This window comes from Actinopolyspora mzabensis (assembly GCF_900101095.1).
In the GTDB taxonomy this organism is placed as follows: domain Bacteria; phylum Actinomycetota; class Actinomycetes; order Mycobacteriales; family Pseudonocardiaceae; genus Actinopolyspora; species Actinopolyspora mzabensis.
On the sequence record NZ_FNFM01000001.1, the window covers coordinates 172,395 to 287,737 of the forward strand.

Sequence of the window (115,343 nt, forward strand, 5' to 3'; positions counted from 1 at the left end):
GCGTTGAGCACTCCGGTGGGGCTCGGCGCTGTCGTGATCGGCGTGATCGGGATGATCGCGGGCACGCTGCGGCGCAAGAAGATCCCGGTGCAGCCCGAGAACCAGCGCCGGGGTTGACGGGGTTCTCCGGCCGGGTGGGCTGGTCGCTCGCTCGGCGGAACCGCCCGTCGGCTCCCGCTCGGGGCGGAGCTCTCGGGTAGCGGCTCACCCGACGCCGGGAGCCCTCGCGAGAACAGGCGGATCGCCACCCTCACCCGACCGCCGAGTACGCGGTTCTGCCAGAATCGACTACGTGCACACCGAGAGTTCCGTTACCACCGAGTCCGGCTCCGTGACCACCGAATCCGGCGGGGCCCCCGCGCGTCCCCGCGTGTTCTCCGGCATCCAGCCCACGGCCGGATCCTTCCAGCTCGGTAACTACCTCGGAGCGCTGCGCAACTGGATAGCGTTGCAGGAAACCCACGACGCCTTCTACTGCGTGGTGGATCTGCACTCGATCACCATCGCCAAGGACCCCGAGGAACTGCGCGCCAACACCCGCAACGCGGCCGCCCAGCTGCTGGCGCTGGGCATCGATCCCGAACGCAGCACGCTGTTCGTGCAGAGCCACGTCGCGGAGCACACCCAGCTGGGCTGGGTGTTGGAATGCCTCACCGGATTCGGCGAGGCCTCCCGCATGACGCAGTTCAAGGACAAGTCCGCGCGGCAGGACGACGAGCACGTCAGCGTCGGGCTGTTCACCTATCCGGCGCTGATGGCCTCCGACATCCTGCTCTACGGCACCGACGTGGTGCCGGTCGGCGAGGACCAGCGCCAGCACCTGGAACTCAGCCGCACGCTCGCGCAGCGGTTCAACTCCCGCTTCGGTTCCACCTTCGTCGTCCCGGACGCGCACATCCCGCAGGACACGGCCCGCATCTTCGATCTGCAGGACCCGACCTCGAAGATGAGCAAGTCGATCCCCTCCGGTGTCGTGGAGTTCATGGAGGACCCCAAACGCACCGCCAAGAAGGTGCGTTCGGCGGTCACCGACAACGAACGCGACATCCGCTACGACCCGGAGAACAAACCCGGTGTGAGCAACCTGCTGGTGATCTACTCGGGGATGACCGGCAGGTCCGTCGCCGAGCTGGAGACCGCTTACGAGGGCAGTGGCTACGGCGACCTGAAGAAGGACCTCGGCGCGGTGCTCGTCGATTTCCTCACCCCCTTCCAACAGCGGGTGGCCGAGTACCTGGACGATCCGGCAGAACTCGACAAGATCCTGCGTCGCGGTGCCGAGCGTGCTCGGGCGGTGGCCTCGCGGACCCTGCGCGACGCCTACGACCGAGTTGGTTTCCTACCTCCGGCGGGCTGAGCTGATCCTTTCGGGGTAACCTGCTGCCACCGACGAGCGACGCCGCGGAGGTAGCAGCAGGTGGTCGACCGTAGTCAACCGGCACGCACCGCCCGGGAGCAGTCGAGCCCCGGCAGGTTCGAGCTGCTCCGGGCGCGTTATCCCCGGTTGGATCGGCTGGTCCGGGCCGCGCAGCGGTATCAGAGCCACTACGGCGACTACTACGCGGCCGCTATCACCTACTTCAGCGTGCTGGCGCTCGTGCCGCTGCTGATGATCGTGTTCGCGGTGGCCGGTTTCGTGCTGGCCAGCAATCCCGAACTGCTGCAACGTCTCCAGTCGGCCATCTCCGAGGCCGTGCCCAGCTCGCAGCTGAGCCAGTTGATCAATGGAGTCGTGGACGAGGCGATCAAGCAGGCGGGCGCGGTCGGGATCATCGGCCTGTTGGCAGCGCTGTACTCGGGTCTGGGGTGGATGACCAACCTGCGTGAGGCGCTCACCGCCCAGTGGGCACAGGGGCCGACGGCCCTGTCTTTCCTCAAGCGGACCCTCGCCGATCTGCTCTCGCTGGTCGGGCTCGGGGCGGCGATGGCGGTCTCGTTCGCGATCAGCGCGCTGGGCGGCGGGGTGGGCAGGATGCTGTTCCGGTTGGCGGGTATCGGGAACAACTTCTGGGCGGGGCTCGTGCTGTGGCTGCTGGCCCTGCTGCTGTCGCTGGCGGCCAGCTGGCTCGTCTTCCTGTGGGTGCTGGCACGCCTTCCCAGACAGCCCGTGACGCTGCGCAGCGCGGTCTGGGGCGCACTGTTCGCCGCGATCGGTTTCGAGGTACTCAAGCAGGTCGGTGTGGTGTACCTGAACAGCCTCAGCTCTTCTCCCGCGGCGGCCGCGTTCGGCCCCATCCTCGGGTTGCTGGTGTTCGCGTACCTGACCTCCCGGTTCCTGCTGTTCGTCACGGCCTGGACCGCCTCCGCCAGGGAGAATCAACCCGTGGCGGAGGTCGAGCCGCCGCCACCGGCCGTGATCCGCCCCGAGGTGCCGTCCCGACGCGGCGCGGGCGTGACCGTGGGGGTGTTCGGTCTCGGCACCCTGCTCGGTTGGTTGCTGCGCGGGCGGCGCTGAGACGAGCGGTTACCGGCCGTCGATCACTCGTCGTCTCGCCCGGCGGTGATGTCGACCTTCCTGCGGGCGCGCTGCAGCCGCAGTGCGGCCACCAGCATCAGCAGTGCCACCACCAGCAGTAGCAGGAGACCGAGCCCCATGGTTGGGAACCGGTCGGTTTCCGGATCCGACGTGCGTTGTGCCGCTTCGACCGCGGTGGTGGCGGTGGAGGTGGGGCTCGGCTCGGGGGTGCGCCGCGCGACCAGTTTCCCGACCACGCGGTCCCCGTTCAAACGGAAGCCGTAGTCGAGCAGCGCGGCAGCCTGCTCGGACAGGTCCACCGGGCGGTGTTCCCCCCGCAGCAGCACCGCGACCAGTTCGCGGCCGTTCCGCTCCGCCGCGACGACCCGGGTGTGCCGGGCGTCGTTGGTGTAGCCGGTCTTGCCGAAAACCGCTCCGGGGTAGTCGCGCATCACGTCGCTGTCGCTGGCGATGCGCACCGGTGACTGCCCGGGCGGTGCGGGGAGCCGGGTGCGTTTCGTGCCCGCGGGGCGCGCGAACTCCGGATCGCGCAGCGCGGCACGCAGGATCAGTGCCATGTCGTAGGCCGAGGTGCTCATCCCCGGACCGTCGAGCCCGGAGGTGGTGGCGGCCCTGGTGTCCCTGGCACGCAGCCGTGCGGCGAGTTCATTCATGCGCCGCACGGTTTCCTCGGTTCCACCGATCTTTCGCGCCAGCGCGTGCGCGGCGTCGTTGCCCGACTGCAGGATCAGCCCGCTCAGCACCTGTCGCACCGTGTAGTCGACCCCCGGTTCCAGCCCCACCGCGCTGCCCTCCACCGCGGCGTCGGACTCGGCGGCCGTGATGGTCTCGGAGAGTTCCAGCTCGCGTACGGCGACGAGCCCGGTCAGGATCTTGATCACCGAGGCGGGGCGGTACCTGCCGTGCGGGTTCTTGGCGGCCAGCACCTTCCCGCTGTCCAGCTCCGCCACGATCCAGGTGGCCGACCTCACCCGCTTCGGTGGGTCGGGCGCACCCGGTGGGATCACGATGCCGCAGTGTCCCATTCCGGGCCCGCCGATCGGCTCCTCCGGAACGGGGAGCGGTTTCGGTGTCGGCTCTCCCGACGCCGGGACCTCGGAACTGTCCACAGGAGAGGGAGGAAGCGTGGCGTTCGGGCAGCTCGATCGCGTCCGGTTCGGCGTGGCCGTGCCCGCGGGCACGAACAGTCCCATCGACAGGAGCGCCACCAGCGCTGCCGTGGCGAGTCGGACCGGAAAACGAGTGGCTGCTGTGGACACGCGGACCAGCCTAGGTCACGTTCCCGGTGGTGCGAATCCGCCGAGTGTCCGAGGAGCTCAAGTGTGCCGGCGGAGGCCGAGTGCGCCCGAGAGGGCTGTGGCCGCGGGCACAGTAGATACTGGGTACGTGCGAATTTCCCGTGGTATGGCGTTGTTCCTGCTGGCCTTCGGGGTCTGGTCCTGGCTGTTGTGGCCCACCTTTCTCCGCAACATCCTCGGCGACGAGCAGTCGTGGTCGAACGGGGCGCCGACGGCGTTCCTGTGGGTGCACGTGGTGATCGCGGTGGTTTCCCTCGTGCTGGGCACCGTCATCGGCGTGTTCGGTTTGCGCGCCTACCGCGCGAGTCGCGACGGCTGATCGAAGTTCGTCGGTCGGGTTGGCGAGTTGCTCGCTCGGCGGAGTATCCGCGCGGCAGCGCTTTTCGCGCGGCGGCGATCCGATTTGTGACCTAGGTCCGGGGAGCACGTCAACTATGTCCGGCTTCGTGGGCCGGAGGAGACGTCGGCCAAGAATCCGGCTATCGTGATCGCGCGGGGTCACGAACGCCACCGGGCCGGTGGCTCCGCGTTTCCGTGCGCCGAGGCAGCGGCAGTGATCGCCCGCTGTCCAGGGGCCCGGGAGTGTGCGCCGTCGTATTCCCACTCGCCGCGGCACACACGTTCCACGACCCCGTACAACGAGGTACGGGGTCTCCCGGCCAGGGGAAGACCGTACGGACCGTTGCCCGAGTGCGTCACGTTCCGGCGAGCCGTCGATCTCACGCGAGATCGACCGCCCACCGGAACGCGGCATCACGAGGGTCCCGAGCAGCGCCTCGGAATCAGCGCCTGCGGAACATCAACGCCCGCTTGACCTCCTGGATCGCCTTGGTCACCTGGATGCCACGCGGGCAGGCGTCGGTGCAGTTGAACGTGGTGCGGCAGCGCCACACCCCGTCGATGTCGTTGAGGATGTCCAACCGCTCCTCGGCGGCCTCGTCCCTGCTGTCGAAGATGAACCGGTGCGCGTTGACGATCGCCGCCGGTCCGAAGTAGGAACCCTCCGACCAGTAGACCGGGCACGAGGTGGTGCAGGCCGCGCAGAGGATGCACTTGGTCGTGTCGTCGAACCGCTCCCGCTCGGCGACCGACTGGATCCGCTCCCGCGTCGGGTCGTTCCCGGTGGTGACCAGGTAGGGCTTGATCGCCTTGTATGCCTCGAAGAAGGGCTCCATGTTGACCAGCAGGTCCTTCTCGACCGGAAGGCCCTTGATCGGCTCCACCGTGATGGTGGTCTCGCCCTTCTTGGCGAACATGTCCTTCATCAGGACCTTGCACGCCAGTCGGTTGACGCCGTTGATCCGCATGGCGTCCGAGCCGCACACGCCGTGCGCGCAGGAACGCCGGAAGGTCAGCGTGCCGTCGACGTACCACTTGATGTAGTGCAGCAGGTTGAGCACCCGGTCGCTGGGCAGCGCCGGAATGCGGTACGACTCCCAGTGCAGGTCGTCGTCGACCTCCGGGTTGTAGCGCTCGATCTTGACCGTGACCATCGTCGCGCCCTCCGGAATCGGGGGAGCGTCCGAGGGCAGGTCGACGGTGGCCGTGTCGCTGTTCGCGTCGGTGGTGGGGGCGGTCATCAGTACTTACGCTCCATCGGCTGGTACCGGGTTACGGTGACGGGCTTGTAGTCCAAGCGGATGTCCGAGAGGAAACCGGTCAGGCCCAGCGGCGCGTTCGGATCCTGTTCATCGGGCAGCTGCTTGTACTGCATGCTGTGCCGCATGAAGTTGGTGTCGTCGCGGGTCGTGTAGTCCTCGCGTGCGTGTCCGCCACGTGATTCCTTGCGTGCCAACGCGGAGTTGACGAGTGCTTCGGCGAGGTCGAGCAGGAAGCCCAGTTCGACCGCTTCCAGCAGGTCGTGGTTGTAGCGCTTGCCCTTGTCGTGCACGGCGACGCGGCCGTAGCGCTCCTTGAGCAGTTGTACGTCCGACAGCGCCTGCTTGAGGGTCTCCTCGGTGCGGTAGACCGAGGCGTTGGCGTCCATCGTCTCCTGCAGCGCGGTGCGGATGTTGGCGACCCGCTCACCGCCCTCCGCGGTGCGGAGGTGGTTGACCATTCCCTCGACCAGCTCGGCGGGGTGCTCCGGCAGTTCGAGGAAGTCGTGCCCCTGGGCGTACTCCGCGGCCGCGATACCGGCCCGACGTCCGAAGACGTTGATGTCCAGCAGCGAGTTGGTGCCGAGCCGGTTGGAGCCGTGCACCGAGACGCAGGCGACCTCGCCCGCCGCGTACAGGCCGGGAACCACGTTGTCGTTGTCGCCGAGCACCTCGGCGTCGATGTTGGTGGGAACGCCGCCCATCGCGTAGTGCGCGGTCGGATAGACCGGGACCGGTTCGTGCAACGGCTCCACGCCCAGGTAGGTGCGGGAGAACTCCGTGATGTCCGGCAGCTTGCTCTCCAGCACGTCCTCACCGAGGTGTGTGACGTCCAGCAGCACGTGGTCCTTGTGCGGCCCGGCGCCGCGGCCCTCCAGCACCTCCATCGCCATGGACCGCGCCACGATGTCGCGCGGTGCGAGGTCCTTGATGGTGGGGGCGTAGCGCTCCATGAAGCGCTCGCCGTCGGCGTTGCGGAGGATACCGCCCTCGCCGCGCACCGCCTCCGAGATGAGGATGCCCAGCCCGGCCAGGCCGGTCGGGTGGAACTGGTAGAACTCCATGTCCTCCAGCGGCAGCCCCTTGCGGTAGACGATGCCCATCCCGTCGCCGGTGAGGGTGTGCGCGTTCGAGGTCGTCTTGAAGATCTTGCCGAACCCGCCGGTCGCGAAGATCACCGACTTGGCCTGGAAAACGTGGATCTCGCCGGTGGCCAGCTCGTACGCCACCGCTCCGGTGCAGCGCTGCTGCCCGTCCTCGTCGGTGGTCATGTTGACGTCGAGCACGTAGAACTCGTTGAAGAACTCCACGCCGTGCTTGATGCACGTCTGGTAGAGCGTCTGCAGGATCATGTGGCCGGTGCGGTCGGCCGCGTAGCAGGAGCGCCGTACGGGTGCCTTGCCGTGGTCCCTGGTGTGCCCGCCGAAGCGGCGCTGGTCGATCCGGCCCTCCGGGGTGCGGTTGAACGGCAGCCCCATCTTCTCCAGGTCGAGCACCGCGTCGATGGCCTCCTTGGCCATCACCTCGGCCGCGTCCTGGTCGACCAGGTAGTCACCGCCCTTGATGGTGTCGAAGGTGTGCCACTCCCAGTTGTCCTCCTCGACGTTGGCGAGTGCGGCACACATCCCGCCCTGTGCCGCACCGGTGTGCGAGCGGGTGGGGTAGAGCTTGGTGAGTACGGCGGTGCGGGCGCGCTGGCCGGACTCGATGGCGGCGCGCATTCCCGCGCCGCCCGCGCCGACGACGACCACGTCGTACTTGTGGAATTGCATGGTGGTCTCCTTGGCTCGTCGCCTGCTGGGCCGCGCGTCAGCTGATGTTCGGATCGAAGGTGAACAGCACGTACGTTCCCAGTACCACGGTCAGCACGATCGAGCAGTACAGCAGCATCTTCAGCCAGAAGCGGGTACGGTCAGAACGTGAATAGTCGTTGATGACGGTTCGCAGCCCGTTACCGCCGTGCAGCCCCGCCAGCCACAGCATCGTCAGGTCCCAGAGCTGCCAGAACGGTGATGCCCAGCGACCCGCCACGAAGGCGAAGTTGATCCGGTGTACCCCGCCGTCCAGGAAAAGCATGATCAGCATGTGACCGAGAACGAGGAACAGCAGCACGACTCCGGACAGCCGCATGAAGACCCAGCTGTAGAGCTCGAAGTTGCTGCGCCTGGCCGCGGGACGCCCGGGGGAACGCGGCTTGTCGACTGACAGTGGTGCTTCGGTAGTGGTCATGGTCGTACTAACCCCCGAACAGTTCCGTGGCGGCGCGGGTGATCATGCTGATGGCGGCCGGGATGATCAACACCAGCCACAGCCCCAGGACGGTCCACAGCATCGGTCGCTGCAGGCTCGGTCCCCTGGACCAGAAATCGACGAGCATCACGCGGATTCCGTTGAACGCGTGGAACAGCACCGCCGCGAGCAGCCCTAGCTCGAACACGATCATCAGCGGATGCTTGTAGGTCTCGATCACCGTGTCGTACGCGTTGGGTGAGACCCGCACCAACGCGGTGTCCAGGACGTGTACGAACAGGAAGAAGAAGGTGAGCACGCCCGTGATGCGGTGGGCGACCCACGACCACATGCCCAGGTCGCCGCGATAGAGGGTGCCCTTGGCACGAGGTGCTTCCCCGCGAGGGCGTCCCTCCGCCGCGGTGGCGGTTGTGCTGGCCATGACGGAAGGCCTCCAACGTCGCTGGTGGACTCTGGGCCCGTTCCGGATGCTGCGCGGAGAACGGCCCGTAACCGCAGCACCCTGCGCCCGCGCCGATTACCCGAACGGACCCTTGACCCATCGGATGCTAGACCCGTGGGCGCCGGCTGTCCCACTCGCATGTGCCCGCTGTGATCGAGCAGACAACTACCGGGGGTAGGTTGATCGATGTAGATTGGTTCTGCCCCGGGCAGGGACCTCGTCACGGCGCGGGTGTCAACCGGCTGGTCCGAGATTAGTGTCACCTTTATCGTATTAAGGCACGTTTCGAGCGGTGTGCGCAGGTCCGCCATTGTTCGTGGTTGACATATTTCACTTTTTGGGTTGTGGGCGGTGCCAGTGGGACAGGAACGAAAGTTGATTACGTTGAGTAGTTCCCGAACGAGTGAGTACGGGTGGTGATCGGGGAACTTGGTCGAACCCAACTCCGTCGACTGGCCCGCCCTGCGGGCAGCCGCCACCTTCGCCGCCGAGCACGCCTACTGCCCCTATTCCGGGCTCGCCGTGGGAGCCGCGGCGAACTGTACCGACGGGCGTGTGGTGGTGGGGTGCAACGTCGAGAACGCCTCCTACGGTGTGACGTTGTGCGCCGAGTGCACGCTGGCGGGCGAGCTCCGGATGAGCGGGGGTGGCGCTCTGGTCGCCGTTTCGGTCCGGGACGGGCAGGGAAACCTGCTCATGCCCTGCGGCCGGTGCAGGCAGCTGCTCCACGAGCTGGGCGGCCCGGAGTGCCTGGTCGACACCCAGGAGGGCATCCTGACGGTACGGCAGCTGCTGCCCCACCCCTTCGCATCCCCGCCCTGACGTCTCAGCAATGTCGCCGCCCGGCAGCGGCCGGACCGGTCGTTTCCCGGGTTCGCACTCCGGGGTGAGAGGCGCCTGGTCCCCGCGCGCCGACGTCTCGCCGCCACGGTCCCCGCGTGGGTTCCCACTCGTGCCTCGCCGCGTGCGGCGACGTTCGTCCGGAACGGGCTCGCCACGGCTGTTCTTCCGGGATGTCGGCCGGTAATCTCCCCGTCCACCGCCCCAACGCCCGAACCGGAGCGTGTCATGCCGCACAGTGTCGTGGAGATCATCGGTGCCAAACGGGACGGGGACAGGCTCTCGGCGGCGCAGATCGACTGGGTGATCGACGCCTACACCCGGGGTGAGGTCGCCGAGGAACAGATGTCGGCGTTGGCGATGGCGATCCTGCTCCGGGGCATGGACGAGGCCGAGACCGCGCGTTGGACGGCGGCTATGGCCGCCTCCGGTGAGATGCTCGACCTCGGTGCCCTGGACCGCCCCACGGTGGACAAGCACTCCACCGGCGGCGTCGGCGACAAGATCACCCTCGCGCTGACACCACTGGTGGCCGCCTGCGGGGCCGCCGTGCCGCAGCTTTCCGGCCGCGGCCTCGGGCACACCGGAGGGACGCTCGACAAGCTGGAGTCCATCCCCGGCTGGCGCGCTCGACTCACCACTGCCGAGCTGTACCGCAATCTCGACGAGGTGGGAGCGGTGATCTGCGCCGCCACGGAACGGATCGCCCCCGCCGACAGCAGGATGTACGCGCTCCGGGACGTGACCGCCACGGTCGAGTCGGTGCCGCTGATCGCCGCTTCCATCCTGAGCAAGAAGCTCGCCGAGGGAACCGCCTCACTGGTGCTGGACGTCAAGTGCGGCTCGGGTGCCCTGCTGACCGAACCGGAGCAGGTAAGACGCCTCGCCAGGACCCTGGTCGCCACGGGCGGCGAGAACGGAGTGCGCACCAGCGCGCTGCTGACTTCGATGTCGGCGCCGCTGGGCGTGGCGGTGGGAAACGCCCTGGAGGTCACCGAGGCGGTGAGCGTGCTGCGGGGAGAGGGACCTTCCGACGTCACCGAACTCACGCTCGCGCTGGCCCGCGAGATGCTGGCGAGCAGTGGCATGTCCGATGTGGATCCCGCCGGAGTGCTGGCTTCCGGGGCGGCATACGAGAAGTGGCGCGCGCTCGTCGCCGCGCAGGGCGGTGACCCCGATGCGGACCTCCCCGTCGCCGCGCACGTGCACACCTTGTACGCGCCGCGGAGCGGGAATCTCGCCACGTTGGACGCTCGTGCGGTCGGTGCCGCCGCGTGGCTGTTGGGCGCCGGACGGGCCCGCAAGGAGGACGAGGTACGGCACGCCGCGGGCGTACGTTGCCTGGCCAAACCAGGTGACCCGGTGTCCGGGGGCGAACCGTTGTTCGAACTGCACACCGAGGATCCGGCTACGATCGAGGAAGCGTCGCGCCGACTGCACGGTGCCTACGAGATCACCTACGGCGAGGTTCGGACCGATCCGGTGGTGCTGGAACGCGTGACAGGTTCCGACGTGGCGGTGTGACACCCACGGGGTCGCTTCCGACCCGGTGGGCGCCACACCGTGTGGTCCCCGTCGATCCCCGTTCCCCGTGCCGACATCGCCGGAGATGCGCCCCGGTGGCATGCGGCGCCGCTTGCCCGGGGCCGTGCTCCGGCGGGAGTCGGTATTCGTGTCCGATCAGGCGCTGTCGGCCGTGTAGTCGTCGTCCAGCTCGTCCGAACCGCTCGCCTTGTCCGAGTCGCGCTTGGCGCTCTTGGAACGGTTGCGACGCTGCTGTTGCTGCCGGGGCAGTGTCGTCGGCGGCGAGACCGCGTTGTTGTTCGAGGGGGCCCCGCCGCCGAGGATCAGTTCGGCGAAGGTCGCCATGGCCTCGTCCAACTGGCCGGCGTGCTTGCGCTCGCTCTCCTCGTTGGCGTTGCGCACCAGCGAGTCCAGCGATTCCGAGTCCGGACGCTCGGAGAGGGTTCCCCGCAGCTGCGAGAGGTCCTCACCGAGGGTGCTGCCGACGTCGCCGATCCGTTCGGTGACACCGCTCTCGACGGAGTCGATGCGACTGTTGACGTTCTCCTCGACCGAGTCGATCCGGCCCGATACCTGGTCCAGCCTGCCGGCCAGCGACTCCAGTCGGTCGGCGAGCTGTTGCAGCCGCTCGGTCGGGTCCACGGCCGGGCGCTCCGCGAGCGCGTCCAGCTTGCCGTTGACCTTCTCGGCGTTCTCGGACAGGGTCTCGCCGATGCCGTTGCGGACTTCCTGAGCCGCGTCGCTCACCGAGCGCTGCAACGATTCCCTGGTGCCGTCGAGGTGCTCGTGGACACCCTCGTCGATCTCGGCGAACCGCCCGCGCAGGCTGGTCTCCATCTGGTCGAGACGCTCCTTGAGCGGTTCCTGGACGGAGCCGGGAACCTCCTGCAAGCGGGTGTCTTGCTGATCCAGGTGCTGTCCCAGCTCTTCGAGTCGATTGTGGACGTGGGAGAGCCTGTCCTCCAAGCCGTCCATGCGGCCCGTGACGCCGTCGAAACGTCCCGCCATGCCGTCCAGCCTGCCGTCGAGTTGCGCGAACGGCTTGGCCAGCTTGTCGGCGAGACCCTCGACCTGGCTGTTCAGGCCGGAGATCGCGTTCTCCTGGGCTTCCAGTTTGGACAGTGCCTCGTCGAGTCGTTCGGCGAGCACGCTGACTTCGGTGCGATCCGGCAGCTCGGACAGCCGTTTGCGTACGGAGCCGAGGGACTCCAGCGGCGACATCCGGGCGTTGATCTCGTCGAGAGCGTCGAAGATCTGCTGCTGTTCGCTTTCGCGGATCTCCGCTGCCCGCGTCAGCATGTTCCGCATACGGTCGAACGACACCGTGTCTTGGCTGTTCTCGTTCACGGCAAAGGTCGTCCTTCGTCGAGGGGGAGGGAGAGGACTATTGGAGCGTAGCGAGTAGGGGGTCCGTTGGGCATATGCCCCCCGGCATTTTCCACGAAGACGGTGGCGATTGTTCCCTCGAACGGAGTAATTACACCACTTTTACGGTCTTCCGCGCGGGTCATCATGAACCCGTATCGCACTGTACGATCCCCTGTCCTGGCTTCTCCAACGAGCTGTGATCGCGCAGCGTGATCAATTCTTGCACGAAGGTGGCCGCGAGTTCAACAGTAGGGCGGACCCGCGGTGCCGCCGAGCCGACGGCGAACCGGGCCGCCACCCCGAAAGTATGGCGCGGAGTCATTCGTGCGGTGGAAGCTGCTCGTCGAGCGACGTACGCCCCGGTCGCCTGCCGGTGCCGGGACGCTCGCGCCCGCACCCCGCCGCAGGAGGCCGCGGCGCACTCCGGTGGCGGAGAAGCGCCGCGGCGCGAGTGTCCACTCACACCTCATCGGAGTGCGAACCGGCGGGGACCTCGACGACCGCGCCCTCGGGTGAGCGGGGGCGGGGAACTCCGCTCAGTGCACCCGCAGCCTCGCCTCGAAGCTTTCCACCAACTCGCGCCACGCCGCTACCTCGTGGTCGAACGGCGGGGTGGGGGGCAGCCGGTTCGGGTCGGGGCGGAGCACGTAGGACAGCATCCATCCCAGGCGTTCCGAGGAGCCCAGTGCGTTCTCCACGCTCTCGTCCCCCGCCCAGGAGGCCGCGTCGGTCAGCAGCTCCTCGGCCAGGTCGAGTTGGTTCGGGTCGATCTCGGACGGTCCCTCGGCCAGATCCTCGTCCAGTCCGGTCAGCACGTAGGTGTTGTCCGGCTCGACCTCGATCTCCAGCTCACCCGCGGTGGCCGCGTTCTTGACCTGCTGCCAGGTCGCGACCCGCGCCAGGTCGGTGTTGTCCACTTTGTCCTCGGCCAGGTAGCGCGCCAGAGCCCTCGGCGAGGTGCAGGCGTCGATGCTGCCGTCCGAACCGAGAAAGACCGGCTCCTCGCCCAGGAAGCAGCGTAGTGAGTAGTACTCCCGGCCACCGGTTATGATCTTGATCGGATCGATACCGATCTCGCGCCAGAAGCCCGCTTCCTCTTCCCCGGTCTCACCGTGCTCGTCCGCCTCACCGCTGTGCTCGGTCTCGCCCGGCTCCTCGTGCTCGGAGCCCGTGCCCGCGTCCGATTCGGCGTCCTCGGTCTCCTCCGGTAGTTCCTCGGCCAGCTCGTTCTCGGCCTCGGAGACGGCGGTGGCATCCACCTCGGGACTCGCCACGACCCCGTCGATCGCGTCCAGCAGCTCGTCCCACCGGTCGGCCACCACCCGGCAGATCCGGTTCCAGCGACGTTGGCCCTCCTTGCCGCTGAACGGCAGGGTGCCCTCCCCGAGCAGATCGAATCCCTCGGCGTCCTGCAGCACCTCGGTTACCGTGTCGAGTTCGCAGACCTCGGCCAGCGAACGCGCCATCTCCACGATCTCGGAGAGCTCGTTGATGGTCCAGGTGTCCGGGGGCTCGGCGATGAGTTCCGGAACACCGACCAGGTCGTACTGATGGTCCTCGTCCGGACTGAGGTCCACAGCCGAGAGGGCTGGGACGACGTACCAGGCCGGGTGATCGTCCAGGTCGTTGGCCGCGCCGGATCGCACGAAGGCGGCCAGGTGGGCCGGGTCGGAAAACGCGTACAGATTCTCTTCGTGGCCGAGGAAGGCTTCCCACTCCTCGCCGTCCTCGCGCCATCGGGGAGCCCAGAGGGTGACCAGATCGCCCTGCGGCAGCCCGAGCTCGATCGGGACGATGTCCTGCGCCATCTTGCTACCTCCGGTCGCCGTAGCGGACGCTGCCGAAGCCTACGGGATGGGGATTCGATTGCCGATACGGTGTCGTACCGTGTGTAGCCGGCTCGCACCAGGGCCCTTGTTCAATGGCTCACCCTGGTGGGCCCGAACACTCGGCGAACCGAGTACCCGAGTCGGGACGCATCGAAGCAAGGAACCCCAAGCTACCTCATCGAAGTTCTCCCGTCGGCTCGTCGGGGTGCTCGCTCGGCGGAACCCCCAGCCGTCTCTCGCGCCGGTAGGGCCGACAACGGGTGGCGACCTCGCGCCTTCCTCCGGGAGATGGCACGGCGGAACCGCTCGGCCCAGCGACCCTTCCCGCATCGAGTGGCCGGGTCCCCCGCGAGCGGACACGCCGAACGGACCGCTCCCCACCTCACTGTTGGCGGTACCGCTCAGCGATTTCCACACCGATCATGAGGTGAATGGATGTCACGCTGCTGTGGACCAAAATCACACTTTGGCTCGCCGAGTACGCGCCGACGACCGCTGCCGAACTCAAGCAGGCCCTGCCGCCCCCGGACATGGCCGACTTCGAATCGGAGTTCGAGCTCACGCTTCCCCAGCAGCTCAAGGAGTGGTGGGCCTGCTGCGGTGGAACCGAATCCGGCTCGTTGACCGATGTGCTGCCGCCGTTCTACACGCCCTACGGCGCGTCGGGGGCGTGGCGGGTCTGGTGCGAATTGCGGGAGACCTGGGCGGCCAACTGGCACCGGCCCGCCTGTGACTACTACGCCGGTTCGGCGGGAAGGAGCTTCCACCCGGCCTGGATCCCGATCGCCGGGGACGGGTTCGCCGACGAACTGGTGGTGGATCTGCGGCCCGGCCCGTTGCGTGGCTGCGTGCTGGAGTGGGAACAGGAGATGAGCCGTGTCGGGCCGCCGCTGTGGGCAGATCTGGCCTCGATGCTGGCCGACGTGCACCGCGCGCTCACCGAGGGCCGTTCCGCCGGTTACAGCAGGCCGACGGTGACCGAGGACGGCAGACTGGACTGGCAGATCCGCTGAACCCACCGAACCGCCCAGCCGGGGTGCGGTGATTTCGTGGGAAATTCACGCGCCCCGGGGGCGGTAGCGGATCCGGTTCAGCGGAACCGCCTGCCCTCGTCGCGGCGAAAGGTGAACACCGCCAGCGCTCCGAGCGCGGCCGTCCAGCCCACGGCGACGGCCGACGCGGTCAGCGGCGGCCCGCCTCCGGTCAGCGCGCCGAGTACGAGCTCGCGGGCCGCCCTGGTCGGAAGTACGTTCGAGATCCTGTCCAGCCAGGCCGGGAACACGCTCGGCGGCAGGAACAGGCCACCCGCGAACGCCAGTGGGAAAAGTGTCAGCTGGACAGTGGGGATGGCCGCCTTGAGCGGCATGGAGTACCCAACCGCGAGCCCGAGGAAGGCGAACGGTACGCCCGCGAGGACCAGTGCGAACACCGTCGTGCCCACCTCGATCGCCGAAGCCTCGGCCGCCGTGAACAGCACCGCCGTCAGTCCCACCGGTATCAGCGACAGCAGTGCGAAGCACAGCGCGTTGCACAACCTGCCACCGAGCTGCGCCAGCGGGCCGGTGGGCAGCGTCCGCAGATAGCTGTGCCATGCCTTGGCGCGATCCTCGGCGACCCCGGCGCCGAGGTTGAACACGAAGGCACTGATCACCGCGAACATCGACATCTGCCCCGCCGCTTCGGTGGCCGCCGCGGTGTTGCCGGAGACCGAGCGGTTGGAGACGACGAACAGCAGCATGAACAGCGTGGGGAACGCGAGGGTGCCCAGCGCGGCCATCGGGATCCGGACCGTTTCGCGGAACTGGTAGCGCGTGTAAAGCAGGACGGCGCTCATGCTCTTCCCCCGGCGTGCTCGTCGATCGGGTTCGCCTCGGCGGTCAGCGCGGTGAACGCTTCCTCCAGCGAAGCCCCCGTCACGCTCAGGTCCTCGAAGTCCGCTCCGCTGCGCACCAGGTCGCGGACCAGTTGGTCGGAGTCGCGGGTGAACAGTCGGTGCGCCCCGTCGTCGAGTTCGGAGCGCACCACCCCCGGCAGCTCCGGAAGGTTGGTTCCCCGCACGGTCACGGTCCGGGTGTGCACCCGCGACTTGATCTCCCGCTGCGGCCCGTCGGCCAGCACCCTGCCGCGGTCCATCACCACGATCCGCTCGGCCAGGGCCTCTATCTCGGCCAGGTAGTGGCTGGTCAACAGCAGTGTCGTTCCGCGCTGCTGGTGGTGGCGCAGCGCGTCCCACAGCGAGTTGCGCGCGGCCACGTCCAGGCCGGTGGTCGGCTCGTCGAGCACCACCAGGGCGGGATCGCCCGCGAAGGCCAGCGCCACGCTCAACCGTCGTTGCTGTCCGCCGGACAGCGAACCGGCCTGCCTGCGTGCGAGTTCGCTGAGTCCGAACTGCTCCAGCAGTTCACCGACCGGCAGCGGTTTCGGGTAGTGCTCGGCGACGAATTCCACGATCTCGCCCACCCGCAGCGTGTCCGGCAGGCCGGTTTCCTGCGGGGTGGTTCCCAGCCGTTCGCGGTTGCGCGGTTGGCGGGGGTCACCACCGAACAGTTCGACGCGGCCCGCGCCGGGAGAGCGCAGGCCGGTGAGCAGGCTCAGCAGGGTGCTCTTGCCCGCTCCGTTGGGGCCCAACAGTCCCAGGAGCTCTCCGGGAGCGATGTCCAGGTCGACGTTGTCCAGCGCGTGCAGCGAACCGAATCGGCGTGACACGCCGATGGCGCGTGCTTGGTATCGGGTCAAGAGTCCCCCTCCTCGGTGACCGGTTCCAACAGAGCCCGCAGTTGCCGCATGTACTGGTCGAAGGCGGTGCGCCCCGCCTCGGTGAGGTACACGTAGGTGGTGCCGCGGCCGGATCCCGTCTTGGTGCTGGCGGTGTAGCCCGCCTCGTCGAGCTTGCGCAGGTGAGTGATCAGGTTTCCCGGCGTCATGTCCAGCAGTTCCCGCAGCCGGCCGAAAGCGATCCGGTCCTCGGTGGGCAGTGCCGCGAGAGTGGTCATCACTCGCAGCCTGGCCTGGGCGTGGATGACCGGATCGAGTCGGACGTCGGCAGGGTTCATTCCGGTTCTCCGGGCAGGCGTTCGTGACTGGGGGAGGGCCCGGTGCGCGCGTGTCCGCGCAGCGTCAACACCGTTCCCGCCACCAGAAAACCACCGCCGCCCGCCAGCGACATGACCAGGTAGTGGTTCGGGATGCCGGTGAAGGCTCCGGCCGCGTTGATCGCCAGGATCCACAGCCCCACGCAGTACTGGGTCCAGCTCCCGGTCAGCGCGCCGCCGCTGAGGTAGAGCAGCCCCACCAGCAGACCGGAGCCGCTGGCCCAGAGCATGGCGTAGCCGTCATCGGAGATGCCCATCCGTGAGGTGGCGGCGATCAGCGTCCCCAGCCCGAGGAAGGCCAGCGCCCAGGACCAACCGTGCATCGCGCCCGACTTCTGGGTGGGGCCGCGCAGCCCGCGCAGGCTGTTCGCGAGGTGCCAGACGGTGATGAAGCCCGCCACGCCCAGGCAGCCGAAGAAGATGCCCAGTGCTTGCCAGAGGGGGACGAGCAGTACCGGCTCGTCCCCGATGGTCAGGTAGAGCTCGCCGAATCCCAGTACCCAGGCCGCGCCCCACACCCCGAACAGCAGTCCGGGGTTGATGTCGAGGGCTCGCTCGGCGCGTTGCTGCTGTCGCTCGGTGATGGCCAGCATCTCCGCCGGTGACGGAGTCGAGGTGTCGGAGGTGTGTTCCTCGCTCATTTCCTGCCCCCTGTAGCCGAACTTTGTGGCGCAAAGTTTCACTTACTTTGCGGCGCAAAGTCAAGCGCCGATCAGTATACTTCGCGGTTTACTACTTGGCGAGACAAACTAGTCGGTGCTATTTTCTAGTCGTGTCGGAGAAGAGATCGGTGGAACGACAGACGCAGTGGCTGCGCGGGGTGCTCGATCTCGCCGTGCTCGCGCTGCTGGCCGAGAGCGGGGAGGACTACGGCTACACGCTGGTTCGGCGTCTCGACGAGGCCGGACTTCCCGGTATGAAGCCGGGAACGCTGTACCCGCTGCTGAACCGCCTGGACTCGGAAGGATTGGTACGCAGCGAGTGGCGTGCCGGAGCCGGCGGTCCGGGCCGGAAGTTCTTCCTGCTCACCGAGCAGGGCCGTGCGGTGCTGGCCGAGCAGGGGCCGCTGTGGACCGAGTTCGCCAAGAACGCCACCGCTGTACTGGAACGGGGAATGAGCTCATGAGCACGGGATCGTCGGAGAAGTACCGCAACGAGTTGCTGTTCGCGCTGCGAATGCGCGAGGTGCCGGGTGCTCGGATCGGGGACGTGCTGGCCGAGGTGGAGACCCACGTGGCCGAAACCGGGCAGGACCCGGTTGAGGCGTTCGGCACGCCGGGGGAGTACGCGGCGCGTGTGGCCGAGGAGTTCGGCGCGTTCGCCGGTTCCCCTCGGCGGGCCGTGCTGCGCCCGAGTGTGCTGCTGGTCGCCGCGTTGGCGCTGTGCGCGGCGGAGTTGGCGGTGCCGGCCGTCACCACGAGCGAGGTCACACTGACCACCGGCAGCCTCGTCGGGATCCTCGCCCTGCTGGCGCTGTTGGTGGTGCCGCTGTTGTTGGCGATGCGCGCCGCGACCGAGCTCCACAGCGTCGAGCGGCGACTGTGGTTCGGGCTGGGGGCGCTGGCGACGTTGGTGCTCGCACCGTTCGGGGCGGACTGGATCGAGCGAATGGTCAGCGCGGAGCCGGTGCTGGTCACGATGCCGCGCTGGTCCGCCTTCGCTCTCGCCGCGGTGTTCCTGCTCGCCACGGTGGCCCTGCTGGCCCGCACCATCCGCGGCAACCGGATCGTGGATCCCAGGCCCGGTGGTGTCGGGAGTTCCTGAGCGTGCCGGGCGGTCCTCCGGAACCACCGCCCGGTAGCCAAGCGCCCGCTCCGCGATTTCGCGAGAAATCGCGGAGCGCCGGGGTCACTCCCCGATCGGGTGCCACACCGTTTTCAGCTCGGTGAGGGCCCGCAACCGTTTCGTGCCGGGCGCGGTGCTCCAGTCCGGTTCCACGAGCGGAGTGTCGAGTACCCGCTTGACGCTCCCGGCGGCGGTCTCTTCCAGCTCGCCACGCAGGGACTCGTCCGCTCCGCTCGGATCCAGCGCGTCCACATCGGAGTGCGATGCCAGCCGTGAGACCAGCTCGGCGGGGTCCCCGGTGAGCACGTTGGCCACCCCACCGGGTACGTCCGAAGTGGCCAGTGCCTCGCACAGGCTCACGGCGGGCACCGCCAGTTCCGTATCCACGAGCACCACCGCGCAGTTTCCCGCGACCAGTACCGGAGCCAGCACGCTGACCAGGCCAAGCAGCGAGGACTGCCTGGGAGCCACCACCCCCACCACGCCCACGGGTTCCGGGGTGCTGTGCACGGTGTACGGCCCGGCCACCTGGTCGACACCACCCCGCAGGACGCCGAGCTTGTCGGTCCAGCCCGCGTACCAGAACATCCGGTCCACGGCGGTGTCCACCGCGTTCGCCGCCTCCGTCGCGGACAGCCCCTCGGTCGCCGCCACCTCGGCGGTGAACCGGTCCCGCGTCCCCTCGAGCATCTCGGCGACCCGGAACAGCACCTGCCCCCGGTTGTGGGCACTGGCACCGGACCAGCCGTCGAACGCCTTGCGGGCCGCGGCCACGGCGTCGCGCACGTCCTTGCGCGAGGCCTTCGCCGCGTTCGCCCGGAACGCCCCGTCCGCGTCGGCGACCGCGACGACCCGGCCCGACTCGGACCTGGCGAAGGACCCGCCCACGTAGAGCTTGTAGGTCTTGGGCACCGTCACCCTCTTCCGCGTGCTCAACCGCGCCTCGTCGTCAGACATCGAGATAGGCCTCCAGACCCGCTGCGCCGCCCACACGGCCGTTCCCGGACTCGCCGCGCCCACCGAACGGCGCGGTCGGGTCGAACCGGTGGAACGTGTTGGCCCACACCACTCCGGTACGGAGCTCGCGCGCGGTCCACAGCGCCCGGGAGCCCTTCTCGCTCCACACGCCCGCGGCCAGCCCGTACGGTGTGTTGTCGGCCTTGGTGACGGCCTCCCGCGCGGTGCGGAAGGTCAGCACCGAAAGCACCGGCCCGAAGACCTCCCTCCGCGCCACGCTCATGGACTGCTGCACGCCGGTCAGCAGGGTGGGAGCCATGAAGTCGCCGTGTCGCGGCGGCGTCGCCGGGACGGTCCAACGAGTTGCCCCCTCCGCTACGCCGCGCTCCACCAGCTCGGAGAGCCGCTCCACCTCCGCCGACGAGCCGAGTGCCCCCACATCGGTGTTGCGATCCATCGGATCGCCCACCCGCAGCTCAGCCATGCGGTCGCGCAGCCGGGCCACGAACTCCTCGGCCACGGACTCCTCCACCAGCAGCCGCGAGCCCGCGCAGCGGACGCGCCCCTGGTTGAAGAAGGCGCCCTCGACCACGCTCCGCACCGCCTCCTCGGGCGCGGCGTCGGCGAACACGATGTTGACCCCGTCGCCGCCCAGTTCGGACGTGACTCGCTTGCCCCGGCCGGCGAGGTCGCGCCGCACCCGTTCGCCCACCTCGGTGGAACCGGTGAAGACCGCGTGCCGAACCCCGCGATGTGCCAGCAGACTCGCCCCGCTCTCCGAGTCGCCGGGCAGGACGTTGACCGTTCCGGAGGGTAGACCGGCCTGCTCGCAGATCTCGCCGAACACCAGCGCGGTCAGCGGTGTCCGCTCGGATGGTTTGACGACCACGGTGGACCCGCAGGCGAGGGCCGGCGCGACCCGTTGCGCCAGCAGCAGCAGTGGGAAGTTCGACGGGACCACCTGCCCGGTCACGCCGAGCGGTGCGGGGGAGGGGCCGAATCCGGCGTGGTCCAGCTTGTCCGCCCAGCCCGCGTAGTGCAGGAACCACGCCGCCGCGTTGGGCAGGTCGAACTCCGTCGCCTGCCTGACGGGTTTGCCGGTGTCCAGCGTCTCCAGCACCCCCAGTTCCCGGGAACGTTCCTGCAGCAGCCGGGCGATCCGGAACAGGTACTTGGCCCGGTCGGTACCGCTGATCGAGCCCCAGTGGCCTCGGAAGGCGTCCTCGGCCGCATTCACCGCTCGGTCCACATCGGATTCAGCACTGCCCGTGATCTCGGCCAGCGTTTCTCCGGTCGCCGGATTCACGCTGGAGAACACCGCACCGCTGCCGTCGGTGAACTCCCCGCCGATGAACGGGCGGTAGCGCTCCCGAAGTGCGGCGACCGTCGCGGATTCGAGGGCGGGCGCGTACTCCAGGGGGTTCGGGTCGGGCTCCGTCAAAGATCCACCGTCACCTGGTCGGGGCCACTGTAGTGGCCGTGAAGTTGCGTTTCGCGCTGCATCAGCAGGTCGTTGAGCAGTCCGGACGCCCCGAACCGGAACAGCTCGGGTGTCAACCAGTCCGGTCCGGCCACCTCCCGAACCGCCACCAAGTAGCGGATCGCGTCCTTGGTGGTGCGGATTCCGCCAGCGGGTTTGACCCCGCGCGACTGCCCGGTTCGATCCCGCCACTCGCGTACCGCCCGCAACAGCACGTGGGTCACCGGCAGGGTCGCGGCGGGGGAGACCTTGCCGGTGGAAGTCTTGACGAAATCAGCTCCCGCCAGCAGCGCCAGCCAGCTCGCCCGCCACACGTTGTCGTAGCCGCCCAGCTCGCCGGTTTCCAGGATCACCTTCAGGTGGGCGGGACCGCACGCGGCCCGGACCTGTTCGATCTCGTCGAACACCCGGCCGTACTCACCCGCGAGGAAAGCACCGCGGTCGATGACCATGTCCACCTCGTCGGCACCCGATTCCACCGCCAGCTCCACCTCGGCCAGCTTGGCGCGCGGCGTGGAGCGGCCCGAGGGGAACGCGGTCGCCACCGAAGCGACCCCGACCCCGGAACCGCGCAGCGCCGTCACCGCCTCGGTGACCAGATCCGGGTAGACGCACAGCGCGGCCACCCGGGGAACGTCCGGGAACCGCGAATCGGGTGTGCGGGCCTTTGCCGCCAACGCGCGCACCTTGCTCGCGTTGTCCGCACCCTCCAGCGTGGTCAGGTCCACCATGCCCACCGCGCGGTCGATGGCGCGCAGCTTGGCTTCCCCCTTGACGGCACGCCCGGCCAGCGCGGCGGCCCGCTGTTCGAGCCCCACCGCGTCGATGCCGGGCAGCCCGCGCAGGAAACGCGTCAACGCCGCTTCGTCGCGGGTGGCCTCGGCCAGCTCGCCCGGTGGTCGCGTTTCCGGTGGGCTGGATGACGGCGAATCGGCCATGCGGGCAGTCTACGGGGCCGCTCCGGCGCGACCAACGTTCACCGCGCGGTCCGCTTCCACCTCCGGGTGGCCCCGCCCCGGCGTCCCCGGTGCTCCCGACCGAGGCACCCGGCGGAGCGGCGAGTCATCCCGCCGGGGTGCGTGCCGGTTGCCCTGCTGCGACATCGGACAGTTCCGGGGCGGTTACGCGACAAACCCGCTCGAGTTCCCGATGCGGGTTTACGTAGGCTGTGAACCATGAGTACCCCCGTCCTTACCGCAGTGGCCTGGCCCTACACGAACGGGCCGCGACACATCGGTCACGTCTCCGGAATCGGTGTCCCCTCGGACGTCTTCTCGCGGTACCACCGAATGGCCGGGAACAAGGTGCTCATGGTCTCCGGCAGCGACGAGCACGGGACCCCGATCCAGGTGCAGGCGGAGAAGGAGGGCCTCACCCCGCGGGAGCTGGTGGACAAGTACCACCGGGTGATCGCCGAGGACATGGGCTCGCTCGGGGTCAGCTACGACCTCTACACCCGCACCACCACCGGCAATCACTACCAGGTGGTGCGGCAGATCTTCCTGGCCCTGTACCGCAACGGCTACATCGTCCCCAAGAGCACCACCGGAGCGGTCAGTCCCTCCACCGGCCGCACCCTGCCCGACCGCTACATCGAGGGCACCTGCCCGATCTGCGATCACGACGGTGCCCGCGGCGACCAGTGCGACAACTGCGGCAACCAGCTCGACGCGGCCGAACTGCGCAACCCGGTCTCCCGGATCAACGGGGAAGTGCCGCGCTTCGTGGAGACCGAGCACCTCTTCCTGGACCTGCCCGCCTTCACCGAGTCGCTCGGCAAGTGGCTGTCCACGCGTACCGACTGGCGTTCCAACGTCCTGAACTTCACCCGCAACCTCGTCGAGGACATGCGGCCCAGGCCGATCACCCGCGATCTCGACTGGGGAGTTCCGGTCCCGCTGGAGGGGTGGGACGAGCAGTCGATGAAACGGCTCTACGTCTGGTTCGACGCGGTGATCGGCTACTTCTCGGCCAGCGTCGAGTGGGCGAGGCGTTCCGGCGATCCCGAGGCATGGCGTGCCTGGTGGAACGACCCGGAGGCGCTGCGGGTGTACTTCATGGGCAAGGACAACATCACCTTCCACGCCCAGATCTGGCCCGCCCTGCTGATGGGACACAACGGGGCCGGGGACCGAGGCGGGAACGCGGGTCCCTACGGCGAGTTGAACCTGCCCACCGAGATCGCCTCCAGTGAGTTCCTGACCATGACCGGCTCCAAGTTCTCCACTTCGCGGGGCACGGTGATCTACGTACGCGACTTCGTGCGCGAGTTCGGGCCGGACGCGCTGCGCTACTTCATCTCGGCGGCGGGCCCCGAGACCCAGGACGTCGACTTCACCTGGGACGAGTTCGTCCGCAGGATCAACTTCGAACTCGCCAACGAGTGGGGGAACCTGGTCAACCGGGCGGTTTCGCTGGCTGCCAAGAACGTCGGCGCCGTCCCCGAACCCCGCGTTCCGGAGGCGGCCGACGAGGAGCTCAAGACGATGGCCCGCGACGCCTTCGACGTGGTCGGCGGGCACCTGCGGCGTTCCAGGTTCCGCGCCGCCACCCAGGAGGCGATGCGGGTCGTCTCGGCGGCCAACAAGTACCTGTCCGAGCAGGAACCCTGGAAGCGCAAGGACGACCCGGAACGCCGCGACACCATCCTGCACACCGCGTTGCAGCTGGTCTCGGACGCCAACACGCTGCTCACGCCCTTCCTGCCGCACTCGGCGCAGCAGGTGCACGAGCTGCTGGGCGGTACCGGGACCTGGGCCGCGCAGCCGCAGCTGCAGGAGGTCGCGGATCTGGACGTCGCCGACCGCTCCTATCCGATCCTGACCGGCGACTACGCCTCCGAGCAGGCCAGCTGGCAGTCCCGGCCGATCGGGGTCGGCACCCCGCTGAGCAAGCCGACGCCGCTGTTCGGCAAGCTCGATCCCGAGCTGGCCGAGACCGGTCCGGAGTGGGCGCCGATCCAGAGCTGATCCGGCGACGGAGTCCCCACCGGCACGTTCCCAGTTCGCGCGTTTCCAGCCCGGTCGTTCCCACCGGAGCGGCCGGGCCTTTCACTGCCGTGTCCCCGGCTCGCCGGGGGCCGGGCTGTGACGGCCGTCTCACCAGCAGAATGGTGGCGTGAGCAAGGGCGACAAACGAACTCCCCCGCCGGAACCCGAGGCGCTGCCCGCCCCGGTGGTGGACGCGCACACCCATCTCGACGCCTGCGGCGCGGTCGAGGCGGCGGACGTTCGCCGCATGGTGGACCGGGCCGAGGCCGCCGGGGTCGGCCGGGTGGTGACGGTGGCCGACGACATCGAGTCGGCGAAGTGGACGGTCTCCGCCGCGGGCTGGGACGAGCGGGTCTACGCCGCGGTCGCGCTCCACCCCACCAGGGCCAAGGACCTCGGCGAGTACGAGCGGGAAACGCTGGCCGAGCTGGTCCGTGATCCCAGGGTGGTCGCGGTCGGGGAGACCGGGCTCGACTACTACTGGGACTACTCCCCGCCGGAGCCGCAGCAGGAGGCCTTCCGCTGGCACATCGACCTCGCCAAGCGGGTCGGCAAGCCGCTCATGATCCACGACCGCGACGCGCACGAGGACATCCTGCGCATCCTGGACGAGGAGGGCGCTCCCGAGACGGTGATCTTCCACTGCTTCTCCGGGGACGCCGACTTCGCCCGCCGCTGCGTGGCAGCCGGTTACGTGCTCTCGTTCGCGGGTACGGCCACCTTCCGCAACGCGAACGCGCGTGGCCTCCGGGAAGCGGCGGCCCTCGTGCCGGTGGAGCAGATGCTCGTGGAGACCGACGCGCCGTTCCTGACGCCGCACCCGTTTCGCGGCAGGCCCAACGAGCCGTACTGCGTAAACTACACCGTTCGTGACCTTGCCGAACTGCGCGAGACGGGTGTCGCGGAGCTGGCGGTCGCTCTGACGGCCACTACCGAGCGAGTTTTCCAACTCGATCGTGTAGCAGCTTCCTGAGTCTCGGTAACTCTCCGACCACCTTCTCGAGCAGCCGCGGTGATGTCGGCTTGCGCCCACGCCGCGTGCTCCTACCGTCCGAAGTGGAAGCCGGGATGGGGGGCTCGACGGTGCTCGCCGGTCCGATCTCGATCGGCGCACCGTGAACCCCGTTCGGAAACTCCGACAGGAGTTCGTTCGCACCGCTCGGGCGAGCTCCGGCGCGAGGGTTCGACGGGGCATGCTCCGCTGCCCGGAACCACGGCCGAGAAGGTGGTCATGAGAGCTCGACACGTTCCACGCGGCGCGATTCTGCTGGCGGTGGCCCTGACCGCGATTCCGGGGGCCGGTGCCCCTGCCGTCGCCGCCGAGCACCAGCGCACGGCCCCGGGAAAGGTGTGGGACCGGTTGGCCCGGTGCGAATCGGGCGGCAACTGGTACATCAATACCGGAAACGGTTATTACGGGGGGTTGCAGTTCCTGCGCAGCACCTGGGCCGCCTACGGCGGTGAGCGCTACGCCCACTATCCCCACCGAGCCGCGCGCGCCGAACAGATCGAGGTCGCGAGTCGGTTGCGCGACGCCCGTGGCGGTTACGGAGCCTGGCCCTCCTGCGCCCGCCGGCTGGGACTGCCGCGCTAGTGGGACTTCGCGGCGGGGTGCGCTGCCGTTCCCGGCCCGTGCGGACTTGGGAGGTCCAGGGCGGGCCGGGAAACCGCTGTACGGGTAACCGATAACCCTCGATAGTGCGAGGTGTCCGATATCGACGAACACGTGCGGTGTCGAGATCTGCGCGTTATGGCGTGTAGCGGCCAAGGGTCGGACATATTTCGGTTCGATCGTGTGAATTTCACCGATGCCCTGTGCGCTGGGGAAGTCGATTTCGCCCCGGTAACTCAGATCACAGCGAATTCGTGATCCTTGGCAGCACGCGGATCATCACGCTAGAGTCTCGAACTCGTAAACCGATGACCACGGTCACGGATTACGCCCGCAGTCTTCGCCGGTGTACGTCGGGGTAGCCTGCCCTCGCCGCTCGGAACACGGATCACGGGCGCGACGGTCGGCTGGCGGCGCTGGCTACGGGAGTCGGATACGGACACGAAGCACGAAGGTAACGTGCTCGCGCGTGTCGGTCGGAAGTCGAAGGGGCGGCTTCCTGCCGGACGGAGCGGGCGCGTCTTTCCCGCCTTCGGGAGGTAACGACCCTGTGAACGAACGCGGCTATTTCGGTGAGCAGCCCTCGGGCCACGGGCAGTACGCCCGCCGGGAGAACACACTCGACGGGACGGACTGGTTCACCCCGGCGGTGCCCGGCGAGCGGCACACCGCCGTCGGCGTGCTGGAACCCCCCGAGGAACGGACCGGGAACGCACAGCCCTACCCGGCGCAGGATCACCCGAGTTTTCCCCCCGGTGCACTGAGCATCACCCCGCAGGACCTCTACGAGATCCTCGGCCCCGACGTCGAGGACCTGATGGCCGACGCCGACCTCGAGGTCGACGAGCTGATCAGGCTGCTCAACGCCGAGACGACGGTGATGCCGCCGCTGCCGTTGTCCGACTCGGTCTCCCCCGAGGACCTGGAAGCGCCCTCGCCGGAGCTGTCCGAGGCGATCGGCACCTGGAAGCGCCGCTTCCTCAAGAGCGCGGTGGCGGCGGTGATCCTGTCCATCACCGGTGCGGGCGGCGCGGCCGCCGCGATGGACAAGTCGGTCACCGTCGAGGTGGACGGCAAGGAACGCGAGGTCAGCACCTACGAGTCCACTGTGGGTGAGGTGCTCGAGGACGAGGGCATCGAGGTCGACAAGCACGACGCCCTCAGTCCCTCGCTCGGCTCCAAGGTCGAGCACGGCGAGACCATCTCGCTCGACCGCGGCAGGAAGATCGAACTCACCGTCGACGGGCAGACCCGGGAGGAGTGGGTTCGTTCGGTCACGGTGGGCCAGGCGCTGCGTCAGCTCGGCGTTCCCACCGACGGCGCCTCGGTCTCCGCCAAGCGAACCATGCCCGTGCCCGAGGAGGGCATGAGCCTGGAGGTCAAGACCGCCAAGTCGATCACGATCGTCGACGGCGGCAACAAGCCCAGGCAGCTGACCACCACCGCCGTCACGGTCGAGGAACTGCTCAACAAGCAGAGCCTGCAGGTCGACGAGAACGACGAGGTCACACCCGGTTCCGGGAAGCGCATCAGCGACGGCGCCGAGGTGCGCATCGACCGCACCGGTATCTCGACCGTCAACGTTCGGGAGAAGATCGAGCCGCCGGTCAAGGAGATCGTCGACGACTCGATGTTCAAGGGCGAGCGCAAGGTCGAGAAGCAGGGAAGCGCCGGTGAGAAGATCGTCTTCACCCGGGTGACCACCCGCAACGGCGAAGAGGTCAAGCGGGAGACCGTCGGCGAGAAGGTGGTCACCGAGGCCGAGCCCAAGGTCGTGCGCGTCGGCGGCAAGCAGCCGCCGAACAGCGGTGTCTGGGACAAGCTGGCCGAGTGCGAGTCCGGCGGCAACTGGCACATCAACACCGGCAACGGGTACTACGGCGGTATCCAGTTCAACAAGTCGACCTGGGACGCCTACGGCGGCGACCAGTACGCCGCGTACCCGCACCAGGCCACCAGGGAGCAGCAGATCGCCGTCGCCACCAAGGTGCGCGACGCGCGCGGTGGATACGGGGCCTGGCCCTCCTGCTCCTCCCAACTCGGCCTCTCCTGATCGAAGTTTTCCGCTCGGGTTGCCATGGTGGTGCCGTGGCGGAACCTCCCGCACGGCTCTCGTTGCGGATCCGGAGACATCGGGTAGGTACTACACAACATCTCCGGCGTCCTCACGAGAGCCGCACGGGAGAACCCGCGGCGGTGCCGACTGCGTGAGTGGTCGGGGTTCGCCCTGCGGGAGTGGTCGGAGTTCGGCCTGTGTCGAAGTGGCGCGGCGATTTCGCGAGAAATCGGCGTCCCCCCGCAGTCCCGGCGCGGTCGGTGGAATTCGGCCTGCTAGTTTCGACGGCGTGGAGCAACAGCCGTCCGCAGTCCGCCTGCTCGGTCCGGCCGAGGTTCGAGGACTGGCCGAGCGGCTCGAATTTCGTCCCACCAAGAAACTGGGGCAGAATTTCGTACACGATCCCAACACCGTGCGACGCATCGTCGCCACCGCCGGTATCGACTCCGACGACGTGGTACTCGAGGTCGGTCCCGGCATCGGCTCACTGACTCTGGGCCTGCTCGGCGCGGCAGGCGCGGTGACCGCGGTGGAGATCGATTCCGCGCTCGCCGACCGCCTCTCGGCCACCGTTACCGACCACGCCCCGACGCTGGCCGAGCGACTGCGTGTGATCAACGGCGACGCGTTGCGGTTGAGCGCGGCCGAGTTCGGTGGCCCCGAACGCGCGCCGACGGCACTCGTGGCGAACCTGCCCTACAACGTGGCGGTTCCCGTGGTGCTGCGGCTGCTGGCCGAGCTGCCCTCGTTGCGGCACGGCCTGGTGATGGTGCAGGCCGAGGTGGCCGACCGCATGGCCGCCGAGCCGGGCAGTCGTCGTTACGGCGCCCCCAGCGCGAAGTGCGCCTGGTACGCCGATGTGCGGCGTGCGGGTTCGGTCTCGCGTAACGTGTTCTGGCCGGTGCCGAACGTGGATTCCGGACTGGTGGCTTTCACCCGCCACGAACCGCCCGCTGAGATCGACCGCGACCGCGTCTTCGCCGTGGTGGAGGCGGCCTTCGCGCAGCGCCGCAAGACGCTTCGTTCCGCGCTGTCGGGTTGGGCGGGCTCTTCGGAACGCGCGGAGCGGCTGTTGCGTGCGGCCGGGATCGATCCGGCCGCGAGGGGAGAACAACTCCACATCACCGAGTTCGCCGCTCTGGCGGGGATCGCGGAAACCGAAACCTGATCGGGAATTCGGCTCCGCTCCCGCTCTGACCTGGGGATACGGCCCTCCTTTTCCGTCGCTGTTTTTCGTGTTCATTCGAACACGACTTGTCACCACTTCCGATTTCCGTACGGCCGAAAGTGTTAGTGACGAATGCGACAAACGGCGGGAAGTGACTCACATCAACTTGCGCCCAGCGGAATCGATGATGTTTACTCTTCCGCGGAGTCCATCCCGAGCGGCCGAGAGATCTGGCTCGACGACGCCGCAGCAACCACCCGGATCGGGCAGGTGCTACCGCCAGGAACGATGGAGTTGATTTGTCTCTGAGTTCCACCGCAAGCGCCAAGACGCTGCCCGTGGCTATCCGCCTCGGCCTGACGGAGCGTCGTGTTGTCGATCTCGGGCGGCGTACCACGACCGCCTGTCGGCGCCACGTCTGATCCCGTACTGGCCCCTGGTTACTTTCCACCCGGTCTTCGCGTGCGCCCTCGCACGTCCGCGGCCGAGGCGAGCTGAAGCGGAGTTCGATCGTGATCACAGTCGAAAACCTGACCAAGACCTTCACCCAGAGCAACACCTCGGTGGCGGCGCTCGACGACGTGAGCCTGCAGGTGCCGGACGGTTCCGTCTGCGGAGTCGTGGGGACCAGCGGGGCCGGTAAGTCCACTCTCGCGCGCTGCATCGCCCTGCTGGAGAAACCGGACAGCGGAGCCATCCGCGTGGACGGGACCGATCTCGTCTCGTTGGAGGGCAGCAAGCTCCGCGCGGCGCGGCGCCGGATCGGTGTGGTTCCGCAGGGGGACTCGCTGCTGCGGCAGCGCACCGCGGCGGGCAACGTCGCCCTGCCGCTGGAGTCGGCGAAGGTGCCTGCGGCCCAGCGTCGCAGTAGGGTCGCCGAGCTGCTCGACCTGGTGGGCCTGGCCGACAAGTCCTCGGTTTATCCGGACCACCTCTCCGGTGGGCAGCGGCAGCGGGTCGCCGTGGCGCGTGCGCTGGCGGCGAAGCCCTCGGTGCTGCTCGCCGACGAGCCGACCTCGGCGTTGGATCCCGGTACCACCGACTCGGTGCTGACCGTGTTGGAGCGCGCTCGTTCCGAGCTGGGTGTGACGGTGTTGGTGGTCACGCACGACATGGCAGTGGTGCGACGTATCGCCGACGACGTCGCCGTTCTCGAAGAGGGCAGGGTGGTCGAGCACGGCAAGGTGCTGGACCTCGTTTCCGAACCGGGCAGCCGGATCGGTTCGACCCTGTTGCCCGAGACCGACCAGGCGAGCACGCTGCAGCTCGATTCCGGCGGGCACGACGTCGTCGCCGAGGTGGTGCTGGTCGGTTTCGCGGCCGTGGGTGCGTTGCTGCCCGAGGCCTCGAGCCGGTTCGGGGTGGAGCTGTCCATTCTCGGCGGTGGACTGACGCGGCTCGGGGACACGCCTGTCGCCAAATTCCGTGTCGGGCTGTCCGGTGAACGTTCCGAGTCCGCGCTGAAGTGGATGATCGAGCGCGACGCGCATGTGCGCCGCGCTCCCGTGAGCGTTGATGGAGTTGCCGCGTGAGTGACGTGACCCCCTGGTCGGAGGTCTTGGAACTGGTACGTCCCGCGACTGTCGAGACCCTCTACATGGTCCTGATGTCGACCTTGGTGGGTGTGGTCGGCGGTCTGCCGTTGGGGGTTTGGTTGCACATGACCTCACACGTGGGACTGACCCCCAAACCGCTGGTGCACCGGGTGCTCGGCGCGGTCGTGGACGTGACGCGTTCGATCCCGTTCGTGGTGCTGCTGGTGGTGGTCGGTTCGCTGACCCGGCTGCTGATGGGGCAGGCGTTCGGCAGCAGCGCGGCGATCGTGCCGCTTGCCATCGCCGCGGTGCCGTTCTTCGCGCGGTTGACCTCCAACGCGTTGCGCGAAGTGGATTCGGCGATCGTGGAGGCCGCGGTCACCACCGGAGCGGGCAAGTTCCGGATCGTGTGGACAGTGCTGCTCAGCGAGGCGCGAGCGGCGTTGGTCGGCGCGGTCGGGGTGACCATGCTCGCGTTGATCGGCTATGCCGCGATGGCGGGCGCCATCGCGGGCGGCGGGCTGGGTGCCACCGCGATCCTGGACGGTTACAACGCCTACGACGATCGTGTGCTCTACGTCTCGGTGGTGCTGCTCGGAATCCTGGCCTGGGGAATGCAGCTGCTCACCGACTGGGTGACCAAGCTGGTCGACCGCAGGCGTGCGGCCACCAACGTCTGAGCCCACCGCCCCCGGGGCGTGAGACCCAGCGGTTTTCGCTTCTTCCGGTGAGTTCCCGCGGCTCGACGTGTCGAGCCTGCTCACCTGGCCGAGAGCCGCCCGATGAAACCCGACAAAACCGAAGAAACCGACCGGCCTCGCGTGCCGGCAAGGCGGCGGACGCCGCCGAACCGAGATCCGAAAGGACCTTCGATGCGTACCAAACTTCTCGCCGCAGTGCTCGCCACCTGCACGCTCGCGTTAGCGGGTTGCGGCGGTGGCTCGGCCGCGCAGGACGACCCGAACGCGGCGATCAAGGTCGGTGCCACCGCGCAGCCGCACGGCGAGATCCTGCAGTTCGTCAAGGAGAACCTCGCCGCCGAGCAGGACCTGAAAATCGAGATCGAGACGTTCAGCGACTACAACAGACCCAACGCGGCCACGGCCAACGGGTCGCTGGACGCCAACTACTACCAGCACAAGCCGTTCCTCGAGGAGTACAAGGAGGAGCGCGGTGGTGACCTGCAGTGGGTCGCCCCCGTGCACCTGGAGCCGTTGGGCATCTACTCCAAGAAGATCGACTCGCTGGACAAGGTCTCCGACGGCGCCACCGTCATGATTCCCAACGATCCCTCCAACCGGGGACGGGCGCTCAAGCTGCTCCAGTCCAAGGGGCTGATCGAGCTCAAGCAGGGCGCGGCCGAGGAGACCGATGTCCGCGACATCGTCGACAACCCGAAGAACCTCCGGATCGAGGAGCTCAAGGCCGCCCAGATCCCGCGCTCGCTGCAGGACGTGCGGTTCGCCGTGGTCAACGGCAACTACGCCCTCAAGGCCAATCTGGACGACCCGCTGGCCCTGGAGTCGACCGAGAACAACCCCTACGTCAACGGGGTGGTGACCAACTCCGAGATGCAGGGTGATCCGCGCATCGACAAACTCGTCGACATGCTGCAGTCCCAGGAGGTCAAGGACTTCATCAACGAGCAGTACGGCGGCAAGTCCGTCATCCCCGCGAGCTGATCGCACGACCGCTCGGGACCCGGGCGCACGCACACCTGAACGTGCGCGGCACGAACACGTACCCTGGGGGTGTGCTGTCCGTGGTACCTACCCCGATCACCGTCCGGGTCCCGGCGAAGGTGAACCTGCATCTCTCGGTCGGTGACAGTCGCCAGGACGGTTATCACGAGCTGGTGACCGTTTTCCAGGCGCTGTCGCTGACCGACGAGATCACGGTACGCAGTTCCGACGAGCCGGGCATCGAGGTGCACGGCGAGGGTTCGGAAAGCGTGCCGTTGGATTCCGACAACCTGGCGTGGCGAGCCGTACTCGAACTCGCCCGCGCCAGTGGCAGGGATCCCGACGAGACCGGTGTCCACATCTCCATCAACAAGGGAATACCGGTCGCGGGCGGCATGGCGGGCGGTAGCGCCGACGCCGCCGCCACGCTGTTCGCGCTGAACGCGTTGTGGAAGCTCGAACTCGGTCGTGACGAGCTCTCCGAGATAGCGAGCCGACTGGGCAGCGACGTGCCGTTCGCCCTGCAGGGCGGTACCGCTCTCGGCACCGGACGCGGCGAGCGACTGGTTCCCGTGCTGGCCCGCCACACTTATCACTGGGTGATCGCGCTGCACGGCGAAGGCCTCGGGACACCGGAGGTGTACACCGAGCTGGACCGGTTGCGGCGCAACTCGGACAATCGCGTGGGCGAGGTCGAACCGTTGCTGGAGGCACTGGCCTCGGGAGACCCACGTGAGCTCGCCCTGCTGCTGGGCAACGATCTGCAGGCCGCGGCGGTCTCGCTGCGGCCGGTACTGCGGCGCACGCTGCGTGCCGGGGTGGACGCGGGGGCGCTGGCCGGGGTCGTGTCCGGCTCCGGTCCGACCTGCGCCTTCCTGTGTACCGACGGGGAGGAGGCGGTGCGCGTCGCCGCCGAGCTCTCCGGTGCCGGGGTCTGCCGGACGGTACGAGTGGCGCAGGGACCCGTTCCGGGCGCACGGCTGGTCGGCGACGAGCACGTCGATCGCCCTCCCACTCCGCCGCAGGTGCACGCGTGAATCCGGGTCGGGTGTGACGCCGACCCCGCGCCGTGGTCACAGGCGCCCTGCCCGCCGGTGGTCCCGGCCGCACACCCACCCGCCCGCGCAATGAAATCGATGGTCCGGACCCGCAACGTCCGCGGCCTGTTCCGCGCATACTCGAATTCGACGGAGTGACCAACACTCGATGGCCAACCTGATCAACCTGGAATCGGTCGAGAAGAGCCACGGGGTCCGCCCGCTGCTGGACGGAGTCTCGCTCGGCGTGACCGAGACCGACCGCATCGGGGTCGTCGGTCTCAACGGCGGTGGCAAGACGACCCTGCTCGAGATTCTGACCGGCATCGAAGAACCCGACGCCGGGCGGGTCAACCACACCCGCGATCTGCGCAGCGCGGTCGTGACCCAGCGCACCGAGCTGCCCGCCGACGCCACCGTGCGCAACGCGGTGCTCGATCCGCAGGGCTTCACCGCCGAGCACGAGTGGGCCGCCGACCCGAAGGTTCGCTCCGTGCTCAACGGGCTCGGCATGACCGGGCTCGGTCTGGAGACCAGGGTCGCCGAGTTCTCCGGCGGCGAGCGGCGCCGCGTGGCGCTGGCCGCCGCGCTGGTGCGCGAGCTCGACCTGCTGGTGCTGGACGAGCCGACCAACCACCTCGACGTCGAAGGGGTGCGCTGGCTGGCCGACCATCTCCTCTCGCGGCGCTGCGCACTGGTTATCGTCACCCACGACAGGTGGTTCCTCGACGAGGTGTGCAACCGCACCTGGGAGGTCGTCGACGGCCGGGTGGAGCAGTACGAGGGCGGCTACGCCGACTGGGTCTACGCCAGGGCGGAGCGCGCCAGGATCGCGCAGCAGACCGAGGAGAAACGCCGCAACCTGGCCCGCAAGGAACTCGCCTGGCTGCAGCGCGGCGCCAAGGCGCGAACCTCCAAGCCGAAGTTCCGGGTGGAGGCGGCGGAAGCGCTGATCTCCGACGTCCCCGAACCCAGGGACACCGTGGAGCTCGTCTCGTTCGCCAAGCGCCGGTTGGGCAACACGGTGGTCGAGCTGGAGGACGTCGACCTCCGAGTGGCCGACCGCAAGCTGCTGGACAACGTGACCTGGCGGCTCGGACCTGGTGAGCGGGTCGGTGTGGTGGGGGTCAACGGCTCCGGCAAGACGACGCTGCTGCGGCTGCTGGCAGGCGAGCGGGAGCCCGACGGTGGCAAGCGGATCGAGGGCAAGACGGTCCGGTTGGCGCACCTCACCCAGGAGCTGCACGACCTGCCCGGCAAGTGGCGCGTGCTGGAGGCGATCGAGGACGTCGCCAAGCAGGTGACGCTCGGCAAGTACGAGCTGACCGCCTCCCAGCTGGGTGAGCGGTTCGGCTTCGGGAAGGGCAGGCAGTGGACCAGGGTCGAGGACCTCTCCGGCGGTGAGCGCCGCAGGTTGCAGCTTGCCAGGCTGCTGATGGACGAGCCCAACGTGCTCGTGCTCGACGAGCCCACCAACGATCTGGACATCGACACCCTGCAGCAGCTGGAGGACCTGCTGGACGGTTGGCCCGGAACCCTGGTGGTCGTCTCGCACGACCGCTATCTGGTGGAGCGGGTCTGCGACAACGTGGTCGCGCTGTTCGGGGACGGCGGCATCACCCACCTGCCGGGCGGGATCGACGAGTACCTGAACAGGCGTCGCTCGCTGCTGGAGAGCGGGGATCAGTCCCTCGGCAGGCAGCAGGACGCCGGCGATTCCGGGCAGACCGGAAAGGCGAAGTCGGGTGGCTTGTCCGGTGCGCAGGACCGCGCCACGCGCAAGGAGCTCTCCCGGCTGGAACGTCAGCTCGACAAGCTCTCCGGGCGCGAGGAGGAGCTGCACAACCAACTTGCCGAGGCCGCCACCGAACCGGAGCGGCTGCAGGAACTGAACTCACAGCTGCGCGAACTGCGGGAGCAGAAGGACGATATCGAGTCCCGCTGGATGGAGCTGGCCGACAGTCTGGAGTGATCCTCGGGCGCTGCGATTTCGCGAGAAATCGACAACCTCGCGGCGGGAGTGGGCCGGCCGGCGGAAGCCGGGATGGACGTGGTTTCGCAGCGCGATCCACCGACGGAGTCGTCCGGGGCCGTTCCGACACGAAGTAGGCTGGAAGCGTGAGCCACTTCACGGAAATGGTGGCCGCCGCGGCCGCCGCGGACCACGGTCCCGGCACTCGCGGCCTCGTCACCGGTGAGCCGGAGGCGCCCCGCTGCCGAAGTTGGCGGCAGGTGCGCGAGTGTGCGCTGCGGATGTCGACCGCGCTGCGTTCCACCACGGAGTCCCCGCCGGTGCGCCGTGGTGACGCGGTGGCGGTTCTCGCCGCGAGCCCGGAGTCCGTGGTTCCCGCGGTGCAGGCGGTCTGGCTGGCCGGTGCTTCGGTGACGATGCTGCACCAGCCCACGCCGCGCACCGATCTCGAGGTCTGGGCCGCCGACACGTTGCGCGTCACCCGGATGATCGGGGCCGACCTGGTGCTGCTCGGCGAGCCGTTCCACGAGTTCGCCCCGGTGCTGGCCGAGCAGGGCATCCGGTTCCGCGACCTGGACGAGCTCTCGCGAGCGGAGACCGCGCCGGGCGAGGGGGTCCCCACCGGTGAGGACGACCTCGCGCTGCTGCAACTGACCAGCGGTTCCTCGGCCGAGCCCAAGGCGGTGCGGATCACGCACGGCAATCTCCACCACAACACCCGGGCGATCACGGCCGCCGCGCTGTTGTCTCCCGAGCACGATGTGGCGGTCTCGTGGCTGCCGCTGTTCCACGACATGGGCATGGGCGGTTGTCTGGCCGTGCCGATGGCCCTGGGGATGCGGCTGGTCAAGGTCACCCCGGCCGATTTCCTGGCGCGCCCATCGCTGTGGCCGGAGCTGATCGGGCGATACGGCGGCACCGTCACCGCCGCGCCGAACTTCGCCTACGCCATCGCGGCGCGTGGTATGGAACGAGCCGAGGAGGGGAGATTCGACCTGTCCACGCTGCGGTTCGCGCTCAACGGCGCCGAGCCGGTGGACCCCGGCACGGTGGAACGCTTCCTCACGGCGGGTGCCGGGTTCGGGCTGCGTCCGGAGTGCGTGGTGGGTGCGTTCGGCATGGCCGAGGCTACCCTGGCCGTCTCGTTCGCACCCGCCCTAGGCGGCATGAGCGTGGACACCGTGGATTCGGAGGAGCTCCGATCGCACCGGCGAGCCGTTCCCACCGACGCGGGGACTTCTGGTGCGCGCCGGTTCGCGATGCTCGGTCCCCCGCTGCCGGGGATGGAGGTCCTGGTGGTCGACGAGTCCGGTGCGCCGCTGCCGGAACGCAGCGTGGGGGGACTGCTGATCCGCGGCGCCGCCGTTACCCCCGGCTACCTGACGGTGGACGGACCGGTGGCGGCCACCGACGGGAACGGTTGGCTGGACACCGGGGACGAGGGCTATCTGGTGGACGGGCAGCTGGTGGTGTGCGGGCGCCGCAAGGAAGTGATCGTGCTCGGCGGCCGTAACGTACACCCCGCCGACATCGAGCGGGCCGCCTGCACGGTCCGGGGTGTGCGTGCCGGTAACGCCGCCGCGGTGCGCAGGGACGCCGATACGCGGCGGGAGCACTTCGCCGTGATCGTGGAGTCCCGTTCGGTGGGCGACGAGACCGAGGAGCGGCGGCTGCGCAAGGAAGTCGCGGCGAAGGTGTTCGGCGAGGTGGGGGCGCGTCCCGCCACAGTGCTGGTGGTCGCACCGGGCTCGTTGCCCAAGACTCCCTCCGGCAAGCTCCGACGCGGCGCCGGTGCCGAGCTGTTGTCCTGACCATCCATCCCGGTGGTGCCCACCCCTGTTACCGGAAGCGGTCAGTCGAGTCCCACTCGGACGGAGCGGACTCGCGTCTACCGCACGGTATGCCGCCGTGTGCTTCGGTGGCGGTGGGCGCGGACGGCAGTGCGCACGAACACCGCTACCGTCACTGTGAAAAGCAGCAGGGTCGCGGCGTTGAGTTGCCAGGGCACCAGGCTCATGGTGTGCCCGTCGGGCCACACGCAGTGTGTGGTGACCGGGTAGTAGAACAAGGAGCTGCTCTCGATGCGGACACCGGGTGTCGGCTCCCACGCGGTCGGTTCGCACACGTCTTCCGGTTGGTTGGCGATGCCGGACCACAGCGCGAGGCTCCGGGAGTCCAGAGTGGCCACTAGCAGCCAGGTCACGAGCTCGCCCCTCGTCCAGCTGGATCCGCGTCTCGCGAGCGAGAACCGTCCCATCGCGAGGCAGCGCAGCAGCTTGCCGAGGACCAACCACGGAGTGCCGAACGGCAGCAGCGTGGCGAACTCACTCGCGAGGTCTTCCACGGTTGGACGTCACTGCTTGATCGACGCACCGGTTCGTCGGCTTCCGAACCGAGGTGCGAGTCGGGATTCGGGACGGCCCGGTCGCACACTACGGAAACCTCGTCCCGGGCGGATCGAGTCCGGGAGGTCCCGATACGCACGTCGGCCCGATCTCCACGGTACGGCAGGAGATCGGGCCACCGTGTGATGTGAGGGTCAGAGAACATCGACCGTCGCGGGGAGGTCGAGAATACGGCCTATCGTTGTCCCCGAGTCGTCCTCCGGAACGAGCTCGACAGGTTCCCGCGGTTCGTACTCCGCGCCCCTGGGCGGGAAGCTCTCGAGCCGGCCGACCAGTTCGATCGGCTTCTTCGTGGTCAGGACAAGAGGTTCTTGCCGTGTTCCACGAGGAGCCACCCGCTCCCGCAGGCCTTTGGGCGGGTTCTCGATCGAGATGGCCAAGCCGGTGATCAGGGGCTGCACGAACCTCGGCGGGAATTGCCGGATCATGGTCAGTGAACTGTCCGCGTCGGTGTTCTGTTCGACGCGACCCCGTCCGAGATCCCGCTGAGTCGGAGAACTCTGCCGGGGAGATGCGTCTTCAGGGGAAACCGAGCGTGCTTTCGGGTTTCTGATATCGATGGAAGTGATCCGCCCCGGTGTCACCGGGGGCTCGCCTTCCATGATCACCGATCCCGTCACCGGAATCACCTGCACCCCGGCTCGTCCGGAAAGGTTCGGCCGGGGTGGGGCGATGGCACATCGGCTTTTTCCGAGTCGTCAGTTGGGCCGCGCCCGTGCGAGTCGCCGCGGGGCGAAGGCGTTGATGCTGCCCGCTCCCTTGCCCGGTTCGTCGTCCCAGCCGCCGATCTTGGCCGCGAGAGCGCGGTAGCGGCCACTGGTGGGGGGTGCGGTGATGTGGAAGTGGGACTCCTTGACCGGATCAAGGTCGCCGCCCCAGGCCACGAGTCCTTCGCAGTCGGCGAGGATGTCGCGGATCACTATCCGCTGCTCCTCGAAGAACCCGTTCTTCGCGCCCACGGGGTAGAACAGCGGTCTGATCGTGATGCCGCTGCCCGACAGGTACGTCGACTCGTAGGGAGCCCGGACGCGGGTGTCCGTGGTGTGCCCGGTGATCTCCCCGGGTTGCAGCTGGGACTCGATGTCGTAGACGAACCGCCGTGCCACGTACAGCAGCACCGGTGCCGCGGCGGGGGCCAGCTCCACGGACAGGTTGCTGCCCTCAACCGGGAACCGCTCGACCTCGTTCCCGCCGAGAACAGACCAGCCGTTGACGCTCTTCTGCCGCCGCCACGTCGATGTGGCCGGGGAAGCGAGTGCGGTGGCGGGCAGGGAGGTGAGTGAGGCGGCGCCGAGTGCCATGCCGCCCAGGGCGAAGAAGTGTCGTCGGTCGATGCTCGTCATCCTGCTGTCCTTTGATCTCGCGGACGGGTACGTGGCTTCGGGCGGGGGATCGCGTCTACGGCGTGGTGTGGTGCCGTGCTCTCCGGCGCCGATGGGCGCGCAAGGCGGCGTAGGCGGTGACCGCGACCGCCGTTGTGAAAAACAGCAGGGTCGCGGCGTTGAGTTGCCAGGGCACCAGGCTCATGGTGTGCCCGTCGGGCCACACGCAGTGTGTTGTGACCGGGTAGTCGAAGAGGGAACTGCTCTCGATGTAGACATCGGAGCTCAGTTTCCACGGGTTCGTTTCGCACACGTCTTCCGGCTGATTGGCGATGCCGGACCACAGCGCGAGATTGTGAGAGTCCAGAGCGGCCACTAACAGCCAGGTCACGAGCTCGAACATTCCCCACCCGGAGCCGCGTGCTAAAAGTGGTAGCCGCTGCGTCAACAGCATCTGCAGAATTTTGACGAGAATCAGCAGCGGCGTGGCGAACAGCAGCAGCGTGGTGAACTCGATCGCGAAGTCCTCCATGCTCAGCGATTACTCCTTGATCGACGCACGGCTCAGTTTCCTTCCAGGCCGCGCAGTGAGTTGAGCGTGTCGGCGTAGCCCTGGCAGAACGCACGCAGATCGGACTGGGTGATCGACAGCGGATCGACGAACGTGCCGTTCTGCTTGATGATCAGCCCCTTGCGGGAGACCGCGTACTTCGTGGCGTCGACGGGGTCGGCGGGTGCGCCGGTCAAGCATGCCACGGCCCCGTTCACGACGTCCGTCGTACTGCCGTGCCGGTCGGAGAAGAACCTGCCGAAACGGGACTGGTGCCCACCACCGCTGAGCAGGTTCCGGAACTCGGTCACCACGTTCGCGCCCGCCTTGACCGCCAAGCCGATGTGGTAGCCGTCGACGTCCTCGACCAGGTCGTTCAGCATGAACGTCGTCCGCACGTTCGACTTCGCCAGCCGGTCCATGGCGTACTTGTGGCCGTCCTTGTTCTCGTCCTCGTCCCGGACCCACTCGCCGTAGAAGGTGATCAGATCACCGCACCAACCACCCAGGTCACCGAGTTCGATCCCGGCGCCCTTACCCGCCCCCTCCAGGAGGTAGGCGTTCGCCGTGGCGCACAGGTGATCCACGTGGATCGTCACCCCGGCGGAGGGGTCCTGGTAGTTGTGGTGCTTGGAAGTCCGCAGACCGGCATTACGGCACTTCGCGACGAAACCTTCGTCTACGAGCTCGAAGGTAGCGCGCCACTTCCAGTCGTTGTACTTGGGATAGCGCATCCACTCCAGCGTGAGCTTGGAGGCGCGGGACGAGTCGTAGGACTGCGCCAGCTCGTAGACCTCTTCCAGGTAGGCCAGGAAGTCGTCCACGGGAGTGGTGTCGCGGTTGATCGAGTCGGCCCCGAAGTCCTTGCCCGGTCGGTGAACCACTCGGTCGAGGTCGAAGACGTCATCGCCGTTGTGGAACTCGAACTCCTTGATCTGGTTGAACGCCCAGTTCAGCGGCAGCGGGAAACCGAGGTTGCCGGAGAAGCCCCAGGACATGCCGGACACGAAGGAGTGCGAGACGTATGCCTCGGAGCTGACTCGGGCGCACACGTTCCGCGAGCCGTACACGCCGGGGAGGAATCTGCTCCCCTGGCTGTTGAGGGCGCCCTGCACCCCCTGGAAGTAGGGGATGATGTTCGAGGTGATCTCCGGATCCGTGGCGTCGTAGTCGACGGCGAAGTAGATCACGGTTCCCCAGTTGAACCCGTAGTGCTCGCCACGCTCGTGGGCTTGCAGTCCGTGCTGGTATCCGGAGGAGTAGTTGAAGTCCTCCAGATCGCGAGCGTTGTACTGCCAGATCGGGAAGCATCGCAGACCCGCGTCGAAGATATTCTGCAGCTCCCCGTCCTTGATCTCCTTGTCCAGGTCGCTGCTCGGGGGCTCGGCGAGGTAGCGGCCCACAGCGCGGTAGCCGGCCTCGTACAACGCCCGGGCGCGGGAAGCGGTGATGGTGAACCGCGTGTCACACGAGTCGGCCGGGCGGTCGGGGTCACCCGTGGACACCAGCAGCTGCGCCCAGGTCGTGAAATCGCCGTCGCCGGTGACGGGCAGCGCGGAGAACTCCTGGAACTCCCTGACGAACGTGGCCGTCGCGGATGTGTAGTTGTCCCGGAACCCCACGCCGGCCGGTGCACCGGGCACCGGTTCGTTGAAGATGCACGCGGCGTGGAACAGCTGGGTGATCGGACCGGAGGAACCGACGGACTGCGGGTTCCGCCTGAGCCCCTCCTCGGTGCCGGGGCCGAAGTTCCCGTTCGGACCGGGAACGTTCATCTCGTACTGCAGGGCCTTCATCAACGCCTGCTGCACGTCGCGCGAGAAATGACCCTCGCACGGGCCGATGAAGTAGTTCGGTCTCGTCCAGTACCGGCCGTTCAACCAGCGCTGGATCTCCCGCACCTCCTGCCTACCGCCGCCGAGGATGATGTAGGCGTCCATCGTCAGCAACGCCTTGAAGATCTTCGGGGTGACCTGGCCGCCGGAGGTTCCCGTCCCGCCCTCCGGCAGGCCCATGTTGACCCGCATCTCCTTGACGGCCTCGGTGGTGACGGTTCCGTAACCGCCGTAGCTGTTCGCGCCCCAGTAGCCCTTGCAGAACAGGGCGTGCTGGATGATCCGCACGATGTTTGGGCTGGTGTCCCATCCGAACCCGATGTCACCGAGTTCACGCACCCCCTCGAGGGTGCCGGGACCGAAGTTGGCGACCACCGGCGAGATGCCCAGTTCGTGCTGCAGCCCCATCGTGAGGGACCACATGGTGCTCCACCCGGTGCGGCCGTCCTCGTCGCATTTCTGGTATCCGGCCACGTTGCCGTAGGTGGCATTCACCCATTGCTGGGCTTTGAGAACCTTTTCGTCCATGTGTTTCGGATCACCTCTTCGATCGGTTTGGACGCGCAGGAATGCGGGCCGGTCTAAAAGGGTGACGCCCCGCGGTGTTGCCTGCGGTTGCCAACGGGTGACAGCGAGAAGGGGAGGTTCCGTTTCCCCGGTTCCTCTCACCGTGACTTCTTATGAGAACGTCGTGGAGCATAGTCATGATGGCGATTTAGTGCTACCCCTGAGTGAATCAGGGTTCTCGTGTGTTGTGTCCTTCTGGAGTATTGACTTTGTCGGCTGGTTGCAATATCTGGGAGTGCGAAGTTGTTGACGGTTTTCGGTGCGCAGAGCTGGGATGCAGGGCGCTGAAGCCGTGTCGGGCAGGGTGGACGAATCCATCACGAAAGATTTCCTCGGTACTCGGCACGTAGTGGGACGGCGTTGTCGCTTCCGTTTCCTAGTTGGCTCTGAACTGGGAAAACCGTGAAAAATTCATCCTGTTGGGCCTTTGGCCCGAAGGTCCGGACGACTCCCCGGTGAGGTGTACATCACACAGTGTTGCCGCGGAATTGTCCGTGATGCAGGATGTTTCGACGGCGTCGAGATTGAAAAAATTTACCTGGGGGTGTTCGTAGTCTTCTGACGTGTCGATCTTGTTTGGTGCCGCCCGTGCGGTGCTCTAAAAGTGACATGTGGCGCTGTTGGCGTCTCATGTGACTTCGTTTGGTGAGAACCTGTTTTTTGTCTTTTTGGGGTTTATTGATGAGTGGCAATAAAATCGTAAACGGCGTGTCGAGCAGGCTTTTCCGGTGTTTCGTCTTCCCGGTGCTCAGTCTGGTTTTCGTCGCCGTTTTCTCGTTTTCCGTGAGCGCGGGGACTGCGGCGGCCGAGCCCTATCCGTGTGGGGACCGGGGGGAGACCGGCTTGTGCGCGGACAATCTGCGTGCCCTGAACGTCCGGACGGGGCCCGCCACGTCCTATACCGCGCTTTCCCGTGCTCCCGAGGGCAAGTCGATGGCCATAGACTGCTGGAGCTTCGGGGAGTCGATCAAGGGCGACAACATCTGGTACTACATAACCTGGGTGTCTTCCTTCGACGGTCACTCCGGTTTCGTCACCGGGTACTACCTGAACACGGGGCCTGATCCAGCTCCTGGTATTCCTCAGTGCTAGGCCTGAATCCCCGCCCGGCAGCCTGGCCGTGTGGTCGGTTCGGCCCACCGGTTTCCCGCTCCCAGGGCATCCGGTCAAGGGACTGTCGTGACAGCGCGACTCGTGCTGTCACGGTCGGGCATCCGGATCGAAGAAGGAGCCGGGGAACGACTGGCCCGAAACCCCGTCAGTGGAACTCGTTCTGCGCGGCCTCCAGGCCCTTGGCCGCCAGTGTCGACACCGCGTCGGCGCAGCGATCGACGAAGAACCCGAGTTCGGACCGCTCGGTGCGCGAGAAGTCGCGCAGCACGTAGTCGGCCGGATCCATCCGCCCCGGCGGGCGGTCCACCCCGAACCGCACCCGCAGGTAGTCGCGAGTGCCGAGCGACTTGCTGATGGAGCGGAGCCCGTTGTGGCCGTTCTCGCCGCCGCCCCGCTTCAGTCGGACGGTGCCGTATGTCAGGTCCAGCTCGTCGTGGATCACGATCACCGACTCCGGGGAGACCTTGTAGAACCTGGCCGCTCCCGCGACGGGGCCGCCGGACAGGTTCATCAGTGAACGGGACTTGGCCAGCGCCACACGTGTGCCGTCCAGTCTGCCCTCGGCGACGTCGGCCCCGGACTTGTGCCGTTTGAACTTGCCGCCGACGCGTTCGGCCAGTTCGTCGGCCACCAGGAAACCCACGTTGTGTCGGTTGCCCGCGTAGCGCGGTCCCGGATTCCCCAGCCCGACGATCAGCGCGAGCCCGGTTGTGTCTTCACTGTCCCGTGTAGTCACGACATCCTCGGATTCGACTCAGCCGAACGGTGTGGCCGCGCGGGCCACCCGCACCTCGGCACCCGCTGCCACGGCGGTGCTTGTCGGTTCCTGTGCTGCCTCTGCTGGTGGGTACATGCGTTTGGTTAGCTTCGGCGCTCCCAGCGGCGAAACAACCACTGTCGCAGCTCGGCCCCCCTGCGTGGTCTCCCGTGCGGCTCTCGCGAAGGAGGCCCGACGTCGTGTAGTACCTACCCGATGTCGGGCCTCCCCGCGGCGAGAGCCGTGCGAGAGGCTCCGCCGCTGGACCGGCTACGACAGCCGGACCGACGAAGTGTCACCCGTAGGTGATCACTCGTTCGCGGTCTCCTCCTCGGAGGCCTCCTCGACGACCCCGGCGCCGCTGGTGTCGATCTCGGACTCCATGTCGGCCTCGGTCGGGGCCTCGGAGACGTTGACGACCAGGACGTCCTCACCGCTCTGCAGCGTGATGCCGCGCGGCAGGGTCACGTCCGGGGCGTGGAACTGGGTGCCGGCCTCGGCGTCCTGGATCGAGATCTCCAGCTGCTCCGGAATGTGGGTGGCCTCGGCCTCCACCTGGATCTCGTTCGCGTCCTGGGTGACCAGGGTGCCGGGAGCGGCCTCGCCGTTGACCACGACCGGCACGTTGACGGTGACCTTCTCGCCGCGCTTGACCAGCAGCAGGTCCACGTGCTCGATGTAGCCCTTGGTCGGGTGCGAGGTGATCTCCTTGCACAGGGCGAGCTCGCTCTTGCCGCCCGTCACGTCGACGGTCAGCACGGCGTTGCGGCCGTTCTCACGGACCACCCGGGCGAAATCCACGGTGGGCAGCGCGAGGTGCTTCGGGTCGGAACCGTGACCGTAGAGCACCGCGGGGATCTTGCCCGCCCGGCGGTACCTGCGGGCGGCTCCCTTGCCGAACTCGTGGCGCTGTTCCGCTGCGAGACGTACTTCGGACACGGTGGCGTACTCCTTGGCTCAGGGATGGTGTGCATCAGTCGCTGTCCTGCGGCGGCGCGACGCGCGACTGGTATGGCGGTCGGGGCGCCGAACGCTCTGCCGAAACCCTGGGAGCCGGAGCGGTGCACCGGTGTCCCACCGGTGACCACCAGCCGCCACGCCGATAACGCCGGGTTCTCGAACCCGACCTCGCCGAGGCAACCATGCCATTGTATGCGGCGGTCGTTCCGGCCGGTTAACCGGCGGGGGCGAAGGGAGGGCGCTCGGATCCGGACGGGTTTCGCCGGCAATGCCTTTCCTGTCCGCCCGCGCGATACTAGGTTGATCCGCATGACTGCCGAGACCACCGCGAGTGAGCCAGCGAGCACGGACTGGCGCAGTAGGCTCCGGCGCGTCGGGCCGGGCATCATGGCAGCCGCCACCGGTGTCGGTGCGGGTGATCTGGTCGCCACGCTGGTGGCGGGCTCACGCTTCGGTTACGCCCTGTTCTGGGCGATCCTGCTCGGAACCGTTTTCAAGATGGGTATCGGCGAGGCGGTGGGGCGCTGGCATCTCGGTTCCGGCAGCACGATCCTCGCCGGTTGGCGCTCGCTCGGACGCTGGGCCACCAATTTCTTCGGCGTCTACATCGTGCTGTGGGGTTTCGTCTACGGCGCTACCGCCATGTCGGCCACCGGTCTGCCGCTGAACGCGCTGTTCCCCGGGTTGTCCGTGCGTTACTGGGGGATGATCTGCGGCGTCGTCGGCCTGGTGCTGGTGTGGCTGGGCCGGTACCGGCTGCTGGAACGGCTGATGACGATCCTGGTCGGCGTCATGTTCGTGGCCGTGGTGGGAACCGCCGTGCTGGTCGGGCCGAACATCGTCGCGCTCGGCGGCGGACTCGTTCCCCGGCTGCCGGAGGGGTCACTGGCCTATGTGCTGGGTTTGATGGGCGGTGTCGGCGGCACGATCACGATGGCCGCCTACGGCTACTGGACCATGGCGAAGGGGTGGCGGACCCCGCGTTGGATCCCGTTCATGCGCACCGACAACGCGGTCGGCTACCTCACCACCGGCATCTTCGTGGTGGCGATGCTGATCGTGGGCTCCGAACTGCTGCTGGGGCAGGGCATGGCCGACGGCGACCGCGGTCTGCTCGAACTCGGGCAGCGACTGGCCGCGGATTACGGGCAGTGGGCGCGACTGCCGTTCCTGGTCGGATTCCTGGCGGTGACGTTCACATCCCTGCTGGGCGTGTGGAACGGGGTGAGTCTGCTGTTCGCCGACTGGTGGCGTACCTGGTGGGCACGCCCGGAAACCGGTTCGGCCTCCGGTACCGGACACGAGAGCACGGCAGGGATGCGCAGTTGGCCGTTCCGCGGGTATGCGCTCTGGTTGACCGTTCCCCCGATGTCGCTGCTGTTCCTGGACAAGCCGTTCCAGCTCACCATCGCCTACGGGGTGTTGGGTGCGCTGTTCATGCCGTTCCTGGCCGGGACACTGCTGGTGCTGCTGAACTCCGCACGGATGCCCGCCGCCCACCGCTCGCGATGGCTGTCCAACACCGTGTTGACACTGTGCCTGGTGCTGTTCGTCGTGCTGGCGGTCGACAAGCTGATCGGCTACGTCTCCTGACAGGCCTTCGTCGACCCGGCCGGTTGTCCCAGCCCTGTCGCACTCGGGGCGCGGCGATCTCGCGCGAGATCGCCGCTTCCCGGTCGCGCAGGATACGGGGGCAGGTCAGGCCTGGCCGTTGAACAGTCCGGTCACCGAGCCGTCCTCGAACACCTGGTGCACCGCCTTGGCGATGAGCGGAGCGATCGAGAGCACCGTGAGCTTCTCGAACCGCTTCTCCTCGGGGATCGGCAGTGTGTTGGTCAGCACCACCTGCTTGGCACCGCTGTTGGAGAGCCGCTCCACGGCCGGGCCGGACAGCACGCCGTGCGTCGCGGCGATGATCACGTCCTTGGCGCCCGCCTCCAGCAGCTGCTCGGTGGCCTTCACGATCGTCCCGCCGGTGTCGATCATGTCGTCGACCAGCACGCACAGCCGGTTCTCCACGTCACCCACCACGCGGTTGGCCACCACCTCGTTGGGCTTGGACGGGTCGCGGGTCTTGTGGATGAAGGCCAGCGGTGTCCCACCGAGGTTGTCCGCCCACTTCTCGGCCACACGTACCCGGCCGGAGTCGGGGGAGACGACCGTGATCCGCTCCTCGGAGTAGGCGTCCCTGACGTAGTCGGACAGCACGGTCTGGGCCAGCAGGTGGTCCACCGGGCCGTCGAAGAAGCCCTGGATCTGATCCGTGTGCAGATCCACGGTCAGGATGCGGTCGGCGCCCGCGGTCTTGAACAGATCGGCCATCAACCGCGCCGAGATGGGCTCACGGCCCTTGTGCTTCTTGTCCTGCCTGGCGTAACCGTAGAACGGCAGGACCACCGTGATGCGCTTGGCGCTACCGCGCTTGAGCGCGTCCACCATGACCAGCTGCTCCATCACGGCCTCGTTGATGGGGCTGCTGTGCGACTGGATCACGAACGCGTCACATCCGCGCACCGACTCGTCGTAGCGGACGAATATCTCGCCGTTGGCGAACTCGTAGGCCGCCTGCGGGGTGACCGTAACGTCCAGATGCTTGGCGACCTCCTCGGCCAGTTCCGGATGGCTGCGGCCGGAAAAGAGTTTGAGGCTCTTCTTCGGAGTCGCAGACATTGCACTCACGGTCATCGTCCCCTCCCGTTGACGGCTGAAAAGCTCGAGTGTCACTCGTCGTTCTCGGTGGAGTTCCCACGGTCGGCCAGCGCACGCTGGGCGGCCTCGTCGGCGGCTGTGCCGGGACGTCGTTTGGCGACCCAGCCTTCGATGTTGCGTTGTTTCCCCCGGGCGACCGCCATCGCACCGGGAGGGACATCCTCCGTGATGACCGAGCCCGCGGCGGTGTAGGCGCCGTCGTCCACCCGAACCGGAGCCACGAACATGTTGTCGGCACCGGTACGTGCGTGAGAGCCGATTACCGTGTGGTGTTTGGCCACGCCGTCGTAGTTGACGAAAACCGTGGCAGCTCCGATATTACTGTTCGTGCCAACCGTGGCGTCCCCGACGTAGCTCAGGTGAGGGACCTTGGTCCCCGCGCCGATGTCGGCGTTCTTCACCTCGACAAAAGTACCTATCTTGCCGCCCTCGCCGAGACGGGTGCCCGAACGGAGATAGGCGAACGGCCCCACCGAGGCCCCCGCGGCGACCTCGGCGTGCTCGCCGTGGGTGGACACGACCTCGGCGCCCGCGCCGACCGAGCAGGCGGTCAGCGTCGTTTCCGGGCCGATGCTCGCGCCCTCCCCGACGGTCGTGCCCGCACGCAGCCGGACGTTCGGTTCCAGCACGACGTCCCGGCCGAGCCACACGTCGCAATCCAGCCACACACTGCTCGGATCGGTGATCGTGACGCCCTCGCGCATCCAGTGCAGCAGCATCCTGCGGTTGAGCTCGGCCCCCACCGAGGCGAGCTGGACGCGGTCGTTGACCCCTTCGACCAGCCAGTTGTCCGAGCACACCAGAGCGCCCACCCCGTGGCCCTCGCCCCGGGCTATCGCCACCACGTCGGTGAGGTACAGCTCGCCCTGCGAATTGTCGGTGGAAAGCCGCCCCAGCGCGGTGTCGAGGAAACCCGCGTCGAAGGCGTAGACCCCGGAATTGATCTCGTCGATCGCGGCCTGATCGGGCGTGGCGTCCTTCTGCTCCACAATGGAGGCGACCTCGCCCGCCGCGTCGCGCACGATCCGGCCGTAACCCGCCGGATGCTCCACCACGGCGGTCAACAGGGTCACCGCGTTGCCGGCTCGGCGGTGTTCCCGCAGCAGCTCCCGCATCGTGGCGGAATCGAGCAGCGGAATATCACCGTAGGTGACCAGCACGGTCCCGGCGGACTCCCGCTGTTGTCGCCCACAGCGCACCGCGTGGCCGGTGCCGAGCTGCTCCTGCTGCACCACCGTCTCGATGCGGCGACCGAGTCCGTCCTGCAGCGTTGCGAGATGTTCGTCGACGGCCTGTCTGCCGTGCCCGATGACCACACTCAACTCGTCGGGTTCCGCACCCGCGGCGGCGCGGACGGAATGCTCGAGCAGCGGTCTGCCCGCGATCCGGTGCAGCACCTTCGGAGTCGCGGACTTCATTCGAGTGCCTTCGCCCGCGGCCAACACGAGCACACTCACGGGGTCGGAGGACATGCCGTCCGAAGGCGGCTGGGCCGAAACGCCCTCGAGCATCGATGCTCTCCCTCGGAGTCCAGCGGTTTCGACGCCGACTCACCGCCACCCGTGGTTACTGCCGGACTCCGCGAGACCGAACCCGTAGCAGTCCCGGTAAGGACGGTGCCTGTACGTCCAATCGGGTGAAGGGTAACTGGCCGGACGCTGTATCGGATCGCTGCCCCGGTATGTACTGGCGTGGCGGTGTGCCGGTGAGGGAATGTTACCGCGCGTGTGCGTTCCGTGCGCGGTTTCGTGTGGTTTCTCGCGTGTTCAACTTCCGCGCGTCCGTGCGCGGTCCGCGCGCTCCGGAGTCCGGAACGGATGTGACCAGGGGCGCCCGGCGCCATCGGCGTGTTGCGACTCACGTCCCGCTCCTCCGGCGGGGGCGAGTTCCGTCCCGAATTCCGGACACCTCGGCTAACCCGCACGACGACTACTGCTCCGATTCGGGTGGGATCCAGGCAGGCGGTTCGGCGGGATCACCGTGGTGCGCGTCCCCGGACATCGCCGCTACCTGATTACCACCCCGCCGTTTCGACTGGTACATCGCGGTGTCGGAACGGGCCAGCACCTCGCTGCCGCTCTCCTGGGGCAGCATCGCCACCACCCCGATGGACAGCGTCACCCCCCGGGACAGCGAACCGGGCAGCCGGGACACGGCGTTGACCGTGCGGGTCAGCGCGCTCTCGGCGGCCTCCAGCTCCACCCCGGGCAGCAGGACCACGAACTCGTCACCGCCGTAGCGCGAGACGAGGTCGTCGGCGCGGAGCGTGTCGCTGAGCGTGCGCGCGATGACCCGGAGGACTTCGTCGCCCTCGGCGTGCGAGAGCTGGTCGTTGACCTCCTTGAAACCGTCCAGATCGACCAGTGCCACCGAGAGCGGCTGCGACTCGGGTTCACGCAGCATGCTCTCCAGCTTCGCGTCCAGTGCTCTGCGGTTGGGCAGCCCGGTGAGCGGGTCGTGCATGGCCTGCCTGGTGATCGCGTGGTGCTGCCGGTTCAGTCGTTGCCGGTCCAGACGGGCCATCAGCGTGGCGCTGCGCGAGGCGCGCATGGTCCACAGCTCCGATTCGAGCTCCTGGGCGTACTCCTCGACGGCGACGGCGGCGTTGTCCGGATCGAGCCTCGCGCGTCTGGCGTACTCGCGCACCAGCGAGATCCGCAGACTGGGTTCGGAGATGTCCTCGCAGACCCGCTGCCGCGTCTCGAAGAGCACTTTGGTCGCCTCGTCCGGACGTTCCGCGCTGTCGTAGCACCGTGCCAACGCGATCGCTATGATGATCGTTTCCTGTACGGGCAGCTCCAGCGCCGGATCGGAAACCTCCTCCAGCTTGTCGATGTGCGAACCGTTCGGCTCAGCCAGCGCGCAGGCGGCCGCCAGCACGGGCATCTGCTCCGCGGCCTTCCTGCCGGGCACCCGGGGGAACAACGACTCCTGCCACGGCCCGTCCACCGCTACCGCTATCTGCGCCGCGGTGCTGAACCTGCCGTCGGCGTCGTCCTGCTTGCCGATCCGCTCCAGCCGCAGGCCCCAGCCGAGCAGCATCCGGCACCGGTTGATCAGGTGGGTGGCGATCTCGTGCGGCCCGCCGCTCTCGCGGATCCGGTGGTGTGCCCGGGCCATCACCTCGTCGGCGATGTCGAACACTCCCAGTTGGGTGAGTACGAGACCGATGTCGATCAGCGAGGTGGCCAGTAGCCGTTCCCAGGATCGCCTGCCCAGCGCCGCGTCCGGAACCAGGTCGTCGTCCAGGATCACCAGCGCTTCCGCGGCCTGGTTCAGGGCGTTGTCCTCGTTGCCGTCCAGCAGGGCCAGCCTGCCACGCAGGGCGTGCGCGTCGGCACGAAGCACGTCGAGTCGGTGTCTTCGTGCGTGTGTCAGCAGCTCGTCCAGCAGCGGGACGGCTTGTTCGGCCATGCCCGGCGTGCACAGGCGCAGCGTCGCGCAGCAGCACAGCAGTTGTCCGAGCATCCTCGGGTGCCCTCGTCTGCGGGCCTCGGTGAGGAGATTGTCCGCTTCCCGACGAGTGGCGTCCCGCCCCTGTGGATCACTGTGCTGACCGATGACCTGCAGTTCGCGCGCACGTCCGACCAACCACGCGTCGGACAGTTCACCGAGCGAGGTTGCCGCTCCCTCCCGCGCGTCAACCACGTCGTCGCGCAGCGGCACACACCCCCTGCCAAATCCGGCCGGGCCAGGCCGGTGCGTGTTGTCAACCGGGGTGCCGGTCGCTCCGCCGCCAGGATTCGAACCTGGACTATCGGAACCAAAATCCGAGGTGCTGCCTTTACACTACGGCGGACCGCACGACACGACATCACTTTCCCGATGACGCGGCGCCGCGCCACCGATGTCCACATCGCAGCCTACCGACTACACGTCGCGCTGGCGATGTCCGACTGTCCGCTGTCGTATCCGAGCACATGATGTCATGCCCGGTTTCGGTCTTCGTAGCCGGATGGATGTTGTGGGGACGGCTCGGTCGGCCCCATCCTGGGTACGGCCCGCCACGTCTCCCGAGCGATCGTCTCAGGCCGGTCCGAGTGGCCGTGGGGTACTGCCGGTGTGAGGCTTGGGGGCACGGTGGAGGCCGGGAACCTACGCCGACGTAGGTTACGGTGTCGTAGGCTGAATGGTGCATTCCGGCCGCGCCGGGGCCTCACCCGCGCGGCCGTGGGGTGTGCACGCGGCAGCGAGCCGCTCCGAACAACCGGTACAACCTCTGTTTCCCGACCCCAGTTGAGGTAGCGACATGACCGCACCAACCGAGAGCGCGGCCGCGGAGCAGCCACCCCGGCGCGCTGCTCCGAAACCCCTTACCGCGGGCGATCGCCCGCGCATCGCCCAAGCGCTGGTCTACGTGTTCGTGATAGTTCCACTGCTCGCCCTGGTGGCGGCCGTTCCCTTCGCCTGGGGGTGGGGGCTCGGTGCGGTGGACATCTCGCTGGCCATCTTCTTCTACGCACTCAGCGGCCTCGGCGTCACCGTCGGTTTCCACCGACTGTTCACGCACAGGTCGTTCAAGACCAACCGAGCCGTCCAGGTGCTGCTGGCCATCTCGGGCATGAGCGCGGTGCAGGGGCCGGTGATCAACTGGGTCGCCGACCACCGCAGGCACCACGCCTACTCCGACCGGGAGGGCGACCCGCACTCGCCCTGGCGCTTCGGCAGTTCCGCCGCCGCGCTGGCCAAGGGCTTCTGGCACGCCCACATGGGTTGGCTGTTCGAACGTGACGTGACAAACGTCGACCGGTTCGCTCCCGACCTGCTCAAGGATCGCGTCCTCGAGCGGATCAACAGGCTCTTCCCGCTCTGGACCGTGGCCAGCTTCGTGCTCCCCGCCGTGCTCGGCGGACTGATCACCTGGTCCTGGTGGGGAGCGCTCACCGCGTTCTTCTGGGCCGGCCTGGTCCGGGTGTCGGTGCTGCACCACATCACCTGGTCGGTGAACTCCATCTGTCACATGATCGGTGAGCGTCCGTTCAAGAGCCGTGATAAGGCCGCCAACTTCTGGCCGCTGGCGCTGATCTCGTTCGGCGAGTCCTGGCACAACTCGCACCACGCCGATCCGACCTGCGCGCGGCACGGGGTGCTCAAGGGGCAGCTCGACATCTCGGCGCGGTTGATCTGGATGCTGGAGAAGCTCGGCTGGGCGTGGAAGGTCCGGTGGCCCAACGAGCAGCGGCTCGCCCGCATCTCGGTGACCGAGGAGCAGGGCTGAGGCCAACGCTCCGCTAGGAGTTCGTCCCCCGGTCCGCCGGGGGTGAGCACGTCGCGGACTCTCTCGCGGGCTCTCGCTCGGCAAGGACCGAGGTGAAGCGGGACCCCGCTCGATGTCGGCCGCACCACCGGTGAGAGCTCGCGAGAGGAGCCGTGTCCGGGAGCGGGCCGTTCGGTGCGGGTCGCGGAGCACTCCCCGCCTCGTCACCACGACGAAGGCGTGTTCACGGACAGCCGTTCCGGTACGTAGGGTGATCTGTCATGGCGGTACGGCGACGTGGACGGGGCCGATCCGACGGTGCTCCCGGCGGCAGCGGTTCGCGGGGCGCCGGCCGGGTGCGGATGACCGGCAAGGAACGTCGGCAGCAGCTGCTGGACGTCGCCAGGGCGCTGTTCGCGGAGAAGGGCTTCGACGGCGCCTCCATCGAGGAGATCTCCCATCGCGCCGAGGTTTCCAAGCCGGTGGTCTACGAGCACTTCGGCGGCAAGGAAGGCATCTACGCCGTGGTCGTGGACCGCGAGATGCAGACACTGCTCGACATGGTCGTCTCCGCGCTGTCGGCGGGGCATCCGCCGACGGGGCATCCGCGCGAACTGCTGGAGCAGGCGGCCTGCGCGCTGCTGGACTACATCGACAATTCAACGGACGGTTTTCGGATTCTGGTCCGTGACTCGCCGGTGGCCAGTACCACCGGAACGTTCTCCGGGCTGCTCAACGACATAGCGAGCCAGGTGGAGCACATCTTCGGGCTCCAGTTCAGTGCTCGCGGCTATGATCCCGAACTGGCACCGCTCTACAGCCAGGCACTGGTGGGAATGGTGGCGCTGACCGGCCAGTGGTGGCTGGAGGTGCACCGGCCCGGTAGGGACGAGGTCGCGGCCCACCTGGTCAACCTCGCCTGGAACGGTCTCTCGCACCTGGAACACGATCCCCGGCTGCGCAGCCGCGACCACGACACCGAGTGAGGAACTCCCCGCTTCGGGCCTGCCGAGGGGGCGGCGGCGATTTCTCGCGAAATCGCCGCGCCGCCGGGGGTGTGGTGCGGCCCCGTGTGCGTCGATCTCTCGCGAGATCCCCGGGATATGGGCGGTGCGGGGCCGAGCTCCCACAACTCCCGCAGGCCGAACCGCACTCCGACCACCAACGCAGCTCGCACCGCCACGAGAGGTTCCGCCACGGCACCACCCGAGCAACCCGAGCCGAGGAGCAATCACATTTCCCGTTCGAGTTCGCGGGTGTGCTCGTGTCCTGCCTTGCTCCACTGCGCCACCCATTCGGGGAGCTCCGGGCGCTCCACGGGCCCGGGCAACAGGTTCGCCACCTGTTCGGGGGTGACTCGCTCACCGGTTTTGGAGAGGAACCGGAGCTGGATCACCGCCGTGGTGGTGAGCTTTCCGCCGCTGACCGCTCGGTGCTCCATGAACAGGTGCCGTTCGTCCCAGCCGAGGATCCTGGTGCGCAGTGTGAATGCCCGGAAGGGGCGCAGCGGGCGGCGGAACGATCCGGTCTCGTTGGTGACCACGGCGTACCACCCCTGCGGGCGCAGCTTGCGCAGCAGGCCGGACCGCAGCATCAGGTCGATACGACCGAGGTCGAAGATCGAGAAGTAGACACCGTTGTTCATGTGCCCCAGCAGGTCCAGATCGGTGGGCGCCACCCGGAAGTTCGTGTAGCAGGGACCGAGCGGGTGCACCCTGCGGCCGAACACGGTCTTGACCGCGAGCACGACCAGGCGCAGCAGCATGTTCATCGGGGTGTTCCTTCCGTGCCGCGCCGGGAACGCGGTGGGATCAGCGGCAAAAGTTACTGTCGAGTAGACAACGTTAGGTTCAACGATCCCTCCGCCACAACCAGCCGTGAACACCGACACACCGTGCTTCGCTCGCCGCCGCCTCGCTCGGCGGAACCGACAAGCTGGGATCTCGCGGCGGCAACGCGGCGCTCCGGTCGGACACCCTCGTCGAGCCGCAGCACACCACCGCGTCGCACCGGCGGTGCGACGCGGTGCCGCCGGAGGTCAGCCCGGGGTGACTCGCAGCAGTTGATCGCCGGAACCGTTCGACGTGGTCAGGTACAGCGCGTCGTCCGGACCGAGCGTGGCGGCCCGCAACCTGCCGTGGGTGCCGTCCAGCTCCTTCGGCACCCACATCCGCCGCACCGAGCGGCCGTTGTCGGACAGCCGGAACAGCAGCAGCTTGCTGCCCTTCAACGTCGTCACGGCGAGCACCCCTTCCAGCGTGCCCCAGCGCGAACCGCGCAGGAAGGTCGCGTCGCAGACCGCCACGGTCTCGTCGCCCGAGGTCCACACGGCGGGCACCGCGTCGGGGAACCGCTCCCGATCGGTCATCGGCACCGACTCGTCGTAGTACGAGCTCCGCCCGCCCCGCGAGGGGTCCCAGCCGTAGTTGCCACCCGGAACCAGCCGGTTCAGCTCGTCGTCCACATCGGGACCGTGCTCGGCCACGAAGATCTCGCCGTCCTCGCGCACGGCTACGCCCTGCGGGTTGCGGTGCCCGTAAGTGTAGATCAACCGGGTGGCGGGATCCGACGCGTCGAGCATCGGGTTGTCCGGTGCGGGATCACCGGTGTCCGGCCGTAGTCGCAGCACTTTCCCACCCAGTGACTCCCGGTCCTGCGCCACCCCGGCTCGCGCGGTGTCCCCGGTGGTGACCAGCAGGTTCCCGTCGTTGTCGAGGGCGGGTCTGCATCCCGAGTGCCTGCCGCTGGGGTTGAGCGGCAGCCCGGTCAGCAACGTGCCGGTTCGTTCGGCCCGCCGTCCGTCGGGGGACAACCGCCACTCGACCAGCCGGATGTCGGTCGCTTCGCCGGACCGCTGGTGCGTCTGGCACGTCAGGAACCGCCGGTTCTCCTCGAAGTCGGGGTCCACCAGCAGCCCCATGAGGCCGCCCTCCCCGCGCACGAGCAGGTCGTCGAAGTTCGCCCGAACCGTGCTGGTCCCCGAATCGCCGACCACGGCCAGTCGTCCGGGCCGCTGCGTCACGAGTGCCGAACCGTTCGGCAGGAAACCCACGTCCCAACCGTGCTCCAGCCGATCGGAGAGCACCTCCACCCGCAGCGGCGGCGCAGGATCCGGGGTCGTGGTGCGTGCACCGTCGGTGTCCCCGTCGCCACCGCAGCCTCCCAGCAGCAACGCGCCCGCCATGCCGGACAGGGCCGCACGGCGGGAGATCACCGGTTGCTTCGGAAGGCGTGAACGATCGGATGTGACCATGCCCACATACTGGCATCGTTTCCGGCCGGGGCGAATCCGAAGACAGCGCCCGTTCCCGCAACGGTGCGGTGTCGTTGCCGGAGCGGGCGGCGTTCTTACCGGAGTGGGGCGGCGTTCCACGTGGAAAACGGGGCGGGCCGCCCGGGAGTCACCGTCCGCGAGTCGTACGCTGGTTCGGGTGCCCGCGGGCCGGAGGCAGTGCCCTGCGGCGTGCGAGGCCGCTTTCACGGCGTTCCCACTGTTCGCGGGATCGGGTGCCGACGTTCCCTTCGTCGCGGTGCGAGGTTGTTCCATGACCCAGGCTGGGCCGCTGGCCGGACTGTTCCAAACTCTTTCGCGTGACCCCGCCCTGGAGCGGGTCGCGGCCGTGGCCGATTCGCCGCGGCTGTCGATGGAGGGGCCCGCGGCGGCACGACCGCTGGTCGCCACCGCGCTGGCGGCCGGCAGCCGACTCGGCGGCAGCGACCGGCCGGTACTGCTGGTCACCGCGACCGGTCGGGAAGCCGACGAGATCGCGGCAGCAGTCTCCTCGCTGCTCGGCCCCGAGGGGGTCGAGGTGATGCCCTCCTGGGAAACCCTGCCGCACGAGCGCCTGTCCCCGCGTGCGGACACCGTCGGGCGGCGACTCGCGGTGCTGCGCAGACTCGCGCATCCCGAGGAGCACCCGCACGGCGCCCTGCGAGTGCTGATAACCACCGTGCGCAGCCTGATCCAGCCGGTCGCGCCCGGCCTGGGGGAACTGCCGCCGGTGCTGCTCGGGGTGGGAGAGGAGCACGAGTTCGAACAGCTCGCCACCCGCCTGACCGAACTCGCCTACAACCGCGTGGACATGGTCGAGAAGCGCGGTGAGTTCGCGGTGCGCGGCGGCATCGTCGACGTCTTCCCGCCGACCGAGGAACACCCGCTGCGGTTGGAGTTCTTCGGCGACGAGGTCACCGCCATCCGCCCCTTCTCGGTCTCCGACCAGCGCTCGCTGTCCGACGGCGCCGACGAGCAGGACCCGGCCCGGCTGCACGCCCCGCCGTGCCGCGAGCTGCTGCTCACCGAGGACGTGCGCGCCAGGGCCCGCGAACTGTCCGAACACCACTCGGGGGACGCGCAGCTCGGCGAGATGCTCAACAGCCTCGCCGAGGGGATCGCCACCGAAGGCATGGAGGCGCTGATACCGGCGCTGTGCGCGGGCAGGATGGAGCTGCTGACCGATCTGCTGCCCGAGGGCACCCACGTGGTGCTCGCCGACCCGGAGAAGGTCCGGGCGCGGGCGGCCGATCTGGTGCGGACCGGTGAGGAGTTCCTGGAAGCCTCCTGGATGGTCGCCGCCGACGGCGGCAAGGCCCCGATCGACCTCGGTGCCTCCGCATACCGTGACTTGGGCGAGGTGGCCGAGTACACCCGTGAACTGGGGCTGCCGTGGTGGACCCTGAGTCAGTTCAGCAGCGTCGAGGACGGTGACGACGAGGCGTTGCGGCTCGGGCTCAAGCAGGTCGAGCAGTATCGCGGTGACGTGTCGCGGGCCTTCGACGACCTGCGCGCCCACACCGCGGGTGGCGGTGCCACGCTGCTGGTGGTGCCCGGTACCGGTACCGCGCAGCGCGCCGTCCAGCAGCTGGGTGAGGTGGATCTGCCGGCCCGGCACGCCGAGCACGGGCTCGCGGAGGCCCCGGAGTCCGGTGTGGTCACCGTGGTGCGCGCCGACCTGGAGGACGGCTTCGCCGCCCCCGACGTGGGGCTGGTGGTGCTCACCGAGGCCGATCTGACCGGCGGGCGCGGCGGCACCTCCACCAAGGACATGCGGCGGATGCCCTCGCGGCGGCGCAACGGGGTGGATCCGCTCGCGCTCAAACCGGGTGACCACGTGGTGCACGAGCAGCACGGCATCGGCAAGTACGTCGAGATGGTGCAGCGCACCATCGGCGGTGCCACCCGCGAGTACCTGGTGCTGGAGTACGCCTCCAGCAAGCGGGGGCAGTCGGGCGACCGGCTGTTCGTGCCGACCGACCAGCTCGACGAGGTCTCGCGCTACGTCGGTGGCGAGGTCCCCACGCTGAACAAGCTCGGCGGTTCGGACTGGAAGAACACCAAGGCCAAGGCCCGCAAGGCGGTCAAGGAGATCGCCTCGGAGCTGGTCCAGCTCTACGCGGCCAGGCAGTCCGCGCCTGGTCACGCCTTCGGCGATGATTCACCGTGGCAGCGCGAGCTCGAGGACGCCTTCCCCTACGCCGAGACCGGCGATCAGCTCGCCGCGATCGAGGAGGTCAAGACCGACATGCAGAACTCGGTCCCGATGGACCGGGTCATCTGCGGCGACGTCGGCTACGGCAAGACCGAGATCGCGGTGCGCGCCGCGTTCAAGGCCGTCCAGGACGGCAAGCAGGTGGCGGTGCTGGTGCCGACCACCCTGCTGGCGCAGCAGCACCTGAACACCTTCACCGACCGGATGCACTCGTTCCCGGTCAACATCAGGGGGCTCTCCAGGTTCACCGATCCGTACGAGTCCGAGCAGACGGTCAACGGGCTGCTCACCGGTGAGGTGGACATCGTCATCGGCACTCACCGGCTGCTGCAGACCGGGGTGCGCTACAAGGACCTCGGGATGGTGATCGTCGACGAGGAGCAGCGCTTCGGTGTGGAGCACAAGGAGCACATCAAGCAGCTGCGCACCCACGTGGACGTGCTGACCATGTCGGCCACCCCCATTCCGCGCACGCTGGAGATGAGCATGGCGGGCATCCGCGAGATGTCCAACATCCTCACCCCGCCGGAGGAGCGCCACCCGGTGCTGACCTACGTCGGCGTCTACGACGAGAAGCAGGTCGCCGCGGCGGTGCGACGGGAGCTGCTGCGGGACGGTCAGGTGTTCTTCGTGCACAACCGGGTGCACGACATCGAGAAGACCGCCCGGCACCTGCGCGAACTCGTCCCGGAGGCGCGGGTGGTCACCGCGCACGGGCAGATGAACGAGGACCGGCTGGAAAAGATCATCCAGGGGTTCTGGGAACGCGAGTACGACGTGCTGGTGTGCACCACGATCGTGGAGACCGGGCTGGACATCTCGAACGCCAACACGCTGATCGTGGACCGCTCCGACGCGCTGGGGCTGGCGCAGCTGCACCAGCTGCGCGGCAGGGTCGGCCGGGCCAGGGAACGCGGCTACGCGTACTTCCTGTACCCGCCGGAGAAGCCGCTGACCGACACCGCGCACGACCGGTTGGCCACCATCGCGCAGAACTCCGAGCTCGGGGCGGGGATGGCAGTCGCCATGAAGGACCTGGAGATCCGGGGTGCGGGCAACATCCTCGGCGCCGAGCAGTCCGGGCACATCGCCGGGGTGGGCTTCGACCTGTACATGCGGCTGGTCGGCGAGGCGGTGCAGGCCTACCGCGAGGACGCGGGTGCCGAACCGGAGGAGCAGGAGGAACTCACCGACGTGCGGGTGGACCTGCCGGTCGATGCGCACATCCCGCACGACTACGTGCCGGGGGAGCGGCTGCGGTTGGAGGCCTACCGCAAGATCGCCGCCTCCTCCGGGCAGTCCGACCTGGACGCCGTGCGCAACGAGCTCGCCGACCGCTACGGCACGCCGCCGCAGTCGGTGGAACGGCTGCTCAAGGTGACCGCGTTCCGCCAGCTGTGCCGCGAGTACGGCGTGACCGAGGTGACGCTGCAGGGAACCTCGATCCGGTTCGCGCCGCTGGAACTGTCCGATTCGGCCCAGATGCGCATGAAGCGGCTCTACCCGAAGGCGGTCTACAAGTCGGCCGTGCGCACCGTTTCGGTGGCCCGGCCGACCGAGGGCGCCGCGGGCGGCAACATCGGAGCGCCGCAGCTGCGCGACGAGGCGTTGCTGGAGTGGTGCGGCAAGCTGGTGGAGTCGCTGGCCGCCGCGCCCGTCGCGGCCGGGTGAGCCGATCCGACCACGGCGGTGGTGCTCGCCCGGTGTCACCGCCGGTTTCGGAGCGGCGCTCCGTTCGGGCCTTATCGGTCGGGATACAGCAGTGCGGCCCGCGCGGCTTCGTGCAGCGCGCTCCGCTCAGGGGTGCTGCTGTCGCGGCGGGGAGTCGCTTCGGAGACCGTCACTGTGCTTCCTTCACGTGTCGAGGCGTAGTGCGTGCCCGTGAAGTCGACCTTCGTCAAGGAAGGTGAACCCCGCGACAGTTCCGCGAGATTGCCGGTTCCGGGGGTGTCGACCAGTTTCCGTAACCACTTCGCGGATCTCGTGGTGGGCATGGTGGTCCGTGAAACGGCGACCACCATCGGTTCGCCGTCCTCGTCGGCCACGCGCAGCAGCGTGCGCCGTAGCTTTCGACACGGATGCTCTTCGAAGAACTCCGCGACGCGTCCGTAAGAAAGATTCGAACAGGAGGCGGACTCTTCGGAGTTCACCACGGTGAAGGTCGACCCGCCGTGGCGCCACGTGGTTCGTGCTGGCTCGCCCGGAGTGCCGGGGCGCCACGTTTCTCCGCCGACTCCCAACACCGCCAGTGAGATCACCACCGCCACGAGGATTCCCAATGAGCCAGTGGGAGTTCCGCCACCGCCCGGTGCCGACCGGGTGTGCGGGCTCACCTCGGTGCCGTCCTTTTTGACGTAGCCACGTACCTGAACCATTCGTGATCCTTCTCGGGGCTCGGCCGAACAGCCGGATGTACTTGCTCGTTTCCGTGCGATGGACGGGTTCACCGTGTCCGGTCGGATGAGGAACTCGGCCTCGACGCGTTCCGGGAATCGGCAACTGAGGGTTTCGTTGGTCGAAAGGGCGTTTCCCGTTGCCGATCAGTTCAGGAAACGGGAAACCCCCACCGTTTCCTGGCGTCCCTGAAAGTGGTTCACCACAATCGCGTGTTGATCGAGCAGTCCCCGTTCGGTTCCACTTCGGACGTTTTGCCGATGGAGTAGGACAGCGACGAACACGTTGGGGGTACGAGCGTGCGAACCCGGCGAATTCGCGCCCACTGCCGGGAATCCGGCAGAACTCACGAACTCCGCCCGCAGCGGGGAGTAGTTGCTCACCAGTCTTCCTGCTCTTATCGGGTGAAGCTGGGCGAATCGCGTCCTTCGAGATCATCTTTTGTCCTAGCGTTCCGCACGATGTATCAGCACACTCCTCCGTTCATGAGTCCTTCTCGCGCCATCACAGCCTGTTCGTTTCCGAAAACCGGCGACAGCGGTTTCCCCGCACCCCGGTTCTTCGGCAACGGGAAACCCGGAGGCAGCTGTGAGTGAGCAATGCAGACTGTTCGGCACGGAGCTTCGACGGATACGTCTCTCAGCTGGGATTTCCTTGGCGGGCCTGGCCGGAATGGTGCACTACAGCAAGGGATATCTCAGCAAGATCGAAACCGGCCGCAAGCAACCCGTACCGGCCCTGGCAAGAGTCTGCGACAGCGAACTCGGGGCCGGCGGGGAACTGACGAAGCTGGTTCCGGAGACCTCGTCCGAAGCGCCACCGCCATCGGAGGAAGACGACGAGGTGTGGTCCATGGGTTTCGCGCGTGACGGGACGAGTCGGCTGCGGACCGTTGATCGGCGTAGCTTGCTGGCGGCAGGGGCGGTTTCTGCCGTTTCCCTCGACACTGCCGCCAGCGGTAGTCCGGCGATGACGGAGAGATCGCTGGAGATCTTCCGAACCATGTTCGGTCAGTTCCGTGAACTCGGACAGACGGCGAATCACGCTGTGGTCCTGCCCGCGCTGCTCGCGCACACGCAGACGCTGCGCGAGCTGGCTAAGCAGGCCACTTCCCGTGATCGTACGGAGGTGCTCTCGCTTGGTTCCCGCTATGCCGAATACGCGGGCTGGATGGCACAGGAAGCGGGCGAGGAACGAACCGCGCTGTGGTGGACCGCGCGTGCGGCGGAAATGGCCGACGCCGTGGGCGATCAGGACTCGGCAGAGTACACGTGGGTGCGGCGTGCCCTGTTCGCGCTCTACCGCAACGACGCGCGGCGGACGATCGAACTGGCTCGGCAGGCCCGCGGTAGAGGGAGTGCTCCCAGAACACGCGCGTTGGCCCTGCAGCGGGAGGCACAAGGTCATGCCCTGGCGGGCGACCACTACTCCTGTATGCGCATCCTGGACCGCGCGCGCGAGGCACACGGTTCAGCCTCCGCGCTCACACCACTGGCGCTGGGCACCACGAACCTGGTGGATCCCGTGGCGATGGTGACCGGTTGGTGCCTGCATGATCTGGGGCGTCCCGGCGAGGCGAGTTCGGTGCTGGACCGCGAGATCCAACGGGTACCGGCACAGGCCTCGCGCTCTCGGGCTCGTTACGGCGTTCGGCGCGCACTGGCACACGCTGCCGCCGGCAACGTCGACCACGCCTGCGCTCTCACCGACCGATTACTCGACACCGTCGACACGATCGAGTCAGCGACCGTCACGACCGATCTACGTCGACTGGACCGCACGCTCGCGAGGTTCCGTGGCAATTCCGCGGTGAAAGAGCTCGTCCCGCGGCTGACCCAGTCGCTGCGCGCCCGCATCGGCTGACAGTGCGAACAGATTCACGTTTTCGAAAGGAGAATTCGGTGGCCGACATCTTCGTCAACTACCGGAACGGTGATGGTCACGATGCCGCCGTCACCATCGAACGGGAGCTTTCCCGGCGGTTCGGTGACGAGAAGGTCTTCCGTGCGAGCAAGTCGATTCTGCCCGGTGACGACTTCCGAGGTGCGCTCTCGCGGGCTTCCAGCGGAGCACGGGTGCTGTTGGTGATCATCGGGGAGAGCTGGCTTTCCATGCGTGATGACGAGGGCAACGTGCTGCTGGACAGGGAGGACGACTGGACGCGTGCCGAGATTCTGAACGCCCTGGAGTCCGGCGCTCGTGTCATCCCGGTCTTGTGCGGGCGAACTATGCCTCGACTTTCAGCCACTCACCTGCCGCGTGCGCTCGCGCCGTTGGCGGACTGTCAGTCGTTCCGCTACGACACCGGAAACGTCGAGCAGGATCTGGAAAAGATCGCACGGGGGCTCGTCGAGCTCGTCCCGGGCTTGGAGGACCGGACCTTCAAGCAGGAATCAGAGCGGTCGGAGGTCAGCAACTCGGTGAACAACACCAGCGTGCAGTCCCTGGTGCAGGGGTGCGACTACCGGCAGAACACCGTGACCAACATCGACACCATTAATGGGGGTAACCACCACAGTGGGAGCGGCCCGCAGTACAACACCACCAGCCACGGCGACGGGGCCAACCACGTGAACGGGTCGGTGCACGGCGGGATCAACCAGAAATTCGGTGGGACGAGCGAACGTGAGCGTGGCAATTGAGTGATACCGAAACCGACATCGGCGGGGTTCACGGGAACGTGCACTCCGGTTCCGGTGATCTGTACTCCGGGCCGACGGTGGTCATGAACATCCTGCGGGAGACCACCGAATATCTGCGTGCCAGCGGGATGATCCCGCACGATGATCTGAGTTGGCTCAAACGTCGTTTCGTGTCACCGCAGCACTTCGGCCTGGCACGGGACCGGTTGCGCGAGACTCGAACGGTGCTGCTGCACGGCCCTGTCGGCAGCGGTCGTCGCAGCGCGGCGAAGATGCTGCTGCACGAGCTCTCCGAGGACGCCAGTACCTTCGCCGAATTCGCCGAGGAGGCAGCGTTCCCGGAAAGCGGACTGTCTCCGGAACGGGTCAAACCGGGGCAGCGCCTCCTGCTCGATCTGAGTCGCAGCGACTCCGATACGTTGTTCGCCCGTCGCCGTGAGTTGCCAGCGCTTCGTGCCGTTCTCGAGCTACAGAACGTCTACCTGGCGATCGTGCTACCCAACGGCCGCCAGGACTGGGCGAGTGAAGAGCTGGCGGGGCAGACGGTCGAGATCGACCGGCCTTCGGAACAGTTGATACTACGGCGTCATCTGGAGGCGGCGGGAATTGAGCCGCCCGACCAGAACGAGCTTGCTCCGGAACTGTCGCAATATCTGACGGGTCCGCTCCGCGAGATCGCCGAGCTGGCGGAGTTGGTCCGGCGAATCGGGGAGAGCAATCCCGATTGGTCGGTCTCCGAGTGGTTGCGTGAAGCCCTGGCAGCGGTGACGGAACGTCGCGAGGAAGCGGCGGATCAGGTGGAGCAGCGCCAGGCCCCACGGGAACGAGCGGTGTTGTTCGCCGCCGCCATGTGCCACGGTGCTTCCGCCGACGCGGTCTTCTTCGCCTCGCAGACCCTGATGGAGCTGCTGGAGCTGACCGGTCAGGAACCGCCTCGGTTGCGGCAACGCGGACATCTCAGCCAGTTGGAAGATCTCGGCTATCGACTCGACCACGGTGAACACGTCGGTTTCAGGTCTTTCGCCTATGACAGCGCACTGCGCTACCATTTCTGGGAGAACTACCCGGATCTGCGGTCCTCGTTCTGTGCGTGGACCGAAAAAGTAGTCACCTCCGAGTGGCTCAGGCGTCATGATCGTCGTGATCTCGTGGACCGCTATCTGGAGCACGGTCTCAACACCGGATGTGTCGAGGAGATCGTGTCAACCATCGATCGATGGAGTGGTACCAAACAGAATTCCGCTCCGGGCTACTGGTTGCAGTTCGCGGACCAGGCGCTCGTCACCGGACTCAACGATCAGCGTTACAGCGCTCGGTTCCGCCAACTCGTTTACGACTGGTCCCGGGAGGAGAAGCTGACCGCTCCAGTCGGCCAGCTCCTGGTGCACGTGTGCACCGAGGTGATCGCGCCGAGTTTCCCGGAGCAGGCGATCGTGCGGCTGCATCAGCGTGCCCGTCGGGAAACTGATCCCGCCGAGCCGACCGCACGCCAGGCCCTGCGTGACATGGCCTTGACCGATCGCGGGATGTTGCGTCGGGTGATCGACAGGTTCGCCAATGAGTTCCGGAGCTCGCGATGGCGGCTGGTGGATCTGGACCTGTTCGTCGAGGTGCTCGATCCGTGGCTACTGGTCGATGACGGTCGGGCGGCGAAACCGCTGGTGGCGGAGTCGGTCGTGCGCTCACAACTCGTACTGGGATGGCGCACCGTGATGATGTACCGATCGGATCTGATGTCGCCGGCGGTGCAGTGGTGGTTGGGGATGGCAGGGCGACTGCGAACCCCGGATCTCCTGCTGTGGGTGCTCGTCGAGGCGGCGGGTTACAACGTCGGTGTCCTGGCCACGCTGCACGTGATCGCCCGTGACTGGAGTCTGGCGAGTCAGGGAAATGCCAACGTGGCAGCGCGTCTGACCCAGCTGATCGATTTTTACCAGGGAGTCGACGGCGCGGACTACAACGTAGTTACGAGCTCTCAGGAGGCGAGCCCATGAGCAAGGAAAACCGGATTCTGTTCGTCGGGTTGGGAATCGCCTTCGTGCTCCCGCTCGTCCTCGGCCTGCTGCTCGGTTGGCCCGCCTGGGTAACTGTTCCGTTGCTCGTGCTGGTGCTGGTGGGGATCTACCGCAAGCTCGTGTACGGCACCCGCACGGCCGCCGACCAGGTGGGTGCGCTGCTGGACAAGATCGGTCTGCACCAGGGCAACCCGGTACGAGACATGACAGCGCACCGGCTGGCGAAGTTGATCGAGCGCTCCGGTCACACCGACGTGGCTTCCGAGGTACGCGACCGATTCGATTCCCCGCTGTCGTACGGCATGGCGAACTCCCAGCACTACCCGCGGAACATCTTCCAGAACCGATGAAGGCGATTCGGCTGTGATGTCTCCGTGCATCGCTTTCCGGAGGCATCGCAGCCACTCACTGAGAGCTCCCCTACTGGGTGTCGCTCCTCGAGGGCGCTCGCCTCATTCCAGCGCCCGCCGCGCGGCGGGTAGCGCGGCCTCGCGGTCGCGTGCCACCACGCCGACTCGGGTTCTGCGGTCGAGCAGGTCGTCGGTGTCCAGCGCGCCCTCGTGCCGCACGGCGAACCGCAGTTCGGCGGGGGTGGTCGACACGTTCCCGGTGACCGGTTCCAGCGCGGTCCCGTCTCCTTCGGCCTGTTCGAGCACGGCCGGCGCCTCCGTGCCGTAGCGCGCGACGAGCTCGCGCGGCGCGCGCACCCGGGACAGCCGCGTCCGGTCGGCCGCTCCCACCAGCGGCAGCCGCCTGGTGCGGCACGGCCCCGCGCTCAGCCCGGCGTGCCGGACCGCCGCGTCCACCGCGTCCTCGGCCATGCGCCGGTAGGTGGTGAGCTTGCCGCCCACCACGCTGATCACGCCGTTCTCGCCGGTCAGCACCGCGTGGCTCCGGGACAGGTCCGCGCTGCCGCCCGACCCGCCGCCGGTGCCGCCGTCCAGCAGCGGACGCAGCCCCGAGTACGTGTCGAGCACGTCGGCGACTCGCAGCGGTTCGGTGAGCACGGTGTTGATCGTCTCCAGCAGGAAGTCCACCTCGTGCTGTGCCGCCTCCGGGACGTCCGGCACCTCTCCGGAGGCATCCTCATCGGTGAGTCCGATGTGGATCCTTCCGTTGTCGGCGGGCAGCGCGAACACGAACCGGTTGGTGGTTCCCGGGATCGGCACCGTCAGTCCCGCGTGCAGGCCGGGCAGCGACTCGGCCGCGACCACCAGGTGCGTTCCGCGGCTGGGGCGCAGCTTCAGGTCCCCGGCGATCTCACCGGCCCACACGCCCGCCGCGTTGACCACGGCCCGCGCCCGCACCGGCACCGTTCCGCCGCCGAGCCGGTCGCGCAGCACGGCCCCTTCACCGGTGACGTCCTCGGCGGCGCACCTGGTGAGCACCCTGGCGCCGTGTCCGGCCGCGGTGCGGGCGATCGCGGTTACCAGCCTGGCGTCGTCGGTCAACCGCCCGTCCCAGGCCAGCAGCCCGCCGCGCAGCCCGTCGTGCTTGACCGGGGGAGCCATGCGCAGTGTCTCGGCGGTGCTGATCCCTCTGGAGCGGGGCAGCGAGCTCGAACCGGTCCGCGCTGCCAGTCGGAGCGCGTCCCCGGCCAGGAAACCCGTCCGCACCAACGCGGCCTGTCGCGTGCTCGTCTCCGGCAGCAGCGGCACCAGCTGCGGCAACGGCGCCGTCAGGTGCGGGGCGGTGTGGCGCAGCAGGATTCCGCGTTCCACCGCGCTCTCGTACGCGATGCCGACGTTGCCGGAGGCCAGGTAGCGCAACCCGCCGTGCACGAGTTTGGAACTCCACCGGCTGGTGCCGAACGCCAGGTCGTGCTTCTCGGCCAGCACCACCGACAGCCCCCGGGAGGCCGCGTCGAGCGCGACTCCGGTGCCGGTGACACCGCCGCCGATCACCAGCAGATCCACTTGCTCGGTTTCGGCCAGTTCGGACAGTTCGCGATTCCTGCGGGCGGCGTGCAGCGAGGTGTCGCGCATGGGGCACTCCTTGTCGAGGTTCGAGACCGCTGCTCGATGTCGGGCCGCACGGAGCGAGAGCCCGCGAGAGGTTCCGCCACCCGAGCACTCCCGGCAGTCGAGTTGAGGAACCCCTATTTCGGCGAGTCGGGGCGCAGGTAGTTCTGCAGCATCGTGCGTAGCTGCTCGTCCAGGCGTTCGGCGGGTAGTTGGTCCGCCACCAGGCGCGCGGAGAGCGCGGCGGACTGGGTGACCAGCAGCAGCATCGCCGCGAGTTCCTCGGGATCGCCGTCGGTGATCGAGCCGTCCCGCTGGCCCTTCCGGATCGCGGCGGCGAAAACCTCCAGTATCTCGCGCTGGCTGGTTCCGAGCCGGTCGAAGGTGTAGGTGATCAGCAGTTCCGGGTCGGTCTCCAGGATTTTGCGCAGCAGCGGGTGCTCGCGCACTGTCGCCACGGTGCTGACGATCCGGTCCAACCCCCGCTCGCGGGCGTTGCCACCGGTCTCGTCCTCACTCGGCAGCAGTGAGCGGAGCTCCCTGGTCAGCAGGTCGGCCGTCAGTGAGCGCATGTCCTGCCAGTGGCGGTAGACGGTCGGTCTGCTCACTCCGGCGCGGCGTGCCACCTCGGTCAGCGTCGTACGGCGCATCCCGACGGCGAGGACGCACTCGCGCGCGGCGTCCAGGATGCCGTCTTCGTTACGACTTGACGTCATGTGTAAAACTGTAGCGCATGACCGCACCGCAGCACCGCACCCCGGAGCCGATGTGGAACGCGTGGGGGACAGCGGCCGAGGCCGAGCCGCTGCCCGAACACCTGCGCGCGCTGCTGACGGACGCGCTCGGCGTGCCCCGCCGCGATACCCCCTCGGTGCCCCGTGATCAGGTGCGGATCCGCGAGTCGGCGCTGCCGGACGTGGCCCGCGCGTCGATCCAGGACATCGTCGGTGCCGAACACCTGCACACCGACGAGCACACGCGACTGCTGCACACCGGCGGCAAGAGCACTCCGGACCTGCTGCGCCGCCGTTCCGGTGACGCGGACGAGGCCCCCGACGCGGTGGTGCGGCCCGGCAGCCACGAGGAGACCGAACTGGTGCTGCGTGCCTGCGCACGGCACCGGGTCGCGGTGATCGCGTTCGGCGGCGGCACCAGCGTGGTGGGCGGGGTGAGCCCGGATCGCTCGGCGCTGTCGGTGGTGTTGGCCCTGGATCTCGCCAGGCTGGACCGACTGCTCGAACTGGACACCGAGTCCGGCACCGCCACGCTGCAGGCGGGACTGCGCGGACCGGAGGCCGAGCGGCTGCTGCGGGCACGGGGCTGCACGTTGGGGCACTTCCCGCAGAGCTTCGAGTACGCCAGCATCGGCGGTTTCGCCGCCACCAGATCCTCCGGTCAGGCGTCGGCGGGCTACGGCCGGTTCGACGACATGGTGCTGGACCTGCGGGTGGCGACCCCGCGCGGCACGCTCCGCCCCGGACGCGCGCCCGCCTCGGCGGCGGGGCCGGACCTGCGGCAGCTCTTCCTCGGGTCCGAGGGCGCGTTCGGCGTGGTCACCGAGGTGACCGTGCGGGTGCGTCCGGCGCCGGCCGAGACGCGCCACGAGGCGTGGTCCTTCCCGGACTTCGCTACCGGGACGGCGGCGCTGCGGAAGCTGGCGCAGACCGGTGCGCTGCCGAGCGTGGCGCGGCTGTCCGACGAGACCGAGACCGGGCTTAACCTCGCCTCTTCCGAGGTGGGGGAGAGCGCGCCCTCCGGTGGCTGTCTGGCCGTGACCACCTACGAGGGAACCGCCGAGCACGTCGAAGCCCGCCACTCCGAGGTCGCCGAACTGCTGCGCGCGGCGGGCGGCAGCTCGCTCGGTGCGGAACCGGCGGACTCCTGGGACCGTGGCCGGTTCCACGCGCCGTACCTGCGCGACGCGCTGCTGGACGTGAACACCCTCGCCGAGACCCTGGAGACCGCCACCACATGGTCCAATCTGGACCGGACGTATCAAGCCGTGCACGGGGCACTCACCGAATCGCTGGGGCAGCAGGGGACCCCGCCGCTGGTGATGTGCCACGTCTCGCACATCTACCCGACCGGCGCCTCGCTGTACTTCACCGTGGCCTGCGCGCGTGCGGCGGACCCGGTGGCGCAGTGGCAGCACGCCAAGCGGGCGGCGAGCGACGCGATCGCCTCGGTCGGCGCGACCATCACGCACCACCACGCGGTCGGTTCCGACCACCGTGACTGGATGGTCGAGGAGGTCGGCGAACTCGGCCTCGACGTGCTGCGGGCCGTCAAGGAGACCGTGGACCCCGAAGGGGTGCTCAACCCCGGGAAACTGCTCCCGCCGAAGTGATTACCCCCCGTGCTTCCGGAGATTTCACGAGAAATCGACGCCGCACCGCACCGGGCCGTGCCGCCTCACCGGCACCGCGATTTCTCGGGCGGTTTCAGGGGGTGAGCACCGCTCGGTGTGGCGAGGGAAGAAGCGGCCCGGTGGAGGTTCCGTCGACCGTGTCCCCGGAAACCCCGATGGGAATACTTCGGTCGGGCAGGTCGGCCGGGCAACCGTTGTAACAGTGAACGAGGGAGCGGCGGTGCGCGACATCTCCTTACTCGTCAATCCGACTTCCGGTAAGGGGCGGGCACGCGAGGCGGCCCGCCGCGCCGCCGAACGGCTGCGGCACGATGGTGCGTCCGTCACCGAACTGGTGGGCACCGACGCCACGCACGCCGCGCGGCTGGCAGCGCAGGCGGTGGCCTCCGGCACGGACGCGCTGGTCGCCTGCGGTGGTGACGGCATCATGAACCTCGCGCTTCGGGCCGCGGTCGGCACCGCCACGCCGATCGGGCTGATCCCGGCGGGCACCGGGAACGACTACGCGCGGATGTTGGGGTTGTACGGCAGCGAACCCGAGGGCGCCGCGCGGGTGGTGCTCGCGGGTGTCGTCACTGCCATCGACGCCGGTCGATGTGGTGAGCAGTGGTTCGGTACCGTGTTGTCCTGCGGTTTCGATGCCAAGGTCAACGAGCGCACCAACCGCATGTCCTGGCCGCGCGGCAAGTGGCGCTACAACCTGGCCGTGGTCGCGGAGCTCGCCAAGCTGCGGCCGCTGGACTACCGCCTCGAAATCGACGGCGAGTCGTGGGAGACCAGCGCGGTGCTGGTGGCGATCGGCAACGGGCCCAGTTACGGCGGTGGGATGCGGATCTGCCCCGATGCGTCCTGTGTGGACGGTTGGTTCGACGTCACCGTGATCGGTCCGGTGGCGGCACGGCGGTTGATACGGCTGCTGCCCACCGTCTACGACGGCAGGCACGTGGAGTACCCGCAGGTCACCACGTTTCGAGCCGGACGGGTGTCGGTGGCCACGCCCGGCGTCACGGCCTACGGCGACGGCGAACCGCTGGCGCCGCTACCGCTTACCGCCGAGTGCGTTCCCGGTGCGGTGAACGTGCTGGTGCCGTCCGAGCCGCGCTGAGCGCGGGAATCGCCGGGAGTGGTGCGCCGGGTGGGCGAGCGTGTCCGATCAGCAGTGGGCAGTGTTCATCAACGCGGTCAAGGCCGACCAGCTCGGCTGAGCCCCAGAGACTGACATAGCGGCTTTGGGCAGGTCGCTCCGGAGGCTGGATCGTCGATGACTCCGGTAGCGGTTTCCACCATTGTTGTCTGCTGTGTGGGGGTCCCCGCCCGGCCGGGTGGGAGCGGGGAGGGAGGCCCGGCCGGGCGGGGTTTTCGGTGGTGGCGGTTTGTACATTTCGTGGGAAATCGTCGCCGCAGTGTGGGGCGTGCGCGGCGATTTCGTGGGAAATTGACGCCCCGCCACCGGGCCCGGGGTGTGTCTCGGCGGTTGTCGGGGGTTGGCCGAGTGCACGGTTCCGGGCCGGTCTGGGCTGGAGAGATGGATCGTGGGGGCGGACGCTGGCGAGTAGTTGGTGGCTAGAGGCGATGGAGCCCGTTGAGGACGCGGCGCATGAGTGCCAGCTCGGGATGCTCTGTCCCGCTGGGATCGGTGGCGGGTTCAGGTGCCGTAGGGCTGGTCGTCACGGTGGGAAGCGGTGCTGCTGGTTGCGCCGGAATCGGATTCGGGAGCACCGGGGCCGGTGGGTCGAGGCGGAACAGGTGCGGATGCTCGTCGGGGTCGCACAACGGCCAGCCGATTAGCTCGGTGGTGGGGCGTTCGTCGCGGACATGGTGCTCCAGCCGCAGTGCGGCCAGCCGTCTGGCGGCCGGGCCGCTGCCGCCCGCGTGGCGGGGCCGGTAACTCGCCCGGTTGCCCCAGCCGCCCAGCACGATCGCCGTGGCGGCCAGCACGATGGCGGTGGTCAGCAGCATCGCCGGATGGGTGCTCACTCCCCATCACCCCGCCTGCGGAACTCGTCCGGGTCGATCGAACTCGATTCCGGCGGATGGCCGCCGCCGAAGGCCAGTCCAGCGGCGTAGTCACGCAGCTCGTCGGAGAGCCGCTGCAATATTCCGGCGAGTTCGGCGCACTGCCTGGGGGTGGCCTGCCGCGCCGGAATGTCGTAGGAAGCTTGTTCGAGTTTCCACTGCTCGTGGGCCAGCCACATGCCCAACCTGCCCGCATAACTGGTCACCACGACTCACCCCCAGTCTGAACAGCCGAGGTGAGCACATCCCGAAGCTGAACCGCCTGCTCGACCGTCCACACTGTCCGGTGGAACACCGTCGGCGTCTCGATCCGAATCAACTCCGGCGTCCACCGCGAGATCCACACCAGCAACGACGACGAGCACCCCGACTCGTTGCCACACCACACCCGCACACCCGGATGACGCACGTTGTATTTGCTCGGCATGCCACAGATTCCCTTCTGTTGTTTGGTCCCGGTACCAAATAATCCATGTGTCGGTACCACGAGATCAATCGCTCGTTCGAGTGATCTGTTTGCGCAGCCTGGATGCACTAGAGTTTGGTGACATGGCCGAGACCACGAACCCGGCGCCGCGTGCTTACTTGCTCGGTTCCGAGCTGCGCTACGCGCGTACGCAAGCGCGTATGACCATGCGTGATCTGGCCGAGCGACTGGATTTGTCCCACTCGGTGCTTGTCAGGTGGGAGAACGGGGCGCGGATCCCTTCGTCGGATTCGGTATCGGCGATCTGTGCTGTGCTCGGACTCTCCAGCTCGGAGCGAGACCGGTTGGCAGAGATGGCACGTGAAGCAGCCGCCGAACCGCCGAACTCGGTATCTGTGGGATCGACCGGTGAGCAGGATCAACTCGCCGCGCTGCTGGAGTACGAACGTAACGCGGCCACGATCACCAACGTGTCGCCTGTGTTGATGCCCGGACTCACACAAACTTCCGCCTACGTGAGGTCCATCGTCGGGACCGAGACCGAAAACGTGGACAAATGGGTCAGCATGCGACTGGGGCGCAAGGACATCATCACTCGTCGCCGTTCGCCTGCCAACTATGTCGCGTTCATCCTCGAATCCGTACTCCATCAACGGATCGGCGATCTCGAAACCCAGGTAGACCAGCTTTTTCACCTTGTTGAGCTGGGCAAACTTGCGAACGTCGAGATCCGTTTGATTCCGGCTGAAGCAGGCTGGACTCCGGCGCACACCGGGCCGTTCGTGTTGTTGGAGTTCACCAAAGCCGATGCTGTGGTTCATCTGGAACACCACAGGTCAAGTGCCACACTGCGAGACAAGGAAGACGTAGCGGCGTTCCGCGATGCGAGAGATCATCTCGACCGGGTGGCAATGAGCCCGGTGGATTCAGTCGAACACATCACCACGGTGGCCAACCGATTGGAGAGTACAGCGTGAGTTTACCGCAGATTCCGCACAGTTGGCGGAAGTCCAGCCGTTCCAGTAACCAAACTGATTGCGTCGAAGTCGGTTGTCTCGATGGTGGCGCGGCGGTGCGCGACACCAAGGACCGCTCGGCCGGGTACTTCACCACCACCAGCCAGCAGTGGAGCACGTTCCTCAACGCGGTCAAGACCGACCGCTTCAGCTGAACCCCAGCGAAAAGCACAGCGTCCCCGGAGCGATCCGGGGACGCTTTTTGTGTCTCTCCCCGCGTGCGGGGCCTACGACCGGGAGAAGTTCGAGCACTGGGAACAGGTGGGTCCATCCCCGCGCGTGCGGGGCCTACTTCGTCAACCATTCCGTTGTCAGTCTCGACGAAGGTCCATCCCCGCGCGTGCGGGGCCTACCGACCATCCCCGACCCCAGGCGTCCGCCGGAGCGGTCCATCCCCGCGCGTGCGGGGCCTACGAACCGGCAAGACCCACCAGGCGTACGGAGCAAGATCCATCCCCGCTTGCGCGGGGACTACGCTCACTGGGCTGGGAGATTAGCGGTGCGAGCGCGTCTTGAGAACCACTTCGTCGCACCTCATCGGACGGACCGTGCTCCGGACCGCGCCGAATTCCCGAATCCCACCGGCGACCACCGCCCCCGGAAGGGCGGCGCGCGGATCTCGCGGGAAAACCACGGGCAACTCACCTCGGAGTGTGATCCGAACCTCCCCCGGGCAACCGCCCCGGATGCGATACTCGTGCTGTGGGGGCGGCATCGAGAGGTCGAGAGGTGAGTGTGTCCAGTCCCCGCTTCGACCGCGTCATCAGCGAACCGGTCATGCTCAGCTACGCCGCCTACGACGTGCTGCACCACGAGGAGTTCGGCGCGGGCGTCGCCAAACCCGCCGGGTTGGAGGGCATTTCCCCCGGTGCCACGCACCGCGAACGCGCGGCGATCGTCGAGGCGGCCACCGCCGAACTGCGCCAGGCCGGTCTGACCAGGGGTGGCGCTCCGATCGGTGCGCTGCGGGACACGCTCCGCCTGCTGCGCACCCCGCAGCGTCGCATCCACGGCTGGTACTCCATCCGCGCCGACGCCGGGGCCACCCGCGGCGGCTTCCAAGTGGCCGAGGCCGACGGCTTCGCCGTGCTCGCCGCCGTGGAGCACGACCGCGTGCTGCTCGAACCGGTCGAGCCCGACGCCCTGCCGTCCACAGTGGCCGGACTGCTGCCGGATGCGCCACCGGTGGACGAAGCACCGACCACCATGCCGCCCCCGCCTGCCCGACACACCGTGCCGGACCGCGACCGCCATTCCCGGTCCGAGTCGAACGGGTGGAATGCCCCGAACGAGTGGAATGATCCGGACGCACCGGACGACGAGCGGCCACCCCGGACGCGGTCGACCTCACCGGGACATCGACTGCTGGAACGGCTGACCGCGCCGCCGCTGGACTTCGCGCTGCGCGCCGTGCGCTCGCAGTACGTCTCGCGCGGCACCGAGCGGGAGTGCGAGTTCCCGCTGAACTACTACGCGGGCCCCGATGGGGCGCTGCTCACGGTGATCAAACGCGACGAGGACGATGAGCCGCTGCTGCACCTCCACCCGGCGTCCACGGAGGTCTTCCTGCGGGAGCTGCGTGAGCTGGGCCGGTTCCGCTGAACTCCCGATGATTGCACGGAGGGTGAGTAAGCATGATCACAGCGGGCTTACGGACAGCGGCGGGGTGCTCGTGAGAAAGTGGCCCTTGTGAGATCAGTCATCGCGCGCCCACGGTTGATTATCGCGCTGCTCGCGGCCTGCCTGCTGGCCGGTTGTGGTTCCCAGCCGTCCCGGATCGGCTCGGCAGCGCTCGTCGGTGACCAGGCCATCCCGGTGAGCACGGTGCAGCAGCGGTTCGAGGCTGTCATCGGTGAGCGCCCGCAACTGCGCGAGCAGCTCGACGAGCAGGGACGCAAGGACGAGCTGGCACGGCAGATAGCCGCGTTCACCGTGCGGCAGAAGCTCGCCGAAGTGGCCGCTCGCCGCCAGAACCTGCGGGTCTCCGAGCAGGAGATAACCCAGTGGGTGCAGCAGCGGGGCGGTCCGGAGGCCGCCACCGAGGGAACCATCTTCACTGCCGACGAGGTCCGCTCCGTGGCGCGTTCGCTGGTGCTGATGCGCAAGCTCGGCAGCAAGCACCTGGCGAGCACCTCGGTGGTCTTCGACTACACCAGCGCCACCAGTCGCGCCGAGGCCGAGCGCAAGGCGAACCGCATGGCCCGTGGCCCGGAGCAGGCCGCCGAGCTGATCCGGCAGGACAAGTCCGGCGGGGTTCCGGCGGGCTCGGGACGCGAGCTCAGCGCCTCACGCGCGCTCAGCTTCGCCGCCCAGACGCCGCTGTTCGCGGCCGAGGAGGGCACGGTGCTCGCCTTCCCCGGCCCCGGTAGGCAGAGCGCCGGTCAGTGGCTCGTCGCGCGGATCACCGAGCGCAGCACCGGAGACGGTGACGGCCAGTCGAGCACACCCTCGCTGGGCAGTCAGGGCGAGCAGCTCACGCAGGCCTTCGGTGCGCGGCTGCTGGGGCTGACCGCGCAGCGCGTCGGTGTCGAGCTCAGCCCGCGCTACGGCGTGTGGGACCCGCTGGAGCTCACCGTCGCGCCGGACGAGGGGCAGACCAGCGGATTCCGCATCCCCGAGCGGGAGAGCCGGGCCTGATCGAGGTTTTCCGGATCGGGTGGCTCGCTTGCCGGAACTTCCCACCGCTTCTCGCGCCGGGAGCCGCGACCTCGGGTGGTGACCGGCGGCGAGCCGCCGAGGAGCGGCTGCCGTGGTTTCCGCCCCCGGTGTGCTCCGGTTGGAAGACCGAGGGCACACCATGATCGAGTAATGGCTGGAACAATCGGGGTATGAGTGCCGTCGGTGAATCCCGCCCCTCCGTCGTCGACGGCTGCGCGGTGGTGCTGGTGGACGACCGCCTCGGGGACGTCGTGCCCGCCGAGGCGGTTCCCTGGCTGCGCGGCGCGGGGGAGGTCTACGCCGATCCCGGCCTGGCCGAGCCCACCCGTGACTCGTTGGGCGCAGCCGCGCCGCCGGAGCACACCGAGCTGCTGCGCCGGGCCGCCCGCGAGCCGGTCGTGCTGGTCGCCCCCGACGATCACTCGGCAGCGGTGCGGGAACTGCTGGCGGCGGGGGCCCGCGAGGTGCGCGCGGCTCCCCCGCCGGGAGTCGAGCTGTTGGACGCGGTGACGGTGATGCACCGGCTGCGTTCCCCCGGTGGCTGCCCGTGGGACGCGCGGCAGACGCACGAGTCGCTGCGCACCTATCTGGTCGAGGAGACCTACGAACTACTGGAGGCCCTGGAGGGTGCCGACCGCGGGGCCATGCGGGAGGAACTCGGTGACGTACTGCTGCAGGTGTTGTTCCACGCCCGCGTGGCGGCCGAGGACGAGGCCGACCCGTTCGACGTCGACACCGTGGCGGCCGAGCTGGTGAGCAAGCTCGTCTCGCGTCACCCGCACGTGTTCGCCACCGACGATTCGGTGCACGACGCCGAGTCGCAGCACGCGCGGTGGGAGGAGCTCAAGCAGCGCGAGAAGCAACGTGAGTCCGTTGTGGACGGTGTGGCGCACGGGCAACCGGCGGCGGCGCTGGCGGCCAAGCTCGTGCAGCGCGCCGAGCGGGCCGGGGTACCGGCCGAGCTGATCGGCGACGACTCCCACCCGGGAGCCGAGCTGTTCGACGCCGTGGCGCGCGCCAAACGACACGGCACCGACCCGGAGGACACGCTGCGCGCGACCTCGCTGGCCTTCGACCGACGCATCCGGGCCGCCGAGGCACGCGCGCGCACCGCCGGAGCCGATCCCGCGCGGCTCTCCGAATCCGATTGGCGCGAGTACTGGCCAAAAGCCGACGAAACCGGTGAAATCGACGAACCGGGCTGAGGTCTTCCAACCGTGACCGGCGACTCCACCGAACCCGGTGGGTCGGGTAACAGTTCAGTGACCTAGGGAGGTCCGCGACCGTGCCGCGACGACGGAAAGCATCCGACTCGCCGCTCGTGCTGCTGAGCGGACTGGCGATGCTCGCAGTGCTCGTGCTGTTGGCCGGGTTGCTGGACAACGGCGGGCCCCGGAACCAGTCCCGGTTGCCCAGCGCCACGGCACCACCCCGCGCCGGGGTGCAGCCACCCCAGGTGCGCCCGTTACCCGGCGGCGCCGACCCCGCCGCGACCTCCCGCCCGCAGCGGCAGCTCTCCGACTGGGCCGAGAACCTCTCCGACGAGCTCAACATCCCGATGGCCGCGCTGGAGGCCTACGGTTACGCCGAACTGGCCCTGGAACGCACCAGGCCGGACTGTGGGCTGAGCTGGTCGGTGCTCGCCGGTATCGGCGCCGTCGAGTCCGGTCACGGCCGTTACGGCGGGTCGGATCTGGACAGCACCGCCCGCCCCGAGCCGCCCATCCGCGGGATCCCGCTGGACGGCAGCGAGGGCGTGCGGCTCATCCGCGACACCGACGATGGAGAGCTGGACGGCGACAAGGTCTACGACCGCGCCGTGGGCCCGCTGCAGTTCATCCCGACCACCTGGCGTGACTGGGGACGCGACGGCGATGCCGACGGGGTGGCGGACCCCGACGACCTCGACGACGCGGCGCTCGCCGCGGGCTACTACCTCTGCGACTCGGGGAACGACCTGCGCCTTGCCGAGCAGTTCCGCGAGGCCGTGCTGCGTTACAACGCCAGCGGCGACTACGTGCAGCAGGTGCTCGACCACGCCGACGACTACGGCAAGCGCAGCCGCGAACTGCTGCGGACGAAGTGAGGCTTCCACTCGACCTACCGGTGTGGTCGCGCGGTGGGCTTCTCGCGGCGGTGATTCGCGTGAGTTGTTCGGCGCCGGGAGCACCCGATACCCCTCCCGAGCGGTTCGTTCCCGCCTCGGTCAGAGCGTCATACGCTGCAGCAGATCGGGGGCGACGACGAGGACGAACCCGGCCACCAGCAACGGCGGCGTCAGCACACCGATGCGTCTCAGCCGGCCGTCCCGCGTGTCGGCCAGGTGGAGCGTGAGCAGGACGGCGCAGCCGCAGCAGAGCAGCAGCAGGACATCGCTGTCCGCGAACCCGAATCCCGTCTCCTCGATCGTGGCGGCCAGCAGCAGTGCGATCGCGGTGGCGGTGGCAGCCGAACCCGACCAGGATGCCCCGCCGATGGCGGAGAAGACAGCTCCCAGTACTGCCCCTGCCAACATCGCCAGCACACACCACATGACCAGGTTGCTCACCTGGATCCCGATGTCGGGCGCGTCGGGGTAGTAGACGATGTTGTAAAGCAGCGGTTTGCCGACGTAAAAGGCCACCACCGCGCCGAGCAGGCAGGCGATGGTGCGCGGCACGGCCGCGCGAGGAGTGCGGCGAGCGCTGACCAGCACGGCCAGCAGCACCCACGGGGTCAGCGCGTGCGCGAACGGGTTCAGCAGGCGGTGGTAGAACCCGAAAGCGGCGAACGCGCCGGAGAGCAGCCCGATCGAACCGAGGAGCAGCAGTACCCCGCTGTTCCACAACGGACCGTTGTCGTGGCTCCGCGCCGCCGCGTTCGCAACGGACTGGTCATCCGACACACCGGCTCCTCGGGATCACTGGTGGTGCTGTTCTCGTGCTCCGCGTGCCGGGCGTGGAGCACGCATCAGTCTCGCACACCAAGATCGCGTTCCGGGCCGTTGCGAAGAAGGATCCGGACAACTGCGAACAAAGGTCACGTACGGCTGGACAGGTCGCCTAGCCTGTTGCAGTGACCGAATCCGCTTCGTCGAAGCACCCGCGTTCCCGCTCGGTGCCGCGTGCGGTACTGGCCGTCGCCGGGCGCGGCGCCCTCGCCCTCGGCACGGTGGCGAGCACCGTGCTCGGTGTGGGTGCGGTGGCGGTGCTCGGGGAACCGTCCGCCGCCCCGCAAGCACCCCCGCTGGCGCGGCAGAACGTCGAACCCGCCCCGGTGGAACCGGGGTCGAGCGCCCCCGGCCGGTCCGCGACCGGCTCCGAACCCGGCGCCGAATCGGGCGACGACCCGGTGCGCGACTGGGCCAACGAGGTGGCCGCCGTCGTCGACGTTCCCGCCCGGGCGCTGGTGTCCTATGTGAACGCCGATCTGGCCATGCGCAGCCGAGCTCCGAGTTGTGGCGTGGACTGGGCGACCCTGGCGGGCATCGGGCGGGTCGAGTCGGACCACGGGCGCTACAGCGGGCGCAGGCTCGGCGCCGACGCGGTTCCCTCCACCCCCATCATCGGTGTGCCCCTGGACGGCGGTGAGGACGTGCGTGCCATCACCGACACCGACGACGGCGTGCTCGACGGTGACACCGTCCACGATCGAGCCGTCGGGCCGATGCAGTTCATTCCCTCCACATGGGCGAAGTGGAGCACCGACGGCAGCGGTGACGGGGTGGGTGATCCGCACAACCTCGACGATGCGGCGATGGCCGCCGCGCGCTACCTCTGCGCGGGCGGGCGCGACATGCGCAGCGGCGACGGCTGGTGGTCCGGCGTGATGTCCTACAACAACTCGGTTTCCTACGCCAGGAAGGTGTTCAGCCTGGCCGAGCGCTACGCCCAAGCAGGCAGTCGCGACGAATGACGTCGTGTCGGGAGTGCGGCTCGGTCTGCTTGGCGGTGCGGTTGGCGGAACCTCACGGGCCGTCTCGCTGCGGGATCCTCGACATCGAGTAGTTACTACGCCACGTCGAGGCTGTCCTCGCGAGACGACCCGTGAGAACCCGCGGCGGTGCCGGTTACGGGATGGGGGCTTGGGCGCGCTGAAGCAGGTCCCCACTCGACGGGCACGAGGGAGCCGCGTTGAGTATCGCTCTACGAAATGCGGGACTGTCGTGTTGTTGGTGGTGGGATACGTCACTCGGTCGCGTTGACCCGAGCGATGTGCGCTCGGATCTCTCCAAGTACTTCCTGGTACGCGGGATCGGGGTACATGGTCGTGGCCAGCCGCACCTGCGTGTGGGCTTCGTGCAGTCTGCCCTGCCGTTGCAGGGTTCTTCCCAGTACGAGTCGGGCATAGTGGTCGGACGGGTCCAGTTCGATGACTCGCAGGAACGCCAGTTCGGCACGCTGGAACTGCGCCGAGAACAGATACGCGCGTCCTGCCAGCAGCTGCACGCTCGGCTTGTCCGGATCCTCGGCGAGCACCGGACCGAGCGCGCGTAACGCCTCCAGCGGGCGTCGCTGCGACACAAGGGTTTCCGCTTTGCGGAACGCTTCTACGGTACCTTCAGCCCTCATTACCATACCCACGGTACGACTAGATCGACGGTTCCGCCATAGTGCCGAACGGGTGCTTCGCCGACTCGGTTCCCAAGGTCATCCGCCGGAACGGCGCGTTCGTCGCACATGCCGGGAGCCCGACCGCGAGCCTGCGGCGGACGATCAGAGCGCCCGGTTAGGCTCGGAGGCAGTCGTCGGGCGTCCGGTCTCCCCCGAACGGGACCGTCGTGGAAGCATCGCGGCGGGCCGTGGCGTCTCGGATTCACAAAGCTTGTTAGGAGCACACGTGGCGATCATCGAGCAGGTCGGCGCTCGCGAGATCCTGGACTCGCGGGGCAACCCCACCGTCGAGGTCGAGGTGGCCCTGGATGACGGCACGCTGACCCGCGCTGCCGTTCCCTCCGGAGCATCGACCGGCGAACACGAGGCCGTCGAGCTGCGCGACGGTGCCGCCGACCGCTACGGCGGCAAGGGCGTGGAGAAGGCAGTGGCAGGCGTGCTGGACGAGGTGGGCCCGGAGCTGGTCGGCGTGGAGGCCATCGAACAGCGCGTGGTCGACCAGAAACTCGTCGACCTGGACGGGACCCCGACCAAGTCCAGGCTGGGGGCCAACGCGATGCTCGGTGCCTCGCTGGCCACCGCCAAGGCGGCGGCCGAGTCGACCGGGCTCGAACTCTTCCGGTACGTGGGTGGCCCCAACGCGCACGTGCTGCCGGTGCCGATGATGAACATCCTCAACGGCGGCGCGCACGCCGACACCGGTGTGGACATGCAGGAGTTCATGATCGCGCCCATCGGCGCCGACTCGTTCTCGGAGGCACTGCGCTGGGGCGCCGAGATCTACCAGGCGCTGAAGTCGGTCCTCAAGAGCAAGGGCATGGCCACCGGCCTCGGTGACGAGGGCGGTTTCGCACCCGACCTGCCCAACAACCGCGAGGCGCTCGACCTGATCGCCACCGCGGTGGACAAGGCGGGTTACAAGCTGGGCAGGGACGTGGCGCTGGCACTCGACGTCGCCGCGACCGAGTTCTACTCGGACGGCGTCTACCAGTTCGAGGGCTCCAAGCGCAGTGCCGAGCAGATGATCGGTTACTACACCGAGCTGCTCAACTCCTACCCGCTGGTCTCGATCGAGGACCCGCTCTCGGAGGACGACTGGGACGGCTGGACCCGGATGACCTCCGAGATCGGGGAGAAGGTTCAGCTCGTCGGTGACGACCTGTTCGTGACCAACCCGGAGCGGCTGGAGGAGGGCATCAACCGGCGCGCGGCCAACGCGCTGCTGGTCAAGGTCAACCAGATCGGCACGCTGTCCGAGACCCTCGACGCGGTGAACCTGGCGAACTCCTGCGGCTACCGCAGCATGATGAGTCACCGTTCCGGCGAGACCGAGGACACCACCATCGCCGATCTCGCGGTGGCCACCGGATGCGGCCAGCTCAAGACCGGTGCGCCCGCCCGCAGCGAGCGGGTGGCCAAGTACAACCAGTTGCTGCGCATCGAGGAGAACCTCGGCGACGCCGCCCGCTACGCGGGTGAGCTGGCATTCCCCAGGTTCAGCGCGGAGGTGTGATCCATGCCGACCGGGCGACCGGCACAACGCGATCGACGGGACGAGGCGGACGGCACGAGCCGTACCCGGCAGTCGACGCGTGCGCGGCGCCCGCGCGGTGACTCGGACGGCAGGACCGCGCCGCGCCGGAGGTCCGGGTCCCGAGGGGCCCGGACCCCGGCGGGCACCGGTGGTGCGTTCAAGCTCTCCTCCACCAGACGGGCCGCCGTGCTGGCCACCCTCGTGTGCGCCATGGCGCTGAGCGTCTCGGTCCCGCTGCGCACGTATCTCGGGCAGCTCGACGAGCTGTCCGACCTGGAGCAGCGGGAGCAGCAGTTGAGCGAGGAAGTGCAGCGGCTGTCGGAGCGGAAGGCCGAACTGTCGGACCCGAGTCGGCTGGAGGCCGAGGCGCGGGAACGCCTCGGCTACGTCCGGCCGGGCGAAACGCCCTACATCGTCGAGCTGCCCTCCGAGGAGAAGCAGCAGTCCACGGAGCAGGCCGCTCCGGAGTCGAAACCGTGGTACCAGCAGCTGTGGAACACGTTCACGTGAGAAGGGAAGTGACGGTGTCGGGCGTGGACCCGAGCGGTGAGCCCACCGCGACCGAGGACGACCGGCTGATCGTGCGGCGCCAACTGGGACGCCCGCCCAGGGGGATGCGCGACGTGGTGACCCGCGACTCCTCGGGCGAACCCACCGTGGTGCGCACCAGCCCCCGGCTGCCGGACGGGACCCCGTTCCCCACGCTGTACTACCTCACCGCGCCCCGGCTGGTGACTCTGGTGTCCACGCTGGAGTCCGAGGGGCTGATGCGCGAGATGACCGAGCGGTTGGCCACCGACACCGGGCTGGCCGAGCGGTATCGCCGTGCGCATCGGGATTACCTAGCCGAACGCGACGCGCTCGAACCGCTCGGCACCGAGGTCAGCGCGGGCGGGATGCCCGGCAGGGTGAAATGCCTGCACGTGCACGTGGCTCATTCATTGGCCAAGGGGCGCGAGGTTAACCCGTTCGGGGACGAGGCGCTCGATGTGATCGCCCAGCGGTGGCCCACCGAAGCACCGGAGCTCTTTCCCGGGTTCGGGTGACTTCCGGACGGGTTGCGTGCTTGGTCCCGTGGCGGAACCTCTCGCACGGCTCTCGCTGCGGGGCCGACGACATCGAGTAGCGACCTACACAACGTCTCCGGCGTCCTCGCGAGAGCCGCACGGGAGAACCCGCGGCGGTGCCGACTGCGAGGGTGGTCGGTGCTCGGTCTGTGGGAGTGGTCGGAGTTCGGCCCTGCGGCGAGGGCGCGACGATTTCGCGGGAAATTGACGGAGCACGGGGTCAAACCTCCGCACTGGGGCGTCAATTTCGCGAGAAATTGACGCCGCCCCGAAGTCGGGTGGCGGGGCCTCCCGCGCGGCTCTCGTCGCGGCCGGTCCCGACATCGTAGCGGTGTCGATCGCCCAAGGGGTGGTAGTTCGGCGTGGCTCAGTCCTTCCGGGGAGTGACCCGGTCCAGCAGGACGTCGGATCGGGTGCCGGTGGCGCCGAGGGTGTGGGCGTCACCGTCCAGCCGGGTCGCCAGGAAGGTTTCGGCGACCTCCTTCGGCGCGGTGCGCAGCAGCAGGCTCGTCTGCAGCGTCAGCACGAGCCGTTCCGCCAGGGCGCGGGCCCGTTCCTCGCGCGGTTCGCCCAGTTCCTCCCGCAGCTTTCGCAGCGAGCGGTCGTAGCGCTCGTCCTGCCCGGCCACGCGGTCCAGCTCGGCCAGCAGCGTCTCGGCCGTGTCGGGCTGCTTGTGCAGCGCGCGCAGCGTGTCCAGCGCGGTCACGTTGCCCGAGCCCTCCCAGATGGACAGCAGCGGCGCCTCCCGGTAGAGCCGGGGCATGCCGGACTCCTCCACGTAGCCGTTGCCTCCCAGGCATTCCAGCGCCTCGCCGATCACCGTGGGGGCGCGCTTGCAGACGTAGTACTTCGTGGCGGGCAGCGCCAACCGCAGCAGGTCCAGCTCGGCCCGGTCGCCGCGCTGCCCCCGGTCGATCGCGCTCGCCAGCCGCATCGCCAGGCCGATCGCCGCCTCCGACTCCACCGCCAGATCCGAGAGGACCGCGCGCATCAGCGGGGTCCGGTGCAGCGTGCTGCCGAAGGCGTCGCGGTGCGCGGCGTGGTGCGCCGCCTCCGAGAGCGCGACGCGCATGTTGGCCGCGGAACCGAGCACGCAGTCCATCCTGGTCATCGAAACCATGTCGATGATGCTGCGCACCCCGCGCCCTTCCTCGCCGATCAGCCAGCCGATCGCGCCCTCGTACTCCAGCTCGGCGGAGGCGTTGGACTTGTTGCCCAGCTTGTCCTTGAGTCGCCGCAGCCGGACCGCGTTGCGCGTACCGTCCGGCAGCACCCGGGGGACCAGCAGGCAGCTCAGCCCGGCAGGGGTCTGCGCCAGCGTGAGGAACAGGTCGTTCATCGGCGCGGAGGTGAACCACTTGTGCCCCACGATCCGGTAGCTGCCGTCGGCCAGCGGCTCGGCCGTGGTGGTGTTGGCGCGGACGTCCGAGCCGCCCTGCTTCTCGGTCATCGACATCCCGGCCAGCAGACCGCGCTTGTTCGCGGCGGGCCGGAGACCGAAGTCGTAGCTCCCGGCGCGCAGCCCCGGTTCGTAGATCTCGGCGAGTTCGGGGCTGTGGCGCAGCGCGGGAACCGAGGCGAAGGTCATCGAGATCGGGCAGCCGTGGCCCGCCTCGGCCTGTGACCACAGGTAGAACCCGGCGGCGCGGTGCAGGTGCGCCCCTGCCGGCGCGTCCGGTGCCCACGGTGCCGCGTGCAGTCCCTCGGAGACCGCGCGTTCCATCAGCCAGTGCCAGGAGGGGTGGAACTCCACCTCGTCGATGCGGTGCCCGTAGCGGTCGTGGCTGTGCAGCACCGGCGGGTGCTCGTTGGCGAGCCTGCCGTGCTCACGTGCCGTGGCGGAGCCCGCCTGCCGCGCCAGCGGGCGCAGTTCCTCGATCCGTGCCGACTGCCCGTGCTCGGCCAGCGCTTCCCGCAGGGCCGGATCGCAGTCCAGCGGATCGAAGTCGTCCAGCGGGGGCGGCTGGTTGCTGACCTGGTGGGTCGCCGGGATGGCGAAGTCGGCTGCGGACTCTCCGGGCTGCGTCATGCCCGCAGCGTAGGACATATCGGTTACCGAACAGTAGTAGTCGTCGCTCCCAGATCGAGCGGCGCAGTCGCGCGCGAGGAGCCCCGGAGCGCGTGGCCGTCAATTTCTCGCGAAATCGCCGCGCCGCTACGACGCGGAGCCGACCCCCGACCACTCCTGCAGGCCGCGCTCCGACCACTCTCGCAATCGGCACCGCCGCGGGTTCTCCCGTGCGGCTCTCGCGAGGACGGTCCCGACGTGGCGTAGGTGGCTACCCGATGTCGGGGCACCCGCAGCGAGAGCCGTGCGAGAGGTTCCGCCACAGCACCACCCTGGCAACCCGCGCCGGGAAACCGCTGTTCATCGGGCGATCTTCGAGCCGATGGTGTGCAATCCGGGAGGAGTCGGCGATGCCGCGAGGACCAACTGGGGAGGGCGATCGTGCCGCGTCGGAGCAGAACGTCGCCGTGGCGGCGACGTGACCAGCCTGCGTGGTGGCCCCGGCATTCCGAATCCGAAACACTTCCGAACTCGACCGCCCGTCGCGGGCCGCGCAGACCATCGGTCGGTTCGCTGCTGGCGCTGTTGGCGCTGCTGCTGCCGTTCGTGCTGGTCGGTGGCGCCAATGCGCTCACGGCCGCGATGTTCGACGCTCCGGGGGTCGGTGAGCGGTCCGGAACGCCGCCGAGACAACTGGGGATCACCGGGGAGCTGCCCGAACAGCGGGAACCCGGCGTGCGACTGCTCCGGGACAGCCGCTCGATGCGGGCGGCTTCCGAACCGGACACCGGAGCCGGGTCCGCCGTCCGGGTACCGGACGGGCCTGCCGGGATTCCGGCGCCGATGCTGCGGGCCTACCGCGACGCCGCGGACCGGATCTCGGAGACCGAGCCGTCCTGCGGCCTGCACTGGTCGGTGCTCGCGGCGATCGGACGTGTCGAGTCCGGCCACGGCGACTCCGGTCGGGTCGACGACTCCGGAACGACCGTGACCGCGATCCTCGGCCCACGTCTCAACGGTGGTGCGGGATTCGCCGCCGTGCCGGACACGGATGCCGGTGAGCTGGACGGGGACCCGGTCTGGGACCGCGCGGTGGGTGCGATGCAGTTCCTGCCCGCCACCTGGGACCGCTACGGCGTGGACGGCAACGACGACGGGATCGCCAGCCCGCACAACGCGCACGACGCGGCGCTGGCGGCGGGGAAGTACCTGTGCGCGGCGGGTGGGGATCTGAGCCGCGAGGAGAAGTTGGCCCGCGCGGTGTTCGAGTACAACCACTCGGAGCGGTACGTGCGCGACGTGCTCGGCTGGGCCAGCGCCTACCGCACCGGCGGTCACCCCACACCCGCGCCGGATCTGCCCGATCTCGGACCGGCGGCCCCCGAACGAACCGGCGAGGCGGTTCACCTACCGGCCCCCAGCGAGGGGCCGGAACCGAGCGGTCAGCGGGCCCCCGAGGAGTTCGCGCCGTTGTCGCCGGCCTCGCCCCCGAAGGACGAGCCCTCCGGCAACGGGCCTTCCTTCGAGCCGATCGTGCCCGAAACGGCGCAGCGGCCGACCGGGCAATCCACCTCCGGCGGAAACGAACCGGGGAGCGGTCCTTCCTCGGACGTCGCACCCGCGCCGAGCCGTTCGGAGCAGGGGGACGATTCGATGGGGAGCTCGGAGTCGGCAGCTTCCGGGACCCCCGAATCCCGATCCGCTGCCGAACCCACGTCGAGCACCGGGCCCGACGCCGAGCCGTCGGGCGGTTCGGCCGACTGACCGGCGCGTTCCGCACGCCTCGTGGAACGCGCCCGCGGGGAGGCCGTCAGTTCTGCTGCTGCATCTCCCGGCTCATCTGCTCCTGGAACTCGTTCTGGAACTCGGGCGACTGGAACACCGAGAGCGCGAGGATCGCCCAGACGATGCAGATGACCAGGCCGACACCGGACAGGACCGTCCCCGTGATCGCGGCCCTCTTGTTGGTGGCCCTGCCCTGCGAGACCTTCCGGATGCCGATGATGCCGAGGATGACGCCGACGATGACGACCGGCCAGGCGATGACCCCGAACACCGGGATCAGCGACAGCACCACCCCGATGATGCCGAGCACGAGCGCGGCGGTTCCCAGACCGTTGCTCGGCTGCTGTTCGGGTTGCTGTTGGTAGTCCTGATAGGACACGTTCGATCCTTCCGTGACGCCGTTGGTTGGTGCGCTTCCCGGTTCGCGCGAAACTCCCGTTTCGGCGTGCTGCGAATCCGGCACCGAACGGGAAACCCTATAACGCGATTGTCCGATTTCGGGGCGAGTTGCTCGATCTGGGCCGGCTGTTCACCGTTTCGTTGTATGACTCGTGATTTCCCCTACACCGACACGCCGAAACTCGTAGGAAGCCCCTGTCCGAGTCCGTGCGGTCCCGCTCACGCCGCTCGCCGAGCCGCTGTCGGGGGCGGGCGTCGGCGCCACGTCCGCGTACCGCTGACCGAATCGGTTCGGGTCGCCCGTGCCGCCCACCCTGCGCTGCAATAGCCTGGACCCGACAAGGTGCTCGGGACGGACGACGAATCGACAGGGTTCACCGACTTTCGTTCGGTCGTTCCCGCCGAGATCTACCGGCCGGGTTGCTGCTAACCGTGGGATCTCCTTCGGCACGCCAGTGCCGAACCCCCCCTACGCAGTTCGCGACGCCGCGGGTCCTCCCGTGCGGCTCTCGCGAGGAAGGCCCGACGTTGGGTCGCTACCCGATGTCGGGCCTCCCCGCAGCGAGAGCCGTGCGAGAGGTTCCGCCAAGCGAGCACCCCGTCAACTCGACCGGGAGACTTCGAAACAGGAGGAAGCATGGTGCGCGTTGCTGCGATCGACTGCGGGACGAACTCGATCCGGTTGTTGATCGCCGAGGTGACCGTGCACGAGGACGGCACGCGCGAACTGCGCGACCTGCACCGCGAGATGCGGATCGTGCGGCTGGGGCAGGGGGTCGACGCCACCGGCAGGTTGTCCGAGGAGGCGCTCGACCGCACCAGGCAGGCGCTGCACGACTACGACGAGCGCATCCGCGAGGAGGCCGTCGAGCGCACCAGGATGGTGGCCACCTCGGCGACCAGGGACGCCGCCAACCGCGAGGACTTCTTCGGGATGGTCCGCGAGACGCTGGGGGTGGAGGCCGAGGTCATCACCGGCGAGGAGGAGGCCAGGCTCTCCTTCGTCGGCGCGGTGGGTGACCTGGACCCGGCGGACGGTCCGTTCCTGGTGGCGGACGTGGGTGGTGGTTCCACCGAGTTGGTGCTCGGCCACTGGGACGGCAAGGAGGCCCGGATTGCCGGATCCCACTCAGCGGACATCGGATGCGTGCGTCTCACGGAGCGTTGCCTCCATACCGATCCGGCTACCCCCGATGAGGTGAAGATCGCGAGTGAGTTCACGCGGGAGGCACTGGATGACGCGTTCGCCGCCGTGGACGTCTCCGCCGCGCGCCGCTGGGTCGGGGTGGCGGGCACCGTCACCACGTTGTCGGCGATCTCGCACGGTCTCTCCCAGTACGACCCCGCCGCGATCCACCTGTCCCGCGTGTCCCGGACCAGTGTCGACGAGACCGCTCGTGAGCTGCTGGCGATGGATCACGAGCAGCGCGCCGCGCTGGGACCGATGCACCCGGGGCGGGTGGACGTCATCGGGGGAGGCGCGTTGGTCGTGAGCGTGCTCGCGGCCGAGCTGGCGGAGCGAGCCGGGATCACGGATATCACTGTCAGTGAGCACGACATCCTCGACGGTATCGCCCTTTCGATCGGTTGATTCCCATTATGTGAGACACTTCATTCCGACAATTGGGTGATTATCTTGCTGAATCGAGAAAGAAAGTGACGGCTTAGTGACAGCTCATTGTCGTGAACTGTGTCTCGCTTATGTTTACGCTCGCACTCATCCGACGACCCGAGGTCGTCGGCGTGGCGACCCCCGCCCTGATCGGCGGGGAGTCACGTAGACAGCGGGAGGAATTTGATGCGCAAGCGACGCATGGTCGCGCCGGTCGCGGCATCGCTGTCGGCGGTCCTGCTGGCAGCAGGCTGCGGCGGCGGTGGCGGCAGCGCCGTCACCGAGGCAACCGGGACCCTGGAGGACCCGATCACGGTCCAGTGGGGTGAACCGCAGAGCGAGCTGGTTCCCACCAACAGCAACGACACTTTCGGCTCCCAGGTCCTCAACCCGATGTTCACCGGCCTGGTGGAGTACGACCCCAAGTCTTTCGAGCCGAAGAACGCGATGGCCAAGTCCATCGAGCTCTCGGACGACAAGAAGACCTACACGGTCAAGCTCAAGCAGGGCTGGAAGTTCCACAACGGTGAGGAAGTCACCGCCGACAACTTCGTCCGGGCCTGGAACTACGGCGCCTACGCGGGCAACGCCCAGCAGAACGCCGACATGTTCAACGCGATCCAGGGCTACGACGCGGTGCACCCCGCCGACCCCGACGGTGAAGAGGGACCGAAGAAGCCGCCGGAACCCTCCGCCGAGAAGATGTCCGGCCTGAAGGTGGTCGACGACCACACCTTCAAGATCACGCTGAAGAAGCCGTTCAGCGTCTTCCCGACCAAGATCGGCTACCAGGCCTTCGTGCCGCTGCCGGACGCGTTCTTCGAGAACAAGGAGAAGTTCCGCAAGAACCCGATCGGCAACGGGCCCTACAAGTTCGAGAGCCGGACGCCGCAGCAGAGCCTGACGCTGACCCGCTACAAGGACTACCAGGGTGACGACGCGGGCAGCGTCGACGCGGTCAAGATGGTGGTCTACAACAAGGCGCAGACCGCTTACCAGGATCTCAAGTCCGACAACCTGGACGTGATCAACACCATCCCCACCTCCGCGCTGGCCGACAACCGGTGGAAGGACGAGCTCGGCGAGCGGGCTATCTCCAAGCCGCGCATGGGCATCACCGTACTGAACCTCCCGATGTACAAGGAGAAGTTCAAGAACCCGGACCTGCGCAAGGCGCTGTCGCTGGCGATCGACCGCGAGAAGATCGTCAAGCAGGTCTTCAACGGTGAGGCCACCGCCGCCACCGGCTGGATCGCCCCCGACTTCCCCGGTGGCCCGGACAAGGGCTCCTGCGGCGAGTGGTGCAACTACGACAAGGCCAAGGCCAAGGAGCACCTGAAGAAGGCGGGTGGTTTCGACGGTCAGCTGACGCTGAGCTACAACGCCGACGGCGCCCACAAGCAGTGGATCACCGCCGTGGCGGGTAGCATCCGGGACACCCTGGGCATCAAGGTCGGCCTCAACGCGGTGCCCACCTTCGGCACCTACCAGGACCAGATGGACAACAACGAGATGACCGGGCCTTTCCGCTACGGCTGGGTCGCCGACTACCCGACCCCGCGGACCTTCCTCAAGCCGCTCTACACCACGAGCGGTTCGGCGAACAACACCGGTTACTCGAGCGAGAAGTTCGACAACCTGATCGCCGAGGCCGACCAGGCCGCCACCGTGGACAAGGCCAACCAGCTCTACAACCAGGCGGCGTCGCAGCTGGGCAAGGATGTACCTTCCATCCCGCTGTTCACCAACGCGGTGAAGGGTGCGACCTCGAACCGGCTGGCCGAGGGCACGCTCAACTCCCGCACGGTTCCCGCGATCACCACCTTCAAGGTGGCTCAGGCGGGAGAGTGAGTCAGAAGGCCCGGAACGGCTCGGGTGATCTTCCCGCACGGTGAGTAACGCTCCGACGAGTGAGCTGGTCGCACCGTGGGCGAGCGGGGTACGTAGGGTGGGTAACCACTCGATGTACCCCGCGACGCGCCGATGTTCTCGGCGCCGTCGGGGCCGATCATTCGTGACAGCCATTCCGCGAGGTCTTCTCGGGTTTCGGACTGTTTCTACCCGGTCCACCGTCGCCAAAAGCGGCGGTGGACCGGGTGTGTCCTGGTCGAAGGAGGATTCGGTGGGCCGATACATACTGCGGCGGCTGCTGCAGTTGATTCCGGTGTTCATCGGAACGACGTTCATCATCTACTCGCTGGTCTGGGCCATCCCCGGCAACCCGTTCGCGGGAATGTGCGGGCCGCGTGGTTGCCCGCCCGCGTTCATCGAGCAGATGACCCAGGAATACAACCTGGACAAACCGTTGCCGGTGCAGTACGTCCTCTACCTGGGACAGCTGTTCAGCGGCAACTTCGGGCAGACCTTCAACGGTATCGAGGTCAGTACGCTGATCCAGAACGCTTATCCGGTCACCCTCAAACTCGCCACCATCGCGCTGGTCTTCGAGGCAGTGATCGGCATCGCAGCGGGCATTCTGACCGCGCTGCGCGGCAAGGGCTTCGTGGACAATCTCGTGCTCGCCGCCACGCTCTTCCTGATCGCTGTACCGGTCTTCGTCAGCGGGTTCGTCATCCAGGTCGTGTTCGGCGTACAGCTCGAATGGATCCAGCCTTCGGTCGGCAGTGATCCCACCATCGGACAACTCATCGCGCCCGGCCTCGTGCTCGGCAGCCTTTCCATGGCCTACATCGCCCGGCTGACGCGAACCGCGATGTTCGAGAACAAGCGCGCGGACTACATCCGCACCGCCACGGCCAAGGGGCTCAAGCCGCGCCGGGTGGTCTCGGTGCACATGCTGCGCAACTCGTTGATCCCGGTGATCACCTTCATAGGTACCGACTTCGGTGCGCTGATGGGCGGTGCCATCGTGACCGAGGGTGTGTTCAACATCCACGGCATCGGCGGACTCGTCTTCGATGCCATCAAGACCCAGGAGGGCGTCACCGTCACCGGTGTGGTCACCCTGCTGGTGGTTGTCTACCTGCTGATGAACCTGCTGGTGGACATTCTCTACGCGGCTCTGGACCCGAGGATCCGATATGACTAACGCAGGGGAAGGCCAGCAGCGCATTCTCGCTGCCGGGGCCTACGCCGAAGGTGAGATCGAAGCGAGACAGCAGGGGGAGAGCGGTGACGAACTGCCCGGCACCCCCGAACCACACCAGCCTCCTAAGCAGGAGAAGCAGCGGGGACTCTGGGGCGACGCCTGGCTCGAACTGCGGCGCAAGCCGCTGTTCATCATCGGCAGCGTCATCATCCTGCTGCTGGTCGCGATCTCGATCTTTCCGGGGTTCTTCGCGCCGGGCGACCCCAACGCGCAGAACCTCACGCTGGCCCGCCAGGGACCGTCCGCCGACGCCCCGTTCGGTTACGACTCGATCGGCCGCGACATCTACACCAGGGTGATCCACGGCGCTCGCGCCTCCATCGTGGTCGGTGTGCTCGCCACGCTGCTCACCGTGGCCATCGGTTCGCTGGTGGGGCTGTTCGCGGGCTACTTCGGCGGCAAGACCGACAGCTTCCTGGCGCGGTTCGCCGAGATCTTCCTCGGGCTGCCGTTCGTGCTCGGCGCCATCGTCATCCTGTCGGTGTTCAACGCCGGTATCCAGGGAGCGCCCGGCACGATACGGATCATGCTGCAGGTCATCCTCACCATCGGGGTGCTGGCCTGGCCGATCTCGATGCGCATCATGCGTTCGGCGGCGATCGCGGCCAAGCAGCAGGACTACGTCAACGCAGCCAAGGCGTTGGGTGCCAGCCACACGCGGATCATCTTCAAGCACGTGCTGCCGAACTGCCTTGCTCCGGTGATGGTCTACGCCACGATCGCGCTCGGCCAGTTCGTCGGCCTGGAGGCGACGCTTTCCTACCTGGGGCTCGGGCTGCAGTACCCGGTCGTCTCCTGGGGAATGATGATCTCCGACTCGCAGCAGTACATCATCAGCACGCCGCACATGCTGCTGTTCCCGGCGGGCTTCCTGGTGATCACGGTACTGGCGTTCGTGATGCTCGGTGACGCGGTGCGCGACGCGCTGGATCCGAAACAACGGTAGTAAGGAGGGCCGCTTTGTCGGCTACCGACGACAGCACGGGCGGCTCCTCGGAGTCGCGCCTGCTCGAAGTGGAAGACCTGCACGTCGAGTTCCGCACCCGCGAGGCCACGGCGAACGTGCTCAACGGGGTGGGGTATCACGTCGACGCGGGGGAGACCCTCGCCGTGCTCGGCGAGTCGGGCTCCGGCAAGAGCGTCACGGCGCAGACCGTGATGGGCATTCTGGACACTCCGCCGGGCTTCGTGACCAAGGGAGCCATCCGCTACCGCGGGGAGGAGCTCCTCTCCGCGACGGAGGACCGCCGCCGTGGGCTGCGGGGCGAGAACATGGCGATGATTTTCCAGGACGCCCTCTCCGCGCTCAACCCGGTTTACACCGTGGGATTCCAGATCGCCGAGCAGTTCCGCTTCCGGCGGGGGATGTCGCGCAAGGACGCGATGGCCAAGGCCGCCGAGATGCTGGACCTGGTCAAGATCCCCAACGCCAAGCAGCGCGTGAAGGAGTTCCCGCACCAGTTCTCCGGTGGCATGCGGCAGCGCGCCATGATCGCGATGTCGCTGGCGCTGGACCCGGACCTGCTCATCGCCGACGAGCCGACCACCGCGCTGGACGTGACGGTGCAGGCCCAGATCATGGACCTGCTGGACGAGCTGCGCCGCGAACGCGGCATGGGGCTGATCCTGATCACCCACGACCTCGGCGTGGTCGCCGAGGTCGCCGACCGCATCGCGGTGATGTACGCCGGTCGGGTGGTGGAGGAGTCCGATGCGGAGTCGCTGTACAAGCGCCCCGCACACCCCTACACCGAGGGGTTGATGGAGTCCATTCCCCGGCTGGACCAGAAGGGCGAACAGCTGGCCAGCATCAAGGGGCTCCCGCCCAACCTCGCCAACATCCCCGAGGGCTGCCCGTTCCACCCGCGCTGCCACCGCGCCACGGACGAGTGCCGCCGGAAGGTTCCGGAGTTGCTCGAACTCCGCCCCGGGCGCTACAGCGCCTGCCACTTCGCCGAGGAGTTGATCAGCAGTGAGTGAGCCGATTCTGCAAGTTCGCGACCTGGTCAAGCACTTCCCGGTGCAGCAGGGGATCGTGTTCAAGAAGACCATCGGTCACGTGCGGGCGGTGGACGGGGTATCCTTCGACCTCAACCGGGGCGAGACGCTGGGCATCGTGGGCGAGTCCGGCTGCGGCAAGTCCACACTGGCCCAGGTGCTGATGCGGCTGGAGCAGCCCACCAGCGGCAGGGCGCTGTTCGAGGGCGTGGACATGTTCGGCAAGAAGAGCGCGTCCCAGCTGCGGCAGCTGCGCAGGGACATGCAGATCGTGCTGCAGGACCCCTACACCTCGTTGAACCCGCGCAAGACCGTGGGCGACATCGTCGGCGAGCCGTTCGAGATCCACCCCGAGGTGGCGCCGAAGGGCGACCGGCAGCGACGGGTGCAGGAGCTGCTCGACACCGTCGGGCTCAACCCGGAGCACGTGCGGCGCTACCCGCACCAGTTCTCCGGTGGGCAGCGGCAGCGGATCGGTATCGCCCGTGCGCTGGCGCTCAAGCCCAAGGTGATCGTCTGCGACGAGCCGGTGTCCGCACTGGACGTCTCGATCCAGGCGCAGGTGATGAACCTGCTGGGTGATCTGCAGTCCGAGTTCGGCCTGTCCTACATCTTCATCGCCCACGACCTCGGCGTGGTGCGGCACCTCTCCGACCGGGTGGGCGTGATGTACCTGGGCAAGATGGTCGAGAACGGCACCGAGGACCAGATCTACGAGCACCCGCAGCACCCCTACACCCAGGCGCTGCTGTCCTCGGTGCCCGTGCCGGATCCCTCGGTGCGCGACCGCAGGGAGGCCATCCGGCTCACCGGTGACGTGCCCAGCCCGGCGAACCCGCCGTCCGGGTGCCGGTTCCGCACCAGGTGCTGGAAGGCGCAGGACATCTGCGCCGAGCAGGAGCCCGAGCTGGCCGTGCGGCGCGACGGCGGCCGCGTCGACCTCGAACTGGCCGACGGCCACCCCAGCGCCTGCCACTTCGCCGAACGGCACGAGCACGTCGTTTCCTGAGGGAAGCGCTGTCTCTCCGAGGAGCCTCTCCTCGCGGTGGGGGGCGTCGATTTCGCGCGAAATCGACGCCCCCTGCGGCGGTGCGGCCCCGGTCGGCGTCAATTTCTCGCGAAATCGCGGTGCCGCTGCGACGCAGGACTGAGCTCCCACCACTCCCGCAGGCCGAACACCGACCACTCACGTAGCTGGACCACCCGCACGGGAGGTTCCGCCGAGTAACCACCCAGTCAGACCGGGCGGACGGACGAACCGGTTCACCGGGAGACGAACTCGGCTAGATCGGCGGACTGCTTGATCCGCGACGGCTCGTGCACGTACATCATGTGCCCGGCTGGGTAGTAGCGGACGTCGATGTTGTCCCGCAGTTCCCGCGGGATCTCCAGTTGCGCCAGGGTGTGCTCGGCCGCGAAGTACGGCGTGGCCCCGTCGGTGTGCCCGCAGCCCACGTGCACCCGCAGGTGCGGGTTGCTGCGCATCGCCTTGGCCAGCTTGTCCGTGGCGGTCACCGCCATCCCCTCGAAGTCCTCGTAGGACCAGGGGTGGACCCGCATCGACAGCACCTCGTAGGGCAGGTCGTTGGAGTACTCCAGCTCCTGCCGCAGGTAGTGGTTCACCCCGGCCGAGTAGGCCCCGATCAGTCCCGACACGCTCGGGTCGTCCGAGAGGTGCTCACCGCCCGCGTCGGGCTCCCAGCCGGTGAAGCGTCCGTCCATGCGGCCGACGGTCAGCCGCTTGTCGCGCAGCAGTTCGGTGAAGAACCGCAGGTGCTCGATCCGCAGGTTCACCCGGTCCACGTAGTCCGAGGTCAGTCCGGTCAACTCGGCGGTGCGCCGCACCACCTCGGCGCGGTCCTCGTCCGACAGCCGGGCACCCTGCCGCAGCGCCCACGGGTAGTCCCGCGCCGCGAACTCCTCGGCCTCGTCCAGCACCTCGCGCAGCGGGCGCTCCCCGTGCTTGCCGTGGTGGTGCGCGATGGCCGCGTAGGTCGGCAGGAACAGGCTGTAGGGCAGGTCGTTGCCCTCGGTGAAGCGGATGGTGCCCATGTCCAGCACCGTCGAGATCAACAGCAGCCCGTTCGGGTAGAGCCCGTACTTGCTCTGCAGGTGTTCGGCAAGGGAAGCGGCCCGCAACGTGCCGTAGGACTCGCCCGCCAGGTACTTCGGCGACAGCCAGCGGCCGTTGCGCGTGGTCCACAGCCGGATCAGCTCCGCCACCGACTCGATGTCGCGCCGATAGCCGTGGAAGTCGCCCGCCTTGCCGCCGCGCACCGCCCGGGAGAAGCCGGTGGAGACCGGGTCGATGAACACCAGGTCGCTGTGCGCCAGCAGCGTCTCCGGATTGTCGGTCAGACCGTACGGCGGGGCCGCGAGCTGGCCCGCGTCGCCGGAGACCACCTTGCGCGGCCCCAGCAGCCCCATGTGCAGGAACGCGCTGGCCGCGCCGGGGCCGCCGTTGAAGGCGAACGTGACCGGGCGGTCGGAGGAGTCCGGCGAATCGGCCACGTACGAGGTCACGAACACCTCGGCACCCGCTACGTGCCCGTCGAACTTGCCGTCGGTGTAGCTCTCCTCCCGCAGCACGTACCGGCCGGCGGTGGCCGTGTAGGAGAGTTGCTTGCCGTTGGCCGTGATCGTGTGATGCGTGCTGACCAGGTCGTCGGTCGGTTCGGCCGAAGGCGTGCTCGACTGCCGGTTCGACTCGCCGGTGTTCTCGGTTTCCTCGCTGGCTGTCATGGGCCGTAGCCTAATCGTCTCGACCGGAGGACCCGGCGGCCCGCGCAGGGTTGTGCGGGCGATGTGCCACCGTGACCGTGGTGAACGAGACACACTCCCCAGCCTCCGCCAAGGGGCGGGTCGAGCCGACCACCTCGGCGGGCGAGGCGAGCACGCTGCCCGAGCTGGACGAGGCGGTCACCGGCTGTCGCGCCTGCCCCCGACTGGTGAGCTGGCGGGAACGGGTGGCCGAGGAGAAACGCGCCGCCTTTCGTGACCAGGAGTACTGGGGCAGGCCCGTACCGGGGTTCGGGCCCTCCGACGCCTCGCTGGCGCTGGTGGGGCTGGCGCCCGCGGCGCACGGGGCCAACCGGACGGGACGCATGTTCACCGGCGACCGTTCCGGCGAGGTGCTGTACCGGGCGCTGTTCGACGTGGGGCTTGCCTCGGCGCCGCACTCCGAGTCGGCCGGCGACGGGCTTCGGCTGTACGGCACGCGGATCACCGCGCCGGTGCGGTGCGCTCCTCCCGCCAACAAGCCGACCCCGGCCGAGCGCGACACCTGTTCGCCCTGGCTGGCGCGCGAGTTCGAGCTGCTCCGGCCGACCCTCCGGGTCGTGGTGGTGCTGGGCGGTTACGGCTGGCAGGCCCTGCTGGCGGTGTTGGCGGCCGGTGGGTGGGAGGTGCCCCGCCCGAAGCCGAGGTTCGGGCACGGAGCGCGGGCCACGCTGCGCGACCCGGCGGGGGCCGAACTGGTGCTACTGGGCTGCTACCACGTCAGCCAGCAGAACACCTTCACCGGCAGGCTGACGCCGGAGATGTTGCGGGCCGTGCTGGGACGCGCCAAGGAGGCGGCGGGGGTGGGATGACTTGACTGTCAATGCAGCAAGACTGCAAAATGCAGTCATGGCGGTGCTTACGATTCGAGATGTGCCAGACGACGTCAAGGAGGCTCTCGGGAGAGACGCGCGCGAGAGCGGCCAGTCGTTGCAGGCCTTCCTGCTAGGGGTCTTGCGGCGGCAGGCGGCGTTCAGCCGTAACCGGAAGCTTCTCTCCGAGATTGAACGCGATCTTGCCCAGGGGGGTGGTGCCGATGACGATGCACCGGATGCCGCAACCCTCTTGGAGCAAGCGAGGCTGGATGATCTGGATGGTGGGGTTGGTCGACCCGGGGCGGGTGGCGTGGCGTGATCGTTGTTGACGCGTCGGTGCTGGCGAACATGTTGCTCTACGCGGATGAGCGCGGGCGTCGGGCAAGGGCTGTGTTGGGCAGGGATATCGAATGGGCCGCCCCCGAGCACTGGAAGGCGGAGGTGTTCTCGGTCGTCCGCGGGCTCACGCTTGGTAGCAAGATCAAGGAGGAGCAGGCCGTCCGAGCGGTTGAGCGCCTTCCACTGCTCGGCGTCGATCACGTCTCGATCGACGAGCTTCTCCCCCGGATGTTGCAGCTCCGCGCCGGAATTAGCGGTTATGACGCCGCATACGTGGCGTTGGCGGAGGCACGCGGCATCCCGCTCGTGACGTCGGACGGCCGACTCGCACGTACGGCGACGAGCTACTGCGGAGTGGAGTTCGTATCTCCTGGAGCGTGACGGCTCGGGCCGGGTGGCCGTTCCGCTCCGGTTCCGTGAAAACCAGGAACGTCGGACAACGGAAGGTGCGGACGAAGTTGATGACGAGCGAGCTGCCGCGCGACGTGTTGGGACGCGCCGAGGAGGCGGCGGGGATCGGGTGAGGCGTTCGGTTCAGCTCGCCGACGCCGCGTCGGACATCGGCGTGCTCGGTGCGTGATCGCTGCCCCCAGGCCGCGCGGTTATGCCGAGCGGTGATGACGACGCCGCCGCGCGAAGCGCTCGGGCGGCTCCCCTCCGCGGTGGAGTCGGGTGAAGTCGAGCGGTTGTGCGGCAGATACGATCTCGATCTGCTCGTCGTGCACGGCAGCGCGGTGGAGCGGGAGCCATCGCGAGCTCCGGCGGACCTGGACATCGCGTGTCGGCACCGTCCGGGAACAGCGCTGGACACGAGCAGACTGCGGTCCGAGCCGGTGACCGCGGCCGCTGTCGAACGGTTGACCTGTCGATTGGTGGACCTGGCCGCTGACAGCAACACGCACATCAGCTCGGTTGTCCTCGTACGCGCCCCGGAGAACTATCGCGACAGCTTCGACCCGATGGAGTGGGCGCGCGTGTTGACGGCTGAGATCGTCGAGAAGATCAAACCTTCAGTGGGTACGCCGCGAACGAAGCGCTGGGAGGGTGTGACGGGCCTCTCGATTCGGTGCTCCCGCGCTCGTCGATCCGAGTCTCCGGTATGGTGGGCGGGGATGATTCGAGATCGACTTCACCCGGTGTTCGCCAGCGTCGTAGGCGACCGGTAGCCACGCCGATCGTGCCCGCGTCCTCCCGGTGATCCCGGTTCTTCCTTCGAGGACGTGTGTACCGCACGAGCGGAACTCACGACGGATGCGTACCGCGATGGGGCTGTACGCACCGTCCACGACCGTGCACGGGTTGTTTTTGTGATCAGGAACACCCGCGAGCGGTGTCACATTTGAGGGGGCCGCCGGGGTGGCCCGTCGCGTATTGGTGTGACCATAGAGGCATGGCTGGTAAATCCGATCCCACCCGGATTCTCATCCTCGGCGGCGGCTACGTCGGTATGTACACCGCGTTGCGACTGCAGTCCAAGCTCGGCCGCCGTGAGGCTTCGGTGACGGTCGTCGACCCTCAGCCGCACATGACCTACCAGCCCTTCCTCCCGGAAGCGGCGGCGGGCAACGTTGAGCCCCGTCACGTGGTAGCGCCGTTGCGACGAGTGTTGAAGCGGTGTCACGTTCTCACCGCGCGTGTCACGGAGGTCAACCACGAGAAGCGATCGGTCACGGTGGAGGATGCCGAGGGCATCGCCAGTGACCTGGGCTACGACGTGCTCGTTGTCGCACTCGGGTCCGTCTCGCGCCTGCTGCCGATCCCGGGTCTGCCCGAACACGGTATTGGTCTCAAGACCGTGGGCGAAGCGATCTATCTGCGCAACCACGTGCTCGCGAAGATGGACGCCGCCGCCAACACCACCGATCCGGAGCTGCGCAAGCGCCTGCTGAACTTCACCTTCGTCGGTGGGGGGTACGCGGGTACCGAGGCACTGGCCGAGCTGGAGGACATGGCCAGGTACGCCACCCGCTACTACGAGTCCATCACCCGCGACGACATGAGCTGGTCGCTGATCGAGGCCGCCGGGCGGATCATGCCCGAGGTCAGCGAGAAGATGGGCGTCTACACCGTCAAGGCCCTCGAGGAACGCGACATCAAGGTCTACCTGAACACGTTCCTCAAGTCGGTGGAGAACGGCCACGCCGTGCTCTCCGACGGGACCGAGTTCGACACCGACACCTTGGTCTGGAACGCCGGGGTGAAGGCCAACCCGGTGCTGAAGAACACCGACCTCCCGCTGGACGAGCGGGGCAGGGTCAAGGCCACCTCGCACCTGCGCGTCGAGGGGCACCCCGACGTCTGGGTCGCGGGTGACTGCTCGGCCGTGCCGGACCTGTCCAAGGCCGAGGAGGACCCCAACGCCACCTGTGCTCCCTCGGCGCAGCACGCCGTTCGCCAAGCCAACCAGCTGGCGAAGAACCTCATCTCCTCGCTGCGTGGTCGCAAGACCGAGGCGTACTTCCACCGCAACGCGGGTTCCGTCGCGGGGCTGGGACTCTACAAGGGCGTGGCCGACGTCTACGGTTTCAAGGCCAAGGGCTTCGTGGCCTGGTTCATGCACCGCACCTACCACGTGAGCAAGATGCCGACCTTCAACCGCAAGGCGCGGATCGTCATCGACTGGACTCTCGCGTTCCTGTTCCGGCGCGAGGTCGTCTCGATGGGGCAGATCCAGAACCCCCGTTCCGATTTCAAGCGTGCGGCTTCCAGCTGAGCCCGCTCCGGGCTCTTCGCTCGGTGATCACACGATCGGCAACGGGCCGTGCGTCGGGGAACCGGCGCACGGCCCGTTGTGTGTGATCTCCCGCTCCCTTGACTTTCTGTGACTTTTTCACGAGCATTGCCGGAAAGATGTCACCCGTATGGGTGGCTATGGTAGTGCGTGTGGCGCGGCAGTGTTGATGTTTTTTACACGCTGTGATCGGGTTTGCTCCAGATGGCGGTTTCGTTTCTTCTGGAACCAACGGCAGCATTGGCACGTCTTAATAAGGGGCCCACTGTGGGTCGGTTACCGAAGGCGTGTCGGTGACTAGCCGAGGACGCGCCCCCGTAGCCCAATCGGCAGAGGCGGACGACTTAAAATCGTCGTAGTGTCGGTTCGAGTCCGACCGGGGGCACCGAAAACCGTTGTTCACAGCACTTGTTGATCATCGCGCTCAGCGGGATGTGCTGAGTTGTCCATTTCGGACTCGGCGTGTCGCTGGTGAGACGGCCTTCGGTGAGATCGTTCCTACGTGAGATCTTGGACGCGACGTTGTCGGTCTTCTTCCACTGTCCTCTTTCGTCGCTTCCTTGTCGAGCATCGCGATGTGGACAGTCCCGTGCCGATCACGACCAGCGCGCCTCCTGGCCGAACCTGCTCGCGAGCACATGGGGCACACCGGGGACAAAACGCATACCGGGACAAAACCGGAGCCGTACAGCGGGCCCGAGGGGCCACGACCGCCAGTGGCGGAGGGATCCGGTTTCCCGGCTCCGACTCGTCCTCGCGACCCCTGAAGGACTCCGGTAGTTGGCATTATGCCGACGCCCTCGACTGTCCCGGCCCGTATCGCTGTGCGGCGGAGTCGAGAATCCTCGCTCGTGGGCGGGTGACCTCCTGCGGCGGCCACCCGTAGGGCCCCGGATCTCCGGGCACCGAACCGACTGTGAACAGCCTCTCCTGTCGCCGCTGTGTTCGGGCCACGACGTTGCGCCGCCCACACCGAGCGGAGTCACACTCACCGGAATTGTTAGGTTCTTCCTCGCCAGTCAACCCGCCCGGGCAGTGCCGCCGGGCGGCGCAGGGAATCCGGTGCGAATCCGGAGCTGACGCGCAGCGGTGAGAGGGACGCGCGGAGCAGCGGCCACTGAGACGAGTTCTCGGGAAGGCGCTCCGGGCGGAGGATCTCGAGCCCGAAAACCTGCTGGCTGTGGCGTCGCCCGACGCGACGCACGGAAACCGCCCGCACGGCTCTCGCGCATGGAGCCCCGACGGAGAAGGACTCATGAAGAGATCGTCCCGTGTCTTATCCCTGACCTGTCTGCTTCCGCTCGGCCTCGGGGTGCTGACCGCCTGCGGCGGCAGCGGCTCGGAAGTCTCCGGCCAGGACAGCGCCGCGGGCTACCCCAGGACCGTCGAGAACTGCGGCAGGGAGATCACCGTCGAGGCCCAGCCGGAACGCGCGGTCTCGCTGAACCAGGGCTCCACCGAGATCCTGCTCTCGCTCGGTCTCGCCGATCGCGTGGTCGGCACCGCCACCTGGACCGACCCGATCCTGCCGAGCCTGCGGGAGGCCAACTCGAAGGTCCCCAGGCTCGCCGACAACGCCCCCTCCTACGAGCGGGTGCTGGCCGAGGAGCCGGACTTCGTCTCCGCGTCCTTCGAGAGCACCTTCCAGGAGGTCTCCTCCAGGGACGACTTCGCCGATATGGGCGTGCCCACCTATCTCTCCCCGGCCGACTGCGTCAAGAACAACGAGGGCGACGGCGACGGCGCACGCGACGAGCCGCTGGAGATGAGCACCATCTACCGGGAGATCGAGGAGCTCGCGCGGATCTTCGACGTCGAAGAGCGCGGTGACGAGCTCGTGGGGGAGCTGCGCGGCAGGCTGGACGAGGCCTCCTCCGAGATCGACGCCTCCGGTGTGAGCATGCTCTACTGGTTCGCCAACAAGGAGTCGCCCTACATGGCGGGCTGCTGCGGCGCGCCCGGCATCATCACCGAGGAGCTTGGCGCGAAGAACGTCTTCGACGACACGAACAAGGAATGGCCGCAGATCAACTGGGAGACCGTGGCCCAGCGCGACCCGGACGTGCTGGTCCTCGGTGACCTGACTCGCGAGAGCCAGACCGCCGAGGAAGCCGCCCAGAAGATCGAGTTCCTGGAGAACAACCCGGTCACCAAGCACATGGCCGCCGTGCGCAACGACCGCTACATCCGGCTCAGCGGCGCCGCCATGAACCCCTCGATCCGGACCGTCGACGGTGTGGAACGGGTCGCGGCCAAGCTGCGTGAGTTCGGGCTCGTCGAGTGAGCGCCCTACTGGCCCGATCCCGCGGGGGTGCCGCCGCAGCTCTCTGGCTGGCCGGTCTGCTGCTGCTCGCGCTCTCCATCGCCGTCACCATCACGTTCGGTCCGGCCGACATCGCGGTGACCAACGTATGGGCGGTGGTGGGCGAGCACCTCGGTCTCGGCGACGCCGGACTCTCACTGATCCGCGAGGGGATCATCTGGGACCTCCGGTTGCCCCGGACCGTGCTGGCGGCGGTTTGCGGGGCCGGGCTCGGACTGTGCGGCGTGGTCATGCAGTCCCTGCTGCGCAACCCGCTGGCCGACCCGTACGTGCTGGGGATCTCCTCCGGGGCCTCCACCGGGGCCGTGCTGGTCGTGGTGCTGGGAATCGGCAGCGGCGTGCTCTCGCTGTCGCTCGGCGCGTTCCTCGGATCGCTGGTCTCGTTCGCGCTGGTGATGGTGCTCAGCCACATCGTCGGTGGCACCGCCGACCGCGTGATCCTCTCCGGGGTCGCGGCCATGCAGCTGTTCTCGGCGCTGACCTCGTTCATCGTGATGTCGGTCGCCGATTCCCGGCAGACGCGCAGCGTGTTGTTCTGGCTGCTCGGTTCGTTGAGCGGCACCGGCTGGTTCGAGGTGTGGCTGTGCCTGGGCGCGCTACTCGCGGTGCTGGTGGTGTGCACCGCCAAGTCGAGTTCGCTGGACGCGTTCACCTTCGGGCAGGACGCGGCCGCCTCGCTCGGCGTTCCGGTGGCGCGCACCCGGTTGCTGCTGCTCGTCGTGACCGCGTTGCTCACGGCCACGCTGGTCAGTGCCTCCGGCGCCATCGGTTTCGTGGGGCTGGTGCTGCCGCACGCGGCGCGGGCCATCGTCGGCCCCGGCCACCGCAGGCTGTTGCCGACCACCGCGCTGGCCGGGGCGATCTTCCTGGTGTGGATCGACACGATCGCCCGGACGCTGCTCGATCCGCAGGAGATCCCGGTCGGCGTGATGACCTCGCTGGTCGGGGTGCCCGCGTTCGTGGTCATCCTCTACCGCAGCCGCAAGGTGCACTAGTAGGAATTCGTCGGTTCGGCTTCCGGGGCTGCTCGCTCGGCGGAACCTCTCGCACGGCTCTCGCTGCGGGTGCCCCGACATCGGGTAGTTACTACACGACGTCGGGGCCGTCCTCGCGAGAGCCGCACGGGAGAACCCGCGGCGGTGCCGGTTGGCGGGCGTGGTGTTCGGCGCTGTCACGTCGGGGGCCCCGGTGAGACGGACAACAGCTCGATGAATGGCAAAACGTGGCTGGGAAACCGACCGCGAACGCGGCACCCGACCGGACAAGGTACCCGACCGGAGAAGGCAAGTTCCGTTACGAATCGCAGGGAGCGACGTCCATGAGTCTGCTGGCCGAGGAGGTTTCCTGGCGTGCCGGAGGGAAGCTGATAGTCGACGGCGTCAGCATCGCTCCGGAGGAGGGAGCCACCGTCGGGCTGCTCGGCCCCAACGGTTCGGGCAAGTCGACGCTGCTCCGGCTGCTGGCCGGGGTTCGCCAGGTGTCGGAGGGCGTGGTCCGACTCGACGGCTCCCCGATCGAACGGGTCGGGCGCAAGAACATCGCCCGCAGGCTGGCCGTGGTCGAACAGCACGCGGGCACCGAGGTCGACATGAGCGTGCTCGACGTCGTTCGTCTCGGCCGCATTCCGCACCGGCGTGCCTGGGTGGGGGCCACGGCCGACGACGAGACAGCGGTGCGGTCAGCCGTGGAGTACACCCGGCTGGAGGACAAGGTCGACCGGTCCTGGCACACCCTCTCGGGCGGGGAACGCCAGCGGGTCCAGATCGCGCGGGCACTCGCACAGCAGCCGAAGGAGCTGCTGCTCGACGAGCCCACCAACCACCTGGACATCCAGCACCAGCTGGAGCTGCTGGCGCTGGTGGTCCGGATCCCGGTGACCAGCGTCATCGCCCTGCACGACCTCAACCTGGCGGCCATGTTCTGCGATCACCTGCTGGTGCTGGCGGAGGGACGTGCCGTGGCGGCGGGCTCGCCGGAACAGGTGCTGACCGAGGAGCTGATCGCCGAGGTCTACAACGTTCGCGCCCGGGTGGACGCGGAGGGTCCCGGCGGGCGTCCCGCCATCCGCTTCTTCCCGGACTGAGTGAAGCTTCCGCCGCCACCTCGCGGGGTTTCCACCGGCGTGGTGCCGGAAATCCCCACCCGAGCGGTGAGCTGCCCGGCCCAAACCCTGCCCGACCGGCACAAGCCGCGTAACGCTCACCCGATCAACGCCGGTAGGGGTGCTTCTCCTTCGCGTCCCGGAGCGCGGTGGCCCACCAGGACAACTCGTCGAGCATCATCTTGGCCGCGGCGGTGCTGCCCGCCCTGTCCTTGGGAAAGCCCTCCTCGTCGAAGGCCTGCCCGGCCCACTGGAAGCTCACCGTGTCCCGAACGGTCATGGCGCGGACCTCGGCGAAGACCTGCCTGAGGTTCTCCAGGGCGTGCAGTCCGCCGGCGATCCCGCCGTAGGAGACCAGCCCGACCGGCTTCGCGTGCCACTCGGAGTTGTGGTGGTCGATCGCGTTCTTCAACGACGCCGGGAAACTGCGGTTGTACTCGGCCGAGACCACCACGAAGGCGTCGGCGGCGTCGAGTCGTTCGTGCAGTGACGTCTTCGAGCTCCCCGCGTCCGAGGCGGAGCTCACGCTCATGTCGATCGGCAGTTCCACCTCGGCCAGATCCACCAGGTCGACCTCGAAGTCACCGTGGCGTTCGGCCTCGGCGGCCATCCAGTTGCCCACGGTCGGGCCGAAGCGGCCCTCCCGGACGCTGCCGATGATCACTGCCACGCGCAGGTTCTCGCCGGTCGTGCTGTCGTTGCTCATCTCGTTTCCTTCCCGAATCCCGGAAGTGGCTGTCGTGCCGCGTGTCGTTGTCGAGATCGAAGGTAGGAGTTCGATCAAACTCGAAGTCAAGTTCCCGATCGGACACTTCCGAATTCGGTTGCCGGGGAGCCGGAATCGGGGGACTGGGAGCCGTTCGTTTCGCGTACAATCCGGAACCGGAACGTGACGCGGTTTTGCCGTGTTCGAACGTGTTCGCCGAGTGGGTGTGTGGCGCGAGTGATCGAGTAGCCGAGCGGTGGCCGGTCAGGGATCCCGGATTCGCATCGCCCCCGAAGCTCGGCATCCGTGCCGGTCGGCCGGTTACGGGCCGTCCCGCCCACCTTGATCGAATGCGCTCGTGGCACCCTGGCGGGGTTGAACCCTCCGGTTCGTGTCGGAGTGCGGCTGTGCAGGTAGAGCCCGGATGAGCGCGCCGGGCGACGACCAGGAGTGAACGAGTGGAGCAATTCTTCGGCTTTATCCTCTACCCGGTGTCGTGGCTCCTCTGGGTGTGGCACCAGCTCTTCGGCGCCGTGTTCGGCCCGGACCAGGGCATCAGTTGGATACTCTCCGTCTTCTTCCTGGTGTTCACCCTGCGTGTGCTGCTGCTCAAGCCCGCGCTGAGCCAGATCCGCGCGGGGCGCAAGATGCAGAAGTTCGCCCCGCAGATGCAGAAGATCCGGGAGAAGTACAAGAACGACCGCCAGAAGATGGCGCAGGAGATGCAGAAGATGCAGTCCGAGCAGGGGGTCAACCCGCTCGGTGGCTGCCTTCCGGCGCTCGTGCAGATCCCGGTCTTTCTGAGCCTGTTCCACGTGCTGCGCGGGTTCGACCCCACCGAGGACAGCAACTTCGCCTTCGGCAGGCAGGGTGTTCAGTCCTTCGTCAACGCCGACATCTTCGGGGCCAAGCTCTCCAACTGGATCACCCAGCCCGAGCAGCAGTTGGAGCAGTTCGACACCACCCGCGCCGATATGATCATGGTGGGCATCCCGCTGATGATCGTCGCCTCGGTGGCCACCTACTTCACGATGCGCATGTCGATGAAGCGCCAGTCCGACGCGGCGATGGCCAACCCGCAGAGCGCGATGATGGGCAAGGTCATGATGTACCTCGCCCCGATCGGCGCCCTGGTCTCCGGTTGGTTCCTGCCGCTGGCGGTGCTGTTCTACTGGCTCGCCAACAACGTCTGGACCCTGGGGCAGCAGCACTTCCTCACCAACAAGGTCGACCGGGAGGAAGCGCGCCAGAAGGAGCAGGACATCGCGGCCAAGAAGGAGGCCCCGCGCCCCAAGCCGGGACAGAAGCCGGATCGCGGCGGCGGTAACAAGGCCGTCGCGGAGCTCGACGAGGAAGAGACGGACGAGGAGTCGCCCGAGGCCACCTCGGAGAACGGCGCCAAGTCCGGCAATCGTTCCAAGGCCGGCAGCGGCTCCAAGACTGGCAGCGGTTCCAAGACTGGCAGCGGTTCCAAGGCGGGCTCCGGCAAGTCCGGGAGCGGCTCCGCGGCCAAGAAGACCTCCCAACGGACCAACGGTTCCAAGACGGGCTCCGGCACCAAGACTGGTTCCGGAGCCAAGGCCGGCTCCAGTGGCAAGTCCGGCTCGGGTTCCAAGAACGGTTCCGGGAGTGCCAAGTCGGCCGCGGGTGCCAAGTCCGCCGGTGGTTCGGGCGGCGGCTCGGAGAACGGCGGCAAGTCCTCCGGTGGTTCCGGGAGTGACTCGGGCAACAAGAAGGGCCAGCAGTCCAAGAATCGTTCGGGTGGCTCGGGTAAGCAGTCGGGGGCGCAACGGAGCCAGAAGAAACGCCGGTGAAACCGTGACGTTCCCGAAACAGGTGAGGCACTGGGATCGGTGCCGCGATTGCGGGTAAAGTGCGTTTTACGTGGCCGGGAACCGATCACGGCTCCCGGCCGTTAATACGGGTGACGGCGCACGCACGCCCGGGAGGATGACTTGCGCACAAGCAGCAACCCTGCGTTCAAGAACCTGCCCAAGGGTGGGGGGTACGCGAACTTCAACTACGGCCAACCCGCAGGTGCCTTCGGCACCGAGGGGCAGGCCACCACCGCTCCGCAGCAGACCGGACGGCCGCTGTCGATCGACGACATCGTGACCAAGACGGCCACCACGCTGGCCATCACGATCGGTACCGGTGCGGCCACCTACCTCATCGGTGGTGCCGCTTCCTGGGGGCTGGCGCTCCCGGCGGCGCTCGTCGGGTTCGTACTGGCGTTGGCCAACATCTTCAAGAAGAAGGTGAGCCCGGCGCTGGTCATCGCCTACGCCGCCGTCGAGGGTGTGTTCCTCGGCGCGGTGAGCCACCTGTTCGCCTCCATGGTGAACAACCCGGCCATCATCATGCAGGCCATCGCGGGCACCATGGGTGTGTTCGGGGCCATGCTGGTGGTCTACAAGACCGGCGCGATCCGGGTGACCCCGAAGCTGACCAAGTGGGTCATCGGCGCGGCGGCAGGTGCCGCCACGCTGATGCTGGTCAACCTGGTCGCCGGTTTCTTCGTCGAGGGTGGTCTCGGCATCCGCGGCAGCGACGGCGGTCTGCTCGCCATCGGCTTCAGCCTGCTGTGCATCGGTATCGCCGCGTTCGTCTTCCTGCTGGACTTCGACCAGGCGGACAGCGCCATCAAGAGCGGTGTGGATGCCAGGTTCGCCTGGTACATCGCGTTCAGCCTGATGGTCACGCTGGTGTGGCTGTACCTGGAGATCCTGCGGTTGCTGTCCTACCTGCAGAGCGACTAGCGGTACTTCGCCGGTCCGGTTCTCGTGGGTGCGCGTCCGGCGCGAACGGCCACGTGCCCGCGAGTTCCGCCCGGCAGGAGCCCGGGTGAGCGGAGCAGGAGCTCAGTAGAACCCAAGCGGCGCCCGTCCCTTCCGATACGGGAGGGACGGGCGCCGCTTTTCGTGGCTGCGAACGGCACCGGTAGCCGTTTCCGAGACGCGGCCTGTGTCCGTGACCTTGTGCACGCGGCCCGTCCCGCGACGAACCGCGCCTCAACGTGACGAGCCGCGCCCACCCGTTGTCAGCTCAGCCGTTCCAGCACCATGGCCATGCCCTGGCCACCGCCGACGCACATCGTCTCCAGCCCGAACTGCTTGTCGTGGTACCGCAGCGAGTTCAGCAGCGTGGTCGTGATCCGCGCACCGGTCATCCCGAAGGGGTGCCCCACGGCGATGGCGCCGCCGTTGACGTTGAGCTTGTCCAACGGGATTCCCAGCTCCTGGTAGGAGGGGATCACCTGGGCGGCGAAGGCCTCGTTGATCTCGACGAGGTCCATGTCGCCGATGCCCATGCCCGCCCGGCCGAGCGCCTGCCGGGAGGCCTCCACCGGGCCCAGCCCCATGATCTCCGGCGAGAGCGCCGTCACACCGGTGGACACGATCCGGGCCAGCGGGGTCAGGCCGAGCTGCTCAGCCTTGCGGTCACTCATGATCACCAACGCGGCCGCGCCGTCGTTGAGCGGGCAGGCGTTGCCCGCCGTGATCCGCCCGTCGGGACGGAAAACCGGCTTGAGGCCGGACACCGCGTCCTTGGTCACCCCGGCACGCGGGCTGTCGTCAGTGTCCACGACCGTTCCGGAGGGTGTGGTCACCGGAGTGATCTCCCGGGACCAGAACCCGTTCGCGGCGGCCTTCTCCGCGAGGTTCTGCGAACGCACCCCGAACTCGTCCATCTCTTCCCTGCCGATGCCCTTGGCCAGCGCCAGGTTCTCCGCCGTCTGCCCCATCGGGATGTAGACGTCGGGGAGCTCGTCGAACTCCCGCGGGTCTACCCAATCGGCGGCGCCGTTCTCGGCGGCCTGCTGGGTGCGCTGCTGCGCCCGGTCGAACACCGGGTTGGCGGTGTCCGGCAGCGAATCCGAGTTCCCCTTCGCGAAGCGGGAAACCGTCTCCACCCCCGCGCTGATGAACACGTCGCCTTCGCCCGCCTTGATGGCGTGCATGGCCATTCGGGTGGTCTGCAGGCTGGACGAGCAGTAGCGGGTGATCGTCGTCCCGGGCAGGTGGTCGTGGCCGAGCAGCGTGGCGACCACGCGCCCCATGTTGTACCCCTGCTCGCCGCCGGGCAGGCCGCAGCCGAGCATCAGGTCGTCGATCTCGCCGGGATCGAGTTCGGGAACCTTGTCCAGCGCGGCCCGCACGATCTGTGCCGAGAGATCGTCCGGGCGCATGTCCAGCAGCGATCCCTTGCCCGCACGCCCGATGGGGGAGCGGGCGGTCGCGACGATGACTGCTTCGGTCATGGCGGGAACTCCTTCGCGGTTGCTGCGTCTGTTTCGAAACGGTTCCCGTGACGTGTCCGAGCCACGCACGGTGGAATGTGCTCACCCTAGGGGCCTACCGGCTGTTGGCGCGGTGATCGCGCTCACAACAATGCCATACCGACTGGATGGTACGCCTGCACATCAGCCGAGAACACCTTATTGTTGTGGCACTGGACCGTTTCGGTTGTCGTTGTGGGTGCTGTGGCGGAACCTCTCGCACGGCTCTCGCTGCGGGAGCCTCGACATCGAGTAGTTACTACGCCACGTCGAGGCTGTCCTCGCGAGGCGACCCGTGAGAACCCGCGGCGGTGCAGGTGGCGAGGGTGGTCGGAGCTCGGTTCGGGGCTCAGCGTCGCGGCGATTTCGCGAGAAATCGACGGAGCCCGGGGCCTGTGCCGCCCTGCCGTCCCGGCGATTTCGCGAGAGATCGACGCCGTCCGAACGGGAACCGACCACGCTCCGGGGTACCCCGCGTGCGTCGTTCCGAGTCTTTGGAACCTGCACAGTGCGACTGTGGGGGAGTTCCCGGCTCAGTTCTCAGCGCGGTGGCCCCACCACAGGTTCAACCTGGCCACGAGCCGGCGGGTCGGTCTACGGGCCTCCACCGCCGCGGAACGGGCCGGAGCCCTGGGCACCGGTACCCCGGTCCAGGCGCCGATCGCGTCGCACAGTGTCGGCAGCAGCAGCTCGGCGGCCGTCTCGTACCCGGCCGCCGAGGGGTGGAACCGGTCCGGGCCGAACAACTCCACCGGGCGGGTCAGGAACTCCGGGGAGAGCAGGTCGGCCAGCGGTACGGCATGCCCACCGGACCGCTCCACCGCCCGGCGCTGTTCGAGCGCCAGAGTGAGACTCCTCCTGCGGGCGATCGAACGCAGCGGCTGCGGGATGGGGCGGACCACTCCGAGGTCCGGGCAGGTGCCGACGACCACCGCCACCCCCGCCCCGGTCAACCGGGCCACCCCCTGTTCCAGCAGCCCCGTGCTCGTGCTCACCGGTATGCGGGTCGTCACGTCGTTGGCACCGATCAGCACCAGCACCAGCCGGGGCGGTTCCCGGAGCACCGCGTCGATCTGCCGCTCCAGCCCCCTCGTGGTCGAGCCCACGACCGCGTGCGTGCGCAACCGCACCGGACGCTCCAACTCCTCGGCCAGCCCGCTCGCCAGCCGTGCCCCGGGCAGCTCGGTCGCCACCTCGACACCGAGCCCGGCGGCCGAGGAATCACCCAGCACGGCGAACTCCAGCGGCGGTATCGCGGCGGCCGCCTCGCCACCGAAGTGTTCGGGGCAGTAGGTCCCGTCCGCGTCCAGGGGACCGTTGCCGGGCAACCCGATAACACGCCTGGCGTATCTCGACTGTTCGTTGAGCAGCCCGTACGCCGCGCCGGACAGTCCGCCCACGGAAGCGGTGCCGACGGCAGCCAACCGCAGCAGTCGCGCAGCGATCATCGTTGCCTCCCCGACTCTCGCGGACGCCTCGGACACCGCTCTGCCGAATGGTCACTCCGTTCGGGCGGGGGCGCATGTCCGGGGAGTCCGGTTCCCGTCCGGTTGGGCGTGGAGCACCCGTCGAAGGTTCCGTAACCCGAATATCGTTCGTCGCGGGCGAATGGTTAATGGGTGGGCAGTGGGCGAACGGGTGAAAATCGCCTGAACAACGAGTTCGTAAGGCTCACGAACCGACTACCCCGCCGAGAGCGCGGGGAGGCCGATGGGGAGACTGCTGGTGGGCAGTTTTCGCCCGGGAGAATTCGTGCGGAGCCGCGGTGCGGCCGCACCGCACACGGTTGATACGAGGAAGGAACCGCCGTGGACTACGTGGAGCACGTGGCCGATCTTGTCGGTGACACACCGTTGGTGCGGCTGAACTCGCTGACGAAGCCCGGCAACGCCCGGGTGCTGGCCAAAGTCGAGTACTTCAACCCCGGCGGCAGCGTCAAGGACCGGATCGCCGAGCGCATGATCGAGGCAGCCGAGGAGTCGGGGGAACTCCCGCCGGGAGGCACCATCGTGGAGCCCACCTCGGGCAACACCGGTGTCGGACTGGCGATGATCGCACAGCGCAAGGGATACCGCTGCGTGTTCGTCTGCCCGGACAAGGTCAGCGAGGACAAGCGCAACGTCCTGGAGGCCTACGGTGCCGAGGTCGTCGTGTGCCCGACCGCGGTTCCACCCGAGCACGAGGACTCCTACTACAGCGTCTCCGACCGGTTGGCGGCGCAGGACGGCTACTGGAAACCCAACCAGTACAACAATCACGCCAACCCCGAGTCGCACTACCACTCGACCGGTCCGGAGATCTGGGAGCAGACCGAGGGGCGCGTGACGCACTTCGTGGCGGGGATCGGTACCGGCGGCACGATCTCCGGTATCGGGCGCTACCTCAAGGAGGTCTCGGAAGGGCGGGTCCGCATCGTCGGCGCCGATCCCGAGGGCTCGGTCTACTCCGGCGGAAACGGGCGTCCCTACCTGGTCGAGGGCGTCGGCGAGGACTTCTGGCCGAACACCTACGACCGCGAGATCTGCGACGAGATCATCTCCGTCTCGGACGGGGACTCCTTCCGGATGACCAGGGAACTGGCTCGGCAGGAGGCGCTGCTGGTCGGCGGTTCCTGCGGCATGGCCGTGGTCGCGGCGCTGCGGTTGGCGGAGCGCGTCGATCCCGAGGACGTGATCGTGGTGATGCTGCCCGACAGCGGGCGCGGTTATCTCACCAAGGTCTTCAACGACTCCTGGATGGCCTCCTACGGCTTCCTCCCGCCGGGGCACAGTGGCGGTTCGATCGGGGACGTCCTCCGGCGCAAGGACGGCACCATACCCGAACTGGTGCACGTACATCCGAATGAGACGGTCGCCGAGGCGGTGGCGATCCTGCGCGAGTTCAGCGTCTCCCAGATGCCGGTGGTCAAGGCCGAACCCCCGGTCATGGCAGCCGAGGTAGCGGGCGCGATCAACGAGCGCGATCTGCTGGACGAGCTGTTCGCGGGCAGGGCCAACCTGGCCGACCGGGTAGAGACCCACATGTCGCCGCGGCTGCCCACGATCGGAGCAGGTGAGGACATCAACTCGGCCATGCGGGCGCTCAAGAACGCCGACGGCGCGATGGTGCTGGTCGACGGCAAACCGGCCGGCGTCGTCACCAGGCAGGACGTGCTCGCCTTCATCGCGGGCCGCTGACCGGAGTTCTCCCCGGTGGGTTGTCCGGGGCGCGGCGACCGGTTACACGGCCCGGAAAGCCTCGTTCCCCGGACGACCCGCTTTCAGCGGATACGTGCTGTGCTGGGAATATCGAAGTGCTGTTACACGGTGGCCCCTGCGCCCGAGTGCTGTCGGATACCGTAGGTCGCGTACACGCCCAGGTTCACGCCCAAGGGGGTAGGAAAACCCGATGAGCTCTCCGCAATCACCCGAAGGTGGTAACCAGGAGGAGCGGCAGCCGGATTCGTCCTTCGAGCAGCAGTCCGGCAACGCCGAGGCCGACGCGTCCACCCCGGACTCGACCCAGAAGATCTCCTCACGGATGAATCCGCAGGAGTCGGAGCAGCCGGAGAGCGGGCAACAGGGCGATCGGAGTTCCGGTGCGGATTCGACGCAGGTCGTCAATCCCGCGCAGGCCATGCAGCAGATGGAACAGTCCCCGCAGCCGCAGCCCCAGCAGGAGGGCGGGACCACACAGGTCGTTCCGCCGTCCATGCAGCAGCCGCAGCCGATGTACGAACAACCCGGCCTGGGTGGGCAGCAGTCCGGTGGTTTCGCGACGCAGCCTCCGGGCGCGCAACCACCCCAGATGCCGGGACAGCCCGGGCAACAGGCCGTGCCGGGGCAGCCACCCGGCCAGCAGGGAGCCCCCGGGCATCCGGGTATGCCGGGGCAGCCACCGCAGATGCCGGGGCAGCCACCCGGCCAGCCCGGGATGCCCGGTACGCCCAGTGGTGGGTTCCCGGCGCAGCAGCCACCACCGCCGGGACAACCCGGGCCGTTCGGCGCGCCGCCGCAGCAGGGGCAGCCTCCCGGTGGTAACAAGTCCGGGGCGGTCGTCCCGGCAGGGCCGCCGGTGGAGTGGGGCGAGCGCGCGAAGAGCTACCTCATCGACGGCATCGCCCCCGGCGTGGCTTACGGCATCGTCTACCTGATCGCCGCTGCCCTGCTGTTCGGTGGCACTGCCAGCAGTGTTTCCAGTGGCGGGACGAGCGGCGGTGGTGCCGCCGTGTTCGGCGGAATACTGATGTTCCTGGCCGTGATCGCCCTGATCGGCTTCATGGTCTGGAACTACGGTTACAAGCAGGGCACCACCGGGCAGTCCCTCGGCAGGCGCATGGCCGGGACGATGCTGATAAGCGAGGCAACCGGCAGGCCGGTCGGGTTCGGTTACGCCTTCCTGCGCTACCTCTGCCACATCGTCGACAGCCTTCCGCTCGGCATCGGTTTCCTGGCGCCGCTCTGGGAGCCCAAGAACCAGACCTGGGCCGACAAGATCATGGGCACGGTCGTCGTTCCCGCCGTCCCGGCCGGACCAGGTGGTCCCGGCGGACAACCCGGCATGCCCGGCCAGCCCGGCATGGCTCCCGGACAGCAGTACGCCCAGCCCTACGGTCAGCCCTATCCGGGGCAGCCCGGTCAGCCGATGCCGGGGCAACCCATGCCCGGCCAGCCCGCGCAGGGCCAGCCCATGCCCGGCCAACCGATGCCGGGGCAACCCATGCCCGGACAACCCCCCGCACCGGGACAGCCGCCACAGCAGGGGCAGCCCCCGCAAGGACCCCCGCAGCAGGGCCAGCAGCCCATGCCGGGCCAGCCCTACGGGCCGCCGCCGGGTGGGTACCCGCCGCAGCCGCCCGGCCAGCCACCGCAGTGGTGAGGGGCCGTCGGCACCGAGCAAAGCAGGACCTCACCTCGGAGTCCGCATGAGATTCGCGGGCGTGCCACCTCGTGCGCGGGTGGGCGCGCCCGCGAATCTCGTTCCGCCCCGGTCTTGTGCCGACGTGGAATGTGGGTTCCTTCGCCTCCCCCGATCGCGTGCCGAACCCCGAAAGGCTGCGAGTAGGGTTCCGGGCATGACCGACGGTTTCGCCACTCGCGCCATCCACGCGGGGCAGCACCCCGACAGCTCGACCGGCTCCGTGATCCCACCGATTCACGCGACCTCGACCTACGCGCAGGACGGCGTCGGAAACCAGCGAGCGGGCTACGAGTACTCCCGTACCGGCAACCCCACCCGCACCACGCTGGAGGAGTGCCTGGCCGCGCTGGAATCGGGACGCTACGCACGGGCCTTCTCCTCCGGGATGGCCGCCACCGACGCGGTGCTGCGCAGTGTGCTGCGTCCCGGTGACCACCTGGTCATTCCGGACGACGCCTACGGCGGGACGTTCCGCCTGATCGACAAGGTGCTGACCGGCTGGGGTGTCGACTACACCCCCGTCCGCGTGTCCGACGTGGACGAGGTGCGTGCGGCGATCCGGCACAACACCAAGGTCCTGTGGGTGGAGTCGCCCACGAACCCGCTGCTCAACATCGCCGATCTGGCGGCCCTCGCCGAGCTCGCCACCGAGACCTCCACCCGGCTCGTCGTGGACAACACGTTCGCCTCGCCCTATCTGCAGCAGCCGCTGTCGTTGGGAGCCGACGTGGTGGTGCACTCCACCACGAAATACCTCGGTGGTCACTCCGATGTTGTCGGTGGTGCCGTGGTCACCTCCGACGAGGAGGTGGCTTCCGGAGTCGCGTTCCTGCAGAACACCGTGGGCGCGGTTCCCGGGCCGTTCGACGCGTGGCTCAC

At 68.1% G+C, this 115,343-nt stretch carries 99 protein-coding genes, 2 tRNA genes, 1 pseudogene and 2 riboswitches (2 of these 104 cut by a window edge); of the genes and pseudogenes, 62 read left to right on the forward strand and 40 right to left on the reverse strand.

The features are described from left to right. From BLR41_RS00750 to yhjD, 3 genes are all read left to right on the forward strand, one after another. Positions 1-117: the final stretch of a hypothetical protein gene (locus BLR41_RS00750; RefSeq protein WP_245693686.1), read on the forward strand. The gene continues 123 nt to the left of window position 1, outside the view; 117 of the gene's 240 nt are visible here — the last part of the coding sequence; its start codon lies off the left edge, out of view; its stop codon occupies positions 115-117. Between the two features lie 214 nt (positions 118-331). Then, entirely contained in the window at positions 332-1,357 is a 1,026-nt protein-coding gene (trpS, locus tag BLR41_RS00755) for a tryptophan--tRNA ligase (RefSeq protein ID WP_092625986.1), read from the forward strand. Positions 1,358-1,417: 60 nt separating this feature from the next. Continuing rightward, a complete protein-coding gene (yhjD, locus tag BLR41_RS00760) occupies positions 1,418-2,455 on the forward strand; it encodes an inner membrane protein YhjD (RefSeq protein ID WP_092625341.1) in 1,038 nt (345 codons plus the stop codon). 23 nt (positions 2,456-2,478) lie between these two features. Here the strand turns inward: yhjD and BLR41_RS00765 are convergent, their stop codons facing one another. Beyond that, the gene (locus BLR41_RS00765; protein WP_245693687.1) at positions 2,479-3,735 is read right to left on the reverse strand and encodes a D-alanyl-D-alanine carboxypeptidase family protein; all 1,257 of its coding nucleotides are present in this window, start codon (positions 3,733-3,735) and stop codon (positions 2,479-2,481) included. Between the two features lie 127 nt (positions 3,736-3,862). Between BLR41_RS00765 and BLR41_RS00770 the strand changes: the two genes are divergently transcribed. Further along, positions 3,863-4,093 (forward strand): SCO4848 family membrane protein, encoded by a 231-nt coding sequence (locus BLR41_RS00770; RefSeq protein ID WP_092625343.1) that lies wholly within the window; start codon positions 3,863-3,865, stop codon positions 4,091-4,093. A 463-nt stretch (positions 4,094-4,556) separates the two neighbouring features. On the opposite strand, the gene BLR41_RS00775 is transcribed toward BLR41_RS00770, so the two are convergent. The 4 genes from BLR41_RS00775 to sdhC are packed head-to-tail and all read right to left on the reverse strand — an operon-like array spanning position 4,557 to position 8,043. Beyond that, positions 4,557-5,354: a succinate dehydrogenase iron-sulfur subunit gene (locus BLR41_RS00775; RefSeq protein WP_092625344.1), complete on the reverse strand. Its 798-nt coding sequence runs from the start codon at positions 5,352-5,354 to the stop codon at positions 4,557-4,559. Further along, entirely contained in the window at positions 5,354-7,144 is a 1,791-nt protein-coding gene (gene sdhA / locus BLR41_RS00780) for a succinate dehydrogenase flavoprotein subunit (RefSeq protein WP_092625346.1), read from the reverse strand. Before sdhA ends, BLR41_RS00775 begins: the two co-directional genes overlap by 1 nt. Positions 7,145-7,181: 37 nt before the next feature. Beyond that, the gene (locus BLR41_RS00785) at positions 7,182-7,601 is read right to left on the reverse strand and encodes a succinate dehydrogenase hydrophobic membrane anchor subunit (protein ID WP_092625348.1); all 420 of its coding nucleotides are present in this window, start codon (positions 7,599-7,601) and stop codon (positions 7,182-7,184) included. A gap of 7 nt (positions 7,602-7,608) precedes the next feature. After that, the gene (gene sdhC / locus BLR41_RS00790; protein WP_092625350.1) at positions 7,609-8,043 is read right to left on the reverse strand and encodes a succinate dehydrogenase, cytochrome b556 subunit; all 435 of its coding nucleotides are present in this window, start codon (positions 8,041-8,043) and stop codon (positions 7,609-7,611) included. A gap of 450 nt (positions 8,044-8,493) precedes the next feature. Between sdhC and BLR41_RS00795 the strand changes: the two genes are divergently transcribed. After that, entirely contained in the window at positions 8,494-8,886 is a 393-nt protein-coding gene (locus tag BLR41_RS00795; RefSeq protein ID WP_092625352.1) for a cytidine deaminase, read from the forward strand. Between the two features lie 246 nt (positions 8,887-9,132). Beyond that, positions 9,133-10,428 carry a thymidine phosphorylase gene (locus BLR41_RS00800; RefSeq protein ID WP_092625354.1) on the forward strand — a complete coding sequence of 432 codons (1,296 nt, stop codon included), beginning with the start codon at positions 9,133-9,135 and terminating at the stop codon, positions 10,426-10,428. Between the two features lie 156 nt (positions 10,429-10,584). Here BLR41_RS00800 and BLR41_RS00805 read toward each other — a convergent pair whose 3' ends face one another. Both BLR41_RS00805 and BLR41_RS00810 read right to left on the reverse strand, forming a co-directional pair. After that, positions 10,585-11,775, reverse strand: a complete 1,191-nt coding sequence (locus BLR41_RS00805; protein ID WP_218119836.1) for a coiled-coil domain-containing protein — start codon at positions 11,773-11,775, stop codon at positions 10,585-10,587. A 557-nt stretch (positions 11,776-12,332) separates the two neighbouring features. After that, complete coding sequence (locus tag BLR41_RS00810; RefSeq protein ID WP_092625356.1) at positions 12,333-13,604, reverse strand: primosomal protein; 1,272 nt, start codon at positions 13,602-13,604, stop codon at positions 12,333-12,335. A 452-nt stretch (positions 13,605-14,056) separates the two neighbouring features. Between BLR41_RS00810 and BLR41_RS00815 the strand changes: the two genes are divergently transcribed. Then, positions 14,057-14,638, forward strand: coding sequence for an SMI1/KNR4 family protein (locus tag BLR41_RS00815; RefSeq protein ID WP_092625358.1), 582 nt, complete (start codon positions 14,057-14,059; stop codon positions 14,636-14,638). 77 nt (positions 14,639-14,715) lie between these two features. Here BLR41_RS00815 and BLR41_RS00820 read toward each other — a convergent pair whose 3' ends face one another. From BLR41_RS00820 to BLR41_RS00835, 4 genes are read right to left on the reverse strand one after another with little or no spacing between them, the layout of a single operon-like run. Next, complete coding sequence (locus tag BLR41_RS00820) at positions 14,716-15,459, reverse strand: ABC transporter permease (protein WP_092625360.1); 744 nt, start codon at positions 15,457-15,459, stop codon at positions 14,716-14,718. After that, on the reverse strand, positions 15,456-16,361 hold the full coding sequence (locus tag BLR41_RS00825) for an ABC transporter ATP-binding protein (protein WP_092625362.1): 906 nt from the start codon (positions 16,359-16,361) through the stop codon (positions 15,456-15,458). Before BLR41_RS00825 ends, BLR41_RS00820 begins: the two co-directional genes overlap by 4 nt. Next, complete coding sequence (locus BLR41_RS00830) at positions 16,358-16,678, reverse strand: transcriptional regulator (RefSeq protein ID WP_092625364.1); 321 nt, start codon at positions 16,676-16,678, stop codon at positions 16,358-16,360. Before BLR41_RS00830 ends, BLR41_RS00825 begins: the two co-directional genes overlap by 4 nt. Then, on the reverse strand, positions 16,675-17,358 hold the full coding sequence (locus tag BLR41_RS00835; protein ID WP_092625366.1) for a hypothetical protein: 684 nt from the start codon (positions 17,356-17,358) through the stop codon (positions 16,675-16,677). The genes BLR41_RS00830 and BLR41_RS00835 overlap by 4 nt, the downstream gene beginning before the upstream one ends. Positions 17,359-17,507: 149 nt before the next feature. On the opposite strand from BLR41_RS00835, the gene BLR41_RS00840 reads away from it, so the two are divergent. Both BLR41_RS00840 and BLR41_RS00845 read left to right on the forward strand, forming a co-directional pair. After that, the gene (locus BLR41_RS00840; RefSeq protein WP_176797746.1) at positions 17,508-17,843 is read left to right on the forward strand and encodes a PadR family transcriptional regulator; all 336 of its coding nucleotides are present in this window, start codon (positions 17,508-17,510) and stop codon (positions 17,841-17,843) included. After that, positions 17,840-18,481 (forward strand): HAAS signaling domain-containing protein, encoded by a 642-nt coding sequence (locus BLR41_RS00845; protein ID WP_092625370.1) that lies wholly within the window; start codon positions 17,840-17,842, stop codon positions 18,479-18,481. Before BLR41_RS00840 ends, BLR41_RS00845 begins: the two co-directional genes overlap by 4 nt. Before the next feature lie 84 nt (positions 18,482-18,565). Here the strand turns inward: BLR41_RS00845 and BLR41_RS00850 are convergent, their stop codons facing one another. Genes BLR41_RS00850 through deoC form a run of 3 tightly spaced genes read right to left on the reverse strand, consistent with a single transcriptional unit; the run spans position 18,566 to position 21,877 of the window. Next, on the reverse strand, positions 18,566-19,459 hold the full coding sequence (locus BLR41_RS00850; protein ID WP_092625372.1) for an aldehyde dehydrogenase family protein: 894 nt from the start codon (positions 19,457-19,459) through the stop codon (positions 18,566-18,568). Beyond that, a complete protein-coding gene (locus BLR41_RS00855) occupies positions 19,452-20,900 on the reverse strand; it encodes an aldehyde dehydrogenase family protein (protein WP_092625374.1) in 1,449 nt (482 codons plus the stop codon). The genes BLR41_RS00850 and BLR41_RS00855 overlap by 8 nt, the downstream gene beginning before the upstream one ends. Continuing rightward, on the reverse strand, positions 20,897-21,877 hold the full coding sequence (deoC, locus tag BLR41_RS00860) for a deoxyribose-phosphate aldolase (protein WP_092625376.1): 981 nt from the start codon (positions 21,875-21,877) through the stop codon (positions 20,897-20,899). The genes BLR41_RS00855 and deoC overlap by 4 nt, the downstream gene beginning before the upstream one ends. A gap of 237 nt (positions 21,878-22,114) precedes the next feature. On the opposite strand from deoC, the gene metG reads away from it, so the two are divergent. The 11 genes and pseudogenes from metG to BLR41_RS00915 all read left to right on the forward strand — a co-directional run bounded on the left by metG (position 22,115) and on the right by BLR41_RS00915 (position 36,802). Further along, on the forward strand, positions 22,115-23,908 hold the full coding sequence (gene metG / locus BLR41_RS00865; protein WP_092625378.1) for a methionine--tRNA ligase: 1,794 nt from the start codon (positions 22,115-22,117) through the stop codon (positions 23,906-23,908). Positions 23,909-24,056: 148 nt separating this feature from the next. Next, positions 24,057-24,902, forward strand: coding sequence for a TatD family hydrolase (locus BLR41_RS00870; protein ID WP_092625380.1), 846 nt, complete (start codon positions 24,057-24,059; stop codon positions 24,900-24,902). A 369-nt stretch (positions 24,903-25,271) separates the two neighbouring features. After that, positions 25,272-25,523, forward strand: a pseudogene (locus BLR41_RS00875) (transglycosylase family protein); the annotation flags it as partial. A 568-nt stretch (positions 25,524-26,091) separates the two neighbouring features. Next, positions 26,092-27,594: a resuscitation-promoting factor gene (locus BLR41_RS23600; RefSeq protein ID WP_176797747.1), complete on the forward strand. Its 1,503-nt coding sequence runs from the start codon at positions 26,092-26,094 to the stop codon at positions 27,592-27,594. A 292-nt stretch (positions 27,595-27,886) separates the two neighbouring features. Beyond that, a complete protein-coding gene (gene rsmA, locus BLR41_RS00885; RefSeq protein WP_092625384.1) occupies positions 27,887-28,765 on the forward strand; it encodes a 16S rRNA (adenine(1518)-N(6)/adenine(1519)-N(6))-dimethyltransferase RsmA in 879 nt (292 codons plus the stop codon). Positions 28,766-28,970: 205 nt separating this feature from the next. After that, positions 28,971-29,060: riboswitch (SAM riboswitch) on the forward strand. Positions 29,061-29,277: 217 nt separating this feature from the next. Continuing rightward, complete coding sequence (locus BLR41_RS00890) at positions 29,278-30,297, forward strand: methionine ABC transporter ATP-binding protein (RefSeq protein WP_092625386.1); 1,020 nt, start codon at positions 29,278-29,280, stop codon at positions 30,295-30,297. Continuing rightward, positions 30,294-30,980: a methionine ABC transporter permease gene (locus BLR41_RS00895; protein ID WP_092625388.1), complete on the forward strand. Its 687-nt coding sequence runs from the start codon at positions 30,294-30,296 to the stop codon at positions 30,978-30,980. Before BLR41_RS00890 ends, BLR41_RS00895 begins: the two co-directional genes overlap by 4 nt. A gap of 192 nt (positions 30,981-31,172) precedes the next feature. Next, the gene (locus BLR41_RS00900; RefSeq protein WP_092625390.1) at positions 31,173-31,982 is read left to right on the forward strand and encodes a MetQ/NlpA family ABC transporter substrate-binding protein; all 810 of its coding nucleotides are present in this window, start codon (positions 31,173-31,175) and stop codon (positions 31,980-31,982) included. Positions 31,983-32,062: 80 nt separating this feature from the next. Beyond that, positions 32,063-33,019 carry a 4-(cytidine 5'-diphospho)-2-C-methyl-D-erythritol kinase gene (locus BLR41_RS00905; protein WP_176797748.1) on the forward strand — a complete coding sequence of 319 codons (957 nt, stop codon included), beginning with the start codon at positions 32,063-32,065 and terminating at the stop codon, positions 33,017-33,019. 169 nt (positions 33,020-33,188) lie between these two features. Then, positions 33,189-34,991, forward strand: coding sequence for an ABC-F family ATP-binding cassette domain-containing protein (locus BLR41_RS00910; RefSeq protein WP_092625394.1), 1,803 nt, complete (start codon positions 33,189-33,191; stop codon positions 34,989-34,991). Positions 34,992-35,137: 146 nt separating this feature from the next. Then, positions 35,138-36,802, forward strand: coding sequence for a fatty acyl-AMP ligase (locus BLR41_RS00915; protein ID WP_218119837.1), 1,665 nt, complete (start codon positions 35,138-35,140; stop codon positions 36,800-36,802). Between the two features lie 77 nt (positions 36,803-36,879). Here BLR41_RS00915 and BLR41_RS00920 read toward each other — a convergent pair whose 3' ends face one another. The 5 genes from BLR41_RS00920 to BLR41_RS00940 form a co-directional block, all read right to left on the reverse strand. Continuing rightward, entirely contained in the window at positions 36,880-37,335 is a 456-nt protein-coding gene (locus BLR41_RS00920; RefSeq protein ID WP_092625398.1) for a hypothetical protein, read from the reverse strand. Between the two features lie 195 nt (positions 37,336-37,530). Further along, the gene (locus tag BLR41_RS00925) at positions 37,531-38,031 is read right to left on the reverse strand and encodes a hypothetical protein (RefSeq protein WP_092625400.1); all 501 of its coding nucleotides are present in this window, start codon (positions 38,029-38,031) and stop codon (positions 37,531-37,533) included. 63 nt (positions 38,032-38,094) lie between these two features. Beyond that, positions 38,095-38,739 carry a hypothetical protein gene (locus BLR41_RS00930; RefSeq protein ID WP_092625402.1) on the reverse strand — a complete coding sequence of 215 codons (645 nt, stop codon included), beginning with the start codon at positions 38,737-38,739 and terminating at the stop codon, positions 38,095-38,097. A gap of 55 nt (positions 38,740-38,794) precedes the next feature. Then, positions 38,795-39,250, reverse strand: coding sequence for a hypothetical protein (locus BLR41_RS00935; RefSeq protein ID WP_092625404.1), 456 nt, complete (start codon positions 39,248-39,250; stop codon positions 38,795-38,797). Between the two features lie 32 nt (positions 39,251-39,282). Then, positions 39,283-41,631 carry a glycoside hydrolase domain-containing protein gene (locus BLR41_RS00940; RefSeq protein WP_245693688.1) on the reverse strand — a complete coding sequence of 783 codons (2,349 nt, stop codon included), beginning with the start codon at positions 41,629-41,631 and terminating at the stop codon, positions 39,283-39,285. A gap of 882 nt (positions 41,632-42,513) precedes the next feature. Here BLR41_RS00940 and BLR41_RS22305 point away from each other — a divergent pair. After that, positions 42,514-42,762: an SH3 domain-containing protein gene (locus tag BLR41_RS22305; RefSeq protein WP_143012964.1), complete on the forward strand. Its 249-nt coding sequence runs from the start codon at positions 42,514-42,516 to the stop codon at positions 42,760-42,762. Between the two features lie 166 nt (positions 42,763-42,928). On the opposite strand, the gene pth is transcribed toward BLR41_RS22305, so the two are convergent. Beyond that, complete coding sequence (gene pth / locus BLR41_RS00950) at positions 42,929-43,519, reverse strand: aminoacyl-tRNA hydrolase (protein ID WP_092625408.1); 591 nt, start codon at positions 43,517-43,519, stop codon at positions 42,929-42,931. Positions 43,520-43,849: 330 nt separating this feature from the next. Further along, entirely contained in the window at positions 43,850-44,479 is a 630-nt protein-coding gene (locus BLR41_RS00955) for a 50S ribosomal protein L25/general stress protein Ctc (protein ID WP_092625410.1), read from the reverse strand. A 330-nt stretch (positions 44,480-44,809) separates the two neighbouring features. Between BLR41_RS00955 and BLR41_RS00960 the strand changes: the two genes are divergently transcribed. Then, entirely contained in the window at positions 44,810-46,093 is a 1,284-nt protein-coding gene (locus BLR41_RS00960; RefSeq protein WP_092625412.1) for an Nramp family divalent metal transporter, read from the forward strand. 105 nt (positions 46,094-46,198) lie between these two features. Here BLR41_RS00960 and BLR41_RS00965 read toward each other — a convergent pair whose 3' ends face one another. The 4 genes from BLR41_RS00965 to BLR41_RS00980 form a co-directional block, all read right to left on the reverse strand. Beyond that, positions 46,199-47,185 carry a ribose-phosphate diphosphokinase gene (locus tag BLR41_RS00965; protein ID WP_092625996.1) on the reverse strand — a complete coding sequence of 329 codons (987 nt, stop codon included), beginning with the start codon at positions 47,183-47,185 and terminating at the stop codon, positions 46,199-46,201. A gap of 35 nt (positions 47,186-47,220) precedes the next feature. Next, entirely contained in the window at positions 47,221-48,720 is a 1,500-nt protein-coding gene (gene glmU, locus BLR41_RS00970) for a bifunctional UDP-N-acetylglucosamine diphosphorylase/glucosamine-1-phosphate N-acetyltransferase GlmU (RefSeq protein WP_092625414.1), read from the reverse strand. Between the two features lie 418 nt (positions 48,721-49,138). Then, positions 49,139-50,875: a GGDEF domain-containing protein gene (locus tag BLR41_RS00975; RefSeq protein WP_092625416.1), complete on the reverse strand. Its 1,737-nt coding sequence runs from the start codon at positions 50,873-50,875 to the stop codon at positions 49,139-49,141. A 62-nt stretch (positions 50,876-50,937) separates the two neighbouring features. Beyond that, positions 50,938-51,008 (reverse strand) — tRNA-Gln (locus tag BLR41_RS00980). A gap of 450 nt (positions 51,009-51,458) precedes the next feature. Between BLR41_RS00980 and BLR41_RS00985 the strand changes: the two genes are divergently transcribed. Together BLR41_RS00985 and BLR41_RS00990 are read left to right on the forward strand one after the other, a co-directional pair. Beyond that, the gene (locus BLR41_RS00985; RefSeq protein WP_092625418.1) at positions 51,459-52,427 is read left to right on the forward strand and encodes an acyl-CoA desaturase; all 969 of its coding nucleotides are present in this window, start codon (positions 51,459-51,461) and stop codon (positions 52,425-52,427) included. Between the two features lie 341 nt (positions 52,428-52,768). After that, positions 52,769-53,392, forward strand: a complete 624-nt coding sequence (locus tag BLR41_RS00990) for a TetR family transcriptional regulator (RefSeq protein ID WP_143012965.1) — start codon at positions 52,769-52,771, stop codon at positions 53,390-53,392. A gap of 245 nt (positions 53,393-53,637) precedes the next feature. On the opposite strand, the gene BLR41_RS00995 is transcribed toward BLR41_RS00990, so the two are convergent. Together BLR41_RS00995 and BLR41_RS01000 are read right to left on the reverse strand one after the other, a co-directional pair. Further along, on the reverse strand, positions 53,638-54,177 hold the full coding sequence (locus BLR41_RS00995; RefSeq protein WP_092625422.1) for an acyl-CoA thioesterase: 540 nt from the start codon (positions 54,175-54,177) through the stop codon (positions 53,638-53,640). 267 nt (positions 54,178-54,444) lie between these two features. Next, entirely contained in the window at positions 54,445-55,659 is a 1,215-nt protein-coding gene (locus tag BLR41_RS01000; protein ID WP_218119838.1) for a PQQ-dependent sugar dehydrogenase, read from the reverse strand. A 292-nt stretch (positions 55,660-55,951) separates the two neighbouring features. Between BLR41_RS01000 and mfd the strand changes: the two genes are divergently transcribed. Further along, complete coding sequence (gene mfd, locus BLR41_RS01005) at positions 55,952-59,563, forward strand: transcription-repair coupling factor (RefSeq protein WP_092625424.1); 3,612 nt, start codon at positions 55,952-55,954, stop codon at positions 59,561-59,563. A 71-nt stretch (positions 59,564-59,634) separates the two neighbouring features. Here mfd and BLR41_RS01010 read toward each other — a convergent pair whose 3' ends face one another. Then, the gene (locus BLR41_RS01010; RefSeq protein ID WP_092625426.1) at positions 59,635-60,267 is read right to left on the reverse strand and encodes a hypothetical protein; all 633 of its coding nucleotides are present in this window, start codon (positions 60,265-60,267) and stop codon (positions 59,635-59,637) included. A gap of 607 nt (positions 60,268-60,874) precedes the next feature. Here BLR41_RS01010 and BLR41_RS01020 point away from each other — a divergent pair. From BLR41_RS01020 to BLR41_RS01035, 4 genes are read left to right on the forward strand one after another with little or no spacing between them, the layout of a single operon-like run. Further along, positions 60,875-62,149 (forward strand): helix-turn-helix domain-containing protein, encoded by a 1,275-nt coding sequence (locus tag BLR41_RS01020; protein WP_092625430.1) that lies wholly within the window; start codon positions 60,875-60,877, stop codon positions 62,147-62,149. A 38-nt stretch (positions 62,150-62,187) separates the two neighbouring features. Next, positions 62,188-62,928, forward strand: a complete 741-nt coding sequence (locus tag BLR41_RS01025) for a toll/interleukin-1 receptor domain-containing protein (RefSeq protein ID WP_092625432.1) — start codon at positions 62,188-62,190, stop codon at positions 62,926-62,928. Further along, positions 62,925-64,922 carry a hypothetical protein gene (locus BLR41_RS01030; RefSeq protein ID WP_092625434.1) on the forward strand — a complete coding sequence of 666 codons (1,998 nt, stop codon included), beginning with the start codon at positions 62,925-62,927 and terminating at the stop codon, positions 64,920-64,922. The genes BLR41_RS01025 and BLR41_RS01030 overlap by 4 nt, the downstream gene beginning before the upstream one ends. Continuing rightward, the gene (locus tag BLR41_RS01035; protein ID WP_092625436.1) at positions 64,919-65,293 is read left to right on the forward strand and encodes a hypothetical protein; all 375 of its coding nucleotides are present in this window, start codon (positions 64,919-64,921) and stop codon (positions 65,291-65,293) included. Before BLR41_RS01030 ends, BLR41_RS01035 begins: the two co-directional genes overlap by 4 nt. A 102-nt stretch (positions 65,294-65,395) precedes the next feature. On the opposite strand, the gene BLR41_RS01040 is transcribed toward BLR41_RS01035, so the two are convergent. Beyond that, positions 65,396-66,928, reverse strand: coding sequence for a glycerol-3-phosphate dehydrogenase/oxidase (locus tag BLR41_RS01040; RefSeq protein WP_092625438.1), 1,533 nt, complete (start codon positions 66,926-66,928; stop codon positions 65,396-65,398). A gap of 113 nt (positions 66,929-67,041) precedes the next feature. Continuing rightward, positions 67,042-67,620, reverse strand: a complete 579-nt coding sequence (locus BLR41_RS01045) for a TetR/AcrR family transcriptional regulator (RefSeq protein ID WP_092625440.1) — start codon at positions 67,618-67,620, stop codon at positions 67,042-67,044. Between the two features lie 17 nt (positions 67,621-67,637). Here BLR41_RS01045 and BLR41_RS01050 point away from each other — a divergent pair, with 17 nt between their 5' ends. Then, the gene (locus BLR41_RS01050) at positions 67,638-69,251 is read left to right on the forward strand and encodes an FAD-binding oxidoreductase (protein ID WP_092625442.1); all 1,614 of its coding nucleotides are present in this window, start codon (positions 67,638-67,640) and stop codon (positions 69,249-69,251) included. Between the two features lie 223 nt (positions 69,252-69,474). Then, positions 69,475-70,377: a diacylglycerol kinase gene (locus BLR41_RS01055; protein WP_245693689.1), complete on the forward strand. Its 903-nt coding sequence runs from the start codon at positions 69,475-69,477 to the stop codon at positions 70,375-70,377. Positions 70,378-70,835: 458 nt separating this feature from the next. Here the strand turns inward: BLR41_RS01055 and BLR41_RS01060 are convergent, their stop codons facing one another. Beyond that, positions 70,836-71,249: a hypothetical protein gene (locus BLR41_RS01060; RefSeq protein WP_092625444.1), complete on the reverse strand. Its 414-nt coding sequence runs from the start codon at positions 71,247-71,249 to the stop codon at positions 70,836-70,838. After that, positions 71,246-71,494, reverse strand: coding sequence for a hypothetical protein (locus BLR41_RS01065; RefSeq protein ID WP_092626002.1), 249 nt, complete (start codon positions 71,492-71,494; stop codon positions 71,246-71,248). Before BLR41_RS01065 ends, BLR41_RS01060 begins: the two co-directional genes overlap by 4 nt. A 343-nt stretch (positions 71,495-71,837) precedes the next feature. Between BLR41_RS01065 and BLR41_RS01075 the strand changes: the two genes are divergently transcribed. From BLR41_RS01075 to BLR41_RS01100, 6 genes are all read left to right on the forward strand, one after another. Further along, positions 71,838-72,692: a helix-turn-helix domain-containing protein gene (locus BLR41_RS01075; RefSeq protein ID WP_092625448.1), complete on the forward strand. Its 855-nt coding sequence runs from the start codon at positions 71,838-71,840 to the stop codon at positions 72,690-72,692. After that, the gene (locus tag BLR41_RS01080; protein WP_092625450.1) at positions 72,689-72,886 is read left to right on the forward strand and encodes a DUF397 domain-containing protein; all 198 of its coding nucleotides are present in this window, start codon (positions 72,689-72,691) and stop codon (positions 72,884-72,886) included. Before BLR41_RS01075 ends, BLR41_RS01080 begins: the two co-directional genes overlap by 4 nt. 574 nt (positions 72,887-73,460) lie before the next feature. Next, positions 73,461-74,333, forward strand: a complete 873-nt coding sequence (locus tag BLR41_RS01085) for an ESX secretion-associated protein EspG (protein ID WP_092625452.1) — start codon at positions 73,461-73,463, stop codon at positions 74,331-74,333. Positions 74,334-74,420: 87 nt separating this feature from the next. After that, positions 74,421-75,368, forward strand: coding sequence for a SurA N-terminal domain-containing protein (locus BLR41_RS01090; protein ID WP_092625454.1), 948 nt, complete (start codon positions 74,421-74,423; stop codon positions 75,366-75,368). A gap of 191 nt (positions 75,369-75,559) precedes the next feature. After that, positions 75,560-76,594: a nucleoside triphosphate pyrophosphohydrolase gene (locus tag BLR41_RS01095; protein WP_092625456.1), complete on the forward strand. Its 1,035-nt coding sequence runs from the start codon at positions 75,560-75,562 to the stop codon at positions 76,592-76,594. Between the two features lie 137 nt (positions 76,595-76,731). Then, positions 76,732-77,475: a lysozyme family protein gene (locus tag BLR41_RS01100; protein ID WP_092626004.1), complete on the forward strand. Its 744-nt coding sequence runs from the start codon at positions 76,732-76,734 to the stop codon at positions 77,473-77,475. Between the two features lie 120 nt (positions 77,476-77,595). Here the strand turns inward: BLR41_RS01100 and BLR41_RS01105 are convergent, their stop codons facing one another. Beyond that, the gene (locus tag BLR41_RS01105; RefSeq protein ID WP_092625458.1) at positions 77,596-78,273 is read right to left on the reverse strand and encodes a hypothetical protein; all 678 of its coding nucleotides are present in this window, start codon (positions 78,271-78,273) and stop codon (positions 77,596-77,598) included. A 170-nt stretch (positions 78,274-78,443) separates the two neighbouring features. On the opposite strand from BLR41_RS01105, the gene BLR41_RS01110 reads away from it, so the two are divergent. Next, positions 78,444-79,283, forward strand: coding sequence for a lytic transglycosylase domain-containing protein (locus BLR41_RS01110; protein ID WP_092625460.1), 840 nt, complete (start codon positions 78,444-78,446; stop codon positions 79,281-79,283). A 272-nt stretch (positions 79,284-79,555) separates the two neighbouring features. On the opposite strand, the gene BLR41_RS01115 is transcribed toward BLR41_RS01110, so the two are convergent. Next, the gene (locus BLR41_RS01115; protein ID WP_092625462.1) at positions 79,556-79,939 is read right to left on the reverse strand and encodes a tetratricopeptide repeat protein; all 384 of its coding nucleotides are present in this window, start codon (positions 79,937-79,939) and stop codon (positions 79,556-79,558) included. 268 nt (positions 79,940-80,207) lie between these two features. On the opposite strand from BLR41_RS01115, the gene eno reads away from it, so the two are divergent. The 3 genes from eno to BLR41_RS01130 are packed head-to-tail and all read left to right on the forward strand — an operon-like array spanning position 80,208 to position 82,561. Further along, positions 80,208-81,494, forward strand: a complete 1,287-nt coding sequence (gene eno, locus BLR41_RS01120) for a phosphopyruvate hydratase (RefSeq protein WP_092625464.1) — start codon at positions 80,208-80,210, stop codon at positions 81,492-81,494. Positions 81,495-81,497: 3 nt separating this feature from the next. Beyond that, positions 81,498-82,025: an FtsB family cell division protein gene (locus BLR41_RS01125; protein ID WP_092625466.1), complete on the forward strand. Its 528-nt coding sequence runs from the start codon at positions 81,498-81,500 to the stop codon at positions 82,023-82,025. A gap of 8 nt (positions 82,026-82,033) precedes the next feature. Beyond that, a complete protein-coding gene (locus tag BLR41_RS01130) occupies positions 82,034-82,561 on the forward strand; it encodes a DUF501 domain-containing protein (protein ID WP_092625468.1) in 528 nt (175 codons plus the stop codon). A 388-nt stretch (positions 82,562-82,949) separates the two neighbouring features. On the opposite strand, the gene BLR41_RS01135 is transcribed toward BLR41_RS01130, so the two are convergent. Further along, positions 82,950-84,629 (reverse strand): isovaleryl-CoA dehydrogenase, encoded by a 1,680-nt coding sequence (locus BLR41_RS01135; RefSeq protein WP_092625470.1) that lies wholly within the window; start codon positions 84,627-84,629, stop codon positions 82,950-82,952. A 402-nt stretch (positions 84,630-85,031) separates the two neighbouring features. On the opposite strand from BLR41_RS01135, the gene BLR41_RS01140 reads away from it, so the two are divergent. Beyond that, complete coding sequence (locus BLR41_RS01140) at positions 85,032-86,354, forward strand: lytic transglycosylase domain-containing protein (protein WP_218119839.1); 1,323 nt, start codon at positions 85,032-85,034, stop codon at positions 86,352-86,354. Between the two features lie 46 nt (positions 86,355-86,400). Here the strand turns inward: BLR41_RS01140 and BLR41_RS01145 are convergent, their stop codons facing one another. Next, positions 86,401-86,754, reverse strand: coding sequence for a DUF4190 domain-containing protein (locus tag BLR41_RS01145; RefSeq protein ID WP_176797749.1), 354 nt, complete (start codon positions 86,752-86,754; stop codon positions 86,401-86,403). Between the two features lie 657 nt (positions 86,755-87,411). Here BLR41_RS01145 and BLR41_RS01150 point away from each other — a divergent pair. The 6 genes from BLR41_RS01150 (at position 87,412) to BLR41_RS01175 (ending at position 94,502) form a co-directional block, all read left to right on the forward strand. Further along, a complete protein-coding gene (locus BLR41_RS01150) occupies positions 87,412-88,365 on the forward strand; it encodes a Ppx/GppA phosphatase family protein (RefSeq protein ID WP_092625476.1) in 954 nt (317 codons plus the stop codon). A gap of 207 nt (positions 88,366-88,572) precedes the next feature. Beyond that, a complete protein-coding gene (locus tag BLR41_RS01155) occupies positions 88,573-90,237 on the forward strand; it encodes a peptide ABC transporter substrate-binding protein (RefSeq protein ID WP_092625478.1) in 1,665 nt (554 codons plus the stop codon). Positions 90,238-90,508: 271 nt separating this feature from the next. Next, positions 90,509-91,435, forward strand: coding sequence for an ABC transporter permease (locus tag BLR41_RS01160; RefSeq protein WP_092626006.1), 927 nt, complete (start codon positions 90,509-90,511; stop codon positions 91,433-91,435). Further along, a complete protein-coding gene (locus BLR41_RS01165) occupies positions 91,428-92,441 on the forward strand; it encodes an ABC transporter permease (protein ID WP_092625480.1) in 1,014 nt (337 codons plus the stop codon). Before BLR41_RS01160 ends, BLR41_RS01165 begins: the two co-directional genes overlap by 8 nt. A gap of 14 nt (positions 92,442-92,455) precedes the next feature. Continuing rightward, positions 92,456-93,475 carry an ABC transporter ATP-binding protein gene (locus BLR41_RS01170; protein ID WP_092625482.1) on the forward strand — a complete coding sequence of 340 codons (1,020 nt, stop codon included), beginning with the start codon at positions 92,456-92,458 and terminating at the stop codon, positions 93,473-93,475. Further along, complete coding sequence (locus tag BLR41_RS01175) at positions 93,468-94,502, forward strand: ABC transporter ATP-binding protein (RefSeq protein WP_092625484.1); 1,035 nt, start codon at positions 93,468-93,470, stop codon at positions 94,500-94,502. Before BLR41_RS01170 ends, BLR41_RS01175 begins: the two co-directional genes overlap by 8 nt. Before the next feature lie 254 nt (positions 94,503-94,756). On the opposite strand, the gene BLR41_RS01180 is transcribed toward BLR41_RS01175, so the two are convergent. Continuing rightward, a complete protein-coding gene (locus BLR41_RS01180; RefSeq protein WP_092625486.1) occupies positions 94,757-96,235 on the reverse strand; it encodes a S10 family peptidase in 1,479 nt (492 codons plus the stop codon). A 155-nt stretch (positions 96,236-96,390) separates the two neighbouring features. Between BLR41_RS01180 and BLR41_RS01185 the strand changes: the two genes are divergently transcribed. From BLR41_RS01185 to BLR41_RS01225, 9 genes are all read left to right on the forward strand, one after another. After that, complete coding sequence (locus BLR41_RS01185; protein ID WP_218119868.1) at positions 96,391-97,083, forward strand: uracil-DNA glycosylase; 693 nt, start codon at positions 96,391-96,393, stop codon at positions 97,081-97,083. Between the two features lies 1 nt (position 97,084). Continuing rightward, positions 97,085-97,405 (forward strand): FitA-like ribbon-helix-helix domain-containing protein, encoded by a 321-nt coding sequence (locus BLR41_RS01190; protein WP_218119840.1) that lies wholly within the window; start codon positions 97,085-97,087, stop codon positions 97,403-97,405. After that, entirely contained in the window at positions 97,402-97,806 is a 405-nt protein-coding gene (locus BLR41_RS01195; protein WP_092625488.1) for a type II toxin-antitoxin system VapC family toxin, read from the forward strand. The genes BLR41_RS01190 and BLR41_RS01195 overlap by 4 nt, the downstream gene beginning before the upstream one ends. Before the next feature lie 236 nt (positions 97,807-98,042). After that, the gene (locus BLR41_RS01200) at positions 98,043-98,591 is read left to right on the forward strand and encodes a hypothetical protein (protein WP_092625490.1); all 549 of its coding nucleotides are present in this window, start codon (positions 98,043-98,045) and stop codon (positions 98,589-98,591) included. Between the two features lie 224 nt (positions 98,592-98,815). Next, positions 98,816-100,138: an NAD(P)/FAD-dependent oxidoreductase gene (locus tag BLR41_RS01205; protein ID WP_092625492.1), complete on the forward strand. Its 1,323-nt coding sequence runs from the start codon at positions 98,816-98,818 to the stop codon at positions 100,136-100,138. Between the two features lie 329 nt (positions 100,139-100,467). Then, positions 100,468-100,541, forward strand: a tRNA-Leu gene (locus BLR41_RS01210). Between the two features lie 614 nt (positions 100,542-101,155). Next, positions 101,156-101,349, forward strand: a riboswitch (cobalamin riboswitch). Positions 101,350-101,411: 62 nt separating this feature from the next. After that, positions 101,412-102,440, forward strand: coding sequence for an ABC transporter substrate-binding protein (locus BLR41_RS01215; protein WP_092625494.1), 1,029 nt, complete (start codon positions 101,412-101,414; stop codon positions 102,438-102,440). Beyond that, positions 102,437-103,474, forward strand: a complete 1,038-nt coding sequence (locus BLR41_RS01220; protein WP_092625496.1) for a FecCD family ABC transporter permease — start codon at positions 102,437-102,439, stop codon at positions 103,472-103,474. The genes BLR41_RS01215 and BLR41_RS01220 overlap by 4 nt, the downstream gene beginning before the upstream one ends. Before the next feature lie 323 nt (positions 103,475-103,797). Continuing rightward, the gene (locus tag BLR41_RS01225) at positions 103,798-104,562 is read left to right on the forward strand and encodes an ABC transporter ATP-binding protein (protein WP_092625498.1); all 765 of its coding nucleotides are present in this window, start codon (positions 103,798-103,800) and stop codon (positions 104,560-104,562) included. A 124-nt stretch (positions 104,563-104,686) separates the two neighbouring features. Here BLR41_RS01225 and BLR41_RS01230 read toward each other — a convergent pair whose 3' ends face one another. Beyond that, positions 104,687-105,286 carry an NADPH-dependent FMN reductase gene (locus tag BLR41_RS01230; protein ID WP_092625500.1) on the reverse strand — a complete coding sequence of 200 codons (600 nt, stop codon included), beginning with the start codon at positions 105,284-105,286 and terminating at the stop codon, positions 104,687-104,689. A gap of 458 nt (positions 105,287-105,744) precedes the next feature. Here BLR41_RS01230 and yidC point away from each other — a divergent pair, with 458 nt between their 5' ends. Together yidC and BLR41_RS01240 are read left to right on the forward strand one after the other, a co-directional pair. After that, on the forward strand, positions 105,745-107,100 hold the full coding sequence (gene yidC, locus BLR41_RS01235) for a membrane protein insertase YidC (protein ID WP_092625502.1): 1,356 nt from the start codon (positions 105,745-105,747) through the stop codon (positions 107,098-107,100). A gap of 141 nt (positions 107,101-107,241) precedes the next feature. After that, entirely contained in the window at positions 107,242-108,045 is an 804-nt protein-coding gene (locus tag BLR41_RS01240) for a Bax inhibitor-1/YccA family protein (RefSeq protein WP_092625504.1), read from the forward strand. Positions 108,046-108,326: 281 nt separating this feature from the next. Here the strand turns inward: BLR41_RS01240 and BLR41_RS01245 are convergent, their stop codons facing one another. Then, positions 108,327-109,547 carry an acetyl-CoA C-acetyltransferase gene (locus BLR41_RS01245; protein ID WP_092625506.1) on the reverse strand — a complete coding sequence of 407 codons (1,221 nt, stop codon included), beginning with the start codon at positions 109,545-109,547 and terminating at the stop codon, positions 108,327-108,329. Positions 109,548-110,098: 551 nt separating this feature from the next. Beyond that, entirely contained in the window at positions 110,099-111,013 is a 915-nt protein-coding gene (locus BLR41_RS01250) for an SGNH/GDSL hydrolase family protein (RefSeq protein WP_092625508.1), read from the reverse strand. A gap of 360 nt (positions 111,014-111,373) precedes the next feature. Here BLR41_RS01250 and BLR41_RS01255 point away from each other — a divergent pair, with 360 nt between their 5' ends. From BLR41_RS01255 to BLR41_RS01265, 3 genes are all read left to right on the forward strand, one after another. Further along, entirely contained in the window at positions 111,374-112,741 is a 1,368-nt protein-coding gene (locus BLR41_RS01255; protein WP_092625510.1) for a cystathionine beta-synthase, read from the forward strand. A 211-nt stretch (positions 112,742-112,952) separates the two neighbouring features. Then, a complete protein-coding gene (locus BLR41_RS01260) occupies positions 112,953-114,422 on the forward strand; it encodes an RDD family protein (RefSeq protein ID WP_092625512.1) in 1,470 nt (489 codons plus the stop codon). A 196-nt stretch (positions 114,423-114,618) separates the two neighbouring features. Beyond that, positions 114,619-115,343 carry the 5' portion of a cystathionine gamma-synthase gene (locus BLR41_RS01265; protein WP_092625514.1) on the forward strand. Its footprint extends 415 nt past the window's final position, so the window shows 725 of its 1,140 coding nt (coding positions 1-725); it begins with the start codon at positions 114,619-114,621; its stop codon lies off the right edge, out of view.

What these genes read in the sequence shown, in the direction of transcription:
- BLR41_RS00775 (WP_092625344.1), bottom strand. Translation starts at nt 5,354, where the DNA reads ATGACCGCCCCCACCACCGACGCGAACAGCGACACGGCCACCGTCGAC.
- sdhA (WP_092625346.1), bottom strand. Translation starts at nt 7,144, where the DNA reads ATGCAATTCCACAAGTACGACGTGGTCGTCGTCGGCGCGGGCGGCGCG.
- BLR41_RS00785 (WP_092625348.1), bottom strand. Translation starts at nt 7,601, where the DNA reads ATGACCACTACCGAAGCACCACTGTCAGTCGACAAGCCGCGTTCCCCC.
- sdhC (WP_092625350.1), bottom strand. Translation starts at nt 8,043, where the DNA reads ATGGCCAGCACAACCGCCACCGCGGCGGAGGGACGCCCTCGCGGGGAA.
- BLR41_RS00800 (WP_092625354.1), top strand. Translation starts at nt 9,133, where the DNA reads ATGCCGCACAGTGTCGTGGAGATCATCGGTGCCAAACGGGACGGGGAC.
- BLR41_RS00810 (WP_092625356.1), bottom strand. Translation starts at nt 13,604, where the DNA reads ATGGCGCAGGACATCGTCCCGATCGAGCTCGGGCTGCCGCAGGGCGAT.
- BLR41_RS00815 (WP_092625358.1), top strand. Translation starts at nt 14,057, where the DNA reads ATGGATGTCACGCTGCTGTGGACCAAAATCACACTTTGGCTCGCCGAG.
- BLR41_RS00820 (WP_092625360.1), bottom strand. Translation starts at nt 15,459, where the DNA reads ATGAGCGCCGTCCTGCTTTACACGCGCTACCAGTTCCGCGAAACGGTC.
- BLR41_RS00830 (WP_092625364.1), bottom strand. Translation starts at nt 16,678, where the DNA reads ATGAACCCTGCCGACGTCCGACTCGATCCGGTCATCCACGCCCAGGCC.
- BLR41_RS00835 (WP_092625366.1), bottom strand. Translation starts at nt 17,358, where the DNA reads ATGAGCGAGGAACACACCTCCGACACCTCGACTCCGTCACCGGCGGAG.
- BLR41_RS00845 (WP_092625370.1), top strand. Translation starts at nt 17,840, where the DNA reads ATGAGCACGGGATCGTCGGAGAAGTACCGCAACGAGTTGCTGTTCGCG.
- BLR41_RS00850 (WP_092625372.1), bottom strand. Translation starts at nt 19,459, where the DNA reads ATGTCTGACGACGAGGCGCGGTTGAGCACGCGGAAGAGGGTGACGGTG.
- deoC (WP_092625376.1), bottom strand. Translation starts at nt 21,877, where the DNA reads ATGGCCGATTCGCCGTCATCCAGCCCACCGGAAACGCGACCACCGGGC.
- metG (WP_092625378.1), top strand. Translation starts at nt 22,115, where the DNA reads ATGAGTACCCCCGTCCTTACCGCAGTGGCCTGGCCCTACACGAACGGG.
- BLR41_RS00900 (WP_092625390.1), top strand. Translation starts at nt 31,173, where the DNA reads ATGCGTACCAAACTTCTCGCCGCAGTGCTCGCCACCTGCACGCTCGCG.
- BLR41_RS00910 (WP_092625394.1), top strand. Translation starts at nt 33,189, where the DNA reads ATGGCCAACCTGATCAACCTGGAATCGGTCGAGAAGAGCCACGGGGTC.
- BLR41_RS00930 (WP_092625402.1), bottom strand. Translation starts at nt 38,739, where the DNA reads ATGACGAGCATCGACCGACGACACTTCTTCGCCCTGGGCGGCATGGCA.
- BLR41_RS00935 (WP_092625404.1), bottom strand. Translation starts at nt 39,250, where the DNA reads ATGGAGGACTTCGCGATCGAGTTCACCACGCTGCTGCTGTTCGCCACG.
- BLR41_RS00940 (WP_245693688.1), bottom strand. Translation starts at nt 41,631, where the DNA reads ATGGACGAAAAGGTTCTCAAAGCCCAGCAATGGGTGAATGCCACCTAC.
- BLR41_RS00960 (WP_092625412.1), top strand. Translation starts at nt 44,810, where the DNA reads ATGACTGCCGAGACCACCGCGAGTGAGCCAGCGAGCACGGACTGGCGC.
- BLR41_RS00965 (WP_092625996.1), bottom strand. Translation starts at nt 47,185, where the DNA reads ATGACCGTGAGTGCAATGTCTGCGACTCCGAAGAAGAGCCTCAAACTC.
- glmU (WP_092625414.1), bottom strand. Translation starts at nt 48,720, where the DNA reads ATGCTCGAGGGCGTTTCGGCCCAGCCGCCTTCGGACGGCATGTCCTCC.
- BLR41_RS00985 (WP_092625418.1), top strand. Translation starts at nt 51,459, where the DNA reads ATGACCGCACCAACCGAGAGCGCGGCCGCGGAGCAGCCACCCCGGCGC.
- BLR41_RS00990 (WP_143012965.1), top strand. Translation starts at nt 52,769, where the DNA reads ATGACCGGCAAGGAACGTCGGCAGCAGCTGCTGGACGTCGCCAGGGCG.
- BLR41_RS00995 (WP_092625422.1), bottom strand. Translation starts at nt 54,177, where the DNA reads ATGAACATGCTGCTGCGCCTGGTCGTGCTCGCGGTCAAGACCGTGTTC.
- BLR41_RS01000 (WP_218119838.1), bottom strand. Translation starts at nt 55,659, where the DNA reads ATGGTCACATCCGATCGTTCACGCCTTCCGAAGCAACCGGTGATCTCC.
- mfd (WP_092625424.1), top strand. Translation starts at nt 55,952, where the DNA reads ATGACCCAGGCTGGGCCGCTGGCCGGACTGTTCCAAACTCTTTCGCGT.
- BLR41_RS01010 (WP_092625426.1), bottom strand. Translation starts at nt 60,267, where the DNA reads ATGGTTCAGGTACGTGGCTACGTCAAAAAGGACGGCACCGAGGTGAGC.
- BLR41_RS01035 (WP_092625436.1), top strand. Translation starts at nt 64,919, where the DNA reads ATGAGCAAGGAAAACCGGATTCTGTTCGTCGGGTTGGGAATCGCCTTC.
- BLR41_RS01040 (WP_092625438.1), bottom strand. Translation starts at nt 66,928, where the DNA reads ATGCGCGACACCTCGCTGCACGCCGCCCGCAGGAATCGCGAACTGTCC.
- BLR41_RS01045 (WP_092625440.1), bottom strand. Translation starts at nt 67,620, where the DNA reads ATGACGTCAAGTCGTAACGAAGACGGCATCCTGGACGCCGCGCGCGAG.
- BLR41_RS01050 (WP_092625442.1), top strand. Translation starts at nt 67,638, where the DNA reads ATGACCGCACCGCAGCACCGCACCCCGGAGCCGATGTGGAACGCGTGG.
- BLR41_RS01075 (WP_092625448.1), top strand. Translation starts at nt 71,838, where the DNA reads ATGGCCGAGACCACGAACCCGGCGCCGCGTGCTTACTTGCTCGGTTCC.
- BLR41_RS01095 (WP_092625456.1), top strand. Translation starts at nt 75,560, where the DNA reads ATGAGTGCCGTCGGTGAATCCCGCCCCTCCGTCGTCGACGGCTGCGCG.
- BLR41_RS01100 (WP_092626004.1), top strand. Translation starts at nt 76,732, where the DNA reads ATGCTCGCAGTGCTCGTGCTGTTGGCCGGGTTGCTGGACAACGGCGGG.
- BLR41_RS01115 (WP_092625462.1), bottom strand. Translation starts at nt 79,939, where the DNA reads ATGAGGGCTGAAGGTACCGTAGAAGCGTTCCGCAAAGCGGAAACCCTT.
- BLR41_RS01125 (WP_092625466.1), top strand. Translation starts at nt 81,498, where the DNA reads ATGCCGACCGGGCGACCGGCACAACGCGATCGACGGGACGAGGCGGAC.
- BLR41_RS01135 (WP_092625470.1), bottom strand. Translation starts at nt 84,629, where the DNA reads ATGTCCTACGCTGCGGGCATGACGCAGCCCGGAGAGTCCGCAGCCGAC.
- BLR41_RS01150 (WP_092625476.1), top strand. Translation starts at nt 87,412, where the DNA reads ATGGTGCGCGTTGCTGCGATCGACTGCGGGACGAACTCGATCCGGTTG.
- BLR41_RS01155 (WP_092625478.1), top strand. Translation starts at nt 88,573, where the DNA reads ATGCGCAAGCGACGCATGGTCGCGCCGGTCGCGGCATCGCTGTCGGCG.
- BLR41_RS01165 (WP_092625480.1), top strand. Translation starts at nt 91,428, where the DNA reads ATGACTAACGCAGGGGAAGGCCAGCAGCGCATTCTCGCTGCCGGGGCC.
- BLR41_RS01180 (WP_092625486.1), bottom strand. Translation starts at nt 96,235, where the DNA reads ATGACAGCCAGCGAGGAAACCGAGAACACCGGCGAGTCGAACCGGCAG.
- BLR41_RS01200 (WP_092625490.1), top strand. Translation starts at nt 98,043, where the DNA reads ATGACGACGCCGCCGCGCGAAGCGCTCGGGCGGCTCCCCTCCGCGGTG.
- BLR41_RS01205 (WP_092625492.1), top strand. Translation starts at nt 98,816, where the DNA reads ATGGCTGGTAAATCCGATCCCACCCGGATTCTCATCCTCGGCGGCGGC.
- BLR41_RS01215 (WP_092625494.1), top strand. Translation starts at nt 101,412, where the DNA reads ATGAAGAGATCGTCCCGTGTCTTATCCCTGACCTGTCTGCTTCCGCTC.
- BLR41_RS01225 (WP_092625498.1), top strand. Translation starts at nt 103,798, where the DNA reads ATGAGTCTGCTGGCCGAGGAGGTTTCCTGGCGTGCCGGAGGGAAGCTG.
- BLR41_RS01230 (WP_092625500.1), bottom strand. Translation starts at nt 105,286, where the DNA reads ATGAGCAACGACAGCACGACCGGCGAGAACCTGCGCGTGGCAGTGATC.
- BLR41_RS01245 (WP_092625506.1), bottom strand. Translation starts at nt 109,547, where the DNA reads ATGACCGAAGCAGTCATCGTCGCGACCGCCCGCTCCCCCATCGGGCGT.
- BLR41_RS01250 (WP_092625508.1), bottom strand. Translation starts at nt 111,013, where the DNA reads ATGATCGCTGCGCGACTGCTGCGGTTGGCTGCCGTCGGCACCGCTTCC.
- BLR41_RS01260 (WP_092625512.1), top strand. Translation starts at nt 112,953, where the DNA reads ATGAGCTCTCCGCAATCACCCGAAGGTGGTAACCAGGAGGAGCGGCAG.